The following is an 88,220-nucleotide window of genomic DNA, read 5'->3' as shown; positions in this document are numbered from 1 at the left end:
CGCGAAGCGCCGTATCGAAACCCGGTGTTGGGCGCGGGAACCCCGCTGGTTGAGTAGGCGCGAAGCGCCGTATCGAAACCCGGTGTTGGGCGCGGGAACCCCGCTGGTTGAGTAGGCGCGAAGCGCCGTATCGAAACCCGGTGTTGGGCGTGGGGGTTTCGATACGCGCCGCTTTGCGCCGCTACTCAACCGGCGGGGGTCAGTCGGCGCGGAAGAGCTGCAGCGAGGAGGCAGCCACGGGGTAGTCGGCGCCCGGCGCGAAAGTCAGGGGCGGGGCATCCGGAGCCGGGGGAGCGTCGTCGGAGCTGTCCCAGAGCAGGGTGTACCGGGTGACGCCCGCGTGGTGCGGCAGCACGACGCTCGTGGGCGACTCGATGCCGTGGATGACCACGAGGATGCGATTGGGCTCCTCGTGCTCGGGTGTCGACGCCGCCAGGAACTGCAGGGTGCGGTTCTCGGGGGAGTTCCACTCGTAGACACTCATCGAGTTGCCGCCGCCGTCGTACCAGTCCATCTGGCTGGCGCTCGGAGTGGTCTCGCCGAACACGCCGAAGTGCTCGGGCCTGAGCGCGGGGTTCTCCCGGCGCAGGCGCAGCAGGTGCTGCGTCGTCTGCCAGAGGCCGTTCTGCCACTTGCGGCGGTCCCAGCTCAGCCAGGTGAGCTCGGAGTCGTGGCAGTAGGCGTTGTTGTTGCCCTTCTGGCTGCGTCCGAACTCATCACCCGCGGTGATCATCGGGGTGCCGGCCGACAGCAGCAGCGTGCCCATCAGGTTGCGGATGGTGCGCCGCCGGCTCGCCTCGATCGCCCGGTTGGTCGTGGCGCCCTCGACACCGTGGTTGTACGACAGGTTGTTGTCGGTTCCGTCGCGGTTGGCCTCGCCGTTGCCCACGTTGTGTTTCACGTCGTAGGCGGTGAGGTCGGCCATCGTGAACCCGTCGTGGGCGGTGATGAAGTTCACCGACGCGAGGGGGCCTCGGGCTTGCGAGAACGTGTTCGACGACCCCGCGAGGCGGGTGGCGAGCATCCCGACCCCGTCGCCCGGCGACCCGTTCTCGCGAATCGACCTGATGTCGCGCAGCCAGAACTTGCGCATGCGGTCGCGGTAGCGGTCGTTCCACTCCTGCCACGGTGCGGGAAAGTTGCCGGTCTGCCAGCCGCCCATGCCGACGTCCCACGGCTCGGCGATCATCTTGACGTCTTTCAGAGCCGGATCGTTGACGATTCCCCGAATGAGCGGATGCCCGGGGTCGAAGTAGTGGTCGCCGTTGCGCCCGAGCGTGGCCGCCAGATCGAACCGGAAGCCGTCGATCTGCACGTCGTTCGCCCAGTACTTCAGCGAGTCGAGGATCATCCGCGACACGGCCGGCGTCGCCGTGTTGACGCTGTTGCCGCACCCGGTCACATCGATGTACGTGCCCGACTTGGTCTGGCGGTAGTAGTTCGCGTTGTCGATGCCGCGCAGGCTCGTGGTCGGTCCCGTGCGGCCCTCCTCGGCGGTGTGGTTGTAGACCACGTCGAGAAACACCTCGAGCCCCGCCTCGTGCAGCAGTTTCACCATGCCCTTGAACTCGCGCAACACCCCGCTCGGCCCCTCGGCCTGCGCCTGGCGGGTGCCGTAGAAGGAGTGCGGGCTGAAGAAGTTGAGGGTGTTGTAGCCCCAGTAGTTGCTGAGTCCCTGCTTCATCAGGCGGCGTTCGGAGACGAAGGCGTGAACGGGAAGCAGCTGCACAGCGGTCACGCCGAGCTTCTGCAGGTAGGTGATGGTGGTCTCGTGCGCGAGGCCGGCGTATGTGCCGCGCAGGTGTTCGGGCATCCGGGTGTTCAGCTTGCTGAGGCCCTTCACGTGGCCCTCATAGATGACGGTGTGGTCGAGGGCCGTCTTCGGCTTGTGCACGCCGTTCCAGTTGAAGTGGTCGTCGATGACCACGCCGCGCCAGGTGTCGGGGCCCGTGCGGGCGAGGCCGCGGGCGTAGGGGTCGAGCAGCAGCAGGGCCGGGTCGAAGGCGTCGTTGGGGCCGTCGGGGCCGCTGACCCGAAGAGCGTACTTGCGACCCGGCGCCAGCGACTTCGTCTTGCCGTACCAGACGTTGTTGGCGTCGCGCACGAGGGCGACCGTCTTGAAGACCCAGTTCGCGTCTTTATTGTCGAGCAGGCACAGGTCGATTCGTGTGGCATTCTCAGACCACACCCTGATCTCGCCGCCCGACGCCGTCTGCCTGATTCCGAGGTGGGCGAAGGCATCGGCTTGGGTCATGCGTCTTAGAGTAGTGAAGAGTTGTTTCGGCGACGAAAACGAGAGAATCGGGAGTTCTGGGCTCGGCCATGGCCATCTATCTTGATCACGCGGCGACCACGCCGCTGCTGCCCGGCGCCCTCGAGGCGTACGTGTCGGCGCTCGGGGTGGTGGGCAATCCGTCGTCGATCCATTCGCAGGGGCAGCAGGCGAAACGGATGCTCGAGGAGTCGCGCGAGGCGGTCGCCGAGTCGCTCGGGGCAGACCCGGTCGAAGTGGTGTTCACGTCGGGGGGCACCGAGTCGATCAACCTCGGGGTCAAGGGGCTGTACTGGAAGCGGCAGGGGCCTGGCGGGCTGCGGCGGCCGCGCATCCTGGTGCCCGGGGCCGAGCACCACGCGACGAACGACGCGGTCGAGTGGCTGGCGCAGTACGAGGGTGCCGTCGTCGAGTGGCTGCCGGTCGACTCGGTGGGGCGCCTGACGCCGGAGGTGCTGGAGGCGGCGCTGGCCGGCGGGGCCGACGAAGGCTCAGGAGGTGGCTCGGGGGGCAGCGGTGCGAGTTCCGCGTGCGGGGCCGACGACGTCGCGCTCATGACGTTCCTGTGGGCGAACAACGAGGTCGGAACGATCCAGCCCGTGGCCGAGCTGGCCGCCGTCGCCGCGAAGTACGGCGTGCCCGTGCACGTCGACGCCGTATCGGCCTACGGGTACCTGCCCGTCGACTTTCACGAGATCGGCGTCGCCGCGCTCAGCGTCTCGGCCCACAAGATCGGCGGTCCGGTCGGCGTCGGCGCCCTGCTGATCGCCCGCACCGCCGACGTGGTGCCGCTGATCCACGGGGGCGGGCAGCAGCGCGGGCGATCCGGCACGCAGGATGTCGCGGGCGCCGTGGCCTTCGCCGCCGCCGCCCGCAACGCTGTCGAGACGATGCCGGCATTCGCCGCCACGCTCGGGGGCTTGCGCGACCGGCTGGTCTCGGGCATCCGTTCGTCGGTGCCGGCCGCGGTGCTGCGCGGCGATGTGACGGCAGGTGGCCGGCTGCCCGGCAATGCGCACTTCACCTTCGCCGGGTGCGAGGGTGATTCGTTGCTGTTCCTGCTGGATGTGGCGGGGTTCTCGGTGTCGACCGGGTCGGCCTGCCAGGCGGGCGTGCCCGAGGTGTCGCACGTGCTGACCGCGATGGGCGTGCCGGAACCCGAGGCGCGCGGAGCGCTGCGCTTCACACTCGGGCACGGAACGACGGCCGCCGACGTCGACGCGCTCGTCGCGGCGCTGCCGGCCGCGGTGGCGCGCGCCTCGAAGGCCGGCTTCGCCGACCGCGCCGTGGCCTGACCGAGGGCGCAGCTCGTGTCACCGCGTCACCGTGGGCTGCGGCGTAGGGCTCAGCGGCGGCGGCGGGTGCCGAAGATGCCCGAGACGACGCTGGTGAGAATCGACTGCGTCGCCTTCGAGCCGAGCACGTCGACGAGGATGTTCGGGGCCGCCTTGGAGGTCGTGCGGGTTCCGGATGCCCGGCGGTTGCGCTCGGCCTCGGCCTGCGCCTCGCGCTGTGCCCGCGCCTGGGCCTTCTCGTAGTCGGCCTGCGCCTTGGCCTGCTGTTTCTCGGCGGCGCCCTGCGCCTTGGCGGCGGCAGCGTCGGCCTCGGCTCTGGCCTTCGCATCGGCCACCGCCTGGGCAGCGGCCGCCGCCTCGGCGGAGGCCTGATTGAGCTTCGCGGTGAGGATCTCGCGCGCAGACTCGCGGTCGATGACCGCGCCGTACTTCGGGAGCAGAGGGGATGCTGCCACGCTGGCGTCGATCTGGGCATCCGGAGTCGGCGACATCGACCCCTGCGGAGCACGCAGGCGGGTCCACGCGACCGGGCTCGGGGCGCCCTTCTCGTTCATGACGGTGACGATCGCCTCGCCGGTCGCGAGGTTCTGCAGTACCTCGGCGAGGTCGTAGCCCGACTTCGGGTAGGTCGAGACGGTGGCGCGCAGGGCCTTGGCGTCGTCGGGCGTGAAGGCGCGCAGCTGGTGCTGCACGCGTGAGCCGAGCTGGGCCAGAACCTCGCCCGGAACATCCTTCGGCGTCTGCGTGACGAAGAAGATGCCGACACCCTTCGACCGGATGAGGCGCACGGTCTGGGTGATCGAAGCGAGAAAGTCTTTCGAGGCATCCCGGAACAGCAGGTGCGCCTCGTCGAAGAAGAACACCAGCTTGGGCTTGTCGAGGTCGCCCACCTCGGGCAGGTCGTTGTAGAGGTCGGCGAGCAGCCACATGAGAAAAGTCGAGTAGAGCGCGGGCTTGTCGGCCACGCCGGGTACCTCGAGCAGGCTGACGAGGCCCTTGCCGTCGGCGGTCGTGCGCAGAAACTCGGCGGTGTCGATCTCGGTCTCGCCGAAGAACACGTCGGCGCCCTGGTCGGCGAAGGTGATGAGTTCGCGCAGGATGACGCCGACGGTCTGCGGCGAGATTCCGCCGAGGTCGGTGAGCTCGGCCTTGCCGTCGGGGCTTGCGAGATAGGTCAGCACCGCGCGCAGGTCGCTCAGGTCGAGCAGGGGCAGGCCGGCCTTGTCGGCGTAGTGGAAGACGAGGCCGAGGCTCGACTCCTGCGTGTCGTTGAGGCCGAGCACCTTGCTCATCAGCAGAGGGCCGAAGCCGGCGACGGTGGCGCGAATCGGGATGCCCTTGCCGGCCCCGCCCAGGCTGAAGTACTCGGTCGGGCTGGCGATCGACTGCCAGGCCTGACCGATGCCCTGCGTTCTGCTGAGCAGCTTGTCATTCGATGCGCCGGGAGTGGCGATGCCCGACAGGTCGCCCTTGATGTCGGCGGCGAACACCGGAACGCCGGCCGCACTGAGCTGCTCGGCGAGCACCTGCAGTGTCTTGGTCTTGCCCGTGCCGGTGGCGCCGGCGACCAGGCCGTGACGATTGGTCATGGCGATCGGGATGCGCACCTGTGTCGACGGGTCGGGGTCACCGTTCACGAGGGCGCCCATCTCGAGGGCGGGGCCCGTGAAGGCGTACCCGGCGCGGATGGTGTCGACGGCGGCGGGGTCGAGCGGGGCCGGGGCCGCGGGTGCGGGCGCGGAGGTGGGGGTGGTGGCTGCGGTGGCGGAGGTGGGGGTGGGCGACGCGGCCGCGGCGGCGGGTTCGGGAGCGGATTCGGCCGCGGCGGCCAGTGCGGCATCCTGAGCGCGTTTCAGGGCCGCCTCGGCGGCCTCCTGCGCCTGGCGGGCGGCCTCGACCGCGGCCGCGGCCTCTTCTTGGGCGATTCTCAGAGCGTCGTCGGTCATGCCGTCAGCCTAAGCCGCGACAACCCTCTACCGCACCGCCTTTCAGCCGCCCCGTGCGTCATCCGCGCAGCCTGCGTGGCTTTCGCCAGCAGGTGGCAGCCCGTTCGGCAGCTCGATGTGCGCAAGAGCACGCTATGGGGCGTCATAGTGTGCCTTTGCGCACAATCGGTAGTGCGCGAGGGGATGGGATGGTGGGTCGAACCCCGCGCACCTGAACAGGGGCGGCCCGGCGCCCGACGACCAGGCGATGGGTGGCCCGGCGGCCCGGCGACCAGGCGATGGCCGGCCGGGCGGCCCGGCTGAGGCCGGCCCGACCGCGCGGTTCGCAGGTTCCGATACGACTCCAGCCCTCGCGGCCGGGGGTGGATCAGAGGTTGAGGGAGGCCAGGATGGCGCGGTGGTCGCTGTCGCCGGCCGCCAGAGTGGTGTTCGACGTGACCGTCATGCCGCGCTGCAGCAGGTGGTCGAGACGCGTGAACGGCAGTGTCGACGGCCAGGTGCCGCCGAGCATCCCCTCGCTCTGGTTCGACTCGGTGAGCTGCGACTCGATGCCGCCCATCGCGCGGTCTGTGGATGCCGCATTGAAGTCTCCGACCGCGAGCACCCGCAAGTTCTCGTCGTTCGGCAGCGTGCTCGCGAGGGCCGCGAGCATCGAGTCGCGCGCCGACACGTCACCCGGGCGCGCCGACGCGGCATGGATCACGTAGATGCTGACGAGCCCTTGCGGCGTCTGCAGGTCGGCGCCGAGCGCCCTGTTCCAGCCGAGGCCGAGGTTGAGCGGCTGGGCGTTGACGACGGGGTACTTGCTCCAGAGGCCCACCGTGCCGACCCCGTACGAATAGGGGTACTCGGCCGCGAGCGTGGCCGAGATCGAGTCGAAGTCGTCAGACGTCATCTCTTCGAGCGCGATGACGTCGGCGCCAGTCGCGGCCAGTGTGCGAGCCGACGCGTCGCCCGTGCCCGACGAGGCCTCGATGTTCTGGCTCGCCACCGTGAGGTGGGTGCCGTCGGCGGTCGAGGCCGCCGGAGCATTCCAGTCGAGCGGCACCAGGCTGGGCCCGAACAGCGCGGCCCACGCGATAACCGGCACGAGCACCGCGACCAGTGCGCGCGGCCGACGGCTCACGAGCGCCATGACCAGCACCGGGATGACCAGCAGCACCAGCCACGGAGCCGCGGTGTCGACCAGCAGGCCGAGGCCGCCGATGTCGGGCACGAGGGTGTGCCAGAGCAGCAGCGCGGTGAGCAGCAACGCGAACACGATCGTGAGCACGACGAGTGCCGGCCGCGAGGCTGGGCGCGCGGCCGGTTGCGGTGCGCCGCCGATCGGGGTGGGGCGGGTGGGGAGGAGCAGAGACATCGCAGCCAGTCTTGTGCATCAGTCTGATGCTTTCGTGAATGAGTGCTCCACAGGCGCCCGTGTCGCCGGTGTCTGCACAGATACCCACGGCCCCCAGTGGTCTGTCGGTGGCGCCGCTTATGCTTGTTGCATGAAAGTTCTGGCAGCAATGAGCGGCGGCGTCGACTCTGCCGTGGCGGCGGCACGCGCCGTCGAAGCGGGGCACGACGTCGTGGGCGTTCACCTCGCCCTCAGCCGCATGCCCGGAACCCTGCGTACCGGCAGCCGCGGCTGCTGCACCATCGAAGACTCCTCCGACGCCCAGCGCGCGGCCAACATCATCGGCATCCCGTACTACGTGTGGGATTTCTCCGAGCGCTTCAAGCTCGACGTGGTCGACGACTTCATCGCCGAATACTCGGCGGGCCGCACCCCCAACCCGTGCATGCGCTGCAATGAGCGCATCAAGTTCGCAGCGCTGCTCGAGAAGGCGCTCGACCTCGGTTTCGACGCGGTCGCCACCGGCCACTACGCGACGATCGTCACCGATCCCGACGGCAACCGAGAGCTGCACCGCGCCAGCGCGTGGGCGAAAGACCAGAGCTACGTGCTCGGCGTGCTGACCGCAGACCAGCTCGCGCACTCGATGTTCCCGCTCGGGGCGACCCCGTCGAAGGCGCTCGTTCGCGCCGAGGCCGCCGAGCGCGGGTTCAGTGTGGCGAACAAGCCCGACAGCCACGACATCTGCTTCATCCCCGACGGCGACACCCGCGGTTGGCTCGCCGAGAAGGTCGGAACGGCCACCGGCGAGATCGTCGAGCGCGACGGAACGGTCATCGGCAGCCACGAGGGCGCCCACGCGTTCACCGTCGGCCAGCGCCGTGGGCTGAACCTGGGCGTGATGGCCGACGACGGTCGCCGCCGGTTCGTGCTCGAGGTGAAGCCCGACTCGAACACCGTCGTGGTCGGCCCGAAAGAGGCGCTCGCGATCGCCGAGATCGCCGGCTCCCGGTTCACCTGGGCGGGGCGGGCGCCCGAGCATCCCGAGGCCGCCTTCGACTGCGAGGTGCAGATCCGCGCCCACGCCGACCCGGTGCCCGCGGTGGCGCAGGTCGTGCGAACGGCCACAGAATCGGTCGGTACCGCGGGGTCGGCTGCAGAGACGTTCGAGCTCGTCATCCGCCCGAACGAGCCGCTCATCGGCGTCTCGCCGGGCCAGACCGCCGTCGTCTATATCGGCACTCGCGTGCTCGGCCAGACCACGATCGACCGCACCGTCAGCGCCGTGCCGGTCAGCGCCATGCCCGTCGGCGTTACGCCGGTCGGTGCCGATCCGTTCGGCGTCGCTTCGGTCGGCGCCGCGCCCACCGCCGCGATCTGACAAGGGGTTCAGCGTGACCGACACGAGCGAGAAGACCGATACCGAAGAGCTCACGCTCGACCAGGCGAGCGACGAGGCCGCGGCCCTCACCACGCGCATCCTCGAGTTGCGCGACGCCTACTACGACAAAGACGCCTCGCTCGTCTCCGACGAAGACTACGACCGCATGATCCGCCGGCTGGGCGAGCTCGAGCGGCTGTTCCCCGAGCTGCAGAGCCAAGACAGCCCCACCCAGACCGTCGGCGGCCGCGCCGAGACCACCCTGTTCTCGCCGGTTCAGCATGCCGAGCGCATGCTCAGTCTCGACAACGTGTTCTCCATCGACGAGTTCACCGAGTGGGCCACGAAGGTCGAGCGCGACTCCGGTCGTGCCGTGCACTACCTCTGCGAGCTCAAGATCGACGGCCTCGCCATGAACCTCCGCTATGTCAACGGCGAGCTCGTCTCGGCCGCGACCCGCGGCGACGGAGTCGTCGGCGAAGACGTCACCGAGAACGTCGCGTACATTCCGGGCATCCCGACGCGGCTCGAAGGAACCGGGCATCCGCCCCTGATGGAGGTGCGCGGCGAGATCTTCTTTCCCGTCGCCGCGTTCGACGAACTCAACGCCGCCCAGCTCGCGGCCGGCGACCGCCTGTTCGCCAACGCCCGAAACGCCGCCAGCGGGTCGCTGCGCCAGAAGGCCGAGAACAAGAACGAGGCCCAACTCGCCCTGATGCATGCACGCCTGACCCGCCTGCGCATGCTCGTGCACGGCATCGGCGCCTGGCCCAACCCGCCCGCCGACTCGCAGTCGGGCATCTACGAGCTGCTGAAGTCGTGGGGGCTGCCGACGAGCACCCACTACGAGGTGAAACCGGATGCCCGGGGTGCCGCCGACTTCATCGAGTACTACGGCGAGCACCGGTACAGCGTCGAGCACGAACTCGACGGCATCGTGATCAAGGTCGACGAGCTGGCGCTGCACGAAGAACTCGGCGCCACGAGCCGCGCCCCGCGCTGGGCCATCGCCTACAAGTACCCGCCCGAGCAGGTGCAGACCAAGCTGCTCGACATCGTCGTGAGCGTGGGGCGCACCGGGCGGGCCACCCCGTTCGCCGTGATGCAGAAGGTGCGCGTCGCCGGCTCGGAGGTGCGGCAGGCCACGCTGCACAACCAAGACGTGGTGAAGGCCAAGGGCGTGCTGATCGGCGACACGGTCATTCTGCGCAAGGCGGGCGATGTGATTCCCGAGGTGCTCGGCCCGGTCGTGGAGCTGCGCGACGGCACCGAACGCGCGTTCGTGATGCCCGAGTTCTGTCCCGAGTGCGGCACGCGTCTCGCCCCCGCCAAGGAGAACGACATCGATCTGCGCTGCCCCAACGCGCGCAGCTGCCCCGCCCAGGTGCGTGGGCGGGTCGAGCACGTCGGCTCGCGCGGAGCGCTCGACATCGAGGTGCTCGGCGAGGTCTCGGCGGCGGCGCTCACCCAGCCCGACGAGCCGGCGGTCGCCCCACTCGACACCGAGGCCGGCCTCTTCGACCTCACTGTCGAGCAGATTTTTCCCATCACGACCATCGTGCGCGACTACGAGACCGGGCTCGAGAAACTCGACGACTCCGGAGCGCCGAAGCGCGAGGCGCCCTTCCGCCGCCGTCGGCAGAAGAAAGACGGCCCCTTCGTGCCGCGGGCCGCTGACGGCGCAGGTACGGGCACGGGCGGCGGAACCGTTGCCGGCACCGCCACGGGCGACGCTGGCGGCGCCGAGGCTGCCCCGAGCAGTGCCGCGACCAGCGAACCGGCTGCGTTCGACGGCGACGAGCTGTACGTGCCGTCGGCCAGCGCCATCAAGCTCATCGAGAACATCGAGAAGGCGAAGACGAGCCCGCTGTGGCGCATTCTCGTCGCCCTGAGCATCCGCCACGTCGGCCCGGTCGCCGCACGGGCGCTCGCGGACTACTTCGGGTCGCTCGACGCCATCCGTGCCGCCAGTCGCGAGGAGCTCGCAGCGGTCGACGGCGTCGGCGGCATCATCGCCGACGCCCTCATCGACTGGTTCGCGGTCGACTGGCACGTCGAGATCATCGACCGCTGGACGGCGGCGGGCGTGCAGTTCAGCACCCCCGGGCATCCCGGCCCAGGTGCCAACATCGGCGCAGGCGGCACCCTCGACGGCCTCACGGTGGTCGCCACCGGCAGCCTCGAGGGGTTCACCCGCGAGGGCGCCATCGAGGCCATCATCGCTGCCGGCGGCAAGGCCGCCTCCTCCGTCTCGAAGAAGACCGACTTCGTTGCGGCAGGCCCGGGTGCCGGTTCCAAGCTGCCCAAGGCCGAGGCCCTCGGCCTGCGCATCATCAACGCCGAGCAGTTCGCCCTGCTGCTGAAGGAGGGCCCGGCGGCTCTGGCAGATCCCGAGCCGGCTGAATCGGAACCGGCTGACCCGCCCGGCGCCGAGGCAACCGCGGGCGACTCCCCGGCAGATGTCACAGGAACTGACGCGGCTCGCGCCACCTCCGACCCGGCCGGCGCCTCCGAGAGTGCCACAAAGGCCAAGCCGGCCACGAAACCCAGACGCAAACCGACGGCCATGCCCGAGGTGGAGTCCGCTGTCGAGCCCGAGGCGAAGGCCGACAGCTCGTCGTGACCTGACACCTCACCCGCGACCTGACCTGTTGACCCGAAGCACGCATCAGCCAGAGGCGCCACCCACCGGGCCCACGCCGGTCGGCGGCACCGAATACACTTGATGGGTTCCCGGCGCCAGGCTGCGCCGCCCCCAACACTTCGCCGGCGCCCAATCGCGCGGCAGCCAGCAACCCAGCACGAACAACGCAGCAGTACGGAGTCGCATGTCTATCGAAACACCCTCGAGCGAGAGCGTTCGCCCGGCGACGAGCGCCAACAGCCGCCCGGCACCTGCCGACGGAGCGACGGCACCGGGCGAGATCACGGCCGCCCAAGTCAAGCACCTGGCCGGGCTTGCGCGCATCCACCTCACCGACGCCGAGATCACGAAGCTCACCGGCGAACTGGTGGCGATCGTCGACAACGTCGCGAAGGTGACCGAAGTCGCAACACCCGATGTGCCCGCGACGAGCCACCCGATTCCGTTGCAGAACGTGTTCCGTCAAGACGTCGTCGGCGAGACGCTCACGCAGGAGCAGGCGCTCTCGGGCGCGCCCGAGCACGACGGCAGCCGCTTTCGCGTGTCAGCCATTCTGGGAGAAGAGCAGTGAGCCACGACCTGACCCGCCTCACCGCGTCTGACCTCGCCGAAAAGCTGCGCACCAGAGAGGTCAGCAGCCTTGAAGCAGTGGATGCCCACCTCGACCGCATCGCGGCCGTCGAGCCCGACGTGCACGCGTTCCTGCACGTCGCGGCAGAGCAGGCGCGGGCGACCGCCCGCGCGATCGACGCTCGCCGGGCATCCGGTGACCTGACCGACGACCAGAACGGCAGCAGCCGAGGCGGCGCCGGCAGCGAGCTCGCCGGGGTTCCGATCGCCATCAAAGACGTTCTGTGCACCATCGACATGCCGTCGACCGCGGGCTCGAAGATTCTCGAGGGCTGGGTTCCGCCGTACGACGCGACGGTGGTCGCCAGGCTGCGCCGCGCCGGCCTGATTCCGCTCGGCAAGACCAACATGGACGAGTTCGCCATGGGCTCCTCGACCGAGCACTCGGCATACGGCCCCACGCACAACCCGTGGGATCTCGACCGCATCCCCGGCGGCTCCGGCGGCGGCTCGGCCGCGGCCGTGGCGGCCTTCGAGGCGCCGCTCGCGCTCGGCAGCGACACCGGCGGCTCGATCCGCCAGCCCGCGGCCGTCACCGGCAGCGTCGGCGTCAAGCCGACCTACGGGGGAGTGAGCCGCTACGGCGCCATCGCCCTCGCCTCGAGCCTCGACCAGGTGGGTCCGGTCAGCCGTACGGTGCTGGATGCCGCACTGCTGCACGACGTGATCGGCGGGCACGACCCCCGCGACTCGACGAGCCTCACAGACACCTGGCCGAGTTTCGCCGCCGCCGCCCGCGAGGGGGCCGCGACGCGGAGCCTGAAGGGCCTGAAGGTCGGCGTGGTCAAGGAGTTGCAGGGCGACGGCTTCCAGGCCGGAGTCACGCAGCGCTTCGACGAAGCGGTCGCGCTGCTCACGGCAGCCGGCGCCGAGGTCGTCGAGGTCAGCACACCGAGCTTCGAGTACGCGATCTCGGCCTACTACCTCATCCTGCCCGCCGAGGCCTCGAGCAACCTGGCGAAGTTCGACTCCGTGCGCTTCGGCCTGCGCGTCAACCCGCCCGGCGGCGGAACGGTCGAAGACGTCATGTCGGCGACCCGCGAGGCCGGCTTCGGGCCCGAGGTGAAGCGCCGCATCATCCTCGGCACCTACGCGCTCAGCGCGGGCTACTACGACGCGTACTACGGCTCGGCCCAGAAGGTGCGCACGCTCATCCAGCGCGACTTCGCGAGGGTGTTCGCCGACGTCGATGTGCTGGTCAGCCCCAGTGCGCCCACCACCGCGTTCAAGCTCGGTGAAAAGCTCGACGACCCGCTGGCGATGTACCTCAACGACCTCACCACGATTCCCGCCAACCTCGCGGGCGTGCCCGGCATCAGCCTGCCCGTCGGGCTCGCTCCCGAAGACGGGCTGCCGGTGGGCATCCAGTTCATGGCACCCGCCCGAGAGGATGCGCGGCTCTACAAGCTCGGCGCCACACTCGAGGCGCTGCTCGAAGAGAAGTGGGGGCATCCGTTGCTCGCCGAAGCCCCCGACCTCGCCCCGCAAGAAATGTTCGCGTCTGAAGAAGGTGCTGTCTGATGGCCAAGCCCGAGCTGATGGATTACGACAAGGCCATCGAACTCTACGAACCCGTGCTCGGTTTCGAGGTGCACGTCGAGCTGAACACCAAGACGAAGATGTTCTCTGACGCCCCGAACTTCTTCGGCGGCGAGCCGAACACGAACGTCACGCCCGTCGACCTCGGCCTGCCGGGGTCGCTGCCGGTGGTGAACGAGCAGGCGGTGAAGTACGCGATCAGCCTGGGGCTGGCTCTCGGATGCTCGATCGCCCCCTCCTCGCGCTTCGCGCGCAAGAACTACTTCTACCCTGACCTGGCGAAGAACTACCAGATCTCACAGTTCGACGAGCCCATCGCGTTCACGGGTTCGGTCGAGGTGGAACTGCCCGACGGCCGCCTCTTCACCGTGCCGATCGAACGCGCGCACATGGAGGAAGACGCGGGCAAGCTCACGCACGTGGGCGGGGCCACGGGCCGCATCCAGGGCGCCGAGTACTCGCTCGTGGACTACAACCGTGCCGGTGTGCCGCTGGTCGAGATCGTGACCGACATCATCTACGGCGCCGGGGGCGATGCGCCCGAGCTGGCGAAGGCGTACGTGTCGACGATCCGCGACATCGTGGTGGCGCTCGGCATCTCAGACGCGAAGATGGAGCGCGGCAACCTGCGCTGCGACGCGAACATCTCGCTGCGCCCGCGTACCGCGCCGGGGGGGGCCCCGGCCAAGCTCGGCACGCGAACCGAGACGAAGAACGTGAACTCGCTGCGGTCGGTCGAGAGGGCGATCCGCTACGAGATCCAGCGGCAGGCCGCGATCCTGTCGAACGGCGGAACGATCATCCAGGAGACCCGGCACTGGCACGAAGACACCGGCCAGACCTCTGCCGGGCGCCCGAAGAGCGACGCCGACGACTATCGGTACTTCCCCGAGCCCGACCTGCTGCCCGTGGTGCCGAGCCCTGAGCTGATCGACGAGCTGCGGGCGGCGCTGCCGGAGGCTCCGGTCGCGAGGCGTCGGCGGCTGAAGGCCGACTGGGGGTTCACCGACCTCGAGTTCCAGGACGTGGTGAACTCGGGCCTGCTGACCGAGATCGTCGAGACGACGAAGGCCGGGGCATCCGCTCAGTCTGCGCGCAAGTGGTGGACGGGCGAGATCGCCCGCGTCGCCAACCAGCGCGGGGTCGATGCCTCGACGCTGGTCTCGCCGCTGCACGTCTCCGAGCTCATCGCGCTGGTCGACGACGGCACCCTCACCGACCGCCTCGCGCGGCAGGTGCTCGAGGGCGTCATCGAGGGCGAGGGCACACCCGACGAGGTCGTGGCCGGCCGCGGGCTCGCGGTGGTGTCTGACGACGGTGCGCTCATCGCGGCCATCGACGAGGCGCTGGCGGCACAACCGGATGTTCTCGCCAAGATTCGCGACGGCAAGGTGCAGGCTGCCGGTGCCGTGATCGGGGCCGTCATGAAGGCCATGAAGGGCCAGGCCGACGCCGCACGCGTGCGCGAGCTCGTGTTGGAGCGCGCAAGCGCCTAAGACATGGTGCCGCCCGCAGCCGCGTCAGAGCGCCTCCGCGCCGAGATCGGGCCGCGTCGCAAGGGTCAGCTGGCCAGCCCCGCGACGAGGTTGATGGCTGAGGCCAGAATGACCGCGCCGAAGAGGTACGACAACAGGGCGTGGCGAAGAGCCTGAGCCCGGAATTCGCTGGTCTGAAACGTGGTGTCAGAGACCTGGTACGTCATGCCGATCGTGAAGGCCAGGTAGTAGAAATCGCTGTACCGCGGGTTCTCCTTCTGGTTGAAGTCGACCCCGCCCGGCGTTCCGCGGTAGTAGATCGAGGCGTACCGCAACGTGAACAGGTTGTGCACGAGCACCCACGAGAGCGTCAAGCTCAGCACGCCGAGGGCTCCCGCGCCAAATTTGTCGATTCCGTGGTCGTCGCTCGACCCCAGAATGACCACCACCACCGCGGCGATGCTGCCCAGGCTCGCGAGCAGCAGCAGCAGTTCGGCGGTGGCGCGTGAGGGGTCTTCGCGCGTCGCGTGCTTCTCGGTGTCGGCGGCATCCTTCTTGTGGGTGCGGGCCCAGGTCCAGATGTTGTACACGAGGGCGGCGCAGATCCAGCCGACGACGGCCGCGTCGGTCCACTGGGTGGTGATGCCGGCGATGAGCCCTGCCACCACCCCGACGACCAGCATGATGGCCGCCCGCGTGGCCGACCGGCGCATGAGGGGTAAGGAGGGGGTCGTGGTGCTCACGGTCTGATCTTCGCATGCGCCTCGCCGAATGGATGCCCAACCGAACCCTCTTCGAGTTCTCTCATGTCGAAGCTACGCAGAACGTGTCATTCCTCTGCGCGCACGATGCTCACGAAATGCGGCGCCGAACGCAGCGTGAGCCGTACCCGAAGTCGCCCCTGCTTGGCGAGGATCGCCCCGATCACAGCGGCGGCCACGACCGGCGCGAGCCCCGACACCGCCATCGCCTTGTGGGCGCCGAACGTCTCGACGATGAACCCCATGAATGGCCCGCCGATGGCCTGCCCGCCGAGCAGTACGAGTACATAGACGCTCATCACCCGGCCGCGAACGGCCATGTTCGACGAGATCTGTACGAGGGAGTTCGCCCCGGTGATGAAGAGCAGGTTCGCGAACCCCACCCCGACCAGCACGACCGAGAAGAAGATCTGGTTGGGCATCAACCCCGCCAACGCCTGCAGGCCGCCGAACAGCGCGGCCGTTGCGATCACCGTGCGTAACCGGATGCCCATGCGACGGGTCGAGGCGATTGCCCCGGTGAAGGCGCCGACGGCGAGCAGGGTGTTGAACAGCCCATACCCGCCCGCTCCCACGTTGAACACCGCACTCGCGAACGCAGCCAGCAGAACCGGCATCGAGAAGGTGAAGAGCGACAGCACGGCCATCATGACCATGGTCCAGAGAATCGAAGGCTTCGACACCACGTAACGAAGGCCCTCGCGAAGCTGCCCCGGGGCCCGCACAGCGGGTGTGCTCCTGTGCAGGTCGGTCACGCGCAGCATGAGCAGCGCGCCCACGACAAACAGGCAGCTGACCGCATTGATGGCGAACGACCATCCGGCCCCCACCGCGACGAGCAGCGCCCCGCTGATGGCCGGACCGATGAGCCCACCCAGCTGGAACACCGACGAGTTGATGGCGATGGCGTTGTGCAGGTATTTCGGCCCGACGAGCTCGTTGACGAAGACCTGCCGCGACGGGTTGTCGACCACAGTGACCATGCCGACCAGAAACGCGATGATGTACACCTGCCACACCTCGACCACGCCGGTGAGCGTCAGCAGGGCGAGAGCCGCAGCGAGCACGAAGAGGCAGACCTGAGTTGCGATGAGCAGCAGGCGGCGGTTGTGGCGGTCGACGAAGACGCCCCCGAACAGCCCGAACAGGAGCATCGGCGTGAACTGCATAGCTACCGTGATGCCGACGGCGGTGACACTGCCGGTCAGCTCGAGTACGAGCCAGTCTTGAGCGATGCGCTGCATCCATGTGCCCGTCATCGAGACCATGTTCGACATGGTGAAGAGCCGGTAGTTGCGGATGCGCAGGGCCACGAGGGTGTCGCGCCACGGCGGCCGCTGCTGCACGACGGCGATGGGGGCGGTCGCGGGTGCGGCGGATGTGGTGGGTTCAGCGGCCGAGGCGGATGACGCGGGGGCGGTGCGGGAGACGGCGGGAGCGGCGGGGGCGGTGGGGGGAGCGGGGCGGATGATGCTGATGGGGCGGGTGGGCGGCGGAACAGTCACAGAGCAAGACCTAAGTTACGTAGTAATGGGTGGTATCACTCGACGGTATCGCGGCCGCAGTCATAGTCTTGCTAAATTGAGACTATTACTCCCATTACGTTATCGAATACGAGGCCAGTCGATGTTCGACCCGGTGCTGCTCACCACCTTCCTCGCCGTCGCCGAGACCCACAGCTTCACCGGCGCGGCACAGAGGCTCGGTGTGAGCCAGCCGACGGTCAGCCAGCACATTCGTAAGCTCGAAGAGGCCGCAGGCAGGCAGTTGGTCGCCAGAGACACCCGAGACGTGCGGATGACCGACAACGGCGACGCGATGGCGGGGTTCGCGCGCAGCATCCTGGCGGCGCACTCGGCGGCCGAGGCGTACTTCAGCGGGTCGGCGATGCGCGGCAGGCTGCGGTTCGGAGCCGCCGACGACCTCGCGATCACCCAGCTGCCGCGCATCCTGCGGCACTTCAGGCAGCTCTACCCGCAGATCAACCTCGAGCTGACAGTGAACCAGAGCCCCCCGCTGTACCGGCAGCTGAAGAGCGGACGGCTCGACCTCATCTTCATCAAACGCATGGCCGACTCTGACGAGGGAGCCTTGGTGAAGCGCGACACGCTGGTGTGGGTGGGTCAACCGAAAACCATCATCGAGCCGGGGGCGCCGGTGCCGCTCATCGCGTACCAGGCACCGAGCATCAGCCGGCAGAGCGCCATCGACGCGCTGGAGGCGGCGGGTCGCACGTGGCGCATCACCTGCAACACCCGTGAGGTGAACGGGGTGCTGGCGGCGGTGCGGGCGGGCATCGGGGTGGCCGTGTTTCCGCAGTCGCTGATTCCGGACGACCTGGTCACCGTCGGGCCGCGCTTCGGGTTGCCCGAGCTCGGCCACGTCGACTTCCGCCTGCTCGCGAACCCCGCGGCGGCGGCCTCGCCCATCGAGGCCCTGACCACGGCCATCATGGGCCGCCCCCTGAACCGCCCCGCCCCCTGACCGCGCGGCGCGAGGTCGCGCGGCGCGAGGAAGGTCAGTCGCGCGGAAACTCGACGCCCGTCAGCTCCTCCGAGCGCTGCCACAGCAGCGCGCCCTGCTTCCCGTTCTCTGCCCGCCGCGCGAAGTGCGCGAACGTCGGCTCACCGGTGAGTTCGAACAGACCCGAGGGCCCGAAGTAGTCGCCACCGAGCGCTTCGGGGTTGGTCGCCGCGAACAGCTCGGGCAGAGCACCCTCGGCGGCCGCCTGGGTCATGCCGGGCATCCGGTTCAGTATGGTCGAAAAGCGTGATGGCTTCGACCGCCCGAGGTTCGGTCCCGACGACTGCAGGTTGGTGCGGCTGAAGCCGGGGTGCGCCGCCACGCTCAGAACCTGCCAGCCGATCGAGTCGCTGCGCCGGGCGAGTTCTTTGGCGAACATCAGGTTGGCGAGCTTCGACTGCCCGTAGGCGCCCCACGCGCTGTAACTGCTCTCGCCCTGCAGGTCTTCGAAGTCGATGCGCCCGATCCAGTGCATGATGCTCGACATGGTGATGACCCGCGGCGCGTCGGCCCGCAGCAGCGCCGGCATCAGGCGCCCGGTGAGGGCGAAGTGCCCGAGGTGGTTGGTGCCGAACTGCAGCTCGAACCCGTCGTCGGTGAGCGTGCGGCGGGGAACCGCCATCACTCCCGCATTGTTGAACAGCAGGTCGAGCGGATGCCCGCCCTCGACGACTTCGCCCGCGAGTGCCGCGATCGACCCGAGGTTCGCCAGGTCGAGCGGCAGCACTCGCACGCTGCCCGTGCCCGCGCCGCCGCCGACGGCCGCGCCGCCGCTCGCGCCCGTGCCCGCACCCGCCCCGCCCTCGAGCCGCCGCACGGCCTCCGCGCCCTTCTCGGCCGACCGCGCCGTGATCGTGACGTCGGCGCCCGCTGCCAGCAGCCACTTCGCCGTCTCGAAGCCGAGCCCCGAGTTGCCGCCCGTCACCAGGGCGCGCCGCCCGCGCAGGTCGGGCCGGGGAATCGTGGGGGTGCGCGCCACGCTAGACCCTGTCGTCGCGCCCGGTGAGCGCCAGCAGCCGCGACTGCAGGGGAGCGTCGTCGGCGATCGGCACGGGCGAGGCGAACAGTCCGCTGGCCTCGAGCGTGTCTTTCTGCGGCTCGAACACGGTGTACACCGCCTCGATCAGCCCGCTGTCGAGCTCGTCGGGCGAGTGTGTAGCGCGCGCCAGATCCCAGGTGTGGATGGTCACGTCAGACACCTGCTCGGCGAGGTACTCGCGCGCGGGGATCGTGCCGTACGACACGTGCACCGGCGTCTCGGGGTCGGCCTTCGACCACGCCGAGGCCGCGGCCGACGAGTAGCGGTGCCATTCGGCGATGAGGTCGTCGCCGAGCGCCCGGATGTACGGCTGCGCCTGCCGCACCGTGCGCCCCTCGAGCAGCAGCGGAACCCACTGCTGCTCTTCGATGACGTGCTGCACGAGCTGGTGGGTGTTCCAGTCGGTGTCGGGCGTCGGGGCCGACCAGTCGGTGACCGCCGCCAGCCGTGCGCTGAATTCGTCGTGAGCCGTTTGATGGAGGCTGATCCAGTCGATGCTCATTGGCACTCCCGTTCTTTCTCAAGACTAAAGCCCCGCCGTGGCCCATCCATTCCGCCGTGTAGTTTCGAGAGGTGACTCTTCGAACCCGACTGGTGCGACCGGATGACGCACCCCGGATGCTCGCCCTGAACACCCCGGCCGTGCCGGCCGTCAATCTGCTCGACGCCGACGAGCTGGCGGGCATCCTCGCCGTGGCGCACGCCGGCTTCGCCGTGGTCGACGACGCTGGAGCCACTGGCGACGCACCCGCCGCCGGCCCGACGGGCTCCGCCGTCGCCGCCGCCGCCCCGGCCGCCGCCCCGACGGGCTCCGCCGCGGCCGCCGCCGGCCCGGCCGCCGCCGCCGTACCCCTCCTCGGCTTCGTGCTCACCCTGCTGCCGGGCGCCGCCTACGAGAGCGAGAACTACCGCTGGTTCTCGGCCCGCTCGAACGACTTTCTGTACGTCGACCGCATTGTGGTCGCCGACGGCGCTCGCGACCGGGGCATCGGCGCCATGCTCTACGCGGCGGTCTTCGAGGCGGCCCGCGCGGCCGGTGTGGCCGAGGTGTTCTGCGAGGTGAACCTCGAGCCGCCGAACCCCGGCTCGCTGCGCTTCCACCACCGGCTCGGCTTCGAGGAGGTGGGCCAACAGGCCACCAAGGGCGGCTCTGTCGTGGTCAGCCTGCTCGCGGCCCGGGTCTGACTCAGACCCCGGTTCCTGACCGCCCTGGGCCGGTCGTACGGACCGGCGCACGGGCCGGTCGCCGATCGCACAGGCCGGTCGCCGGTCGCACAGGCCCGCCACCGATCGCACCCGACGATCGCCGTCAGACGATCGCCGTCAGACGATCGCCACCCCGCGCGCCCGCCACCCGCGCACGTCAGAGCCGAGCGCATCGAGCAACCGGTCGCGAGTGCTGCGGATGTGCCCGGTCAGCAGCGACACGGCCCGTTCGGCATCCCGCGCCCGCACCGCGGCCAGCACGGCCCGGTGTTCACTCATCGCGAGAGCCCTGGAGGCTTCGGTCTGCACCTCGAGCCAGCGTGTTCGTGACAGCCGGGTCATCGAACTCTCGGCCGCCGCGGTGAGAAAGGCGTTCTGCGACAGCCGCACCAGCTCGACGTGGAAGTCGGTGCCCATGCGGTGGCTCTGCTCGCCCGAGCCGCTCGCATCGAACGAGAGCAGCCGGGCATCCAGCGCCTCGAGCTCGGCGTCGGCCGCTCGTTCGCAGGCCAGTCGCACGCCGGCCGCCTCGACGACCTCGCGAAACTCGAGCAGCGCGGCGATCTCGGCGAGGTCGATCGGGGCGACGATGAATCCCCGCCCGTCGCGCTGCACCAGGCCCTCGGCCTCGAGCCGCGTCAGGGCCGCACGAACGGGTGTTCGTGAGGCCTGCAGCTCGCTTTCGAGGGCCCGTTCGGTCAGCCGTTCGCCTGGGCTCATCGCCAGGCTCAGGATGCCCTCCCGCAGTTTCTCGTAGATGAGGGCGGTCTGCGACTTCTCGGTCATGCACACACTGTAGCAACTCTGGTATACCGTGGTGGTATACCAAAGGAGATCGAATGCCAGACCGCGGAAGAGCGCCTAACGCCGGCACCGCCGGCACCGCCGCGACAGCGGCCACCGCCCCCACCGCCGAGGCGACGGGCCGTCTCGGCCCTCGCCCGTGGTTCATGCTGGCGCTCGGACTCTTCGCGCAGGTGGCGGGCACGATCGCGGTGAGCACCCCGGCATTCCTCGTTCCGTTGCTGCACGGCGAGCGCGGCCTGTCGCTGGCCGAGGCCGGGCTGGTCGTTGCCGCGCCATCGGTCGGAATGGTGCTGACCCTGATTCTCTGGGGTGCGCTCGCCGACCGGGTGGGGGAGCACTGGGTGATCGCGGCCGGGCTCACCATCACGGCGGCGGCCGCCCTGGGCGCCCTGCTGTCGAGTGACCTGGTGTCGACCGCGCTGTTCCTGCTGGTCGGCGGCATGGGCGCGGCGAGCGCCAACGCAGCCGGAGGGCGCCTGGTGGTCGGCTGGTTTCCGGCGAACCGGCGAGGGCTCGCCATGGGCATCCGCCAGATGGCGCAGCCGCTCGGGGTGGCGGCGGCCGCCATCGTCGTGCCGCCCCTGGCCGCCGCGCACGGGCTGGGTGCCGCGCTGCTCTTCCCGTTCCTCGTCACCGCCGTGGCCGCCGTGACGAGCGCCGCGTTCATCGTCGACCCGAGACGGCACCCGCACGACGTGCTGCCGGCGGGACAGAAGGCGCCGAACCCCTATCGGGAGTCGTCGCTGCTGTGGCGCATCCACGGCGTCTCGGTGCTGCTCGTCTTTCCGCAGTTCGTCATCTCGACCTTCGCCCTCGTCTGGCTGATCACCGACGAGGGCTGGCAGCCGCTCGCGGCCGGCATCGTCGTCGGGGTGGCGCAGTTCGTCGGCGCCCTCGGCCGCATCGTCGTCGGCCTGGTCAGCGACCGGGTGGGCAGCCGCATGGTTCCGCTGCGAGTGGTGGCGGGAGGCGCCAGTGCCATCATGATCGTGCTGGCGCTGACCGACTGGTGGGGGCTGTCGGCGATCGCCGCGCTGGTGGTGATCGTGGCGTCTGCGATCACCGTCGCCGACAACGGTCTCGCCTTCACCGCCGTCGCCGAGATCGCGGGCAGCCGCTGGTCGGGCCGCGCGCTGGGGGCGCAGAACACCGCCCAGTTCGTCGCCGCAGCCGCCACTGCACCCACGATGGGCGCCCTGATCGGGGCTTTCGGGTTCGCCACTGCCTTCGCCCTGACCGCCGTCCTGCCACTCGTCGCCATACCCCTCGTTCCCATCGTCGACAGGCGCTCAGGAAAAAGACTCTGAGCCTCTCGTGAACAATGACGGGCCGAACCGAGGCGCGGTGAAGTAACCCTCGCTGAGCGTGGTACCGTGCAAAAATGCCACGTATCGCGGGAGTTGCCGCTGCCTTTCCCCCACGTTCGTACCCGCAATCCGAAATCACGGAACTGCTGGGCCCCATCATCACGAACAACCCCACCAAGATGGCCCTTGTTCGCCGACTGCATGCCAACAGCAAGGTCGATCGTCGCCACCTGGTGATGCCGTACGACTGGTACAAAGACAGCGACCTGAACTTCACGCTGGCGAACAACACCTTCATCGTCGCAGCCGTCGATCTCGCAGAGGAGGCCGTGCAGGGCGCGCTCGACAAGGCCGGCCTCGTGCCCTCTGACGTCGACTTCATCGTCTTCACCTCGGTCACCGGCATCTCGGCGCCGTCGGTGGATGCCCTGCTGGCCTTGCGCATGGGTTTCCGCTCTGACGTCAAGCGCATGCCGATGTTCGGCCTCGGCTGTGTCGCCGGTGCGGCGGGCATCGCCCGCGTGAACGACTACCTCTGCGGTCACCCCGGCGAGGTGGGGCTGCTGATCTCGGTCGAGCTCTGCTCGCTCACGGTGCAGCGCGGCGACGACTCCATGGGCAACCTCGTCGCGAGCGGGCTGTTCGGCGACGGCTCTGCCGCCGTGGTCATGGTGGGCGCCGAGCGGGCGAGGGGCATGCCTGTGACCGGTCCCGACGTCATCGACACCCGCAGCCGGCTGTACCCCGGCACCCGTGAGGTGCTCGGCTTCAACCCGAGCGAGAGCGGCTTTCGCATCGTGCTCACGGCCGGCGTGGCCGACGTGATCGACGAACACTTCGACAACGACGTGGTGGGGCTGCTCACCGAGCACCGGCTCGGCGTCAGCGACATCGAGGTGTGGATGGCGCATCCGGGCGGCCCCCGCGTACTGAATTCGTTCTCGTCGGCACTGGGGCTGCCCGAGGGCGCTCTCGACGTGAGCTGGAAGTCGATGGCCGAGAAGGGCAACATGTCGTCGGCATCCATTCTGCATGTGCTCGCCGAGACGCTCGAGCTGCAGCGGTTCGGCCAGGGCGACCTGGGCCTGCTCTTCGCGCTCGGCCCGGGGGTCTGCGCCGAGATCGTTCTGCTGAAGTGGCCGGAGGCCGCCGGCCAGTGATCTGGTACGCGGTGCTGATCTTCGCCACCGGGGCCGAGCGGTTCGTCGAACTGGGCGTCTCGGCGAAGAACGCCGCGTGGGCCTTCCGCCACGGGGGCGTCGAGTTCGGTCGCGGGCACTTTCCGTTCATGGTCACGCTGCACACTGCGATGCTGGTGGCCTGCCTGGCCGAGGTCTTTCTGCTGCAACGGCCGTTCACGCCGTGGCTCGGCTACACCATGCTCGTGGTGGCGCTGGCCTGCCAGGCGTTGCGCTGGTGGTGCATCGCCTCGCTCGGCAGGCGCTGGAACACCCGGGTGATCGTGGTTCCCGGCCTGCCGCTGGTGCGCCGCGGGCCGTACCGGCTGCTCGACCACCCCAACTACGTCGCGGTGATCGCCGAGGGCATCGCGCTACCACTGGTCTACAACGCCTGGATCACCGCCGCGGTCTTCACGGTCGTCAACCTCGTGCTGCTGCTGCGGTTCCGCATTCCGGTGGAGGAGAAGGCGTTGGCGTTCGGTGTGGCGCAGGCGCCGGTCGAGCCCTGAGCCCCGCGGGGCCGTAAGCCCGGTCGAGCCGCGAGCCCGGTCGAGCCGCGAGCCCGGTCGAGACCCGACGGCCTGCGGAGGCGCTGGGAGTTCGGCGTCAAGGGGGCGGCACGGGCATCCGGCGGCGACAGACTTGACGGGTGAGTATCTTTCCCGAGAGCATGCGCAACCGCCTGCGGTCGACGTTCACCGGGCAGCTCGACGGGCCGCCCGACTGGGTGCTGGCGCTCGACCAGGGTGACGACGCGGGCTTCTTCGCCCCGGGCTCGGCGACCTGGGCCGTGCATGGCCAGACGGCGACGATCGTGGCCGGCGTTCGGGCGCTGCTCATCCAGGCCCTGCACCCGGGCGCCCTCGCCGGCGTGCACGACTGGTCGCGCTACCGCGAAGACCCGCTCGGCCGGCTGGCCGGCACCATCCGCTGGATCTTCACGGTCACCTACGCCGACACCGCCACCGCCGTCTCGGCGTCGAACTGGGTGCTGCGGCTGCACGAGCGGGTGGTCGGCAGTTACATCGACGCGCAGGGCCTCGAACGCCCCTACGCCGCGAACGACCCCGAACTGCTCAGCTGGGTGCACCTGGCCTTCACCGACTCGTTCCTCGCCACGGCGAAGCTCTGGAGCGATCCGATTCCGGGCGGCCCCGACGCCTACGTTCGCGAGTGGGCGAAGGCCGGCGAACTGATGGGGGTGCCGAACCCGCCGCGGTCAGAGGCCGAGCTGCGCGACCAGTTGCACGCCTTTGTCGAGGCGGGCATCCTGAAGAGCGACGAACGAGTCGCCGAGACCGTGAAGTTCTTGCGCCGGCCACCGCTCGCGCGGTCGATGATGCCGGGTTATCGCGTGCTGTTCGACGGTGCCGTGGCGTCGATTCCCGACGAATACCGCCGGATGCTCGGCCTGAGCCCCACACGGCTGGGCCCCGTCGCGCTGCCGACCGTGGGTTCGACCCGTCTCGTCTTGAAGGTCATCGGCAACATGCTCGGTACCGGGCGCGGACCGAGTGAGCTGGCCGCGCGGCGGCGCCTCGACCGGCTGGCCGAGTCGGCCGCCTGACCCGTCAGCGCAGCCGCATCGTCGGCGGCATCGGCTTCGGCGGCTCTGCCAGCTTGCGCACCCGCCGCCGTTCGAGTCGCGCCGACACGATCATCACCAGCGCGAACACGATCGCGGCCAGCATCACGATCAGCAGCACGGTGCCGTAGACGCCGTGCGTCAGCGCGTCGATCACGGCGACGACCACCACGACGAACGAGCCGCCGAGGCCGAGCAGCGAGAAACGGGTCGCGCGATCCATCCCGGCGCCTAGGCCACTCGGGTCGCGGGCGACGTGGTCTTGGCGGGGTCGCGCTCGACGACGTCGCCGAGCGCCTCGTCGATGCGCGCCAGCACCTCGGCGTCGAGCGTCACCCCGGCCGCGGCGACGTTCGACGCGACCTGCTCGGGCTTCGAGGCGCCGATGATCGCCGAGGCGACGTTCGGGTTCTGCAGCACCCACGCCACCGCCAGCTGAGCCATGGTCAGCCCGACGTCAGACGCGATCGGCTCGAGCTTCTGCACGGCCGTGAGCACCTCGTCGCTCAGCCAGCGCTTGATGGTGTCTTCGCCGCCCTTCGTGTCGGTGGCACGCGAGCCCTCGGGCAGCTGCTGGCCGGGCTTGTACTTGCCGGTCAGCACGCCCTGGGCCACGGGCGACCAGACGATCTGCGAGATTCCGAGCTCTCCAGAGGCCGGCACGACCTCGGTCTCGATCACGCGCCAGAGCGCGGAGTACTGCGGCTGGTTCGAGACCAGCTGAAAGCCGAGCTTCGAAGCCAGCCCGTGCGCCTCGCGCAGCTGGGGGGCCGTCCACTCGCTCACGCCGATGTACAGCGCCTTGCCGGCGCGCACGATGTCGGCGAAGGCCGTCATCGTCTCCTCCAGCGGCGTCTCGTAGTCGTAGCGGTGCGCCTGATAGAGGTCGACGTAGTCGGTTCGCAGCCGCGTCAGCGAGCCGTCGATCGACTCCATGATGTGCTTGCGGCTGAGACCGGTGTCGTTCGGGCCTTTCGGCCCGGTGGGCCAGTAGACCTTGGTGAAGATCTCCAGCGACGACCGCCGCTCGTGCCGCAGCGCCTTGCCGAGCACCTTCTCTGCTGCAGTGTTCGCGTAGGCGTCGGCGGTGTCGAAGGTGGTGATGCCGGCGTCGAGGGCGGCCTGCACGCACTCGCGGGCGACCTCGTTCTCGACTTGCGACCCGTGGGTCAGCCAGTTGCCGTACGTGATCTCCGAAACCTTGAGTCCGCTGTTGCCGAGGTACCTGAATTCCATGCTTCCAGCGTAGCCGCCACCGGATGCCCGGCCTCACGCATCCGCGTCACGGCCCTCGCTCAGCGCTGCAGCCCCATGCGGGCGATGCCGAGCAGCGACTCGTTCGGCAGGAACGCCCGGGTCAGCCCCAGGGCGATCTTCGGCAGGTCGGCCTCGTCGCGGTAGAGCAGGCTCATGCGCTCGTAGCGCGGGTTGAACTTGGTCTTGAAGTTGTGCAGCGACTGGAATCCGTACAGCGGCTCGAGGATCTTGCCCAGCGAGTCGAGCACAGCGTCGATGCCGCTCGGCTCGCCGGCGTCGTCGGCGTGCGCCAGGGGAGCCCCCGAGAGCGACACGAACAGCGCCCCCTCCTGCTGGAAGTGCAGGCACGACGAGGCGATCAAGAACTCCATCACCGGCTTGAAGCCGTCGTCTTTGCGGCGCATCAGGTCGAGGGTCCAGCCCTTGATGACCTGCTCGCCCGGTTCGACGCTGTCACCGTACACCGGCAGCCACGACAGCACTCCCTGCACGGCGTCGTTCTCGTCGAGCGCGAGGGCGGTCTTGACGTGCGGATCGAGTGCCTCATCCACCCCGCCCAGTGTGAAGCCCATCTCGGGCAGGGCCTTGTCGCCCACCCACTCCTCAGAGATCGCGCGCACCTGCGACACGATCGACCACGGCTCGTCGGCCAGTGTCGTCATTCTGAAGGTGATCTTCTCGCGGGTGGCACGGTTGATGGCCGAGCGGATGGGCTGCCAGCGCTTGCCCGCCATTTCGAGAGTGGGCAGGTCGATGATGGTGTCTTCGGCGACCTGCAGGTGGGTCCAGCTGTCGGGCGCCTCCGTGAGGGTGAGGTCAGAGACCGAGAAGAAGCAGGGTGCAAGGCCGATGCGCTCGCACTCGGCCACGAACTCGGCGATGGTCTGCTGCAGCTTCTCTGGCGGCCCCACCGGGTCACCGAGGGCGATCGCGACGCCCGAGTGGCGCTGGTAGGCCACGAAGCTGTCGCCGTCGGCGGTGACGAAGTACGAGTTCGCCTTCCACATGGTCATCCACGAGAGGGTGCCGCCGCCGTCGTCGGTCAGAATCTCGAGCGGGCTCTTCTGGGCATCCGTCTGCCTGACGACACGCCTCGAACGCCGCCACGGCACGCGGTAGGCGCCGCGACCGAGCCACAGGATGACCAGCAGAGCGATCCACAGCGACGAGTTGGTCATGGCTTCGAACAGGGCGGGCGGAAAGTCGACCGCGATGATGGCGTACGCGGCGAGCCCCACGAACTCGATCACGTTGAACAGGCCGAGCAGCACGGCGATGACCCACGACAGCCGGAAGCCCTGCCGGATTCCGTTGGCGATGAGTGCGATGATCACGACGTCGATCAGCACGTCGACCCAGGTGCTGGCGCCCGACGATGTGCTGGTGCCGGGGTCGTCGCTCGGCAGCAGGGTGCCGATGATCTCGACCACCGCCAGGATCACGAGACCTGCGAACGCAAGGATGCGCCACTCGCGCATCGACGGCCGGCCCCGCTTGCGGTGGAAGCCCTGGATGAACGGGGCGACGACCATGACGCCGACGACTCCGAAGAAGTGCTCGATGTCGGCGAGCGACCCGATGTAGATGAGCGCCACCGTCACGGCTGCGAACAGGGCGAACTGGGCGCGCAGGCGCCACGGCGCTCGCAGGGTGATCATGGCGGCGGCCAGGCAGGCGAGCATGCCGCCCGACGGACCGACGTCGTACTGGGTGCCCAGATGGTCGGCCCAGGGGCTGTCGAACGAGCGCGCGGCGAGCAGGAAGAAGAGGCTGCCGACCACGGCCACGATCTGGCCGCCGGCGAAGATGCCGAATGCCCGGCGGGAGCCGAAGGCGCGCTCGGCCCAGCCGACGCCGACGATCAGCCCGACGAGGATGAGGGAGTAGTGCAGGGGGATCTGCGAGAAGAAGGTGCCGGTGACCAGCGTCCACCACTGGCCGGCGAGGAACGACGGAACGCCGTAGGCGATGCTCTGGTACCAGGGCTGCTGATGCACCGGATTCCACAGCGCGCCGGTCGCGATGCCGACGATGAGGAAGACGCCGAACAGGCCGGTGGTGAACGGAAAACGGCGGATGGTGCGGCCGACCGGGCGGAAGACGACGCCGGCCGCCTGTGCGACCCCGGCGAGACCCGACACCCCGGCCAGCCCGGGTACGTTGGCGATGCCGGTCTGGCCGTCGACCATTCCTGCGCGGGCGGCCAGGGGGCTGAGGCTGCCGTCGTCGAGGAAGAGGTCGCCGATCTCGAGTGCGCCGGTGCCGGCCTCGGCGGTGCCGGGCCCGGCGGTGCCCGGCCCGCCGGTGCCGGAGGCACCCTCCACGGCGGCGAGTTCGACCGCCGGCGCCCGTCGGGTGCGGTACACCACCACGATGGCGACCACGACGATCGCCACCAGCACGAGCAGCAGGGCGACCCAGGCGAATTGGTGGATGATCTCGATGGCGGCCTGGCCGAGCATCGACACGATCAACACCACCGCGCCCGACCAGAGGATGGCGCCGACCACGTTCGCTGCGAGGAACCGGCGGTAGGGCATCCGGAGCGTGCCGGCGAGGGGGCCGACGAGAATGCGCAGCACGGCGACGAACCGGCCGCCGATCACGGCCAGGGCGCCCCAGCGGTTCATTGCGGCGATGGCGCGATGGATGCGTTCTGGCCCGAAGCGCTGTGGAAAGCGGCGTGCTCCCACGGTGAGCAGGCGAACCCCGAAGCGATGGCCGATGAGGTAGCCGATCGAGTCGCCCACCACCGCCCCGACCACGGCCGCGCCCCACACCAGCCACGGTGAGATGTGGCCGTCGAGCGACACCAGGGTGGCGGCGATCAACACCGTCTCGCCGGGCAGCGGCACACCGACGCTCTCGATGGCGACGAAGCCGGCCACGACGAGAATGATGAGAACCGGCGGAATCGTTGCCAGCCACTGGTCCACTGTTCGCCCCTTGTTCTGTTCGGCCGGCAGCCCCGCGAGCCGGTCACCTCGACTCTCACCATAGTAGGGCCGGGCACGGCGGTAGTCTGGAGCGCATGAGCGAAGTCGAAATCACCACTGTCTCGTACACCGTCTCGGCCGACTACTACGCCACCGTCGGCGCCGACTTCGACACCGAGGCGGTCGACGACGCCGTTCTCGCGCGGCTGAACGCGCTGGTGCCCGCCGGCGTCGTGGTGCATCGCAACGGCAAGGTCTACGCCGAGCGTGACGCCGAGGCCGCCGCGCGGGCCGTCGACTGGCGCGCCCTGCTCGCCTCGATCGACGTCGACCAGATTCTCGCCGAACATGGTCGCTGACCTCGGGCTGACCCTCGCGGGGGCGAACGGGTGACCGCGACTCTCGTCGCGAAAGGGTTGTCGGGCGGGCACGGGCACCGCGTGCTGTTCGCGGGGCTCGACCTCACCGTCGCTCCCGGCGATGTCGTCGGGCTCGTGGGAGCCAACGGCGCCGGCAAGACGACACTGCTGCGGTTGCTGGCGGGGGTGGATGCTCCGCTCGACGGCACCGTCTCGCTGGCGCCGCCCGACGCCTTCGTCGGCTGGTTGCCCCAGGAGCACGAGCGCATCCCAGGTGAGACCGTGGCCGGGTACATCGGCCGCCGTACCGGGTGCACCGAGGCCACGGCCGAGCTCGAGCGCACCTCCCTCGCCCTCGGCTCAGACGACCCCGCGGCCGCCGACGAGTACTCGGCGGCGCTTGATCGCTGGCTCGCCAGCGGTGCCGTCGATCTCGATGAGCGCCTGCCGGTCACCCTCGCCGACCTGGGCCTGACCGCCGACCCGGCCGCCGCCATGACAGGGCTCTCGGGCGGGCAGGCCGCACGCGTGGCCCTCGCCGCCCTGCTGCTCTCGCGCTTCGACCTCGTTCTGCTCGACGAGCCCACGAACGACCTCGATCTCGACGGCCTCGCCCGGCTGGAATCGTTCGTGCGCGGCCTCCGTGGCGGCGTCGTGCTGGTGTCGCACGACCGCGAGTTCCTGGCCCGCTGTGTGACGACGGTGGTCGAACTCGACCTGGCCCAGAACAGCATCGGCGTCTACAACGGCGGCTACGAGTCGTTTCTCGAAGAGAGGGCGACCGCTCGTCGCCACGCCCGCGACGACTACGACGAGTTCGCCGCGAAGAAGGCCGACCTCGTGGGGCGGGCCCGCACCCAGCGCGAGTGGTCGTCTCAGGGTGTTCGAAACGCCCTCAAGAAGGCGCCCGACAACGACAAGATCCGTCGCCGAGCGGCCGCCGAGTCGAGCGAGAAGCAGGCCCAGAAGGTGCGCCAGATGGAGAGTCGCATCGCCCGGCTCGACGAGGTCGATGAACCGCGCAAAGAGTGGCAGCTGCAGTTCAGCATCGGCCAGGCCCCGCGGTCGAGCGCCGTCGTCTCGACGCTCGGCGCGGCGACCGCCCGCCAGGGCTCGTTCACGCTGGGCCCCGTGACGCTGCAGATCGATGGCGGCGATCGGGTGGGCATCACCGGCCCGAACGGCGCCGGCAAGTCGACGCTGCTGCGGCTGCTGCTCGGCACGCAGGTGCCCGACGACGGCACCGCCAGTCTCGGTCGCAGCGTCGCGATCGGCGAGATCGACCAGGCCCGGTCGTTGCTCGAGGGCGACGAACCCCTCGTCGACGCCGTGGCCGCGCAGATGCCCGACCAGCCCGTCCCCGAGGTGCGCACGCTGCTGGCGAAGTTCGGGCTGAAGGCCGACCACGTCGACCGGCCCGTGTCGACGCTCTCGCCGGGCGAGCGCACCCGCGCCGCCCTCGCACTGCTGCAGGCGCGGGGTGTGAACCTGCTCGTGCTCGACGAGCCCACCAACCACCTCGACCTGTCGGCCATCGAGCAGCTCGAGCAGGCGCTCGACTCGTACGACGGAACCCTGCTGCTGGTCACCCACGACCGCCGGATGCTCGACACGGTCTCGCTCACCCGCCGGCTGAACGTCGCCGACGGAATCGTGACAGAGCTCTGACGTGACAGACCACGTGTACGTCGGCCTGGTGCGCGGAATCAACGTCGGCACCGCACACGCGGTGAGCATGACCGACTTCAGGGCCGTCTTCGAGACCCTCGGCTTCACCTCGGTCGGCACCCTGCTGCGCAGCGGGAACGTGGTGTTCGTGTCGGGCCGCCGCCTCACCGCGGCCGACACCGCTGCGATCGAGGCCGAGTTCGAGCGGGTCGCCGGGTTCGCCGCCGGCTTCGTCATTCTCGCCGCCGAGCAGTTCGAGACCATCACCGCCGAGAATCCACTGCTCGAGGTCGGCACCGACCCGTCGAAGCTCGTCGTGGCCTACGTTCCGCCGACACCGGATGCCCGTGCCGCCCTGGCCTCGAAAGACCTGGTGCTGCCCGACCCCGACGCCCTGCTGCCCGAGATACTCACGGTCGGGCCGAACGCCGTGTACAACTGGTGCCCGAACGGCATCTCGAAGTCGAAGGTGCCGGCCTCGTTCTGGCGCCAGCTGGGCATCACCTACACCGCGCGCAACGTCAACACCGTCGAGAAGCTGAGGGCGATGGTGCACGAACGCTCGAATGTCGGCGGCGGCTCGTAAACTTGGGGGGTGGCAGAGGCGAAGCGTGCAGCGAGCTGGGCGTCCAAGCCGGTGCCCGAAGCGCCCGCCGCGCGCCCCACGGTGTTCGGCGGCGGGGTCGATGACGGCAGTGCGACCATGCTGCACATCGACATGGATGCCTTCTTCGCGTCAGTAGAGCTGCTCGAACATCCAGAGCTCGTCGGCAAGGCCGTCATCATCGGTCACGCCGGCGGCCGCGGGGTGGTCACGTCGGCCACCTACGAGGCACGGCGTTTCGGCGTGCACTCGGCCATGCCGGTCGCCCGAGCGCTTCAGCTCTGCCCGCACGCCATCGTTCTGCCCGGGCACATGGAGAAGTACAAGCGCTATTCGGGCGAGGTCATGTCGATCTTTCGCGACGTGACCCCGCTGGTCGAGCCGCTCAGCATCGATGAGGCGTTTCTCGACGTGGCGGGCGCCCGGAGGCTGCTCGGCTCGCCCTCGACGATCGGTGCCGCGGTGCGCCGCCGGGTCGAGGCCGAGACGGGCCTGACCTGTTCGGTGGGAGCCGCTTCGACCAAGTTCATCGCGAAGCTGGCCTCGGGGCGGGCGAAGCCCGATGGCATGCTGGTGATTCCGGCGGGCTCGACGCTCGCGTTTCTGCATCCCCTCCCCATCTCGGCGCTCTGGGGTGTCGGCGCGACCACGGCCGAGGCGCTGGCGAGGCTCGGCATCCGCACGGTGGGCGAGCTCGCCTCCACCCCGCTCGCAACCCTGAAGAACCGGGTCGGCGAGGCGGGCGGCCAGAAACTGCACGACCTCGCCAACGGCCGCGATGCCCGGTCGGTGGTCACCACCCGCACCGAGAAGAGCGTCGGCCACGAGATGACCTTCGAGCACGACGTGGCGGATGCCCGGCAGGTGCGGCTCGAACTGCTGCGCCAGAGCGACCAGGTCGCCGTTCGGTTGCGCCGGGCGGGGCTGGCGGGCAAGACCGTCTCGTTGAAGCTGCGGTTCAGCGACTTCTCCACGATCACCCGGTCGCGCACGCTCGCCGAGCCGACCGACCTCGCCCAGACGATCTCCGACGCCGCGCGCGACCTGTTCGACGCCCTCGGGCCGATGCTGCAGCGCGTGCGGCTCATCGGCGTGCGGGTGGAGAACCTCGTCGAGGCGTCAGAGGTGGTGCACCAGCCGTCGCTGTGGGCCGACGAGTCGGCGCCGAGCGACGGGTGGCGCGACGCCGAGGTGACCGTCGACCGGGTGGCCGAGAAGTTCGGGTCGGGTGCCGTGAGGCGGGCGTCGCTCGTGCGGCCGGCGCGCGAGCATCCGCAGACCCCGCCCTTCACGCCAGACAGCTGACGCCGATACCGGCCCTGCCGGGCCTGAACCGGTGGATGCCGTGTCAGGCGCGGCGGTAGACGGTGGCCGAGTGCGCGGGCAGGGTCGTCAGCGTCTCGGGGGTCGTCGGTGCTGCATCTGCCAGAACATCCTGCGTCGCCAGAACAATCTCGCCGACCTCGCCGTCGATCACCGACGCGTCGATCGCGTCGTCGGCGAAGTTGACCAGAATGCTCAGGTCGCCCCGGCGCAGCTCGAGCCAGTGCGCCTTCTCGTCGAAGCGCACCGAGCTGCGGGAGAACCGCGGATCGGTGAACTCGGGGTGGGTTCTGCGCAGTCTCGCCAGCTCGCGGTAGAGCCGAAGCACGGCCGCGTGCCGCCCTTGACCGGGCTCGGACCAGTCGAGCTTCGAGTTCTCGAACGTCGACGGGTCTTGCGGGTCGGGAACAGCCGACTCGTCCCAGCCCATCTTCGCGAACTCCTCGATGCGCCCCTTCGCCGTGGCCTCGCCGAGCTCGGGCTCGGGGTGCGAGGTGAAGAACTGCCACGGCGTCGACGCGGCCCACTCCTCGCCCATGAAGAGCATGGGCGTGAACGGCCCGAGCAGCGTCAGCACCGCAGCGATGCCGAGTTGGCCGTCGGTCAGCGACGCGCTCAGCCGGTCGCCCGTGGCGCGGTTGCCGATCTGGTCGTGGTTCTGGTTCGCCACCACGAGCCGCCACGACTCGGTGTGGTCGGTGTCGATCGGCCTGCCGTGCATCTTCTCGCGAAAGCTCGACCAGGTGCCGTTGTGGAAGAAGCCCTCGGTGAGCACCTTGGCCAGCGCAGACAGGGGTTCGAAGTCGGCGTAGTAGCCGGTGGTCTCGCGGGTCAGCGCGACGTGCACCGCGTGATGGAAGTCGTCGCTCCACTGCCCGGTGAGCCCGTAGCCCTGAGTGCTGCGGGGCGTGAACATCACCGGGTCGTTGAGGTCTGACTCGGCGATGAGGCTGAGCGGCCTGCCGAGGAACGACGACAGGGCATCCACCTCGGTCGACAACTGCGCCAGCAGGTGCGGGTGCGAGTCGTCTTGCAGCGCATGCACGGCGTCGAGGCGCAACCCGTCGACGTGGTAGTCGTTCAGCCACATCAGGGCGTTGTCGATGATGTAGCGTCGCACCTCGCCCGACCCCGGGCCGTCGAGGTTGATCGAGTCACCCCAGGTGTTGGCTTTGGCGTCGCTCAGGTACGGGCCGAACTGGGGCAGGTAGTTGCCGCTCGGCCCGAGGTGGTTGTACACCACGTCTTGGATGACGGCCAGGCCCTTCGCGTGAGCGGCGTCGACGAAGCGCTGGTACCCCTCGGGGCCGCCGTACAGCTCGTGCACCGCGAACCAGAGCACGCCGTCGTAGCCCCAGTTGTGCGTGCCGTTGAAGGCGTTGACCGGCAGCACCTCGACGAAGTCGACGCCGATCGAGACGAGGTGGTCGAGCTTGTCGATGGCTGCGTCGAAGGTGCCCTCGGGGGTGAAGGTGCCGATGTGCAGCTCGTAGATCTCGCCACCGGCCAGCTGGCGGCCCTTCCACGAGCCGTCGCTCCATTGGTGGCGCGACGGGTCGAAGGTGCGCGAGAGCCCGTGCACGCCGGTCGGCTGCCGGCGTGACCGCGGGTCGGGCACGGCTGGTGCGTCGTCGGCGGGTGCCTGGTCGGCCGTCGCGTCGTCGGCTTCCGCCCCGTCGGCGGATGCGTCGGCGGATGCGTCAGCCGAGTCGGCGGCAGGCTCGAGCACGTACCCGTAGTCGGCGTCGATGAAACCGGTCAGCCCGGGTGCTGTGAACCAGCCACCCTCACGCGACTGCATCTCGATGCTGCGCAGACCGCCCGGCGCAGCAGCCTTCGCGGGGTCGGTCGATGCCGCGCTCTCGGCCTCGTCGAGGTCGAGGGCGCTCTCAGCCGGCGTGTTCTCATGCAATTGCAGGGTCACCCGCGCGGCTCGCGGCGCCCACACGTCGAACTGTTTCAGCGTCATCGATCAGCCTTTCGTGGCGGGTACGAGCAGCGCGACGGGGTACGTCTGCAGCAGCTCGGCGAGCAGGATGGTGGAGCCGTCGTATTCGCGCCCGGTGATCACATCGCGCACCCGCTCGTAGTCGGTCGACAGGGTGGTGTCTGCCCAGCCGCCGCGTGCCGCGAGGCCCACCGGCAGTCGGGTGGCGACGGTGATCGCCTCGTCGCGGTCGAAGGCCACGACGTGGTCGGCGGCCGCTCCGGTAGCGGCCAGCGGGCGGTAGCCCTGAAACTGGCCGGGCCGGTCGCGCCGAAGCCGAAGCGCCCTCGAGGTGACGAGCAGTTTCGCGGCGCCGGTCTCGTCGATGGGGGGCAGGTCGCCGGCGTCGATGCGGGCGAGCATGCTGCGCCGCACGCCGTAGTCGACGGGCCGGCGGTTGTCGGGGTCGACGAGAGAGGTTTCCCAGAGCTCGCTGCCTTGGTAGACGTCGGGCGAGCCCGGCGAGGTGAGCTGCAGCAGCTTGAGCGACAGCGAGTTCGACCAGCCCGGCTGTTCGACCAGCTTCAGGAAGCCGGCGATGACCCGTCGCACCTCGTGCGAGTCGAAGGCGCTGTCGACCAGGCGATGCATGCGCGTCTCGAACTCCTCATCGACATCGAGCCAGCCGGTGGAGTCTCCGGCCTCGCGGGCGGCCTTCTCGGCGTAGGCGTGCAGTCGCTCGCGCGACGCCGGCCACGACCCGATGATCGCCTGCCAGAGCAGATTCTCAAGCTGCCCGTCGCCGAGCGGCGCCAGTTGGCGCAGCTGTTGCAGGGTGGATGCCCACTGCTCGGGAAGCTCGGCAAGCACCGAGATGCGGGCCCTCGTGTCTTCGCCGCGCTTGGTGTCGTGCGTCGACAGAGTGGTCATGCTGTTCGGATACGCCCGCAGCCGTGTCACCTGGCGCTTGTGCAGCTCGCCCACCGGAATGGCGAACTCGGCGGGGTCTGCGCCCACCTCGTTCAGCGACGTGAGCCGATTGAAGCGGTAGAACGCGGTGTCTTCGACACCCTTGGCCATGACCATGCCCGAGGTCTGCTGAAACCGCAACGCGGCGATGTTCGTCGGGTCGGCCAGCACCGGCAGCAGGTCGTCGATGGTCTGGGCGAGGTCGGGCCGGTACGTCTCGGCCAGGTCGGCCGCGGCCCGCAGCTGCTCAGAGCCGAGGGGCAGATACGACCGGTAGACCGGAAAGCAGGCGAGCAGTTCGGCGACCGCATCGGCGACGCTGGTCGCGTCGAGCGGTGGCAGGCCCGTGGCGAAGTCGCCAGAACCGGCCTGCACCGTGCCGGTGATGTAGATCGCCCCGCTGGCGTCGAGGTCACGCACGATGCGAAGCACCTCAGAGCGCAGGATGCCGTCGGCGATACCCCGCTTGGTGCCGTGGATCAGCTCGGCGAACGACGACGGAGCCGGCTTGTCGTCGGTTGCCAGCTCCTTGTCGAGGGCGTTCAGGCGCTCTTCGCCCGCCGGGTCGACCAGAACGCGGTCGAAGTCGGCGAGGGCGTCGTAGCCGGTCGTTCCCGCCGTGGCCCACTCGGGCGGCAGCGGCTCGCGGCCCTCGAGAATCTTCTCGACCAGCACGTACGCGTGCCCGGTGAGGGCGCCGAGCCGCTCGAGGTACTGGCCCGGGTCACGCAGGCCGTCGGGATGATCGACCCGCAGCCCGTCGGCCAGACCCTCGTCGAACCACCGTGCGATCTCGACGTGCGACTCGTCGAACACCCGCGCGTCTTCGACCCGGATGCCGGCAAGCGTGTTCACCGCGAAGAAGCGCCGGTAGTTCAGGTCGTAGTCGGCCCGGTGCCAGTTCACGAGCTCGTAGTGCTGGCGCGAGTGCACCGTCACCGCATCTGCACCGTCTTCGAACGTGCCGGGTGCCAGCGGGTACCGGTTGTCGTAGTAGTGCAGTTCGGAGCCGACGATCTCGAGCCCGTCGAGCGAGTCGTCGCCGAGCACGGGGATGCGCACCCGACCACCGCCAAACTGCCAGTCGACGTCGAACGAGTCTGCGTAGCGCGAGTCGCGGCCGTGCTTCAGCAGATCCCACCACCAGAGGCTCTGCTCGGGTGTGGCGACGCCCACGTGGTTCGGCACGATGTCGATCAGCACGCCGAGACCGTGTTTGCGCGCCTCAGCGACGGCCGCCTCGAGCCCGGCCGCCCCACCCCGCGCGGGGTCGACCTGCGAGTGGTCGATGACGTCATACCCGTGGTCTGACCCGGGCTCGGCCTTCAGCAGCGGCGAGAAGTACAGCCAGTCTGCCCCGAGGTCGTGCACGTACTCGGCTGCGGCTGCCGCCTCCTGCAGCGTGAAGGCCGAGGTGACCTGCAGTCGGTAGGTCGAGTGGGGAACGCGCATGTCGTGCTTTCTCTCGTTCGGGTCGGGTTCTGGCGTGTGCGGATGAGTCGGTTCGAGAATGCGCCGTGAGGCGCGCCCCTCAGTTCGCGCTGGGGCGGCCGGGCGGGATGACCGGAATCGTTCCCGTCATGTTGCTGAGCGATGCGGCCACCGAGTGGTCGGGGTCGGCCACCTCGTGCCGGTGGGCGCGCAGCACCATCATCGATTTCGGAAAGACGGTCACGACGTCGCCCGGCTTGCTCGGGTCTTCGTCGGTGGCCTGCCCCGCGGTGTCGATCACCACGTCCCACGCCGAGCCGTATTCGGCGCTCGGCAGGGTGAAGGGCACTTCGGCGTCGTCGGCGTTGAAGTACAGCAGGAAGTTCACGTCGGTGACGCGCTCGCCGCGGTAGTCGCGGCCGCGGATGCCCTGGCCGTTCAAGAAGACACCCACCGAGCGGCTGAGCGGAGCATCCCACTCTTCGGGCTCCATCTCGCCCGCTTCGGTGTTCAGCCACACGATGTCAGGCAGCGGTTCGCCGCGGCCGCGGCGAACGGGCCGGCCGTCGAAGAACCGGCTGCGCCGGAAGGTCGGGTGCTCTTTGCGCAGGCGCATCACCGCAGAAGTGAACTCGGTCAGGGGCTCGTCTGCCCGCTTCCAGTGCACCCATGAGATCTCGTTGTCTTGCGCGTAGGTGTTGTTGTTGCCGTTCTGGGTGCGGCCGAGCTCGTCGCCGTGCAGCAGCATCGGAACGCCCTGCGAGAGCAGCAGCGTCGCCAGGAAGTTGCGCTGTTGGCGTGCCCGCAGGCTCCGGATGCCCGGGTCGTCGGTGGGGCCTTCGACACCGCTGTTCCAGCTGCGGTTGCTCGACTCCCCGTCGTTGTTGTTCTCGCCGTTGGCGTCGTTGTGCTTCTCGTTGTACGACACGAGGTCGGCCAGTGTGAAACCGTCGTGCGCGGTGACGAAGTTGATCGACGCGACCGGCCGTCGGCCCGAGTGCTCGTACAGGTCGGACGAGCCCGTGAAGCGCGAGGCGAATTCGCCGAGCGACGAGGGCTCGCCGCGCCAGAAGTCACGCACGGTGTCACGGTACTTCCCGTTCCACTCCGACCACTGCGGGGGAAAGTTGCCCACCTGGTAACCGCCCGGCCCCACGTCCCACGGCTCGGCGATCAGCTTGACCTGCGACACCACAGGGTCTTGCTGCACGAGCTCGAAGAAGCTCGACAGGCGGTCGACGTCGTAGAACTCGCGGGCCAGTGTCGACGCGAGGTCGAAGCGAAAACCGTCGACGTGCATCTCGATGACCCAGTAGCGCAGCGAGTCCATGATCAGCTGCAGCGAGTGCGGGTGCCGCACGTTGAGGGTGTTGCCGGTGCCGGTGTAGTCCATGTAGTACCGCTTGTCGTCATCCATCAAGCGGTAGTACGCCTCATTGTCGATGCCGCGGAACGAGATCGTCGGGCCCAGATGATTGCCCTCGGCGGTGTGGTTGTACACGACGTCAAGAATGACTTCGATATTCGCGGCGTGTAAGGCCTTGACCATGCCCTTGAATTCCTGCACCTGCTGACCGCGCTCGCCGGCCGACGAGTAGGCGCTGTGCGGGGCGAAGAAGCCGATGGTGTTGTAGCCCCAGTAGTTGTGCAGCCCCTTGTCGAGCAGCGTGGAGTCTTGAACGAACTGGTGCACGGGCATGAGCTCGATCGCCGTGATGCCCAGGCGCTGCAGGTGCTCGATGGTCGCCGGGTGGGCGATACCGGCGTAGGTGCCGCGCTGGTCTTTCGGAATCTCGTGGTTGAGCTCGGTGAGCCCCTTCACGTGCGCCTCGTAGATGATGGTCTCGTTGTAGGGCACGCGCAGCGCGCGGTCACCCGACCAGTCGAAGAACGGGTTGATCACGACCCCGTACATCATGTGCTTAGCCGAATCGAGGTCGTTCTGCGAGTCGGGGTCGCCGAAGGTGTAGGAGAAGAGCGACTGGTCCCAGTCGATGGTGCCGCTCGTCGCCTTGGCGTACGGGTCGAGCAGCAGCTTGTTCGGGTTGAACCGCAGCCCGTTCTTCGGGTCGTACGGGCCGTACACGCGGTAGCCGTACCGCTGCCCGGGCTGCACCTGGGGCAGGTAGCAGTGCCACACGAAGGCGTCGACCTCGTACATCAGTACGCGGGTCTCGGCCCCCTTCTCACCGAAGAGACAGAGTTCGACCTTCTCTGCCCCTTCACTGAAGATGGCGAAGTTCGTTCCGCTGCCGTCGAAGGTTGCTCCGAGCGGATAGGCCGATCCGGGCCAGCTGTCCACAAATGACTCCTGTTGAATTGTTGTTCGGCTCAGAGCGCGAGGTCGGCGCCGACGTGCGGCGCGATCTCGCTGGCAATGAACTCGAGGTGGTCGAGGTCTTTCAGGTCGAGAATCTGCAGGTACAGTCTCTCGACGCCCTGCTGTTTCAGCCAGCCGATGCGATCGATGACTTCAGACGCGGTGCCGCCGAGACCGACGGCGCGAAGCTCGGCGGCGTCTCGGCCGATGGCGCCCGCCCGCCGCACCACCGCTGCCTCGTCTGCACCCGTCGCGACCACGAGGGCAGCGGAGTAGACCAGGCTGGCCGGGTCGCGCCCGATGCTCTCGCAGGCTTCGCGCACGCGCGCGAACTGCGGCGCGATGGCGTCGAACTCGGGAAACGCCTGGTTGTACTCGTGTGCGAACCGCGCCGCGAGACGGGGTGTGCGGCTCGGGCCGTTACCGCCGACGATGACCGGCAGCGGCGACTGAACGGGTTTGGGCAGGGCGGGTGAGTCGGTGATCTCGTAGTGGGAGCCGCTGAACGAGTACGTCTCGCCGACAGGGGTGGCCCAGAGGCCCGTGACGATGTCGAGTTGCTCTTCGAGCAGACCGAACCTCTTCTCAGGAAAGGGGATGCCGTAGGCCCTGTGCTCGGCCTCGAACCAGCCCGTGCCGAGACCCAGTTCTGCGCGACCACCCGACATGGCATCGACCTGCGCCACCTGGATCGCGAGGATGCCCGGGTACCGGTAGGTGACACTCGACACGAGCGTGCCGAGCTTGATGCGACTGGTCTCGCGGGCGAGGCCGGCGAGCGTGGTCCAGGCGTCGGTCGGGCCGGGCAGCCCGTCGCCGCCGCCCATCGCGAGGTAGTGGTCTGAGCGGAAGAAGGCGTCGAAGCCCAGCCGCTCGGTGGCCTGCGCGACCGCGAGCAGGTCGTCGTACGAGGCGCCCTGCTGCGGTTCGGTGAAAATACGCAACGTCATGCCTTCAGCCTGACACACTTCGGGAGACCGCCGAGTGGGGTTGCCTCAGGCTGTGCGCAACCTGACGCGATGCCACGCTGTGGGGGAGGGGCCGAATCCCACGCGCATCCGGTCGTGGTTCGCCGGTTTCGCCGCGTCGTACAGCACGGTCACGGCGCCCTGGGCCTGGCCGAGAGTGAAGGTCATGGCGCCCGAGCGAGGAACGAGGCTGCGCGCGACGCCGTCGCTCGAGGTGAACGAGATGATCGTGACCGTCTTCGTGAGGCGGGAGACGAGCCCGGCCGACAGCGGTGGCGCGACGGTGATCGCCTGCCCGCGAGTGCGGGTGCCATTGTGGTTCAACCAGTTCTCTGTCACGCGACGGTGCGCGTAGACGGCGAGGAACAGCACCGCCACGAACACGGCGATCGCGAAGATGAACAGGGGCATGATCGTTCAGAATATGGGATACTTGCCCCAACACGGGAGTCCGGTGAGCCGGGCTGAGAGGAAGGTTCTCAACCTTCGACCGTCGAACCTGATCTGGATCATGCCAGCGCAGGGAGGACAATCACTCTCCGATCCGTCGCCACCCCCACCGGTGTGCCAGTCGCACCGGTGCGACGTCGCGGCGTATCACAACCCGTGCCCTTCACAATTCGCTTCGACGAAAGGGCACGAACAGTGCACACAACAACCGCATCACTGTCAGTCGCATCACGAGCCGCCACCGGCCGATTCCGTTGGCGGGTGGTCGACATCATCGTGGCCAGCGTCATCGGCGTCGCCTCCGGCCTCATCTTCTGGGCCTGGGGCCAGGCCTGGAACCCGCTCAGCGCACCGCTCGAGGCGCTCGCCCCGGGGCTCGGTGCCCTGCTCGGCGGGGGCTGGCTGTTCGCCGGCGTGCTCGGTGGGCTGATCATCCGCAAGCCCGGTGCCGCCCTCTACACCGAGGTGCTCGCCGCCGTCGTGTCGATGCTGGTCGGCACCCAGTGGGGCATTCTCACGCTGCTCTCGGGGGTGGTGCAGGGGCTCGGAGCCGAGATCGTGTTCGCGCTCTTCCTCTACCTCAACTACAAGCTCTACGTCGCGCTGCTCGCGGGGGCGGCGGCAGGGCTCGCGCTCGCCATCAACGACCTGATCGTGTCGTACCCGGGGTCAGACACCCCCTTCATCGTGATCTACACGGTCTCCTCGATCGTGTCGGGCATCGTGCTGGCCGGGCTGCTCTCCTGGCTCGCCATGCGGGGCCTTGCCCGCACAGGCGCGCTCTCACGGTTCGCTGCCGGCCGGGAGACCGCGGTGCGGGTCTAACCGGTGGCAGGCGGGGCGGCGGTCAGCGCGCGCGGATGGGGCTGGCGGCATGCGGGGCGTGCGGCGTGGGCCGTCAGTGAACTCGACCTCGAGATCGGGGCGGCCGAACGCGTGCTGCTCCTGGGGGCATCCGGCGCCGGCAAGTCGACGCTGATCAGTGCCCTCGCCGGCGTGCTCGGCGGCGCAGACGAGGGCGAACAGGCCGGTTCGCTGCTCGTCGGCGGATCGAGGCCCGAGGATGCCCGGGGCCGCGTCGGGCTGCTGCTACAAGACCCCGACTCCCAGGTGATGCTCGCGCGGGTCGGCGACGACGTCGCCTTCGGCTGCGAGAACCTCGGCGTCGCCCGTGACGAGATCTGGCGACGGGTCGGTTCGGCGCTCGACGCGGTGGGGCTGCGACTGCCACTGTCGCACCCCACCTCCGAGCTCTCGGGCGGTCAGAAGCAGCGCCTTGCGCTCGCCGGCGTGCTGGCGATGCAACCCCAGGTGCTGCTGCTCGACGAGCCGACGGCCAATCTCGACCCGCACGGGGTGGTGGAGGTGCGTGACTCGGTCGCACGGGTGCTCGCGCACTCCGAGGCGACGTTCGTGGTGATCGAGCACCGGGTCGAGATCTGGCGGCACCTGGTGTCGCGGGTGATCGTGCTGGCGCCGGGCGGGGGCGTGCTGGCCGACGGCGACCCCGACACGGTTCTGGGAGCGCGCGGTGCCGAACTCGCGGCATCCGGCATCTGGGTGCCGGAGTTTCCGCCGCCGCGCCCGGCGCGCGCTGCCTTCATTTCTCTGGCCGCCTGTGCGCCGGCCGGCGGCGCCGGGCCTGTCGCCACCCCAACGACCGCCGCCACCCCAACGACCGCCGCCACCCCAACGACCGTCGCCACCCCAACGGCCATCGACACCCCGACGGCCGTCGACACCCCGACGACGCTCGCCGCCCGGGGCGTGGCCGACCACACGCCGCTGCTCGAAGCGCGTGAGCTGGCGGTGGCCCGCGCCAGAGGGCGCCCGGTGGCGACCGGGCTCACGCTCGACATCGACCCCGGCCGCGCCACCGTCGTCACCGGCGCGAACGGCGCCGGCAAGTCGACGCTCGCCCTGACCCTCGCCGGCCTGCTCGCCCCGAGCGGCGGAACGCTCGAAGCGAGCCCGACGTTCGCCGCCGGCGCCGGGTCGGCGCCGATCCGCTGGACATCGCGGCAGCTGCTCACCCGCGTCGGAACCGTCTTCCAAGACCCCGAGCACCAGTTTCTGAGCTCCACCGTGCGCGCCGAACTCGCCGTCGGTCCGCGCGCCCTGAAGCTGGCGCCCGCCGAGATCGACGCGCGCGTCGACGAGCTGCTCGAACGGCTGCGCCTCGCACCGCTGGCCCTCGCCAACCCCTTCACGCTCTCGGGCGGTGAAAAGCGCCGGCTCTCGGTGGCGACCGTGCTCGCCACCAGGCCCTCCCTGCTCGTGCTCGACGAGCCCACCTTCGGGCAGGACTCCCGAACCTGGGCCGAACTCGTCGCCCTCCTGGCCGAGCTGCTCGACTCTGGCACCTCTGTCGTCGCCGTCACGCACGACGCCGACTTCGTGGCAGCCCTCGCCGACCACGAGTTCCGGATGCCCGACCCGGCCACCTCGCCCGACCGCGGTTCCTCCCGTGCACCGCACCTGCCCCCGCCCGGCGTCGAGCTGCGGGGAGGGCGGGCATGAGCATCCTGACCCCGCACCGCGGCACGCAGGCGGTGTACGCGATCAACCCCGTAGCGAAGATCGGCGCGGCGTTCGTGCTGAGCCTGACGCTGATTCTGTCGATCGACTGGGTGTCGGCGTCGGTCGCGCTGGTGCTCGAGGGCATCCTGTTCCTCTGGGCCGGCCTCAGCCCCAAGGTCTTCTTCCTGCGCACCCTGCCCGTGTGGATCGCCGCCCCGCTCGCCGGATTCAGCACCGTGCTCTACGGCCGGCCGGCCGGTGCGACGTACCTGCAGTTCGGGCTCGTGCACATCACCGACGGGTCGATCGAACTCGGCGTCGCCACCACGTTGCGGGTGCTCGCGATCGGGCTGCCCGCGGTGGTGCTGTTCGTCACGGTCGACCCGACTGACCTCGCCGACGGGCTGGCCCAGGTGCTGCACCTGCCCAGCCGGTTCGTGCTCGGCGGGCTCGCGGGGCTGCGGCTGGTGGGCCTCTTTCTCGACGACTGGCGGTCGCTGAAACTCGCCCGGCGGGCGCGCGGGGTGGGCGATTCCGGCCGCATCGCCCGGTTCGCGAGCCTCGGCTTTGCACTGCTGGTGTTGTCGATACGGCGCGGCAGCAAACTCGCCACCGCCATGGAGGCGCGAGGTTTCGGGGCCGACGTTCGGCGCACCTACGCCCGGGAGTCGACCTTCGGCCGGCGCGAGGTGCTGCTCATCGTGCTGGCGACTGCAGTCGCCCTCACCGCCGTGGCCGTGTCGGTGTCAACCGGCCACTGGAATTTCATCGGCAGCACGAGCTGATCGCCCGGTCGCGCTACGGTGGACTCATGACAGATTCAGCACCGGCCCCCCAGAACTACACCGTCGAATACGTCGACGGGCCGCTCAAGGGCCAGATCGACACCCGCATTCTCGTCGGTGGCGAGTACGACAAGACCTTCGGTGTCATCGCCCTCGTCGACGGTCTCGAGTCGAACTTCGAGTACACCGCGGTGTCGACGCGTGAGCTGAACGGCGAGCTGCACGTGAGCTACTCCTTCGACGCGAAAGACAGCGACCCCTTCGTCAGCGACGACGACGACACCGACCTCGGCGAGGCGCTGGTCTAGCCAGACCCGACCCTAGCCAGACCCGACCCTAGCCAGACCCGACCCTAGCCGGCGGCCGGCGACGATGCGGGTGTCGGCTCGGGAGTCGCCGGAGCACCAGTCCGACCCGACGGCGCCGGCGCCGAGCTCGCCGCGGGCGACTGCTGCGAATCGAGGAAGGCCCGGATGACCGGCACGGGGTTCGCGAGCCGCCACAGCGGCCCCGGGTCGCTCAGCGAGTTGCTGAGTTTGAGGCCCACGCTCAGCGCTCCGGCTGGCAGGTCGAACGTCACGGTGCCGACCGGCGTCGATCCGGGAGCGGTGGTGACCGGGCTCGCCGCGACGGTGTGTGTGACGGGCGTGGCCGCCCAGAGCATCCGCGAGTCGCCGGCGATGGCCACGCCTTCGGCGCTCTGGCCCCATGCCGTGTCGTAACGCACGAAGGCGTCACCCTCGCTGACCACCGTGGTCGGCACGAGGTTCGCCGTGGCGCTGGCCAGCAGCGTCTGCATGTCGGCGTGCAGCGTGTCGTAGTCGGGCTCGCGCAGCATCGCTCCGTAGAGCGTGACCGTCGTGCTGCCCACCGTCATGTCGGCCTTGTACAGAAAGCACAGGCCGGCCTGGTCGGTGTAGCTCAACGACAGCCCGGTGACACCCTCGGTCGGCAGATAGCTGGCGAGATTGTTGACGTAGCGGCCCCCATTCACCGTTGCTGCCGTCTGCCCCATGATCTCGGCGATCACGGGGGTCTTGAACGCCAGCTGGGCGATGCGGGTGAGGTCGGCCGCCGTGCCCACCGAGTTGCTCGACAGGCCCGTCGCATCGACGACCGTGGTCGAGGTGAAGCCGTTCTTCATGAGCCAGGCCTGGGCCGCCTCGAGGTAGGCGTCCATCGACCCGAAGGCCCAGGTGGCCAGCGCGTCGGCATGATTGTTGCTCGACCCCATGAGCATCGCCTGCAGCATGTCGCGTTCGCTCCACGTCTCGCCGGTGATGAACGAGACGGCCCTGGCGCTCTCAGAGATGTAGGAGATGTACGCGGCGTAGTCGGCCGGCGTCACGACGATCGAGGCACCCTGCTCGCCGGCGGCGACCGGCTTGGCGTCGAGCACGACGAGGGCCGTGATCACCTTGGTCGCACCGCCGAGCGGCACGGCGTCGGTGATGCCGGCGGTGGCGAGCACCTGGCTGCTGTCGTCGGCGGTGATGCCGCTGGCACCGGTCTGCGGCAGCGTCGGGGGAGCGGTGGCGGCGAGCGTGCTGTCGGCGCCGAGCACCGTCGCGGTGGCGGCCGGCAGCGGACCGACCAGTGTGAGGGGGCCGTACACGCCCACGGCGAGGATGATCAGCGCACCCACCCCGATGAAGATGCCGCGCCGGATGCGACGTGCGACGGTCGTGGCCATGCCTCAGGTTAGCCCGGCCGACCGCCTGGGCAGCGCAGCCTCGCTGACGACGCGGAGACTCGTGAAGCCGGGCTGCCGGGTTTGCGCAGAAGCACGTGGAGCCGGGCCGCCGGGTTTGCGCAGAAGCACGGTAACGACGCTCACAACGTGCCCTTGCGCACAGTGGATGGTCATGCGGAGCCCTCCCCGGGGCGTAGCCCGGGGGGAGCTAGGCCCAGCCGAGCTCGTGCAGGCGCTCGTCGTCGATTCCGTAGAAGTGGCCGATCTCGTGCACCAGAGTGGTGTGGATCTCGGCGCGCAGCTCGGCATCGTCTGCGCAGATCGACAGCAGCGGTTCACGGAACAGCACGATGCGGTCGGGCAGCTCGCCGAACCCGTAGTCGCCACGTTCGGTGAGCGCGACGCCCTCGTAGAGCCCGAGCGTGTCGAGGGTGCCGTTCTCGGGCCGGTCTTCGACCACGAACACCACGTTGTCGAGCCCGTCGACCATCTCGTCGGGCAGCAGGTCGAGTTCGGCCACCACGAGTGCTTCGAACGCGTCGGCGTCGAGGTCGAGCATCCGGGCCTCCTGCACAGAGAAATGAGCGACCCGACGAATCGGGCCGCTCATCTGGTGGGGTGAGTAACGGGGCTCGAACCCGCGGCCTCCTAGACCACAACCAGGCGCTCTGCCAACTGAGCTATACCCACCATGCGAGCCTCGCGTCAACGAGGCAACTCGACGATTCTATTACAGCTTCGAGGCGAAATCGTTCACGACGTCTGCGGCGATCTCTTTCAGGTCGGCAGAAGCCGGCCCGGGAGGCGCGACGAAGATGGCTTTTCGGTAGTACTCGAGCTCACGGATCGACTCGAGAATGTCGGCCAGGGCGCGGTGGCCGCCGTCTTTCGCGGGGGCGTGGAAGTAGATCGGCGGAAACCACCGGCGCGCCAGCTCTTTGATCGACGAGACGTCGACACTGCGGTAGTGCAGGTGGGCATCCACTCGGGGCATGTACTTGGCCAAAAACATGCGGTCGGTGCCGATCGTGTTGCCGGCGATCGGCGCCTTGAGCTCGTTCGGCACGAACTTCAGAATGTACTCGAGCACCTCGAACTCGGCCTCGGCGAGGCTCACGCCGTTCGGAATCAGCTTGTCGAGGCCGGAGGTCTCGTGCATGTTGCGCACGAAGTCGTTCATGTGCTCGAGAGCAGAGTCGTCGGGCTTGATGACGATGGTGAAGCCCGGGTCGACCAGGTTCAGGTCGAAGTCGGTGATGACCACCGCGACTTCGACGAGTTCGTCGACGTCGAGGTCGAGCCCGGTCATTTCACAGTCGATCCAGACCAGTCGGTCTGTTGATGCACTCATGCGTCTGAGTCTATCGGCGGCCGCTGACGGGGCGGGCCGGATGCTCGGCGGCGCAGAGGGGTGGCGGGCCGGATGCTCGGCGGTGCCTAGGGGCGGCGGGCCGGATGCTCGGCGGCGCTCGGGCACGGCCCGCCGGATGCTCGGCGGCGCATAGGGTGGCGGCGCATAGGGTGGAGGAGTGCTCGTGACCCTCGCCATCCTGCTCATCGTCAACGCCGTCTGGAACTTCGTGGTCTGGCCCCAATTCTACAAGCGCGTGAGCCGTGACACCCGGGCCCGCGACGCCGCGGGCAAGCCGACCCGCTTTCTGATCGTGCATGCCGTGCTGATCGGCATCTCCCTGCTGCTCGCCGTCGTCTCGGCCATCGTCGCGGTCGTGGCCCTCATCGCCCGCTGACTCAGCAAACGACGGCTCCCCGTCGACGACCTCAGACCGCGGGCCGACACCATGTTCGCCGACGGGCGCGAGCGATGCGACTCGAGCTTGAGGGTGACCTGCGGTCAGGCGGAGACGAGCTGCGAGATGCGCACGGTGTTGCCCGACGGGTCGCGGAAGGCGCAGTCCTTCGGGCCCCACGGCTGGTCCATGGGCTCCTGCAGAACCTCGGCGCCGGATGCCCGCACGCGCTCGAAGGTGGCGTCGACGTCGTCGGTGGCGAACACGAGGATGGGCAGCGAGCCCTTGGTGAGCAGCTCCTGCAGGGCGTCGCCGTCGGCCTGCGAGCGACCGGCGTGCGGCTCGGAGAGCACGAGCTGCAGGGTGGGCTGGGCGTCGCTGCCGAGCGTGACCCAGCGGTAGCCGCCGTTGGCGACGTCGGTGCGCACGTCGAGGCCGAGCGCCTCACCGTAGAAGCCGAGCGATTCGTCGACGTCGTTGACCGTGATGTTGCAGTACTGGAGTTGGATTGTCATGGCACCAACGTTAGGTCTGCCGCAGTGCCGGCCGCTTCTTCGATCCTGCTCGAACTCGCGGCCGGTGGAGCGAGTGGAGCCGCTGACGTCGGAGCAGCCGCCGTAAACAGCGGGCCCGCTGACGTGGGCGCTGCAGGCGGTTCCGGTGGCTCCGGTTGTGTGGCCGGTGGCACCGGTCGCGACTGGTCGGCGGCCCGAGGGGGAAGCGCGCGGCCGCCCTGGCGCGTCGGCCGTGTCTGCAGCATGGCCTCCCGGGTGGGCATCGCGCGCACGGCGTCGTGCTCGCGGGCCCGGTAGGCGCTCGGCGTCTCGCCGGCCAGCTCGGTGAACCGCGAGCTGAACGACCCGAGCGACGTACAACCGACGTTCATGCAGGCATCGGTGACGGTCATCCCGCTTCGCAGCAGAGCCATGGCCCGCTCGATGCGCCGCGTCATGAGGTACCCGTAGGGGGTCTCGCCGTAGGCCGCTCGAAACTGGCGCGAGAAGTGCGCGGGCGACATGAGCGCGCGCCGCGCCATCGTCGGAACATCGAGTGGCTTGGCGTAGTCGCGGTCGATCAGGTCGCGCGCCCGCCGCAGGTGCGCCAGATTCTCGAGTTCCTGCGGGGTCATGGCACCGAGGGTACCACCGGCACCAGGCACCGGCACCAGCACCGGCACCGGCACCGGCACCCGCTCCAGCACGCGCACCGGCAGCAGAGCCGAGGGCGCCCTACCGGCTGGGACGACGAATCGACACCCGTAGCCGAACGGTGACCGTGTTCGCTAAGCTTCGGCTGACCGAGCACAGAGACGAATCGTTCAACGGAGAAGACAATGACAGACCTCAACGGACCCTCTGAACCCGTACAGCCGCCCACCGCACCGCCGGCCGCCTACTCGGCTCCTGCCGCTCCGCCGCCCACAGGGTACACAGCACCGGGCGCGCCCGCCTCGGTTCCGGGCCGCACGCTCGGCATCGTGGCCGTCGTCGTAGCGATCTTCTTCAACATCATCGGCGTGATCCTGGGCATCATCGCCCTCGTGCAGTCGCGCCGCGCGGGCGTCAAGAACCGTCCGGCCGTCGCCGCCATCATCGTCGGCGCCGTGCTGTTCGTGCTGGGCATCATCCTCACGATCGTGCTGGTCGCGGCCGGTGTGTCTGCGGTGAACAGCATCTGCTCGGGCCAGCCCTCCGGCGTCTACCAGCTTCAGTCAGGCGGAACGATCACCTGCCCGTAGCCGGAGCCACAGATGTCACGGTCGCCGAAGCCGACCCCGCATGAGTGACAGCTCGCCCGGCGAGGGCGAGGGCGAGGTCTCGACAAGCCGTTCGAGCGTCGACGAGTGGATGCTCGGCCTCTCCCGCTCTAACGGTTCGCCGGGCGGCGGCGCGGCCTCGGGCGTCATGCTCGCCATCGCCGCGGGCCTGACGTCGATGGTCGCGGGCTACACCGACGCGGCCGCAGACGCCCCGGAGCGCGCATCCGCGGCCGCGCAGACGACGGCACCCTCCTCGGCGGATGATCGGCAACGCACCCTCGACGCGATGATCGTGCGTGCCCACGAACTGCGCGCGGCCGCCCTCGGCCTGGCCGACGCCGATGCCGCCGCCTCGCGCGAGTTCGGTAGTGCCTTCACCCTGCCGCGCGGGCCGGAGCGCGACGAGGCCATTCGCCGCGGATCCGTCGCAGCCGCCCGCTCGTCGGCCGGTCTCGGCGGCCGCGCCGTCGAAGCCATCGACGACCTCGACTGGCTCACCGCGAACGGCAATCCGGCGTTGATCGCCGACGTCGCCGTGGCGCTCGCCGCGTTGCGCGCGGCCATCTCGGGTGCCCGAACGAATGTCAGCTTCGACCTGGCCGAGCTGCGTTCGAGCAGCGGCTCGCTCGAACAGGTGCGGCTCGAGCATCCGGCCCTCTGGTCTCAGGTCGAAGTCTTCGACGAGGCCTTGGCGCGCATCGACGCCCTGACCGCCGGCATCGACTCGCGGGCCGCTCCGACAGATCGCTGAACTTTCTTCTCGGGCGACTGTCGATCTCGTCGTGGGTCTGCGTCATGGTCGTGAGGCGGGAGACACTCGCCGGCAGCCGCGAACAAGGAGACACCGATGGAATACATGATTCTGATTCACGAGGGTGAGACCGCCGAGACCCCGCAGCCGGGCTCGCCCGGGTTCGAGACCTACATGGCCGACTGGATGGCCTACAACCAGAAGCTCATCGACGGCGGCAACTTCATCGGCGCCGGGCGCCTGCAGCCGAGCCTGACGGCCACCACGCTGAAGCGTTCGAGCGGTGCCGACCAGCTCATCGACGGGCCCTTCGCCGAGACGAAAGAGCAGCTGGGCGGCTACTACCTGGTGACGGCGGCCGATCTCGACGAAGCACTCTCTCTCGCGGCGGCCATGCCCATCGACGACGTCACGCTCGAGGTGCGGCCGATCGCGTTCCGGCCCGAAGCGCTGTGAGCCGTCGCCGTGCCTGATCGGGCCTGAGGTGCCGCCGTTGACGACCCCCATCGCCGAGGCGGTCACCCGGCTGGCGCACGAGCAGAGCGGCCGCGTCGTCGCCCTGCTCGCGCACCGCTTCTCCGACCTCGATCTCGCCGACGAGGCGGTTCAGGATGCCCTGCTCTCGGCGAGCCAGTGGACGACGGTGCCCGACAATCCGGCCGCCTGGCTGTACACCGTCGCGCGCAACAACGCGATCGACCGGCTGCGGCGGGCGGCGGCCGAACGTCGCCGCCTCCGCGCGGCGGCGCCCGACCTCCTGGCGGCCGGCCTCGATGCCTCGGGCGATACGAGGTCGCCGGGTGAGGATGCGGAGGCGGAGGAGGAGGTTGCCGTGGATGACGACAGCGGCCCGGGCGATGAGGCCGACGAACAGGTGCGGTTGATGCTGCTCTGCTGTCACCCGGCACTCGATCGCAGCGCGCAGGTCGCTCTGACGCTGCGACTCGTCGGCGGACTCACGACGGCCGAGATCGCGGCCGCTCTCCTGGTGCCCGAGGCGACGCTGGCGCAGCGCATCGTGCGGGCGAAACGCAAGATTCGCGACGCGGGCATTCCCCTCAGCATGCCGGCCGACCTCGACGGCCGCATCGAGGTGCTGCTGACGGTGCTGTATCTCGTGTTCAACGAGGGATACCTGGCGCGCGGCGGTCGGCCGGGCATCCGGGTCGACCTCGTCGACGAGGCGATTCGGCTGACCAGGCGAGCTCGGGATGTTCTGCCCGAATCGGCCGAGGTCGAGGGGCTGCTGGCGCTCGAGCTGTTCACCCACGCGCGCACCGGCGGCCGGCAGACCGCTGCGGGCGAACTCGTGCTGCTCGCCGACCAGGACCGCACGCGGTGGAACCTCGATCTCGTCGCTGAGGCGAACGTCGTGCTGGCGGATGCGCTGCAGAGGCTGAAGCCGGGTCCGTTCCAGCTGCAGGCAGTGGTCTCGGGTTCGCACAGCACCGCGCGCACGGCGGCCGACACCGACTGGGCGATGATCGCGGGCGCGTACCGCCAGCTCGCCGTACTGGCCCCGTCGCCGATCGTGTCGCTGAACCACGCGGTGGCGGTGTCGATGGCCGACGGTGCCCGGGCGGGGCTCGCGATGCTCGATGCCGTCGACGGTCTCGACGAGTACTACCTGCTCTGGGCAGCCAGGGGCGAGATGCTCGAGCGAGCCGGCAGCCGCCCGGAGGCGATCGATGCCCTGCGGCGGGCGCGGGCTCTCGCGCTGAACCCGGCCGAGCAGCGGCACCTCGACCGACGCCTGGCGGCGCTCGGTGCGCCCGGCGACGGCGCAGGCGACGGAGGCCGCGGTGGAGGCCACGATGGAGGCCACGCCGACGTCAGCCGCGCGGTCGACGGCAGGCGCGACGACGCCTGACGTAGCCGCCCGAGAACACCCCGGTCAGAACAGCGGCCACGGCACGGCGGGCATCTCGCCGCGCGGCGAGGGAAACGTGCCGCGCGACACCAGGCGCTCGCAGCGACGGCCGAGGGCCGCAATCTCGACGCCGGTGAGCAGCGCGGCGAGGCCGCGGCCGAGTTCACCTTCGACGCCCTGTCGAACCCGCTCGACGCCCTGCAGCTCGTCGTCGGTCAGCTCTTCGCCGAGCCAGCCCCACAAGACGGTGCGCAGCTTGTGCTCGTGGTGGAAGGTGAGGCCGTGGTCGATTCCGTGGCGGTGGCCGTTCGGCATGGCGAGCACGTGGCCGCCCTTGCGGTCGGCGTTGTTCGCCACCACGTCGAACACGGCCATGCGGCGCAGCGCGGGGGAGTCCTCGTGGATGAGCGACACCAGGGCGTCGTTCTCGTCGCGGCCGTCGAACACCTGGCGCCAGCCCGACTCGGGTACGTCGTTCGCCGAGACGAGGTCGACGGCATCCTGTTCGGGGTCTGCGTCTTGCCACAGCTGCACCATGCCGGGGCCGAGGGGGCCGTCGCGCAGCCAGGTGCGCGGAACCACATTCCAGCCGAAGCCCTGTGAGACGAGGTAGGCGGCGACCTCGCGCCGGGCGAGGTTGCCGTCGGGAAAGTCCCACAGCGGGCGTTCGCCCGACACCGGCTTGTAGACCACCTGCGTGTCACCGATCATGCCCACGAACACGGCGTTCGACGCCGACACGATCTGGCCGGTGAGTTCGAGGTCGTCGGCGAGAGCATCCGGATGCCCGCCCGCAGCCTGAGGCGAGGAGGCCGTCTGTTCGGCGCGAGCCGGATGCTCGGCGTCAGTCGTCACTGAGATCCGTGAGGGCTGCGCAGATGTGCCCGCCGGCGTCGATCGGGGCGCCACAGAGCGGGCAGAGCGGCCGGCCGGCGCCCACGATCTCGCGGGTGCGCTTGGCGAAGGCCCGCGCCGTTCCGACGGGTGCGCGGATGACGAGCATCTCGGGCGGGTCGATCACGAGCGTCTCATCGTCAGACTCGATGGCCTCTTCGACGTCGCTCTCGCTGAACGGGAACGCCTCGATGACGATCTGCAACGTCGACGGATCCCAGCCGAGGCTCATCGCCCCGGTTCTGAACTGCTCGTCGACAGGCTCGAGCGGGTCGTTGTCGACGAGCTCGACGGGCGTCTGCGCGGGAACGCTGAACGGGTTGCCCTCTGCAGACATCAGCTCGTCGAGAATCTCGTCGATCTTCTCGGCGAGCAGGGCAGACTGCTCTTTCTCGAGCGCGACGCTGACGATCTGCGGCCCGGTGCGCACCTGCAGGTAGAAGGTACGCGAACCGGGGTGGCCGATGGTTCCGACGACGACGCGGTCGGGCCAGGTGAACTCGTGCACGATTGTGGGCATACAGCTATTTTACGAGCCGGATTCGGCGGGCATCCCCGGGCCGGCCCCACCGCCGACCGCTGCGTCGGCCTCGGGGGCGGGCGCGCGCAACCACGACAGGTCGCCCGAATCGGTGTTCGTGGCGACCACGTCGGGCCGGTCGGTGCCGTAGCGCACGATCGAGACGGATGCCGGGTTGATACTGATGCGCTGAAACAGGTCGAGGTGCATTCCGAGGGCATCGGCCAGAATCGACTTGATGATGTCGCCGTGGCTCACCGCCGCCCACACCACGCCTGGCCCGAACTCGGCCTCGAAGGCGGCGTCGTGGCGCCGGATCGCTGCCACCGAGCGGGCCTGCATCGCGGCAAGCGACTCTCCGCCCGGAAAGACGGCGGCCGACGGCTGGGTCTGAACCACCGACCAGAGCTTCTCCTTCGACAGCTCGGCCAGCCGGCGCCCCTGCCACTCGCCGTAGTCGCACTCGGTGATGCCGCGCTCGACGAGGGTCGGCGGCCTGTCGGCGTGCGCATCGACGATGAACTTGGTCGTCTGCCGGCAGCGCTCGAGCGGGCTCGTCACCACGGCGACCAGCGGAACCACCGCGAGCCGCTCGGCCGTGCGGGAAGCCTGCCGCCGCCCGGTCTCATCGAGCCTGACGCCCGCCGTGCGCCCCGCGAGCACGCCGCTCGTGTTGGCGGTGGTGCGGCCGTGCCGCACCAGTATCACTGTGCCCATGCCCCGAGCCTAGCCAGCCCGACCGTCAACCCGGCACCGATCGGTCGCTCAGGCGCCGACGTAGGCGGCCAGGTGCTGGCCGGTTAGCGTGGAGCGGTCGGCGACGAGCGCCGCGGGCGTGCCCTCGAAGACGACGAGACCGCCGTCGTGACCGGCGCCGGGGCCGAGGTCGATGATCCAGTCGGCGTGAGCCATGACGGCCTGATGGTGCTCCACCACGATGACCGACTTGCCCGAGTCGACGAGGCGGTCGAGAAGGCCGAGCAGCTGCTCGACGTCGGCGAGGTGCAGCCCGGTGGTCGGCTCGTCGAGCACGTAGATGTCGCCCTTCTCACCCATGTGGGTGGCGAGCTTGAGTCGTTGACGTTCGCCGCCCGAGAGCGTGGTGAGCGGCTGGCCGAGCGCCACGTAGCCGAGCCCGACATCGGCGAGCCGCTTCAGAATGGTGTGGGCGGCCGGAATGCGCGCCGCACCGGAGCCGAAGAACTGCTCGGCCTCGCTCACCGGCATGGCGAGCACCTCGCTGATGTCGCGCCCGCCGAAGTGGTACTCGAGCACCGAGGCGTCGAAGCGCTTGCCCTCGCACTCCTCGCAGGTGGTGGCGACACCGGCCATCATGCCGAGGTCGGTGAAGATCACACCCGCCCCGTTGCAGGTCGGGCAGGCGCCCTCGGAGTTCGCGCTGAACAGCGCCGGCTTGACGCCGTTGGCCTTCGCGAACGCCTTGCGAATGGGCTCGAGCAGCCCGGTGTAGGTCGCCGGGTTGCTGCGCCGCGAGCCGCGGATGGCGCTCTGGTCGATCGAGACGACCCCGGCGCCGGCCGGAATCGATCCGTGCACCAGTGAACTCTTGCCCGATCCGGCGACACCCGTGATCACCGTGAGCACCCCCAGCGGAATGTCGACGTCGACCCCGCGCAGATTGTGGGCCGTCGCCCCGCGGATCTCGAGCGCGGCCGTCGGCGTTCGCACGGCATCCTTCACCGCCGCTCGGTCGTCGAAGTGCCGGCCGGTGATGGTGTCGCTCGCGCGAAGGCCCTCGACGGTGCCCTCGAAACACACCGTTCCCCCTGCCTGGCCCGCACCTGGCCCGAGGTCGACGACGTGGTCGGCGATGACGATCGTCTCGGGCTTGTGCTCGACGACCAGCACCGTGTTGCCCTTGTCGCGCAGCTGCAGCAGCAGCGTGTTCATACGCTGGATGTCATGCGGATGCAGCCCTGACGTCGGCTCGTCGAACACGTAGGTGACGTCGGTCAGCGACGACCCCAGGTGCCGGATCATCTTGACCCGCTGCGCCTCGCCGCCCGAGAGGGTGCCCGACGGCCGCTCGAGCGAGAGGTAGCCGAGCCCGATCTCGGCGAACGAGTCGAGAATGTGCTGCAGGCCGGCCAGCAGCGGTGCCATCGACGGTTCGTCGAGCCCGCGCACCCACTCGGCCAGGTCGGTGATCTGCATGGCGCAGGCGTCGGCGATGCTGACGCCGTCGATTCGGGATGACCGTGCCGCCTCGCTCAGGCGCGTGCCGTCGCATTCGGGGCAGACGGTGAACGTGATCGCGCGGTCGACGAACGCCCGGATGTGCGGCTGCATCGCTTCGCGGTCTTTCGAGAGCATCGACTTCTGCACGCGGGGAATCAGCCCCTCGTAGGTGAGATTCACGTTGTCGATCTTCACCTTGACAGGCTCGTGGTAGAGCAGGTCGCGCATCTGCTTGGCGCTGTAGTCGCGGATGGGCATGTCGGGGTCGAAGAAGCCCGAGCCGCTGATGATGCGCACCATCCAGCCGTCGCCGGTGTAGCCGGGCACCGAGATCGCGCCCTCGTTCAGCGACTTGCTGTCGTCGAAGAGCTGCGTGAGGTCGAAGTCCGACACCGCGCCTCGCCCCTCGCACCGCGGGCACATGCCGCCGGTGCGGGTGAAGGTCTGCCGCACGGCCTTGGTGCTGGCGCCCTTCTCGACCGTGATCGCGCCGCTGCCGCTGACCGAGGCGACGTTGAACGAGTAGGCGTTCGGCGAACCGATGTGCGGCATCCCGAGCCGGGAGAAGAGGATGCGCAGCAGCGCGTTCGCATCGGTCGCCGTTCCGACGGTCGAGCGCGGGTCGGCGCCCATGCGCTGCTGGTCGACGATGATGGCGGTGGTGATGCCGTCGAGGGCATCGACATCGGGCCGGGCGAGCGTGGGCATGAAGCCCTGCACGAATGCGCTGTAGGTCTCGTTGATCATGCGCTGCGACTCGGCCGCGATGGTGCTGAAGACGAGAGAACTCTTGCCCGAGCCCGACACGCCCGTGAACACGGTGAGGCGTCGCTTCGGAATCTCGACGGTCACGTCTTTGAGATTGTTCTCCCGTGCGCCCTGCACTCGGATGAGGTCGTGCACGTCGGCGGCATGGGGTGTGGTCATGGCAGCCACTGTAGCGCCGAGCACCGACGCGACGCTCCTCGGTTCGTGCTCGCTGCTGGAGGGCATCCGGCCGGTCGCGCTCGAGCATCCGGCTGGCGGCGGCCGGGCGTAATAGACTTTCGGGAGTCCTCCCCCCGTAGCTCAGCGGAAGAGCAAATGGTTTCTACCCATCAGGCCGGGGGTTCGAATCCCTCCGGGGGGACAACGGGTGTTCGACGCGCTGGCTGCGCCCGCGTCAGCGCGCCGCGCCGGCCTCGATCTGGCGTTCGATGTCGTCGACGTCGTTCAGCACACGCTGCGTGTCGAGCGCACCCGTCGGAACGGGCGGCGCGCTCGGGGCCGGCGTGCTGCTCAGCGAGGTGGAGTACAGCGCCGGGGCCGCGGCCGCGGGGCGTGCCGCTGTGGCGGTGTTGGGCTGCACGGCTGCCGACGCAGCCGGCACACCGGGTGCCGACGAAGCCGCCGCAGACGCGCCCGCGGTGGTTCCGGCCGCTACGGCACCGGTGGGCGGGGTCGCAGCGGTGGGCGCCGCATACTGCTCGTGGTGCTGCTGGGCGACCCAGGCGTCTTGCTGCTCGCGCAGCACGCCCTCGGCGTCGACCGACTTGGCCTTCCAGCGCTCGATGTCGGCCTGGAACGAGCGACGTGTGCGGCCCGGACGGTGCTGCCACTCGACGAGCTGGTCGCGAAACTGGATGACGGCGGGCTCGATCTGGTAGCCGAAGGTGGCCGAGTTGCGCTTCATCTCGGCGAGCGAGTACGAGGCCCAGTCGGCGGCGAGCGTCGAGCTCTTGATGGGCAGTAGGCGCACCTGGATGTCGGCCTGGCCCGTGGCTCGGTCTGACAGCACCTGCTCCTGCGGGGTCAGCGAGTTCCACACCGAGGCCTGCTCGGCGGCGTCGACGAGGGCGCCGATCGCGGCGACCTTCAGTTCGCGGTCGCGGTTCGACAGGAGGCGCTTGATCGACCCGCTCGCGATCCACGCGGCGAGCAGGCCCGCCACGATGATCGATGCGGCCGGCACGGCGATACTCGTGATGACGTAGGCGCCGCCGTCGGTGTTAGCCCAGTTGAGAAAGTTGCTCCACCATTCCATGCGAGAAGAGTAACCCCGCGTTCAGCGATTGGCCGCGAACGCGCCGGGTGTGGCGCGAGGGCACCGCGACGAAGCGGATCGAGGCGCCGCGTCGAAGCGGATGGGGGCACCGCGCGCGGCAGCGATCGGGCGGCCGCACCGCCGCGACACGGTGCAGCGTCAGGCTCACGGCCTCACAGGAAGCAGAGCATGGCGTCGTCGATCGACGCGAAGTGACCGAGCCCGACGACCTGTCGTGTTGACGCGATGAGCCGCCGGGCCTCGAAGCGAGACGGTTCGGCCCCTTCGATGTACCCGGCCAGGGTGCCGTCGGAGCGCAGCACGCGCCACAGCTCTGGCCGCACCTGGCGAAGGGTGGGGGTGAGATAACGAGTGGTCTGTGGTGCCATGGTGTGCCTCCTGTTCGGAGCGCCGGCCCGGTCGGTTGATGTCAGTCACGCTACGGGCAGCCACTGACACTGGCGGCGACGTACGCTTTATGCATGCAAACCTTCGTTCTGGCCGGTGGCTGTTTCTGGTGTCTCGACGCGGTGTACCGCACCCTGCAGGGCGTCTCCGACGTCGTCTCCGGCTATACCGGGGGCAGCACGACGAACCCGAGCTACGAGGCCGTCTGCACCGGCCGCACGGGTCATGCCGAGGCGGTCGCGGTCACCTTCGACCCCGACGTCATACCGGCCGACGTCATTCTCGACGTCTTCTTCACGCTGCACGACCCTCGGCAGCTCAACCGGCAGGGCAACGACGTCGGCACCCAGTACCGCTCCGCCATGTTCTACGCCTCGGCCGAGCAGCGGGCTCTTTTCGAAGAGAGCGTCACTCGCGCCGCCGAGCTGTGGGACGGCCCGGTCGCCACCGAGATCGCACCGCTCGAGGATTTCTACCCCGCCGAGCAGTACCACCAGGACTTCTTCGCGAAGAACCCCGGCCAGGGCTACTGCATGGCGGTCGCCCTGCCGAAGGTGAACAAGGTGCGCAAGAGTTTCTCGTCATACGTCAAGGCCGCCTGACGACTCTTCCCGCGTTCTCCGCCTTCTCCCCAGACGCGGGCATCCGGATGCTCTGCACAATCTCCTGGCGGGCGTGCTCCGGCGCGAACGCACCGGTGCACACTCGTGGCAGCGGGTCGACCGGGCCCGCACCGCGGCCAGAGCGGCCCCGACGTGACCCAGGAGAGTACCCATGCCAGACACCATTTCGCTGACCGGAGTCGTTGCGACCGATCCGCGGCACATCACCACCAATGAGGGCCTCGAGATCACCAGCTTCCGGCTGGCGTCGAGCCAGCGCCGGTTCGACAAATCGCGAAACTCGTGGATCGACACCGGAACGAACTGGTACACCGTGACCGCCTTCCGCCAGCTCGCCGCGAACATGGCCGGTTCGCTGAACAAGGGCGACCGCGTGGTCGCCTCGGGCCGACTGCGCGTCAGGGAGTGGACCAACGGGGAGAAGAACGGCACGACCATGGAGATCGAGGCCGAGGCGCTCGGGCACGACCTGTCGTGGGGCACCGCGAGTTTCTCGCGCTCTCTCGGCTCGTCGGCCTCCGGTTCGGGTGCGAGTGGCGGGCTCGGCGGCGCCCCCGGCGGGGGAGCGAGTGCTGGTGGCGAGTCGGCTTCCGCCTGGGGTGTGCCTGGCTCGCCGGGCACACCAGATGCCTTCCCGCCGACTCCCTCGACGAGCTCGTCAGACGGATTCGTGCCCGACCAGCCGGCCGAGAGTCGCACAGCCGACTCTGAGCTTTACTCGGCCTAGGCTCACCTAGACTCTTTCATGGCCCGGGGAGCCGAATCTGACGAGCGGAGAATTCATGCCCAGTGCACGACACAGCGGGCGTCTTGTCACTGCCGCTCTGGCAGCGGCGGTTCTCGTGACGGCGCTCGCCGGCTGCACGTCGGGCCCGGGGCCTGAGCCGGGCCCGGAGCAGACCACGGCGGCACCGACGGGTTCACCGACCGCGACCGCGGCACCCGTCTTCACGCCGAACGGCACGGCCGCCGACAACCTCGCCTTCTTCGACTACACGAACAACCAGACGATCCAGGCGGCGGGTGCGGCCAACCAGACCCCCGACGGAGTGGCCTTCACCACGGCGCTGCGCGCGGCCGGGTTCTCGGTCGCCGACATGCAGGTCACGCCCGACATCACCACCGTCGGCGTCAAGGCAGATTCGATCCAGTTCTCGGTCGCGATGCAGGGCCAGTGCCTCATCGGGCAGTACGGTTTCGGCGAATACCACAGCCTGGTCACCCCCGTGCTCGGCTCGGGCACGTGCCTGATCGGTGAGACCCGCCCAATAGACTGGTAGCCATGGCCGAATACATTTATTCCATGGTGCGCGCCCGCAAGGCCGTGGGCGACAAACTGATTCTCGACGACGTGACGATGGCGTTCCTGCCCGGCGCGAAGATCGGGGTCGTCGGCCCGAACGGCGCCGGCAAGTCGACCATCCTGAAGATCATGGCGGGGCTCGACACCCCCAGCAACGGCGAGGCCAAGCTGAGCCCCGGCTACACGGTCGGCATCCTGATGCAGGAGCCCGAGCTCGACGAGAGCAAGACCGTGCTCGAGAACGTGCAGGAGGGTGTCGGCCCGATCAAGGCGAAGGTCGACCGGTTCAACGAGATCTCGGCCGAGCTCGCCGACCCCGACGCCGACTTCGACAAGCTGCTCGAGGAGATGGGCACCCTGCAGGAGCAGATCGACGCCGAAGACGCGTGGGATCTCGACTCGCAGCTCGAGCAGGCGATGGATGCCCTGCGAACCCCGCCGGGCGACGCCAGCGTCAAGAACCTCTCGGGCGGCGAGAAGCGCCGCGTGGCGCTGACCAAGCTGCTGCTGCAGAAGCCCGACCTGCTGCTGCTCGACGAGCCCACCAACCACCTCGACGCCGAGAGCGTGCTCTGGCTCGAACAGCACCTGGCCAAGTACCACGGCGCCGTTCTCGCCGTCACACACGACCGGTACTTCCTCGACCACGTGGCCGAGTGGATCGCCGAGGTCGACCGTGGACACCTGTACCCCTACGAGGGCAACTACTCGACGTACCTCGAGAAGAAGCAGGAACGCCTGATGGTGCAGGGCAAGAAAGACGCCAAGCTCTCCAAGCGCCTCGCCGAAGAACTCGACTGGGTGCGATCGAACGCGAAGGGGCGCCAGGCGAAGTCGAAGGCCCGCCTCGCACGCTACGAAGAGATGGTGACCGAGGCCGAGCGCACCAGGAAGCTCGACTTCGAGGAGATCGTCATTCCCGTCGGTCCGCGCCTCGGCTCGCAGGTCATCGACGCGAACAAGCTGCACAAGGCGTTCGGCGAGCGGGTACTCATCGACGGTCTCAGCTTCACGCTGCCGCGCAACGGCATCGTCGGCGTGATCGGCCCGAACGGCGTCGGAAAGTCGACCCTGTTCAAGACCATCGTGGGCTTCGAGCCACTCGACGGCGGCAAGCTCACCATCGGTGAGACGGTCGACATCTCCTACGTCGACCAGGATCGTGGCGGCATCGACCCGAAGAAGACGCTGTGGGAGGTCGTCTCCGACGGGCAGGACTACATTCAGGTCGGCAAGACCGAGATTCCCTCACGCGCCTACGTCTCGACTTTCGGCTTCAAGGGCCCCGACCAGCAGAAGGCCGCTGGCGTTCTGTCTGGCGGTGAGCGCAACCGGCTGAACCTCGCGCTCACGCTCAAACAGGGCGGCAACCTGCTGCTGCTCGACGAGCCGACGAACGACCTCGACGTCGAGACCCTGGGCAGCCTCGAGAACGCGCTGCTCGAGTTTCCCGGCTGTGCCGTGGTCATCACACACGACCGGTGGTTTCTCGACCGCATCGCGACCCACATCCTCGCCTACGAGGGCACCGACGAGAACCCGGCACAGTGGTACTGGTTCGAGGGCAACTTCGAGGCGTACGAGCAGAACAAGATCGAACGCCTGGGCCCCGACGCGGCGAAGCCGCACCGCTCGGCCTACCGCAAGCTGACGCGCGACTGACCCCGTGAGACTGCACGTACCCACCCGCCTGCGCTGGTCAGACCTCGACGCCTACGGGCACGTCAACAACGTGCAGATTCTGCGGCTGCTCGAGGAGGCGCGCGTGCACGCCTTCTGGGCGGCCGACGATCCCGGTGTCGAGCTGGCGACGTCGCAGACGGGCGACACCACGGTGCGCACGGCGATCGACGGCACGTCGATGGCGGTCATCAACGGCGAGCTCGGCTCTGCCACGCTCACGCTGGTGGCGCACCAGGAGGTCGAGTACCTGGCTCCGATTCCGTACCTGCGACAGCCGCTCGACCTGCACCTGTGGATCTCGAGACTCGGCGGAGCGAGCCTTGAGCTGTGCTATGAGGTGTGGAGTCCGGAGGGGGTCGAGCCGGGCATCCTGTACACCCGTGCGGCGACGACGATCGTGCTCGTCGATGCCGAGACACAGCGCCCGCGTCGCATCACGCCGGCCGAGCGCGAAGCGTGGCAGCCGTACATCGACGCTCCGGTCGTCTTCGCCAAGCGCCGCTAGCCGGCGCGGCTCGGCCCAGCACGGCGCGGGTAGGTCGTCTTCGCAAAGCGCCGCCGAGCGCCGCCAGCCGGTTCGCGTAGGTCGTCTTCGCCAAGCGCCGCCACGCGCCGCCGAGCGCCGCGCGTCAGTCGAGCGAGGTGCCGAGCGGCACCCGCACCATGCCCTCCTGCGCCACCGTCGCCATCAGCACGCCCGAGTGGCTGTACATGCGCCCCGTTCCGAGCCCGCGCCCGCCCTGGGCGCTCGGCGACTCCTGCAGGTAGAGGAACCACTCGTCGACCCGTCCCGGTCGGTGCCACCACATCGCGTGGTCGAGGCTAGCCGAGCTGAGCCCCGGTGTCATCCAGGCGATTCCGTGCCGGCGGAAGATCGGCTCGAGCAGCGCGTAGTCGCTCGCGTAGGCGAGTGCGGCGCGGTGCAGGTTGGGGTCGTCGGGCAGAGGGCCGACGGCCTTCATCCAGATCGCCTGGTACTCGACCCGTTCCGGGTCGGCGGTGAGGTAGATGGGCGTGCCGACGTGCCTGATGTCGAACGGCCGGGCGTACGCCCAGTTCTGCGCAATGGGGTGCTGGATGTGCCCCAGCTGGTCGGCGATCGACGGCAGTGACTCGGGGTCGGGCAGCCCGGCCGGCATGTCGATCTGGTGATCCATTCCGGGGCCAGCCGTCTGGAACGACGCGATCATCGAGAAGATCGGCAACCCCTTCTGGTAGGCCTGTGTTCGCCGGGTCGAGAACGACCGCCCGTCGTGGATGCGGTCGACCGAGAACGTGATGGGCGAGGCGACGTCGCCGGGCCGCAGAAAGTAGCCGTGCAGCGAGTGCGCGGCGCGGTCGGCCTCGACCGTGCGGGTGGCCGCGATCAGCGTCTGCGCCAGCACCTGGCCGCCGAAGACGCGGCCGTGGGCCGTCCACTGCGAGGGGCCCGTGAAGATGTCTTCGCTGGTGCGCGCGCCGGTGTCGGTGAGGTCGAAGGCAGCCAGCAGGTTCGAAATCGGGTCGCCGCCGCCGGGTGTCACAGGCATCCCCGGGTCGTGTTCGGCCAGCTGGGTCATATCGTCTCCTTCACGGTACGGCAACGGTCGGTTTCAATGAACGCGCGCGGCCGTCACCTTCTGTAGTTTAGAAGCTGATGGTTCACTCTTTTTCGCTCGTCGACGCGCTTTCCTTAGGAGATCTCAAGGTCTTCCTGGGCAGAGCGGCGCGGCTCGGCACCGGATCGGTGCGGCTGATCGGCGGGCAGGGCGTTCTCGCGGTGTACGCGTCGGTGCTGGCGCCCAAGGGGTTGCTGGATGACGCACCGACCGTTCTCGGCCTGCGCACGTTCGCACTGACCGACAAGACGGTGAGTTTCGACGAGATCGTGTCGATCAGGGCCTTTCTCGAACGTCTCGCGCTGCTGTCGGTCGTGGTGAACGACGAGCCCGGCCCGGTCGAGATCTCCCTGCCGCCGTCAGAGGGTCTCGTGGCGTGGGCCGGCATCTCCCCGCCGCGTGGCGGCTGGAAGAACCTGGGCACGGTCGACGCGGCCGTGCTCGAGAAGTCGGCCGGTGAGGGCATCTCCGAGGTCGCCGCGGCCCTGCCGCCCGACACCGGTGAGCAGATCGTGCACAAGGTTCGCTCGCAGATCTGGGGCCGGGCGATTCCGGCCATCGAGCGGCCCACGGCGGCCGGTGCCGCGTTCGCCGCTGTCAGCCTCGGGTTCCTGCGCCACGACGACCCGGTGGCGCTCTACGAGTCGGGCCCCTGGACCAGGCTCACAACCCGGCGCGGCCACGTACTGACCCGCTGACGTCTGCGCAGCACACTCGAAGCACGCCCCCGCCAGTGCTCGCTCAGAGCACGGCCACCGGTGCCGGCTCAGCCCGCCGCCACGCCCGATCAGAGCGCCCTCGCTGAGCCCGCTCAGAGCGCCGCCGCCACCGCCCGCCCGGCCTGCCGCCCCGAGAAGATGCAGCCGCCGAGGAACGTTCCCTCGAGCGCACGGTAGCCGTGCATCCCGCCGCCCCCGAAGCCGCTGGCCTCGCCTGCGGCGAACAGTCCGTCGATGGGCCGGCCCGACGCGTCGAGCGCGCGCCCGGCGAGGTCGGTCTCGATGCCGCCCAGCGACTTGCGCGTCACGATGTGCAGCTTCACCGCGATCAGCGGCCCGGCCGACGGGTCGAGTAGTTCGTGCGGCGACGCCACCCTGATCAGTTTGTCGCCGAGATAGTGGCGAGCCCCACGCACGGCCGTGATCTGCAGGTCTTTGGTGAACGGATGCCCAATCTCGCGGTCTCTGGCCCGAATCTCCTTCTCCACCTGCGCGGAGTCGAGGGGGGCGTCGCCGCTCAGCCGTTGCATACCGGCCAGCAGAGTCGGCAGGTCGTCAGCCACCACGAAGTCGACGCCCTTCTCCTTGAACGCCTCGATCGGCCCCGGTGCGCCGGGCCCGACACGCTTCGCCAGCAGCCGCAGGTTCTTGTCGGTCAGGTCGGGATTCTGCTCGCTGCCCGACAGCGCGAACTCCTTCTCGATGATCTTCTGCGTGAGCACGAACCAGGTGTGGTCGTGGCCCGTGGCCACGATGTGCTCGAGGGTGCCGAGTGTGTCGAACCCCGGGAACAGCGGAACCGGCAGGCGCTTTCCGGTTGCGTCGAGCCACAGCGACGACGGCCCCGGCAGAATGCGGATGCCGTGCATTGGCCACACCGGATCGAAGTTCGTGATGCCCTCGGTGTAGTGCCACATGCGATCGGAGTTGATGAGGTGCGCTCCAGCCGCCGCACTGATGCCGAGCATCCGGCCGTCGACGTGCGCAGGCACGCCCGACAGCATGGATGCCGGGGGAGTGCCCATGCGTTTCGGCCAGTTCTCGCGCACGAGCTCGTGGTTGCCCCCGATGCCGCCGCTCGTCACGATGACGGCCGACGCCCGCAGCTCGAACTCGCCGGTCACCGTGCGGGAGCTCGAGACCCCGCGGCCGACGTCAGACGGCTCGAGAACGCCGCCGCGCACCCCCACCACCCGAGCGCCCCCGCCCCGCGCCGCCGTGCCGCCCGCGCTGCCGCTCGCCGCGCCACCGCCGCCATGGCCGCCACCCGCACCCTCCGCCGCCTCGACGACCAGCTCATCCACGCGGTACCGGTGCCGCATCGTCACCAGTCCGTCGCGCACCCCCTGCGCCACCCGCGCGGCGAACGGAGCCACCACCCCCGGCCCCGTGCCCCAGGTGATGTGGAAGCGCGGCACCGAGTTTCCGTGCTCGGTCGCCGTGTAGCCGCCGCGTTCGGCCCACCCCACGATCGGAAACCAGCGCACGCCCTGCTCGTGCAGCCATGCCCGTTTCTCGCCGGCCGCGAACTGCAGGTATGCCTCGGCCCAGAGCCTCGGCCAATGGTCTTCGGGCCGGTCGAAGCCGGCGCTGCCGAACCAGTCCTGCCGGGCGAGTTCGAGCGAGTCATGCACGCCGAGGCGCCGTTGCTCGGGGCTGTCGATGAGAAAGAGTCCACCGAACGACCACCAGGCCTGTCCGCCGAGCGACGCGGCCGGCTCCTGTTCGACGATCGTGACACGTCTGCCAGCCTTCAGCAGCTCGGCCGTGGCGACGAGGCCGGCGAGGCCCGCTCCCACCACGATCACGTCGGTGTTGTCTTCGGTGGCCATCTGAAACGTCCTCGTTCCGGTCGGTGGTGCTGGTCGTGCGGGGGCTACTCGTCGAACGTGTTCACCATGGCATGCGCGGCTCGTTCGAGGTAGTCCCAGAGGGTCGCCTCCTGAAGCGGCGGCAGCTCGAGCGAGAGCACGGCACTGTGCATGTGGCCGAGCCAGCGGTCACGGGCATCCGGATTCACCTTGAACGGGTTGTGCCGCATGCGCAGCCGGGGGTGGCCGCGCTGCTGGCTGTAGGTCGTGGGGCCGCCCCAGTACTGCTCGAGAAAGCCCGTGAGCCGCTGGATGGCACCCTCGAGATCGTCTTCGGGGTACATCGCGACGAGCACCGCGTCGCTGGCGACACCGGCGTAGAACGCACGCACGAGGCGCTCGAACGTCGGCCGGCCGCCGACCTGCTCGTAAAACGTGTCGCCCCCGCCGACCACGGCATCGCCCCCGCTTGTGGCGCCGGGCTTCGTCGCGGTGGGGATGACCGCAATCAGCGGCCGCGCAGACGGCGCTGTGGGCGTGGCATTCTCATCGGTCATAGACGGGCCTCAACTGTTCATCGGTGGATTCTTGGGAACGCGCAGTCCGGTCACCGAGGTCGCACCCTCGAAGCCTGTGAGCACGATGCTGTTCAACGAAGGCAGCTTGACGCCCATCTCGTCGAGCGAGACCTTCAGGCGCATCCGCAGTTCGCGCGCAACGTCGTCTTTCGAGTTGCTGCGGGTCTTGACCACGAGCCTCATCACGAGCGCCTCGGCCGAGATGCTCTCGAGGCCCCAGATCTCGGGCTTCTCGATGATGCGCGAACGCCACTTGGGGTTGGCCGCGAGGTCGTTCGCCGTAGCCAGCATGCGCGCCTGAACGGCGTCGACGTCGGTGTCGTACGGAATAGCCAGGTCGATGATGACCCGCGCCCAGCCCATCGACATGTTGCCGACCCGCAGAATCTCGCCGTTGCGCACGAACCACAGCGTGCCGTTCACGTCGCGCACCGTCGTCACCCTGATGCCGACCGCCTCGACCACCCCGGTCGCCGGGCCGAGGTCGACAACGTCGCCCACGCCGAGCTGGTCTTCGACCACCATGAACAGGCCGTTGAGCATGTCTTTGATGATGTTCTGGGCGCCGAAACCGAGCGCCGCGCCGATCACACCGGCCGAGGCGACGAGGGCCGTGACCTGAAACTGCAGCTCGCCCAGCACCATGATGAACGCGAACACCACGATCGCCCAGGTGATGAAGTTCGACAGAACGCTGCCCATCGTGCGGGTGCGCTGAACCACCCGCACGGCCGCGACTGGCGAGGCCATCAGGGCCTGAGTGTCTTGGGCGTCGTGCTTGTTCTTCACGCCCGTGACGATGCGCTTGACGACCCGGTCGACCGATTTCAGCAGGATGAGCCGCACCACGATCGCACCGACGATGATGATGACGATGTTGATCAGATGCTGGTAGGTGCCGTAGAAGTCGCTCACGTTCTTGAAGAAGTCACTCATATGCCGCCCATGCTAACGAGCGCCGATCAACGAAGGCTGACCGGCGCCCGTGGCTCTCGTCGCCTGCCTACTCCGCGTCTTTCGCCTGAGCCGCGAGGGCCCGGTCGACGCCGGCGAGGTTCTCGACCACGAGACGGCGCAGCGCGGCCGGCTGCGGGTCGGTGTCGAGCCAGGCCTGCGTGGCATCGCGGAGCTCCCGGCTCGCCAGGCCGCTCGGGTACAGCCCCGTGATCAGTGTCGCGGCGATCTGGTAGGTGCGCGTCTCCCAGAGCTGCTGCACCACCTCGAAGTACTTCGCGATGTACGGCTGCAGCAGCGCGTCGTCGTTCGCGCGCTGAAAACCGACGGTGGTCGCCCGCACGATGAGGTTCGAGGCGTCGTCGGTGTCGACGAGCGACGCCCACGCCCGTGCCTTCGCCTCGGCGGTGGGTATGGATGCCCGGGCGCTCGCCGCGCTCTGGGCACCCGATGCCGTGTTGTCGGCCGCGAGGGCCGCGTCGATCTGCGCCTCGCCCGCCTTGCCGCCGGCCACCAGCGAGGTCAGCAGATCCCATGTCAGGTCGGTGTCGATCTCGAGCCCGTCGAGGTGCGTCTCGCCCTCGAGCAGCGACTGCACGATGGCCAGGCTGTCGTCTGACGTGGCGGCCGCGGCGAAGAACTTCACGAACTGGAACTGTTCGTCTGACCCGGGCGTCGCGTTGCGCGCCAGCGCCCACAGCTCGGTCGCGACCTCGGCTCGCGCGTCGTCGCGGTAGGAGGGCGCGACGTAGAGCCCCGCCGTCAGCACCACCTGGTTCAGCGCCGTGCGCAGCGTGGTGCTCTCGTCTTCAGTGGCGATGTTGCCCAGCACCAGGCGCACGAAGTCGCGCGGGCGGCTCTCGGCGTCGCGCGTCGCATCCCACGCCGAACCCCACACGATCGAGCGGGCGAGCCCGTCTTCGATCGCACCGAGGTGCGCGATCGCCGTCGCGAGCGACTGGTCATCGAGGCGGATCTTCGTGTAGGCGAGGTCGTCGTCGTTCAGCAGCACCAGGTCGGGGCGCGTCAGCCCGATGAGCTCGTCGACCCCGGTGAGTTCGCCCGCCACGTCGAGTTCGACGCGGTGGTTGCGGATCAGCGCGCCCTCGTGCATGTTGTAGAACCCGATGGCGAGACGGTGCGGGCGGATGGTCGGCCACTGCTCGGGCGCCGTCTGCTCGATGGCGAAACGGGTGATCACCCCGTCGGCGTCGGTCTCGATGGTCGGGCGCAGCGTGTTCACGCCGGCCGTCTCGAGCCAGAGCTGCGACCACTCGGTGAGGTCACGGCCGCTGGTGTCTTCGAGCTCCGCCAGCAGGTCTTTCAGCTCGGTGTTCGAGTAGGCGTGCTTCTGGAAGTACTGGCCCACGCCGGCGAGGAACTGCTCCTGGCCCACCCAGGCGACGAGCTGCTTCAGCACCGACGCGCCCTTCGCGTAGGTGATGCCGTCGAAGTTCACCTGCACGTCGTCGAGGTCGGTGATGTTGGCGAAGATGGGGTGCGTCGAGGGCAGCTGATCCTGGCGGTACGCCCAGCTCTTCTCGGTGGAGGCGAACGTCGCCCACGCGCCGTGCCACTCGGTGGCCTCGGCCGTGGCGAGGGTGGAGATGTACTCGGCGAACGACTCGTTGAGCCAGAGGTCGTTCCACCACTTCATGGTCACGAGGTCGCCGAACCACATGTGGGCCAGCTCGTGCAGGATGGTCACGACGCGGCGCTCGCGCTGGGCATCCGTCACCTTCGAACGGAACACGTAGGCCTCGGTGAACGTGACGGCCCCCGCGTTCTCCATGGCGCCGGCGTTGAACTCGGGCACGAAGAGCTGGTCGTACTTGGCGAACGGGTACGGGTAGCCGAAGGCCTTCTCGTAGAACTCGAAGCCCTGGCGGGTCTTCTCGAACACGTAGTCGGCGTCCATGAACTGCGAGAGGGATGCCCGCGAGAAGACGCCGAGCGGAATGACGCGGCCGTCGCTCGAGGTCAGCTCGCTGCGCTCGACGACGTACGGGCCGGCGACGATCGCCGTGACGTAGGAGGAGAGGATGGGCGTGGTCTCGAAGCTCCACGTGGCCTTGCTGTCGCCGATCGACTCGGGCTCGGGCGTGGGCGAGTTCGACACGACCTGCCAGTAGTCGGGGGCCGTGACGGTGAAAGTGAACGTCGCCTTCAGGTCGGGCTGCTCGAACACCGCGAACACGCGGCGCGAGTCGGGCACCTCGAACTGGCTGTAGAGGTACACCTCGTCGTCGACGGGGTCGACGAAGCGGTGCAGGCCCTCGCCGGTGTTCGTGTACAGCGCGTCGGCCACGACGGTGAGGATGTTCTCGTCGGCCAGGTCGTCGAGCTGGATACGCACGCCGTCGCTCACGGTCTCGGGGTCGAGGTCGCGGCCGTTCAGCAGCACCGAGTGCACGTTCTTCGTGATGGCGTCGATGAAGGTCGAGGCGCCCTGCTGTGCACTGAACCGAACCGTAGTGGTGCTCAGAAAGGTCTCTGCGCCCTGGGTGAGGTCGAGCGAGACGTCATAGCTCTGAACCCTGACCAGCCCCGCTCGTTCGTGGGCTTCGACGCGGGTGAGATTTTCTCCAGGCAACTGATGTTCTCCGTACGTTGATGATGGTGAGCCCCCGCGCTGCTTCGTGGGCGGCCGGGTTCTTTATCGCCAACCAGCCTAGCCCTCGGCCCCTCCCCTAAACTTGGGGGCATGCGCATTCACCTCGGCACTGACCATGCGGGGCTCGACTTCAGCCGCCATCTGTTCGAGCACCTCACCGCGGCCGGCCACGATGTCGTCGACCATGGCCCCACCTCGTACGATCCCATCGACGACTACCCCTCGTTCTGCATCAACGCCGCGCTCGCCGTCGTGCGCGACCAGCAGGCGGGCGTCGAGGCTCTCGGCATCGTCTTCGGCGGGTCGGGCAACGGCGAGCAGATCGCCGCCAACAAGGTGCGGGGCGCCCGTGCGGCCCTGGTCTGGAGTGAGGCGACAGCCCAGCTGGCCCGCCAGCACAACGACGCCAACCTCATCGCCATCGGAGCCCGCCAGCACACCGTCGACGAGGCCGTCGCCTTCATCGACACCTTCATCAACGAGCCGTTCTCGCTCGAAGAACGGCACGTGCGCCGCATCGCCCAGCTCGCCGAATACGAGGCGACCGGCGCGATCGCGGGCATCCACGTCGGCGCTGACGTCGATGCCTGAGGGTCATTCCGTTCACCGCATCGCGCTGCAGTTCGAGCGCGACTTCGTCGGCCACCGCGTCGCGGCCAGCTCGCCGCAGGGCCGCTTCGCCGAGGGTGCGGCCGAGATCGACGGCACGCGGATGCTCGAGGCCCGCGCCGTGGGAAAGCAGATGTTCCTGCGTTTCGAGGGTGACCGCTGGCTGCGCATCCACCTCGGCATCTACGGCGCCTGGGACTTCTTCGGAATCATCTCGCCCATCACCGACGAGTCGGAGGCGCTCGGCTCCATCGGCGCCCCACGGCTGCGCCGGGCGGTGCGCATGGCCGAGACCGAGCACACCCAGGACGTCGACCTCGAAACCTTTCCACCGGTGCCGGTCGGTGCCGTGCGGGTGCGGCTCGCAACCGACGAGAGCGTGGCCGACCTGCGAGGGCCGACGGCCTGCGAGGTGATCGACCCGGCCCAGCTCGCCGAGGTCATCGACCGGCTCGGGCCCGACCCCGCCACCGATGACAGCCCGGCCGCCGAAGACCGGTTCGTCGAGCGCCTGCGCAAGAAGCCGACGCCGGTGGGGCAGCTTCTCATGGACCAGTCGGTCGTCAGCGGAATCGGCAACGTGTACCGCGCCGAGATGCTGTTCCGGGCGCGGCTCAACCCGCACACGCCCGGCAAGAAGGTCACCGAAGAGCAGGCGAGGGGGCTGTGGCGCGACTGGGTCTACCTGCTCGACCTCGGCATCCGCACCGGCCAGATGCTCACGATGGACGGCCTCGACCCCGAGGCGCAGAAGCTCGCGCTCGCCAACCGCGAAGACCGGCACTGGGTGTACAAGCGGGAGGGGCTGCCGTGCAGGGTCTGCGGAACGCACATCGTCATGGAGATGATGGCAGCCCGCAAACTGTACTGGTGCCCGTTCGACCAGAAGTGAGAGCCCGATGAGAGACACCCCCAGCTTTCGGCTCGACGACGTCGACGAGATTCGCCGCCTGGTGGCAGAGACGGGCTTCGGCACCCTCGTGAGCAACACGTCGCGGGGGCTCGTCGCCTCGCACTACCCGATCGTGCTCGACCCGGCGGCCGGGGCCGGCGAGGTGAGCATCCTCACGCACGTTGGGCGACCGGATGAGCGGCTGCACGAACTCGGCCAGCACGAGGTGCTGCTCATCGTCATGGGTCCGCATGGCTACATCTCGCCCGGCTGGTACGACGCCGACCCCGCGGTGCCGACGTGGAACTTCGTGGTGGCGCACCTGCACGGCACCCCCGAGATCTTGTCAGACGCCGAGAACCTGCGTGTGCTCGGCGACCTCGTCGACCACTTCGAAGACCGCATGCCCGAGCCGCGCCGCATGAACGAGACGCTCGAGAACGCCGCATACGCCGCGCGCATCAGCTCGGGCACGGTGGGCTTCCGGCTCACGGCGACGCGCATCGAGGCGAAGTCGAAGCTCAGCCAGAACCGGCCGTCTGAGACGGTCGAGCGCATCATCCACGAGCTGGCCGACGGGTCGACGGCCTACCGCCAGCCGTCGCTCGCCGCCGAGATGCGGCGGGTGCACCCGGTCGCCGTAGACGACGCGGATGCCTGACGCCTTCCTTCGCCGCGGCCGCATTCCGGGCCGCGACGCAGAGTGCGACGTGCTGCTCGCCGACGGGCGCGTTCGGGCCATCGTGCCGACCGGAGTGGTCAGGCCGCCGCGCGCCGCAGAAGTGCTCGAGCTCGACGGCCGGTTCGTCATCCCCGGGCTGTGGGACAACCACGTGCACTTCACGCAGTGGGCCCTGGTCTCCAGCCGCCTCGATGTGAGCGCGGCTTCGTCTGCTGCCGAGGTCGTGGGGTTGCTGCTGGCGGGCGCGGCCCGCCCGGGCACGGCGCCGCTGATCGGGTTCGGGGTGCGCGACGGGCTGTGGCCTGACGCCAGCGCGCTCGACAGTGCGCTGCTCGACACGGTCAGCGCCACGCGCGCGATCGTGCTGATCAGCGCCGACCTGCACGGCTGCTGGCTCAACTCGGCGGCGCTGGCGCAGTACGGGCTGAGCGGGCATCCCACCGGCCACCTGCGCGAAGACGAGTGCTTCGCCGTGATGCGCCGGCTCGACGATGTCTCTGACGATGTGGGCGACGCTCTCGTCGAGACGGCGGCGGTCGCGGCCGCGCGGCTCGGAGTCGTCGGCATCGTCGACCTCGAGATGCGCGACAATCTCAGCGACTGGCGCCGGCGCATAGAACGCGGAACGCGATCGCTGCGTGTGTCGTTCGGCATCTACGGCGAGCACCTCGAGCAGAGCATCCGCGCCGGTCTGCGCACCGGTGACGTCATCGCGGGCACCGACGGGCTGCTCTCGGTCGGCCCGTTCAAGGTGATCACCGACGGGTCGCTCAACACCCGAACCGCCTACTGCTACGACGAATACGAGGGTCTCGAAGGGCACGAGCACTCGCGCGGAATGCTGACCGTGGCTCCGGATGCCCTGCTGGCCCTGCTCGAACGAGCGACCCGCGCCGGCCTCACTCCCGCCGTGCACGCCATCGGCGACCACGCGAACGCCCTCGCCCTCGACACCTTCGAGCGCCTGGCCGCCGATGCCGTGGCGACCGGAGCGCGCATCGAGCACGCCCAGCTCGTCGCGGCGGCAGACTTCGCGCGGTTCGCCGCCCTCGGCGTGATCGCCAGCGTGCAGCCCGAGCACGCCATGGACGACCGTGACGTCGCCGACCGCTACTGGGCGGGGCGCACCGACCGGGCTTTCGCGCTCGAGCGCCTGCGGGCATCCGGTGCCGACCTCGTGCTCGGCTCAGACGCGCCGGTGGCGCCGCTCGACCCCTGGCAGACGATGGCGGCGGCGGTCTCGCGCGCCCGCGGGGGCCGTGCCCCGTGGCATCCGGAGCAGCGCGTCACCGCGCAGTACGCCCTGACCGCCTCCACCTCTGGGCCGCAGCCGTTCGCCGCTTCTGCGTCGGCTGGAGGCCTCCCGTCGATCGGCGTCGGAATGCCGGCCGACATCGCCGTCATCGAGCGCGACCCCCTGCGCATCGCCCCCGACGACCTGCGCGGCATGCCCGTAGCCGCCACCTTCCTCGCCGGTCGCCCCACCCACCAGACCCTCTGACGATCGTCTCACCGGCGCCTCGAGGGTGTCACGGAGTCGGATGGCTGTGTCGAATCACCCCGTCGGCACCCGGCCCGAACAGAGGGCGAGTCCGAAGCTGCCGGTATCGGATTCGTGAGCAACGACGGTGCCGTCGACCGTGATCGTGCAGCTCACTGTCGCGTCGTCGGGCGCCTCGGAGGTGCTGGCGTTCAGGATGTAGAAGGTGCTCGACGTCGCATCGACGGTCAGCGTCTGAGTGAAGGGGAGTGCCTGTTCGGAGGTGGCGCTGCTCGATCCGGCCGGCACGGGTGAGGAGGAGATCGAGGCACGGGGCGCAGTGCCCGTGACCTCGAACACGACCGTCACCGGCGCGGCGCGTGGGGGAGCGGCCGCGTGCATTCCCCAGCTCGGCAGCCAGCTCGTACCGGTCTGCGCGGCCGGATAGATGAAGAAGTACAGCAACCCCACGACGGCGGCGAGGGCGACGAAACCCACGGCACCCCGCGCCAGCCCGGCTCCGGGAGAGCTGTTCGGAAAGAGGCGCAGCGCGAATGCCAGGCCCCCGAACACGACGATCACGCCGACCAGCCCGACGAGCCCGAGGTCGATTCCCGCGCCGAGGGCCACCGCGACGCCGACCCCAGCCGATGCCAGAACGAGCGTGCCGAGTACCACCGCCGCGATCGCGACCCCGCGCCTGCGCCGGCGCCGAGGCAGTGCATCCGTCGTCGAGGGTGGCTGGGGAATTGGGATAGACATTCTGAGATAATATCAGTTATCGCAGGATGCGAGCGGCGGGAACCTGGGCGCACGAAGAAGGAGACCCCCGCGGGAGTCTCCTTCTCGTCAGGCCGAATGGGCCCGGTCAGTGCGTCGGTGCGTCAGTGCGTCAGTGCGTCAGTGCGTCAGTGCGTCAGTGCGTCAGACGCTGGCGATGTGCGCGAACAGGAACCAGCGGTCTTTCTCGAGGCTGCGCGCGATCTGGATCGCGACGTCCTGGCTCGGCGCGTCGATCGCGCCCAGCTCGGTGATCGCCTTGTTGACGCTGACGAGCAGCGCGTCGATCGACGCGACGAGCGTGGCGATCATGACGTCGGCCGGCTGGAACCCGGCGGGCAGCTCGGGCAGCGTGGTCTTGGCTGCGACGGTGCCGATGCGGGCATCCAGCGGCAGGCCCAGGGCCACCACGCGCTCGGCCGCGTCGTCGGCGTAGCCTTCGGCGCGCTCGACGACCTCATCGAACAGCTCGTGCACGGCGATGAAGTTCGCGCCGCGAACGTGCCAGTGGGCCTGCTTGCCGTTGATGACCAGAGCCTGCGAGTCGATGACGACCTGGCTCAGAAACTGTGCTGCGGCCGCGGCCACATCGGGGTTGGAAGAACTCTTGATACTGGTGACAACGTCAGACATGACGTCTCCCTTCGTGTGTATTGGCTCCAACGCTACTCAGCCTGAAATCTTCCGCAAGCAAGCGAAGGCTGGGCTAACGAAGGTGAGCATTACCTCGCCTGGCCCGTGGCGACGCCGATCGGCGGGCCATACTGGGCTTTAGACAACGACGAGGAGGTCGGCTGTGAAGAACTGGCTGGGTGTGGTTTCGGCCACCCATGTGCAGCGGGGGGTGACCCTCGGCATCGCCCAGGTCAGCCACGGCAAACGGGGCCCGCTCGCCCGCATGAAGGCGGGGGATGCCCTCATCTACTATTCGCCCGTCGAACACCTGGGCGACACGACTCCGCTACGCCGGTTCACCGCCCTGGCGACCCTCCCCGACGACGAGATCTTCGAGGCCGACGAGGGCGGGTTCACCCCGTTCCGCCGCCGCGCCGACTACCACCCCGTGCATCCGGTCGCCCTCGACGACGTCAGGCAGCGCCTGCACCTCACCGCCTCGCCCAGCTGGGGCCGCCAGCTGCGCCTCGGTCTGCTGCCGCTCGACGACCACGACGCCGCCGTGCTGCGCGACGCCCTGCTCAGTGGAACTGGGGGATGATCAGGTAGAGGCTGTAGAGCACGGCGGCGATGCCGATCGCCAGGCAGAGGTAACCGCCTGCGGTGGCCACGAAGGGGCGGCGGCCGCGGTCGCCGCTGGTGAAGGTTCCATCGCTCTCGGTGTCGTCGGGCGACCCGACGGCGAGCAGCCGCAGGCCCAGGGCGTAGAACGCCACGATGACGACCGCCGCTGCGAATGAGACGAGAGCGACGGCCAGGAAGGCGCCCCAGTCGATGCCGAGGAACTCGCCCTGGCCGGCCGCCTGCATCACCGTCGTTACCATGGTCGTTGTCGTCATCGTGCGCCGCCCTTCGCGTTCGCTTCTTCGGTCTCGAGATCGGCCGAGCCGTCGGCCCCGTCAGCCCCGTCGGCCTCCCCGCCCGCGCCGTCGGCGCCGCTCTCGGCCGGCGACTCACCCGACTCGTTCACGTTGTGCTGGTTGACCGGCTTGCGCCTGGCCAGAAAGTAGAACAGCCCCGACGCCGCGAGCGCCAGCACCACGACGGCCACCAGCCCGATCTGGCTGCTGCTCGCCGCCCATGCCGCCAGCCCGCCGACGATGGCGGCGGCCGGCAGCGTGAACACCCAGCCCAGCGCGATCTTTCCCACCACGCCCCAGTGCACCCGGGCCAGCCGCTTGCCGAGCCCCGAACCGATGACCGCCCCCGACGTGACCTGCGTCGTCGACAGGGCGAAACCGAGCTTCGACGAGATCAGGATGGTCGCCGCCGAACTAGTCTCGGCAGCGAAGCCCTGTGCCGGGTGCACGTCGGTGATGCGCTTGCCCACTGTTCTCATGATGCGCCAGCCGCCGATGTACGTGCCGAGGCCGATCGCCAGCCCGCACGCCGCGATCACCCACACCTGCGGACCGGTGTTCGCCGACTGGTACCCCGCCGCGATCAGCGTCAGCGTGATGACGCCCATCGTCTTCTGCGCGTCGTTCGTTCCATGCGCCAGTGACACGAGCGAGGCCGACACCGTCTGCCCGTGCCGGAAGCCGCGGTCGGAGCCGCGCACGCGCGACTGCTTGGTGATCGTGTAGGCCGCGAACGTGGCCACCAGCGCCACACCGCCGGCGACGAGCGGGGAGAACAGAGCGGGCAGCACCACCTTCGACAGCACCACGCCGAAGTCGACCGAGCCGAACCCGGCGCCGATGATCGCGGCCCCGATGAGGCCGCCGAACAGGGCGTGGGTCGAGCTCGACGGCAGTCCGAGGTACCAGGTGCCGAGGTTCCAGATGACGGCGCCCACCAGCCCGGCGAAGATCATCGTGGGGGTGATCTCGATTCCCCCCGGACCCTCTTTGATGATGCCCTGCGAGATGGTCTGCGCCACCTCGGTCGAGATGAAGGCGCCCGCCAGGTTGAGCACGGCCGAGATGAGCACGGCAACCCGCGGCTTCAGGGCGCCCGTGGCGACCGACGTGGCCATCGCATTGGCCGTGTCGTGAAACCCGTTCGTGAAGTCGAAGAAGAGGGCGATGACGATGACGAGAAGTACGGTGACGAGAACGTCCATGGAGGTTCGGCTCCTTGCGTCTGCGCGGCGGCGGCTGCCTCATTCGGCATCCGCCCTGGCCTGTTCGGCCGCAACGTTAAGAGCGCAAGGTGAACACAGCGTTAACCGCTCGACCCACTTGACAGAGCATCCGGTCGGTTTGCAGTACACGGCCCCGGATGCCCGGCGCAACTTCATCGCAGCCTTCCGCCGCACTCGCCGACCGGCGGGGACGGGGGAAGCAACGAACCCGCTTTGCCCGGCAGCCCCGCCACCAACAGATCCCCGAGCAACTGACACCGTTTTGCCCGGCAGGGACGGGCAAAACAAAAACAAGCTGAGAGGGGATGACGAGAATCGAACTCGCGTGATCAGTTTGGAAGACTGAGGCTCTACCATTGAGCTACATCCCCGCGCGCACCGAAGTGGCACCCGAACATCGTAGTACAGGTTCGCTCCAGTGCTTGTGCGCTAGGCTTGCCGAGGTTTATTTCCCGGGGCGTAGCTCAGCTTGGTAGAGCGCTCGGTTTGGGACCGAGAGGTCGCAGGTTCGAATCCTGTCGCCCCGACACGCAGACCAGGCACAAGACCAGCGCAGCTGAGCGGTTGCCCGGCCTGCTGCGCACGACTTTCACATCGGTAACGTATCTCAGGAGATTGTTTTGAAGACCACGGTCGAAAAGCTCAGCCCCACGCGAGTGAAGCTCGCCATCTCGGTCACCCCCGAAGAGCTGAAGCCCAGCATTGATCACGCCTACACCCACATCGCCGACCAGGTGAACATTCCCGGTTTTCGTAAGGGCAAGGTGCCGCCGCCCCTGATCGACCAGCGTGTCGGCAAGGCCGCCGTGCTCGAACACGCCGTGAACGACGGCCTCGACACCTTCTACCGCACCGCGATCGCCGAGCAGGAGCTGCGCCCGCTGGGCCGCCCCGAGGCCGACATCGTCGAGTGGCCGAGCAACAAAGACTTCTCGGGTGACCTCGAGCTCGCCATCGAGGTGGATGTTCGTCCCGACCTCGAGCTGCCCGACTACGTCGGCCTGCCCGTCACCGTCGAGCCCCTCGACGTGACCGACGAAGAGGTCGACGCCGAGCTCGAGCGCCTGCGCACCCGCTTCGGAACCCTCGTCACGGTCGACCGCCCCATCAAGACGGGCGACTTCGCCCAGCTCGACCTGGTCGCGACCATCGACGACAATGAGGTCGACAACGCCACCGGCATCTCGTACGAGGTCGGCTCGGGCGAGCTGCTCGAGGGCCTCGACGGCGTCATCGATTCGCTGACCGCGGGCGAGACCACCACGTTCGAGGCGCCCCTGCTCGGCGGCGACTTCGCCGGCAAAGACGCGCTCATCACGGTGACCGTCAACTCGGTGAAGGAGCGCGAGCTGCCAGAGGCCGACGACGACTTCGCCCAGATCTCGAGCGAGTTCGACACCATCGACGAGCTGAAGGCCGACCTGAAGACCCAGGTCGAGCGCCAGAAGGAGTTCGGCCAGGTCTCTGAGGCCCGCACCAAGACGCTCGACGCCCTGCTGGCCCTGGTCGACGTTCCTGTGCCGCCGAAGCTGATCGAAGACGAGGTGCACCGCCACCTCGAGAACGAGAACCGCCTCGAAGACGAGGTGCACCGCGCCGAGGTCACCGAGTCGAGCACCAACACCTTCAAGACCCAGATCCTCCTCGACATCGTCGCCGAGAAGGAGGGCGTGAAGGTCAGCCAGGACGAACTGAGCCAGTACCTCATCCAGAGCGCCTCGCAGTACGGCATGGAGCCGCAGGAGTTCGTTCAGGTTCTCGACCAGAACGGCCAGATTCCCGCGATGGTCGGCGAGGTCGCCCGCAATAAGGCACTCGCCATCGTTCTCGACAAGGCCGTCGTCACCGACACCAACGGCAAGGCGATCGACGTCTCCGAGTTCACCACGGTGACCCGCGACGCCGACGCCCCCTTCGTCGACGTCACCGGCACCGACGACGAGCACGAGGGCCACGACCACGACGGCCACTCGCACTAGTCGAACCAGATCCACCGAGAAGGGCCCTGCGGATGACCGTGGGGCCCTTCTTCGTACGGTGGTCTCGATACGCGGCTGCGCCGCTACTCGACCGGCGCGCCCGCTGGTTGAGTAGGCCGAAGGCCGTATCGAAACCCCGGCGCGCCCGCTGGTTGAGTAGGCCGCAGGCCTTATCGAAACCCCGGCGCGCCCGCTGGTTGAGTAGGCCGCAGGCCGTATCGAAACCCCGGCGCGCCCGCTGGTTGAGTAGGCCGAAGGCCGTATCGAAACCGCCCGCGCTCTGCCCCCAGCGAACAGGGCCTTAAGGGCAACCGCGCTCCACTACATTCGAATTACCGCAAGTGAATTGGAGCGACACACATGGCCGATATGGCGATGCCGAACAGCGTTTTCGAACGTCTTCTGAAAGACCGGATCATCTGGCTCGGTTCAGAGGTTCGTGACGACATGGCGAACGAAATCTGCGCCAAGATTCTGCTTCTTGCAGCAGAAGACCCGAAGCGCGACATCTACCTCTACATCAACTCACCCGGCGGATCGATCACGGCCGGCATGGCGATTTACGACACCATGAAGTTCGTCTCGAACGACATCGTCACCGTCGGCATCGGCATGGCCGCCTCGATGGGCCAGTTCCTGCTCTCCTCCGGCACCAAGGGCAAGCGCTACATCACGCCGAACGCCCGCGTGCTGCTGCACCAGCCGTCGGGTGGCTTCGGCGGTACCTCCGCCGACATCCAGACCCAGGCGAACCTCATTCTCGACATGAAGAAGCGCATGGCAGAGCTCACGGCCGAGCAGACCGGCAAGACTCCCGAGCAGATCATGATCGACGGTGACCGCGACAACTGGTTCACCGCCCAGCAGGCGCTCGAGTACGGCTTCGTCGACTACGTGCGCGAGTTCTCCTCCGACGTCGCCGGCGGCGGCGGCACCGAGGTCGAAGACACCGTTCCCTCGGAATCCAACTAGCCGGCCCGGCCGGCCACCGCACCCGCGACGACAGACACGAACAGAGAAGACTCAACGATGGAAACCCCCACTTTCGGCGGAATGCCGATCGCCTCGCCTTACGGCAACGGCACCACACCCTCCAACCGCTACATCCTGCCGACGTTCGAAGAGCGCACGGCCTACGGCTACAAGCGCCAAGACCCCTACGCGAAGCTGTTCGAAGACCGCATCATCTTTCTCGGTGTGCAGATCGACGACGCGTCGGCCGATGACGTGATGGCCCAGCTGCTGGTTCTCGAAAGTCAGGATCCCGACCGCGACATCGAGATGTACATCAACTCACCCGGTGGCTCGTTCACCGCGATGACGGCGATCTACGACACGATGCAGTACGTCAAGCCGAACATCCAGACCGTGTGCCTCGGCCAGGCTGCCTCGGCCGCCGCCGTGATTCTCGCGGCCGGAACGCCGGGCAAGCGCCTCGCGCTGCCGAACGCGCGCATCCTCATCCACCAGCCCTCGACCGGTGGCCAGGGTGGCGGCCAGGCGTCAGACATCGAGATCCAGGCGCGCGAGATCCTCCGCATGCGCACCTGGCTCGAAGAGACGCTGTCGGCTCACTCGAACCGCACGCCCGAGCAGGTCAACAAAGACATCGACCGCGACAACATCCTCAGTGCCGCCGACGCCGTCGAGTACGGCATCATCGACCAGGTGCTGACGTCGCGCAAGAACCTGCCGGCGCTGGTCAAGTAAGACGTTGGGGTTTCGATACGCGCTGCGCGCTACTCAACCAGCGGCGGTGCGCGCCGGTTGAGTAGCGATGCAGTCGCGTATCGAAACCGAGACATTCGCGCAACGAGACACACAAGTGGATGCCCGTTCCGACGGGCATCCACGTCGTTGTTTAACGCGAACGACTTCGCCTTCGGTGAACAGCTGGTTTCGAACATGACGAAGCCTTGCTCAATGGAGCGCAGCGTCGGCACCACGGGTTAGGCTGACTCCACAGGTTTTTACGAGGAGGATGAACATGGCACGCATCGGGGAGAGCGCTGACCTGCTCAAGTGTTCGTTCTGCGGTAAGAGCCAGAAGCAGGTTCAGCAGTTGATCGCCGGCCCCGGCGTGTACATCTGCGACGAGTGCGTCGAGCTGTGCAACGAGATCATCGAAGAGCGCCTGTCTGAATCGGGCGAAGAGGCGGCGAGCGAGTTCGAGCTGCCGAAGCCCAAGGAGATCTTCGCCTTCCTCGAGGAGTACGTCATCGGCCAGGAGCAGGCGAAGCGCTCGCTCTCTGTCGCCGTCTACAACCACTACAAGCGTGTTCGCGCAAAGAACACGCTCACCTCGGCCGACGCCGTCGCCAACGAGGTCGAGATCGCGAAGAGCAACATCCTGCTGATCGGCCCGACGGGCTGCGGCAAGACCTACCTCGCGCAGACGCTCGCGAAGCAGCTCAACGTTCCGTTCGCCGTCGCCGACGCGACCGCGCTCACCGAGGCGGGCTACGTCGGCGAAGACGTCGAGAACATTCTGCTGAAGCTGCTGCAGGCCGCCGACTTCGACGTGAAGAAGGCCGAGACCGGCATCATCTACATCGACGAGATCGACAAGATCGCCCGCAAGGCCGAGAACCCGTCGATCACTCGCGACGTCTCGGGAGAGGGTGTGCAGCAGGCGCTGCTGAAGATCCTCGAGGGCACGGTCGCCTCGGTTCCGCCGCAGGGCGGTCGCAAGCATCCGCACCAGGAGTTCATCCAGATCGACACGACGAACGTGCTGTTCATCGTGGCGGGCGCTTTCGCCGGTCTCGAAGAGATCGTGGCCGAGCGCAGCGGCAAGCGCGGCATCGGGTTCAACGCGCCGCTGCACTCCAAGCGCGACGACATCAACCTCTTCAGCGAGGTGCTGCCCGAAGACCTGCACAAGTTCGGGCTCATCCCCGAGTTCATCGGCCGCCTCCCGGTGGTCACCACGGTGACGCCGCTCGACCAGGTCGCCCTCATGCAGATCCTCACCGTGCCGCGCAACGCACTCGTTCGCCAGTACCAGCGCATGTTCGAACTCGACGGTGTCGAACTCGACTTCGACAAAGAGGCTCTCGAAGCCATCGCCGATCTCGCCGTACTGCGCAAGACGGGTGCCCGGGGCCTGCGCGCCATCATGGAAGAGGTGCTCGGCCCGGTCATGTTCGAAGTTCCGTCGACCGACGAAGTGGCGAAGGTCATCATCACGCGCGAGGCCGTGGTGAGCAACGCCGCGCCCACCATCGTTCCGCGCGAGTCGATCACCCGCCGCGTCGAGAAGTCGGCGTAACGATCCGGTCGCACTCCGTGCAGGCACTTTCTGCTGAAAAAGCGCGATCAAGCAGCAGAGAGTGACTGCGACCGATGATCCGCCCGTGACAGGGGCGTCGAGGGGTTCGCTCGCCCAGCCGATCTCGGCCGGCATCGTTGCGGGCATCACCGGGTTCGCGAGCTCGTTCGCCCTCGTCATCGCCGGGCTGCACGCCGTGGGGGCTTCGGATGCCCAGGCCTCGTCGGGCCTGCTGACCCTGTGTTTCGCGGTCGCGATCCTCTGCATCGTGCTGGCCCGCGTCTACCGCATGCCCATCTCGTTCGCGTGGTCGACGCCCGGGGCCGCGCTGCTGATCGCCGCCTCGGCGACCACGAACGACTTCTCGGCCGCCGTCGGTGCGTTCGTGGTGTGCGGGCTGCTGATCGTGCTGTGCGGGCTCTGGCCGGCACTGGGGCGAGCAATCACCCGCATACCCCGATCGATAGCCAGTGCGATGCTGGCGGGCATCCTGTTTCCGATCTGCCTTGCGCCCGTGCTGGCGGTCGTGCAGATCCCCGCGCTGGCGATTCCCGTCGTTGTGGTGTGGCTGGTGCTGTTCCGGCTGGCGCCGCGCTGGGCGGTGCCGGCGGCCATGCTGGTCGCGGCGGTCGGCATCGGGGTGTCGGCCGGGTCGGGCTGGCTGACGGCCGCGTCGACCTCGCTGGTTCCCGAGCTGACGTTCGTGCTGCCCGCCTTCGACCCGCTCGTGATCGTGAGCCTCGGGCTGCCGCTGTTCATCGTGACGATGGCCGGTCAGAACGTGCCCGGCTTCGTGGTGATGTCGACGTTCGGCTACGAGGTGCCGCCCCGGCCGGTGCTGGTCGCCTCGGGTGCTGCGACAGCCGTCGGCGCGCTGTTCGGCGCCCACGCGCTGAATCTGGCCGCCATCACCGCCGCGATCATGGCGGGGCCCGACTCGCACCCCGACAAGGCGAAGCGCTGGGTCGCCACATTCACCTCGGGCTTCGTGTACATCGTGTTCGGGCTCGGAGCGGGCTTCGCGGTGGCCCTCATCTCGGCGTCGCCGCCCATCCTGATCACCGCCGTCGCGGGCCTGGCGCTGCTGGGAGCGCTGGTCGGTGCGCTCTCGAACGCCATCGAGGAGGTTTCGCAGCGCATCCCGGCGGCTGCCACGTTTCTCGTCACCGCCTCGGGCATCGCGATCGTCGGCATCGGCAGCGCCTTCTGGGGCCTGCTCGTCGGCGGCCTGATCATGCTCTGGTCGGCGTCGCCCTGGCCCCGTCGTTCGGCTTGACCTCGTGCGTAGCACGGCCGCCGCTGCACGGCCGCATCTCGGCGGCGGTCAGGCCCGACGAGCCCGGAAGGCGCGGGCCAGCCACCACCACACGGCGGCGCCGATCGCGGCGCTGAGCGCGACGTCGACCACCAGCAGAACGACGAAGAGCGACGGCGGGATGCTGTCGCCCGCCTCTGTCGGCTGCATCGAGCTCGACGTGACGCTGGCCACGACATATGCGATGACGGCCACCATCAGCCCTGGCACCACCGAGATGCCGACCGCCGCCCAGGTGAACGAGAGCGGTCGTGCGACTTCGTGTCGGGCCAGCATCACCCAGCTCGTCGCGAACCCGGCGAGAACGAGCAGACACCCGGTCGCAATGAACACCCATGTCGGCACACCCCACAGGCCACCCGAACCGAGCTGCGAGAGGGTCGACCAGTCGCTCCACCGGCCGGCGTCGAGGCTGCCGAAGACCACGAGCAGGCCGAAGTAGAACGCCACCTGCACCACGACGATGCCGATGAGGTCGACACCCGCCGCGATCAGCGCCAGCGAGACGGCGCCCGCGACCGCAGCCCGTCGCTGCTGTGACGGCGACAGCCGGGGGTGGCCGGCCACGGCCGGATGAGTCAGCACCATGGCCTCATCATGCGCGAATGGCGAGCAATAGTCAAAGACTAGGCGTCGTCGAAGTCGGTGTACTCGTCTGACTGCGAGACGGTTGCCTCATCGGTGTCGGGGTCGTAGTCGATGCGGGTGCCGTCGTCGAACTCGACCACGGGGCGGCCTTCGAGCCACGTCAGAGTCCAGTACCACATCGACGTGTCGACGTTCTGCTCGGCGAGTTCGCCCTCGACGTCGAGCACGGCGTCGATCACCGGCTGGGGCAGGCGGGTCGGGGGCTCGTCGCCGCTCGACCAGCGGGTTCCGACCGAGATCATCTGTTCACTCCAAAAACGCTTGTTGCGTGCACCGTCAGCAGAGCACGAAGCCTATACGACCAGGTCGTACGTGACCCACGACGTGCGGCTCGCAACCTTGTCGTAGAGGCGCTGGGCGGTCTCGTTGTCTTCGGCCGTGATCCAGCGCACGATGCCGAGGTGGCGTTCGGCCGCGAGGTTCTTCACCGCGGTGATCAGGGCCTCGCCCACACCGGCGTTACGGGCATCCGGATCGACGAAGAGGTCGTCGATGTAGAGCCCGCGCTCGCCGGCGAGCGGACGGGCGAACTCGCGGATGTGCGCGACGCCGACGAGCGTGCCGTCGTCTTCGGCGACGAGCGCCTCGGTCTCGTGCGCGGGGTCGACCAGCCAGCTCCACACCAGCACGGCACGGTCGCCCTCGACCTCGGTCTCGTAGAACTTTCCGTACGCCACATAGAGGTCGTACCAGGGAAAGAAATCATGGTCGGTGATCGGTCTGATCTTCAACGCCATCGTTGTTCGCCTTCCGTCTGCGCCGGGGTCGTGGTCGCGTTCCATTGTTCTGTCTTCAGGCCCCGGGGGCCAGAGCTCTACTCGACACTATCGGTTTCGAGAACGATTTCACGCACGGCGAGTTCGTCGCCCGGCACGAAGTACAATTGCGCGATCCGCCCCACCTCACGCAGGTCAGCGGCCGCCAGCTCGAGCTCGGCGAGGGCCTCGGCGGGCCCGGCAATGGTCGCCGAGGCGACCGGCGCCTTCTGCGACACCTTGGCGTCGGTCTTCGCCCGGCGGATACCCACCAGAGCCTGCCCCGCCAGCCCGAGCAGCCCGGGGTGGGCGGGCAGGGCCGGTGCGGCATCCGGAGCAAAGGCTGCACCGTGACCCGTGCCGACACCGGTCGGCCAGGTCGCGGTGTGGATCGACTCGCCGCCATGCGTCCACGACCACACCTCTTCGGTGGCGAACGGGATGAACGGTGCGAGCAGGCGCAGCACCACGTCGACGGCGGCCTGCAACGCGAGCACGGCCGAGGCCTTGGCGGCGGCATCCGACGAGGCGCTGTAGGCGCGCTCCTTGACGAGCTCGAGGTAGTCGTCGCAGAACGTCCAGAAGAAACTCTCGGTGGTCTCGAGCGCCCGAGCGTGGTCGTACGCCTCGAAAGCGGTGGTCGTCGTCACGATCACCTCGTCGAGCGCGGTGAGCATGCTGAGGTCGAGGGGGTGCGTCACAGCGAACGCTCGGCCGTCTGGGGCGGCGGGTAGCTCGAACGAGTACACGAACTTCGCCGCGTTCAGCACCTTGATGGCCAGCCGCCGGCCGATCTTGATCTGCGTGGGGTTCTGCGGGTCGAAGGCCGCGTCGGTGCCGAGCCGGCTGGAGGCAGCCCAGTACCGCACAGCGTCGGAGCCGTGCGATTCGAGCACGTCAGAGGGCGTGACCACGTTGCCCTTCGACTTCGACATCTTCTTACGGTCGGGGTCGACGATGAAGCCCGAGAGGGTGGTGTGCCGCCAGGGCGTGCGGTGGTCTTCGAGCGCCGAGCGCAGCATGGTCGAGAACAGCCAGGTGCGGATGATGTCTTGCCCTTGGGGCCGCAGGTCGTACGGCGCGACCATGTTCCACAGTTCGGGGTCGCGCTCCCAGCCGCCCGCGAGCTGCGGGGTCAGCGACGAGGTCGCCCAGGTGTCCATCACGTCGAGCTCGCCGACGAAACCGCCGGGGGTGTTGCGCTGGTCTTCGCTGTAGCCGGGTGCGGCATCCGTCGACGGGTCGACCGGCAGCGACTGCTCTGAGGCGACGATCGGCTGGTCGAACACGGGGTTGCCGTCGCCATCGAGCGGGTACCAGACCGGAATCGGCACGCCGAAGAACCGCTGGCGCGAGATGAGCCAGTCACCGGTGAGGCCGTTCACCCAGTTCTCGTAGCGAACCTGCATGAAGGCGGGGTGCCAGTCGAGTTCGCGGCCCATCTCGAGCAGCTTCGCGCGCAGCACTTCGTCGCGGGCGCCGTTCCTGATGTACCACTGCCGGGTCGACACGATCTCGAGCGGACGGTCGCCCTTCTCGAAGAATTTCACCGGGTGGATGATCGGCTTTGGTTCGCCGATGAGCTCACCCGAGTCGCGCAGCAGCTCGACGATGGCCTGCTTGGCACTGAACACCGTCTTGCCGGCGATCGCCGAGTAGGCGTTGATGCCGGTCTCGGAGGTGATGACGTCGGGCGCCTCGCTGATAATGCGGCCGTCGAAGCCGATGATGGCGCGGTTCGGCAGGTCGAGGTCGCGCCACCAGATCACGTCGGTCAGGTCGCCGAACGTGCAGATCATGGCGATGCCCGAGCCCTTGTCGGCCTGCGCGAGGTGGTGCGCCACGACCGGCACCTCGACACCGAACAGCGGCGTCGTGACGGTGGTGCCGAACAGCGGCTGGTAGCGCTCGTCGTCGGGATGCGCGACCAGCGCCACGCACGCCGCGAGCAGTTCGGGGCGGGTGGTCTCGATGAAGACGTCGGCGTTGGCGGCCGGGTCGTCGCTCTCGCCGAAGCCGTGGCGGTGGAAGGCGAGGCGGTGGTACGCGCCCGGCTGGTCTTTGTCTTCGAGCTCGGCCTGCGCCACGGCGGTGCGGAACGTGACATCCCACAGCGTCGGCGCCTGCGCCTGGTAGGCCTCGCCGCGGGCCACGTTGCGCACGAACGCGAGCTGGCTGGCCCGCATCGACGAGTCGGCGATGGTGCGGTACGTCTGGCCCCAGTCGACGCTCAGCCCCAGGGTGTGAAACAGCGACTCGAACTGCTTCTCGTCTTCGACGGTCAGGCGCTCGCAGAGCTCGATGAAGTTGCGCCGGCTGATCGGCCTCTGGTCGGCCGCCTTGGTGCTCTTGTTGTCGCCGCCCTCGAACGGCGGCTCGAAGCCCTCGTCGTAGGGCAGCGTCGGGTCGCAGCGCACGCCGTAGTAGTTCTGCACGCGGCGCTCGGTGGGCAGGCCGTTGTCATCCCAGCCCATCGGGTAGAAGACGCTCTTGCCGCGCATGCGCTGAAACCGCGCGATGAGGTCGGTGTGCGTGAACGAGAACACGTGCCCGATGTGCAGAGACCCGGATGCCGTGGGCGGAGGTGTGTCGATCGAGTACACGTCGGCGCGGGTCGCCAGCTCGCCGTTCGCGAGGGCGCGGTCGAAGCGGTAGGTTCCGCGTTCGCTCCACAGAGCATCCCACTTGCCTTCGAGGCCCTCGAGCGCTGGTTTGTCGGGAACGATAGCGGTCATGGTGGAGCCTCCAGGCATATAGGCGGCACCGAGTCGAAGGTGCCTGATTGTGTAGGGCACCCATACTACCCGAGACCCCGACCGCTGGTTGAGTAGGCCCGCAGGGCCGTATCGAAAC

Annotated in this window: 81 protein-coding genes, 4 tRNA genes and 1 pseudogene; 44 read left to right on the top strand and 42 right to left on the bottom strand. The window is 68.8% G+C overall.

The genetic code is table 11. The features are described 5' to 3' along the window. Positions 1–199: 199 nt before the first annotated feature. Positions 200–2,254, bottom strand: a complete 2,055-nt coding sequence (gene glgX / locus V3W46_RS07120) for a glycogen debranching protein GlgX (protein WP_331782394.1) — start codon at positions 2,252–2,254, stop codon at positions 200–202. 68 nt (positions 2,255–2,322) lie between these two features. Here glgX (V3W46_RS07120) and V3W46_RS07115 point away from each other — a divergent pair, with 68 nt between their 5' ends. Further along, positions 2,323–3,567, top strand: a complete 1,245-nt coding sequence (locus tag V3W46_RS07115; protein WP_331782393.1) for a cysteine desulfurase family protein — start codon at positions 2,323–2,325, stop codon at positions 3,565–3,567. Positions 3,568–3,617: 50 nt separating this feature from the next. Here the strand turns inward: V3W46_RS07115 and V3W46_RS07110 are convergent, their stop codons facing one another. Further along, positions 3,618–5,513 carry a helicase HerA-like domain-containing protein gene (locus V3W46_RS07110; protein WP_331782392.1) on the bottom strand — a complete coding sequence of 632 codons (1,896 nt, stop codon included), beginning with the start codon at positions 5,511–5,513 and terminating at the stop codon, positions 3,618–3,620. Positions 5,514–5,880: 367 nt separating this feature from the next. After that, on the bottom strand, positions 5,881–6,873 hold the full coding sequence (locus tag V3W46_RS07105) for an endonuclease/exonuclease/phosphatase family protein (RefSeq protein WP_331782391.1): 993 nt from the start codon (positions 6,871–6,873) through the stop codon (positions 5,881–5,883). 130 nt (positions 6,874–7,003) lie between these two features. Between V3W46_RS07105 and mnmA the strand changes: the two genes are divergently transcribed. The 5 genes from mnmA (at position 7,004) to gatB (ending at position 14,542) form a co-directional block, all read left to right on the top strand. Continuing rightward, a complete protein-coding gene (mnmA, locus tag V3W46_RS07100; protein WP_331782390.1) occupies positions 7,004–8,233 on the top strand; it encodes a tRNA 2-thiouridine(34) synthase MnmA in 1,230 nt (409 codons plus the stop codon). A 13-nt stretch (positions 8,234–8,246) separates the two neighbouring features. Continuing rightward, positions 8,247–10,856 carry an NAD-dependent DNA ligase LigA gene (ligA, locus tag V3W46_RS07095; protein ID WP_331782389.1) on the top strand — a complete coding sequence of 870 codons (2,610 nt, stop codon included), beginning with the start codon at positions 8,247–8,249 and terminating at the stop codon, positions 10,854–10,856. Positions 10,857–11,061: 205 nt separating this feature from the next. Then, entirely contained in the window at positions 11,062–11,448 is a 387-nt protein-coding gene (gene gatC / locus V3W46_RS07090) for an Asp-tRNA(Asn)/Glu-tRNA(Gln) amidotransferase subunit GatC (RefSeq protein ID WP_331782388.1), read from the top strand. Beyond that, a complete protein-coding gene (gene gatA / locus V3W46_RS07085) occupies positions 11,445–13,028 on the top strand; it encodes an Asp-tRNA(Asn)/Glu-tRNA(Gln) amidotransferase subunit GatA (protein WP_331782387.1) in 1,584 nt (527 codons plus the stop codon). Before gatC ends, gatA begins: the two co-directional genes overlap by 4 nt. Then, complete coding sequence (gene gatB, locus V3W46_RS07080) at positions 13,028–14,542, top strand: Asp-tRNA(Asn)/Glu-tRNA(Gln) amidotransferase subunit GatB (protein ID WP_331782386.1); 1,515 nt, start codon at positions 13,028–13,030, stop codon at positions 14,540–14,542. Before gatA ends, gatB begins: the two co-directional genes overlap by 1 nt. Before the next feature lie 65 nt (positions 14,543–14,607). Here gatB and V3W46_RS07075 read toward each other — a convergent pair whose 3' ends face one another. Both V3W46_RS07075 and V3W46_RS07070 read right to left on the bottom strand, forming a co-directional pair. After that, a complete protein-coding gene (locus tag V3W46_RS07075) occupies positions 14,608–15,264 on the bottom strand; it encodes a DUF1345 domain-containing protein (RefSeq protein ID WP_331782385.1) in 657 nt (218 codons plus the stop codon). 86 nt (positions 15,265–15,350) lie between these two features. Further along, positions 15,351–16,637 carry an MFS transporter gene (locus tag V3W46_RS07070; RefSeq protein ID WP_443069952.1) on the bottom strand — a complete coding sequence of 429 codons (1,287 nt, stop codon included), beginning with the start codon at positions 16,635–16,637 and terminating at the stop codon, positions 15,351–15,353. 271 nt (positions 16,638–16,908) lie between these two features. Between V3W46_RS07070 and V3W46_RS07065 the strand changes: the two genes are divergently transcribed. Next, entirely contained in the window at positions 16,909–17,766 is an 858-nt protein-coding gene (locus V3W46_RS07065) for a LysR substrate-binding domain-containing protein (protein WP_331782383.1), read from the top strand. Between the two features lie 34 nt (positions 17,767–17,800). On the opposite strand, the gene V3W46_RS07060 is transcribed toward V3W46_RS07065, so the two are convergent. Together V3W46_RS07060 and V3W46_RS07055 are read right to left on the bottom strand one after the other, a co-directional pair. Then, complete coding sequence (locus V3W46_RS07060; RefSeq protein WP_331782382.1) at positions 17,801–18,784, bottom strand: SDR family oxidoreductase; 984 nt, start codon at positions 18,782–18,784, stop codon at positions 17,801–17,803. 1 nt (position 18,785) lies between these two features. Beyond that, a complete protein-coding gene (locus tag V3W46_RS07055; RefSeq protein WP_331782381.1) occupies positions 18,786–19,346 on the bottom strand; it encodes a TIGR03086 family metal-binding protein in 561 nt (186 codons plus the stop codon). 71 nt (positions 19,347–19,417) lie between these two features. On the opposite strand from V3W46_RS07055, the gene V3W46_RS07050 reads away from it, so the two are divergent. Further along, the gene (locus V3W46_RS07050) at positions 19,418–20,029 is read left to right on the top strand and encodes a GNAT family N-acetyltransferase (RefSeq protein WP_331782380.1); all 612 of its coding nucleotides are present in this window, start codon (positions 19,418–19,420) and stop codon (positions 20,027–20,029) included. 138 nt (positions 20,030–20,167) lie between these two features. Here the strand turns inward: V3W46_RS07050 and V3W46_RS07045 are convergent, their stop codons facing one another. Beyond that, positions 20,168–20,836 (bottom strand): GntR family transcriptional regulator, encoded by a 669-nt coding sequence (locus tag V3W46_RS07045; protein WP_331782379.1) that lies wholly within the window; start codon positions 20,834–20,836, stop codon positions 20,168–20,170. Between the two features lie 53 nt (positions 20,837–20,889). Between V3W46_RS07045 and V3W46_RS07040 the strand changes: the two genes are divergently transcribed. The 4 genes from V3W46_RS07040 to V3W46_RS07025 all read left to right on the top strand — a co-directional run bounded on the left by V3W46_RS07040 (position 20,890) and on the right by V3W46_RS07025 (position 24,912). After that, on the top strand, positions 20,890–22,164 hold the full coding sequence (locus V3W46_RS07040; RefSeq protein ID WP_331782378.1) for an MFS transporter: 1,275 nt from the start codon (positions 20,890–20,892) through the stop codon (positions 22,162–22,164). Positions 22,165–22,238: 74 nt separating this feature from the next. Then, positions 22,239–23,324: a type III polyketide synthase gene (locus tag V3W46_RS07035; RefSeq protein WP_331782377.1), complete on the top strand. Its 1,086-nt coding sequence runs from the start codon at positions 22,239–22,241 to the stop codon at positions 23,322–23,324. After that, the gene (locus V3W46_RS07030) at positions 23,321–23,854 is read left to right on the top strand and encodes an isoprenylcysteine carboxyl methyltransferase family protein (RefSeq protein ID WP_331782376.1); all 534 of its coding nucleotides are present in this window, start codon (positions 23,321–23,323) and stop codon (positions 23,852–23,854) included. Before V3W46_RS07035 ends, V3W46_RS07030 begins: the two co-directional genes overlap by 4 nt. A 140-nt stretch (positions 23,855–23,994) precedes the next feature. Beyond that, positions 23,995–24,912 carry an oxygenase MpaB family protein gene (locus tag V3W46_RS07025; protein WP_443069949.1) on the top strand — a complete coding sequence of 306 codons (918 nt, stop codon included), beginning with the start codon at positions 23,995–23,997 and terminating at the stop codon, positions 24,910–24,912. A gap of 4 nt (positions 24,913–24,916) precedes the next feature. Here V3W46_RS07025 and V3W46_RS07020 read toward each other — a convergent pair whose 3' ends face one another. Genes V3W46_RS07020 through V3W46_RS07010 form a run of 3 tightly spaced genes read right to left on the bottom strand, consistent with a single transcriptional unit; the run spans position 24,917 to position 29,123 of the window. Beyond that, entirely contained in the window at positions 24,917–25,153 is a 237-nt protein-coding gene (locus V3W46_RS07020) for a hypothetical protein (RefSeq protein WP_331782375.1), read from the bottom strand. Positions 25,154–25,161: 8 nt separating this feature from the next. Then, positions 25,162–26,166 carry an aldo/keto reductase family protein gene (locus V3W46_RS07015; RefSeq protein WP_331782374.1) on the bottom strand — a complete coding sequence of 335 codons (1,005 nt, stop codon included), beginning with the start codon at positions 26,164–26,166 and terminating at the stop codon, positions 25,162–25,164. Between the two features lie 59 nt (positions 26,167–26,225). Beyond that, entirely contained in the window at positions 26,226–29,123 is a 2,898-nt protein-coding gene (locus tag V3W46_RS07010) for a phosphatidylglycerol lysyltransferase domain-containing protein (RefSeq protein WP_331782373.1), read from the bottom strand. A gap of 95 nt (positions 29,124–29,218) precedes the next feature. Here V3W46_RS07010 and V3W46_RS07005 point away from each other — a divergent pair, with 95 nt between their 5' ends. The 4 genes from V3W46_RS07005 to V3W46_RS06990 all read left to right on the top strand — a co-directional run bounded on the left by V3W46_RS07005 (position 29,219) and on the right by V3W46_RS06990 (position 33,059). Then, positions 29,219–29,482 (top strand): hypothetical protein, encoded by a 264-nt coding sequence (locus V3W46_RS07005; RefSeq protein ID WP_331782372.1) that lies wholly within the window; start codon positions 29,219–29,221, stop codon positions 29,480–29,482. A gap of 30 nt (positions 29,483–29,512) precedes the next feature. After that, positions 29,513–31,150: an ABC-F family ATP-binding cassette domain-containing protein gene (locus V3W46_RS07000; RefSeq protein WP_331782371.1), complete on the top strand. Its 1,638-nt coding sequence runs from the start codon at positions 29,513–29,515 to the stop codon at positions 31,148–31,150. 1 nt (position 31,151) lies between these two features. Further along, a complete protein-coding gene (locus V3W46_RS06995) occupies positions 31,152–31,736 on the top strand; it encodes a DUF1697 domain-containing protein (protein WP_331782370.1) in 585 nt (194 codons plus the stop codon). Positions 31,737–31,853: 117 nt separating this feature from the next. Then, the gene (locus tag V3W46_RS06990) at positions 31,854–33,059 is read left to right on the top strand and encodes a DNA polymerase IV (RefSeq protein WP_443069951.1); all 1,206 of its coding nucleotides are present in this window, start codon (positions 31,854–31,856) and stop codon (positions 33,057–33,059) included. Positions 33,060–33,102: 43 nt separating this feature from the next. On the opposite strand, the gene treZ is transcribed toward V3W46_RS06990, so the two are convergent. The 5 genes from treZ to V3W46_RS06965 all read right to left on the bottom strand — a co-directional run bounded on the left by treZ (position 33,103) and on the right by V3W46_RS06965 (position 41,103). Next, the gene (treZ, locus tag V3W46_RS06985) at positions 33,103–35,046 is read right to left on the bottom strand and encodes a malto-oligosyltrehalose trehalohydrolase (RefSeq protein ID WP_331782368.1); all 1,944 of its coding nucleotides are present in this window, start codon (positions 35,044–35,046) and stop codon (positions 33,103–33,105) included. Between the two features lie 3 nt (positions 35,047–35,049). Continuing rightward, the gene (gene treY, locus V3W46_RS06980) at positions 35,050–37,425 is read right to left on the bottom strand and encodes a malto-oligosyltrehalose synthase (protein ID WP_331782367.1); all 2,376 of its coding nucleotides are present in this window, start codon (positions 37,423–37,425) and stop codon (positions 35,050–35,052) included. 79 nt (positions 37,426–37,504) lie between these two features. Beyond that, positions 37,505–39,706 carry a glycogen debranching protein GlgX gene (gene glgX, locus V3W46_RS06975; protein WP_331782366.1) on the bottom strand — a complete coding sequence of 734 codons (2,202 nt, stop codon included), beginning with the start codon at positions 39,704–39,706 and terminating at the stop codon, positions 37,505–37,507. Positions 39,707–39,735: 29 nt separating this feature from the next. Next, the gene (locus V3W46_RS06970) at positions 39,736–40,674 is read right to left on the bottom strand and encodes an LLM class F420-dependent oxidoreductase (protein WP_331782365.1); all 939 of its coding nucleotides are present in this window, start codon (positions 40,672–40,674) and stop codon (positions 39,736–39,738) included. 45 nt (positions 40,675–40,719) lie between these two features. Beyond that, positions 40,720–41,103 (bottom strand): hypothetical protein, encoded by a 384-nt coding sequence (locus tag V3W46_RS06965; protein WP_331782364.1) that lies wholly within the window; start codon positions 41,101–41,103, stop codon positions 40,720–40,722. Positions 41,104–41,337: 234 nt separating this feature from the next. Between V3W46_RS06965 and V3W46_RS06960 the strand changes: the two genes are divergently transcribed. Genes V3W46_RS06960 through V3W46_RS06945 form a run of 4 tightly spaced genes read left to right on the top strand, consistent with a single transcriptional unit; the run spans position 41,338 to position 44,755 of the window. After that, positions 41,338–41,967, top strand: coding sequence for an ECF transporter S component (locus V3W46_RS06960; RefSeq protein ID WP_443069947.1), 630 nt, complete (start codon positions 41,338–41,340; stop codon positions 41,965–41,967). Between the two features lie 3 nt (positions 41,968–41,970). Beyond that, the gene (locus tag V3W46_RS06955; RefSeq protein WP_331782362.1) at positions 41,971–43,662 is read left to right on the top strand and encodes an ABC transporter ATP-binding protein; all 1,692 of its coding nucleotides are present in this window, start codon (positions 41,971–41,973) and stop codon (positions 43,660–43,662) included. Continuing rightward, positions 43,659–44,447 carry an energy-coupling factor transporter transmembrane component T family protein gene (locus V3W46_RS06950; protein ID WP_331782361.1) on the top strand — a complete coding sequence of 263 codons (789 nt, stop codon included), beginning with the start codon at positions 43,659–43,661 and terminating at the stop codon, positions 44,445–44,447. The genes V3W46_RS06955 and V3W46_RS06950 overlap by 4 nt, the downstream gene beginning before the upstream one ends. Before the next feature lie 26 nt (positions 44,448–44,473). After that, positions 44,474–44,755, top strand: coding sequence for a hypothetical protein (locus tag V3W46_RS06945; RefSeq protein ID WP_331782360.1), 282 nt, complete (start codon positions 44,474–44,476; stop codon positions 44,753–44,755). A gap of 44 nt (positions 44,756–44,799) precedes the next feature. Here V3W46_RS06945 and V3W46_RS06940 read toward each other — a convergent pair whose 3' ends face one another. From V3W46_RS06940 to orn, 4 genes are all read right to left on the bottom strand, one after another. Continuing rightward, positions 44,800–46,140, bottom strand: a complete 1,341-nt coding sequence (locus V3W46_RS06940; protein ID WP_331782359.1) for a D-alanyl-D-alanine carboxypeptidase family protein — start codon at positions 46,138–46,140, stop codon at positions 44,800–44,802. A 208-nt stretch (positions 46,141–46,348) separates the two neighbouring features. Further along, positions 46,349–46,750 (bottom strand): metallopeptidase family protein, encoded by a 402-nt coding sequence (locus tag V3W46_RS06935; protein ID WP_331782358.1) that lies wholly within the window; start codon positions 46,748–46,750, stop codon positions 46,349–46,351. 4 nt (positions 46,751–46,754) lie between these two features. After that, positions 46,755–46,830, bottom strand: a tRNA-His gene (locus V3W46_RS06930). Positions 46,831–46,870: 40 nt separating this feature from the next. Continuing rightward, complete coding sequence (orn, locus tag V3W46_RS06925) at positions 46,871–47,491, bottom strand: oligoribonuclease (RefSeq protein WP_331782357.1); 621 nt, start codon at positions 47,489–47,491, stop codon at positions 46,871–46,873. On the opposite strand from orn, the gene V3W46_RS06920 reads away from it, so the two are divergent. Beyond that, entirely contained in the window at positions 47,490–47,645 is a 156-nt protein-coding gene (locus V3W46_RS06920; protein ID WP_331782356.1) for a hypothetical protein, read from the top strand. The two genes, orn and V3W46_RS06920, sit on opposite strands and share 2 nt — an antisense overlap. 24 nt (positions 47,646–47,669) lie before the next feature. Beyond that, the gene (locus tag V3W46_RS06915) at positions 47,670–47,888 is read left to right on the top strand and encodes an SCO4848 family membrane protein (RefSeq protein ID WP_331782355.1); all 219 of its coding nucleotides are present in this window, start codon (positions 47,670–47,672) and stop codon (positions 47,886–47,888) included. A gap of 104 nt (positions 47,889–47,992) precedes the next feature. Here V3W46_RS06915 and V3W46_RS06910 read toward each other — a convergent pair whose 3' ends face one another. Both V3W46_RS06910 and V3W46_RS06905 read right to left on the bottom strand, forming a co-directional pair. Beyond that, positions 47,993–48,403 carry a VOC family protein gene (locus V3W46_RS06910; RefSeq protein ID WP_331782354.1) on the bottom strand — a complete coding sequence of 137 codons (411 nt, stop codon included), beginning with the start codon at positions 48,401–48,403 and terminating at the stop codon, positions 47,993–47,995. Positions 48,404–48,618: 215 nt separating this feature from the next. Further along, positions 48,619–49,017, bottom strand: a pseudogene (locus V3W46_RS06905) (helix-turn-helix transcriptional regulator); the annotation flags it as partial. Positions 49,018–49,221: 204 nt separating this feature from the next. On the opposite strand from V3W46_RS06905, the gene V3W46_RS06900 reads away from it, so the two are divergent. The 4 genes from V3W46_RS06900 to V3W46_RS06885 all read left to right on the top strand — a co-directional run bounded on the left by V3W46_RS06900 (position 49,222) and on the right by V3W46_RS06885 (position 52,268). Continuing rightward, positions 49,222–49,626, top strand: a complete 405-nt coding sequence (locus V3W46_RS06900) for a DUF4190 domain-containing protein (protein WP_331782353.1) — start codon at positions 49,222–49,224, stop codon at positions 49,624–49,626. A 40-nt stretch (positions 49,627–49,666) separates the two neighbouring features. Then, entirely contained in the window at positions 49,667–50,398 is a 732-nt protein-coding gene (locus V3W46_RS06895; protein WP_331782352.1) for a cyclodeaminase/cyclohydrolase family protein, read from the top strand. A gap of 96 nt (positions 50,399–50,494) precedes the next feature. Next, positions 50,495–50,854, top strand: a complete 360-nt coding sequence (locus V3W46_RS06890) for a YciI family protein (RefSeq protein ID WP_331782351.1) — start codon at positions 50,495–50,497, stop codon at positions 50,852–50,854. 37 nt (positions 50,855–50,891) lie between these two features. Further along, positions 50,892–52,268, top strand: coding sequence for an RNA polymerase sigma factor (locus V3W46_RS06885; protein ID WP_331782350.1), 1,377 nt, complete (start codon positions 50,892–50,894; stop codon positions 52,266–52,268). Positions 52,269–52,292: 24 nt separating this feature from the next. On the opposite strand, the gene V3W46_RS06880 is transcribed toward V3W46_RS06885, so the two are convergent. The 4 genes from V3W46_RS06880 to V3W46_RS06865 are packed head-to-tail and all read right to left on the bottom strand — an operon-like array spanning position 52,293 to position 56,808. Further along, positions 52,293–53,123 carry an SCO1664 family protein gene (locus V3W46_RS06880; RefSeq protein WP_331782349.1) on the bottom strand — a complete coding sequence of 277 codons (831 nt, stop codon included), beginning with the start codon at positions 53,121–53,123 and terminating at the stop codon, positions 52,293–52,295. Beyond that, positions 53,113–53,682: a DUF3090 domain-containing protein gene (locus tag V3W46_RS06875; RefSeq protein WP_331782348.1), complete on the bottom strand. Its 570-nt coding sequence runs from the start codon at positions 53,680–53,682 to the stop codon at positions 53,113–53,115. The genes V3W46_RS06880 and V3W46_RS06875 overlap by 11 nt, the downstream gene beginning before the upstream one ends. Positions 53,683–53,691: 9 nt before the next feature. Then, a complete protein-coding gene (locus V3W46_RS06870; protein WP_331782347.1) occupies positions 53,692–54,399 on the bottom strand; it encodes a histidine phosphatase family protein in 708 nt (235 codons plus the stop codon). Positions 54,400–54,447: 48 nt separating this feature from the next. Further along, a complete protein-coding gene (locus V3W46_RS06865; RefSeq protein ID WP_331782346.1) occupies positions 54,448–56,808 on the bottom strand; it encodes an excinuclease ABC subunit UvrA in 2,361 nt (786 codons plus the stop codon). Between the two features lie 130 nt (positions 56,809–56,938). Between V3W46_RS06865 and V3W46_RS06860 the strand changes: the two genes are divergently transcribed. Beyond that, a tRNA-Arg gene (locus V3W46_RS06860) sits at positions 56,939–57,010 on the top strand. A gap of 33 nt (positions 57,011–57,043) precedes the next feature. Here the strand turns inward: V3W46_RS06860 and V3W46_RS06855 are convergent. Together V3W46_RS06855 and V3W46_RS06850 are read right to left on the bottom strand one after the other, a co-directional pair. Then, the gene (locus V3W46_RS06855; protein WP_331782345.1) at positions 57,044–57,904 is read right to left on the bottom strand and encodes a hypothetical protein; all 861 of its coding nucleotides are present in this window, start codon (positions 57,902–57,904) and stop codon (positions 57,044–57,046) included. 173 nt (positions 57,905–58,077) lie between these two features. Beyond that, entirely contained in the window at positions 58,078–58,293 is a 216-nt protein-coding gene (locus V3W46_RS06850; RefSeq protein ID WP_331782344.1) for a hypothetical protein, read from the bottom strand. A gap of 93 nt (positions 58,294–58,386) precedes the next feature. Between V3W46_RS06850 and msrA the strand changes: the two genes are divergently transcribed. The 5 genes from msrA to V3W46_RS06825 all read left to right on the top strand — a co-directional run bounded on the left by msrA (position 58,387) and on the right by V3W46_RS06825 (position 62,426). After that, a complete protein-coding gene (gene msrA, locus V3W46_RS06845; RefSeq protein WP_331782343.1) occupies positions 58,387–58,914 on the top strand; it encodes a peptide-methionine (S)-S-oxide reductase MsrA in 528 nt (175 codons plus the stop codon). A gap of 172 nt (positions 58,915–59,086) precedes the next feature. Then, positions 59,087–59,662 (top strand): single-stranded DNA-binding protein, encoded by a 576-nt coding sequence (locus V3W46_RS06840; protein ID WP_331782342.1) that lies wholly within the window; start codon positions 59,087–59,089, stop codon positions 59,660–59,662. A gap of 55 nt (positions 59,663–59,717) precedes the next feature. Beyond that, complete coding sequence (locus V3W46_RS06835) at positions 59,718–60,215, top strand: DUF6993 domain-containing protein (protein WP_331782341.1); 498 nt, start codon at positions 59,718–59,720, stop codon at positions 60,213–60,215. Positions 60,216–60,217: 2 nt separating this feature from the next. Next, the gene (ettA, locus tag V3W46_RS06830; protein WP_331782340.1) at positions 60,218–61,900 is read left to right on the top strand and encodes an energy-dependent translational throttle protein EttA; all 1,683 of its coding nucleotides are present in this window, start codon (positions 60,218–60,220) and stop codon (positions 61,898–61,900) included. A gap of 4 nt (positions 61,901–61,904) precedes the next feature. Further along, entirely contained in the window at positions 61,905–62,426 is a 522-nt protein-coding gene (locus tag V3W46_RS06825; protein ID WP_331782339.1) for an acyl-CoA thioesterase, read from the top strand. Between the two features lie 124 nt (positions 62,427–62,550). Here V3W46_RS06825 and V3W46_RS06820 read toward each other — a convergent pair whose 3' ends face one another. Next, positions 62,551–63,480 (bottom strand): acyl-CoA thioesterase, encoded by a 930-nt coding sequence (locus V3W46_RS06820; RefSeq protein ID WP_331782338.1) that lies wholly within the window; start codon positions 63,478–63,480, stop codon positions 62,551–62,553. A 77-nt stretch (positions 63,481–63,557) separates the two neighbouring features. Between V3W46_RS06820 and V3W46_RS06815 the strand changes: the two genes are divergently transcribed. Beyond that, positions 63,558–64,217, top strand: coding sequence for a hypothetical protein (locus tag V3W46_RS06815; RefSeq protein WP_331782337.1), 660 nt, complete (start codon positions 63,558–63,560; stop codon positions 64,215–64,217). 113 nt (positions 64,218–64,330) lie between these two features. On the opposite strand, the gene V3W46_RS06810 is transcribed toward V3W46_RS06815, so the two are convergent. The 4 genes from V3W46_RS06810 to pepN form a co-directional block, all read right to left on the bottom strand. Continuing rightward, positions 64,331–66,070, bottom strand: coding sequence for an FAD-binding dehydrogenase (locus V3W46_RS06810; RefSeq protein WP_331782336.1), 1,740 nt, complete (start codon positions 66,068–66,070; stop codon positions 64,331–64,333). A gap of 44 nt (positions 66,071–66,114) precedes the next feature. Continuing rightward, a complete protein-coding gene (locus tag V3W46_RS06805; RefSeq protein WP_443069946.1) occupies positions 66,115–66,606 on the bottom strand; it encodes a globin in 492 nt (163 codons plus the stop codon). 9 nt (positions 66,607–66,615) lie between these two features. Further along, the gene (locus V3W46_RS06800) at positions 66,616–67,563 is read right to left on the bottom strand and encodes a mechanosensitive ion channel family protein (protein ID WP_331782335.1); all 948 of its coding nucleotides are present in this window, start codon (positions 67,561–67,563) and stop codon (positions 66,616–66,618) included. Between the two features lie 67 nt (positions 67,564–67,630). Then, the gene (pepN, locus tag V3W46_RS06795) at positions 67,631–70,174 is read right to left on the bottom strand and encodes an aminopeptidase N (protein WP_331782334.1); all 2,544 of its coding nucleotides are present in this window, start codon (positions 70,172–70,174) and stop codon (positions 67,631–67,633) included. A 111-nt stretch (positions 70,175–70,285) separates the two neighbouring features. On the opposite strand from pepN, the gene V3W46_RS06790 reads away from it, so the two are divergent. Genes V3W46_RS06790 through V3W46_RS06775 form a run of 4 tightly spaced genes read left to right on the top strand, consistent with a single transcriptional unit; the run spans position 70,286 to position 73,879 of the window. After that, positions 70,286–70,786, top strand: coding sequence for a ribose-5-phosphate isomerase (locus V3W46_RS06790; RefSeq protein WP_331782333.1), 501 nt, complete (start codon positions 70,286–70,288; stop codon positions 70,784–70,786). After that, complete coding sequence (locus V3W46_RS06785; protein WP_331782332.1) at positions 70,779–71,696, top strand: Fpg/Nei family DNA glycosylase; 918 nt, start codon at positions 70,779–70,781, stop codon at positions 71,694–71,696. The genes V3W46_RS06790 and V3W46_RS06785 overlap by 8 nt, the downstream gene beginning before the upstream one ends. Before the next feature lie 7 nt (positions 71,697–71,703). Further along, entirely contained in the window at positions 71,704–72,357 is a 654-nt protein-coding gene (locus tag V3W46_RS06780) for an FMN-binding negative transcriptional regulator (protein WP_331782331.1), read from the top strand. Next, positions 72,350–73,879, top strand: a complete 1,530-nt coding sequence (locus V3W46_RS06775) for an amidohydrolase (protein ID WP_331782330.1) — start codon at positions 72,350–72,352, stop codon at positions 73,877–73,879. The genes V3W46_RS06780 and V3W46_RS06775 overlap by 8 nt, the downstream gene beginning before the upstream one ends. Positions 73,880–73,933: 54 nt before the next feature. Here the strand turns inward: V3W46_RS06775 and V3W46_RS06770 are convergent, their stop codons facing one another. Both V3W46_RS06770 and V3W46_RS06765 read right to left on the bottom strand, forming a co-directional pair. Then, on the bottom strand, positions 73,934–74,620 hold the full coding sequence (locus tag V3W46_RS06770; RefSeq protein WP_331782329.1) for a hypothetical protein: 687 nt from the start codon (positions 74,618–74,620) through the stop codon (positions 73,934–73,936). Between the two features lie 162 nt (positions 74,621–74,782). Beyond that, a complete protein-coding gene (locus tag V3W46_RS06765; RefSeq protein WP_331782328.1) occupies positions 74,783–75,271 on the bottom strand; it encodes a Dps family protein in 489 nt (162 codons plus the stop codon). Between the two features lie 163 nt (positions 75,272–75,434). Here V3W46_RS06765 and V3W46_RS06760 point away from each other — a divergent pair, with 163 nt between their 5' ends. Then, positions 75,435–75,854: an EVE domain-containing protein gene (locus tag V3W46_RS06760; protein ID WP_331782327.1), complete on the top strand. Its 420-nt coding sequence runs from the start codon at positions 75,435–75,437 to the stop codon at positions 75,852–75,854. Here the strand turns inward: V3W46_RS06760 and V3W46_RS06755 are convergent. The 3 genes from V3W46_RS06755 to V3W46_RS06745 all read right to left on the bottom strand — a co-directional run bounded on the left by V3W46_RS06755 (position 75,835) and on the right by V3W46_RS06745 (position 77,770). Beyond that, positions 75,835–76,152: a hypothetical protein gene (locus V3W46_RS06755; protein ID WP_331782326.1), complete on the bottom strand. Its 318-nt coding sequence runs from the start codon at positions 76,150–76,152 to the stop codon at positions 75,835–75,837. The genes V3W46_RS06760 and V3W46_RS06755 overlap by 20 nt on opposite strands. Beyond that, the gene (locus tag V3W46_RS06750) at positions 76,149–77,378 is read right to left on the bottom strand and encodes an inorganic phosphate transporter (protein ID WP_331782325.1); all 1,230 of its coding nucleotides are present in this window, start codon (positions 77,376–77,378) and stop codon (positions 76,149–76,151) included. The genes V3W46_RS06755 and V3W46_RS06750 overlap by 4 nt, the downstream gene beginning before the upstream one ends. A gap of 321 nt (positions 77,379–77,699) precedes the next feature. Further along, positions 77,700–77,770 (bottom strand) — tRNA-Gly (locus V3W46_RS06745). Between the two features lie 82 nt (positions 77,771–77,852). Between V3W46_RS06745 and V3W46_RS06740 the strand changes: the two genes are divergently transcribed. The 6 genes from V3W46_RS06740 to V3W46_RS06715 all read left to right on the top strand — a co-directional run bounded on the left by V3W46_RS06740 (position 77,853) and on the right by V3W46_RS06715 (position 83,925). After that, positions 77,853–77,926, top strand: a tRNA-Pro gene (locus V3W46_RS06740). 93 nt (positions 77,927–78,019) lie between these two features. Further along, entirely contained in the window at positions 78,020–79,378 is a 1,359-nt protein-coding gene (tig, locus tag V3W46_RS06735) for a trigger factor (RefSeq protein WP_331782324.1), read from the top strand. Positions 79,379–79,747: 369 nt separating this feature from the next. After that, positions 79,748–80,350: an ATP-dependent Clp protease proteolytic subunit gene (locus V3W46_RS06730; RefSeq protein WP_443069950.1), complete on the top strand. Its 603-nt coding sequence runs from the start codon at positions 79,748–79,750 to the stop codon at positions 80,348–80,350. 57 nt (positions 80,351–80,407) lie between these two features. Beyond that, a complete protein-coding gene (locus V3W46_RS06725) occupies positions 80,408–81,088 on the top strand; it encodes an ATP-dependent Clp protease proteolytic subunit (RefSeq protein WP_443069945.1) in 681 nt (226 codons plus the stop codon). Positions 81,089–81,365: 277 nt separating this feature from the next. Further along, positions 81,366–82,649: an ATP-dependent Clp protease ATP-binding subunit ClpX gene (gene clpX / locus V3W46_RS06720; protein ID WP_331782322.1), complete on the top strand. Its 1,284-nt coding sequence runs from the start codon at positions 81,366–81,368 to the stop codon at positions 82,647–82,649. Between the two features lie 61 nt (positions 82,650–82,710). Then, positions 82,711–83,925 carry a benzoate/H(+) symporter BenE family transporter gene (locus V3W46_RS06715; protein ID WP_331782321.1) on the top strand — a complete coding sequence of 405 codons (1,215 nt, stop codon included), beginning with the start codon at positions 82,711–82,713 and terminating at the stop codon, positions 83,923–83,925. Positions 83,926–83,973: 48 nt separating this feature from the next. Here the strand turns inward: V3W46_RS06715 and V3W46_RS06710 are convergent, their stop codons facing one another. The 4 genes from V3W46_RS06710 to valS are packed head-to-tail and all read right to left on the bottom strand — an operon-like array spanning position 83,974 to position 88,102. Further along, the gene (locus V3W46_RS06710; protein WP_331782320.1) at positions 83,974–84,552 is read right to left on the bottom strand and encodes a hypothetical protein; all 579 of its coding nucleotides are present in this window, start codon (positions 84,550–84,552) and stop codon (positions 83,974–83,976) included. A gap of 38 nt (positions 84,553–84,590) precedes the next feature. After that, entirely contained in the window at positions 84,591–84,854 is a 264-nt protein-coding gene (locus V3W46_RS06705; protein WP_331782319.1) for a hypothetical protein, read from the bottom strand. 51 nt (positions 84,855–84,905) lie between these two features. Continuing rightward, entirely contained in the window at positions 84,906–85,394 is a 489-nt protein-coding gene (locus V3W46_RS06700) for a GNAT family N-acetyltransferase (protein ID WP_331782318.1), read from the bottom strand. 32 nt (positions 85,395–85,426) lie between these two features. Further along, positions 85,427–88,102, bottom strand: a complete 2,676-nt coding sequence (valS, locus tag V3W46_RS06695) for a valine--tRNA ligase (protein ID WP_331782317.1) — start codon at positions 88,100–88,102, stop codon at positions 85,427–85,429. Positions 88,103–88,220 lie beyond the last annotated feature (118 nt).

The sequence above is a fragment of the Subtercola sp. YIM 133946 genome, from assembly GCF_036553535.1.
In the GTDB taxonomy this organism is placed as follows: domain Bacteria; phylum Actinomycetota; class Actinomycetes; order Actinomycetales; family Microbacteriaceae; genus Subtercola.
Note: the sequence above shows the minus strand (reverse complement) of the source record. Positions and strands in the feature narration are given on the sequence as shown.

Excerpts from the sequence above, each read along its gene's own strand:
- glgX (WP_331782394.1), bottom strand. The coding sequence starts at position 2,254 with ATGACCCAAGCCGATGCCTTCGCCCACCTCGGAATCAGGCAGACGGCG.
- V3W46_RS07115 (WP_331782393.1), top strand. The coding sequence starts at position 2,323 with ATGGCCATCTATCTTGATCACGCGGCGACCACGCCGCTGCTGCCCGGC.
- V3W46_RS07110 (WP_331782392.1), bottom strand. The coding sequence starts at position 5,513 with ATGACCGACGACGCTCTGAGAATCGCCCAAGAAGAGGCCGCGGCCGCG.
- V3W46_RS07105 (WP_331782391.1), bottom strand. The coding sequence starts at position 6,873 with ATGTCTCTGCTCCTCCCCACCCGCCCCACCCCGATCGGCGGCGCACCG.
- mnmA (WP_331782390.1), top strand. The coding sequence starts at position 7,004 with ATGAAAGTTCTGGCAGCAATGAGCGGCGGCGTCGACTCTGCCGTGGCG.
- gatC (WP_331782388.1), top strand. The coding sequence starts at position 11,062 with ATGTCTATCGAAACACCCTCGAGCGAGAGCGTTCGCCCGGCGACGAGC.
- gatB (WP_331782386.1), top strand. The coding sequence starts at position 13,028 with ATGGCCAAGCCCGAGCTGATGGATTACGACAAGGCCATCGAACTCTAC.
- V3W46_RS07065 (WP_331782383.1), top strand. The coding sequence starts at position 16,909 with ATGTTCGACCCGGTGCTGCTCACCACCTTCCTCGCCGTCGCCGAGACC.
- V3W46_RS07055 (WP_331782381.1), bottom strand. The coding sequence starts at position 19,346 with ATGAGCATCGACTGGATCAGCCTCCATCAAACGGCTCACGACGAATTC.
- V3W46_RS07045 (WP_331782379.1), bottom strand. The coding sequence starts at position 20,836 with ATGACCGAGAAGTCGCAGACCGCCCTCATCTACGAGAAACTGCGGGAG.
- V3W46_RS07040 (WP_331782378.1), top strand. The coding sequence starts at position 20,890 with ATGCCAGACCGCGGAAGAGCGCCTAACGCCGGCACCGCCGGCACCGCC.
- V3W46_RS07035 (WP_331782377.1), top strand. The coding sequence starts at position 22,239 with ATGCCACGTATCGCGGGAGTTGCCGCTGCCTTTCCCCCACGTTCGTAC.
- V3W46_RS07020 (WP_331782375.1), bottom strand. The coding sequence starts at position 25,153 with ATGGATCGCGCGACCCGTTTCTCGCTGCTCGGCCTCGGCGGCTCGTTC.
- V3W46_RS07015 (WP_331782374.1), bottom strand. The coding sequence starts at position 26,166 with ATGGAATTCAGGTACCTCGGCAACAGCGGACTCAAGGTTTCGGAGATC.
- V3W46_RS07005 (WP_331782372.1), top strand. The coding sequence starts at position 29,219 with ATGAGCGAAGTCGAAATCACCACTGTCTCGTACACCGTCTCGGCCGAC.
- V3W46_RS06990 (WP_443069951.1), top strand. The coding sequence starts at position 31,854 with ATGCTGCACATCGACATGGATGCCTTCTTCGCGTCAGTAGAGCTGCTC.
- treZ (WP_331782368.1), bottom strand. The coding sequence starts at position 35,046 with ATGACGCTGAAACAGTTCGACGTGTGGGCGCCGCGAGCCGCGCGGGTG.
- treY (WP_331782367.1), bottom strand. The coding sequence starts at position 37,425 with ATGCGCGTTCCCCACTCGACCTACCGACTGCAGGTCACCTCGGCCTTC.
- V3W46_RS06970 (WP_331782365.1), bottom strand. The coding sequence starts at position 40,674 with ATGACGTTGCGTATTTTCACCGAACCGCAGCAGGGCGCCTCGTACGAC.
- V3W46_RS06965 (WP_331782364.1), bottom strand. The coding sequence starts at position 41,103 with ATGCCCCTGTTCATCTTCGCGATCGCCGTGTTCGTGGCGGTGCTGTTC.
- V3W46_RS06950 (WP_331782361.1), top strand. The coding sequence starts at position 43,659 with ATGAGCATCCTGACCCCGCACCGCGGCACGCAGGCGGTGTACGCGATC.
- V3W46_RS06945 (WP_331782360.1), top strand. The coding sequence starts at position 44,474 with ATGACAGATTCAGCACCGGCCCCCCAGAACTACACCGTCGAATACGTC.
- V3W46_RS06940 (WP_331782359.1), bottom strand. The coding sequence starts at position 46,140 with ATGGCCACGACCGTCGCACGTCGCATCCGGCGCGGCATCTTCATCGGG.
- V3W46_RS06935 (WP_331782358.1), bottom strand. The coding sequence starts at position 46,750 with ATGAGCGGCCCGATTCGTCGGGTCGCTCATTTCTCTGTGCAGGAGGCC.
- V3W46_RS06920 (WP_331782356.1), top strand. The coding sequence starts at position 47,490 with ATGCGTCTGAGTCTATCGGCGGCCGCTGACGGGGCGGGCCGGATGCTC.
- orn (WP_331782357.1), bottom strand. The coding sequence starts at position 47,491 with ATGAGTGCATCAACAGACCGACTGGTCTGGATCGACTGTGAAATGACC.
- V3W46_RS06910 (WP_331782354.1), bottom strand. The coding sequence starts at position 48,403 with ATGACAATCCAACTCCAGTACTGCAACATCACGGTCAACGACGTCGAC.
- V3W46_RS06900 (WP_331782353.1), top strand. The coding sequence starts at position 49,222 with ATGACAGACCTCAACGGACCCTCTGAACCCGTACAGCCGCCCACCGCA.
- V3W46_RS06895 (WP_331782352.1), top strand. The coding sequence starts at position 49,667 with ATGAGTGACAGCTCGCCCGGCGAGGGCGAGGGCGAGGTCTCGACAAGC.
- V3W46_RS06890 (WP_331782351.1), top strand. The coding sequence starts at position 50,495 with ATGGAATACATGATTCTGATTCACGAGGGTGAGACCGCCGAGACCCCG.
- V3W46_RS06875 (WP_331782348.1), bottom strand. The coding sequence starts at position 53,682 with ATGCCCACAATCGTGCACGAGTTCACCTGGCCCGACCGCGTCGTCGTC.
- V3W46_RS06870 (WP_331782347.1), bottom strand. The coding sequence starts at position 54,399 with ATGGGCACAGTGATACTGGTGCGGCACGGCCGCACCACCGCCAACACG.
- V3W46_RS06865 (WP_331782346.1), bottom strand. The coding sequence starts at position 56,808 with ATGACCACACCCCATGCCGCCGACGTGCACGACCTCATCCGAGTGCAG.
- V3W46_RS06855 (WP_331782345.1), bottom strand. The coding sequence starts at position 57,904 with ATGGAATGGTGGAGCAACTTTCTCAACTGGGCTAACACCGACGGCGGC.
- V3W46_RS06850 (WP_331782344.1), bottom strand. The coding sequence starts at position 58,293 with ATGGCACCACAGACCACTCGTTATCTCACCCCCACCCTTCGCCAGGTG.
- msrA (WP_331782343.1), top strand. The coding sequence starts at position 58,387 with ATGCAAACCTTCGTTCTGGCCGGTGGCTGTTTCTGGTGTCTCGACGCG.
- V3W46_RS06840 (WP_331782342.1), top strand. The coding sequence starts at position 59,087 with ATGCCAGACACCATTTCGCTGACCGGAGTCGTTGCGACCGATCCGCGG.
- V3W46_RS06835 (WP_331782341.1), top strand. The coding sequence starts at position 59,718 with ATGCCCAGTGCACGACACAGCGGGCGTCTTGTCACTGCCGCTCTGGCA.
- ettA (WP_331782340.1), top strand. The coding sequence starts at position 60,218 with ATGGCCGAATACATTTATTCCATGGTGCGCGCCCGCAAGGCCGTGGGC.
- V3W46_RS06820 (WP_331782338.1), bottom strand. The coding sequence starts at position 63,480 with ATGACCCAGCTGGCCGAACACGACCCGGGGATGCCTGTGACACCCGGC.
- V3W46_RS06815 (WP_331782337.1), top strand. The coding sequence starts at position 63,558 with ATGGTTCACTCTTTTTCGCTCGTCGACGCGCTTTCCTTAGGAGATCTC.
- V3W46_RS06810 (WP_331782336.1), bottom strand. The coding sequence starts at position 66,070 with ATGGCCACCGAAGACAACACCGACGTGATCGTGGTGGGAGCGGGCCTC.
- V3W46_RS06805 (WP_443069946.1), bottom strand. The coding sequence starts at position 66,606 with ATGACCGATGAGAATGCCACGCCCACAGCGCCGTCTGCGCGGCCGCTG.
- V3W46_RS06800 (WP_331782335.1), bottom strand. The coding sequence starts at position 67,563 with ATGAGTGACTTCTTCAAGAACGTGAGCGACTTCTACGGCACCTACCAG.
- V3W46_RS06790 (WP_331782333.1), top strand. The coding sequence starts at position 70,286 with ATGCGCATTCACCTCGGCACTGACCATGCGGGGCTCGACTTCAGCCGC.
- V3W46_RS06785 (WP_331782332.1), top strand. The coding sequence starts at position 70,779 with ATGCCTGAGGGTCATTCCGTTCACCGCATCGCGCTGCAGTTCGAGCGC.
- V3W46_RS06780 (WP_331782331.1), top strand. The coding sequence starts at position 71,704 with ATGAGAGACACCCCCAGCTTTCGGCTCGACGACGTCGACGAGATTCGC.
- V3W46_RS06775 (WP_331782330.1), top strand. The coding sequence starts at position 72,350 with ATGCCTGACGCCTTCCTTCGCCGCGGCCGCATTCCGGGCCGCGACGCA.
- V3W46_RS06770 (WP_331782329.1), bottom strand. The coding sequence starts at position 74,620 with ATGTCTATCCCAATTCCCCAGCCACCCTCGACGACGGATGCACTGCCT.
- V3W46_RS06765 (WP_331782328.1), bottom strand. The coding sequence starts at position 75,271 with ATGTCTGACGTTGTCACCAGTATCAAGAGTTCTTCCAACCCCGATGTG.
- V3W46_RS06755 (WP_331782326.1), bottom strand. The coding sequence starts at position 76,152 with ATGACGACAACGACCATGGTAACGACGGTGATGCAGGCGGCCGGCCAG.
- V3W46_RS06750 (WP_331782325.1), bottom strand. The coding sequence starts at position 77,378 with ATGGACGTTCTCGTCACCGTACTTCTCGTCATCGTCATCGCCCTCTTC.
- V3W46_RS06730 (WP_443069950.1), top strand. The coding sequence starts at position 79,748 with ATGGCGATGCCGAACAGCGTTTTCGAACGTCTTCTGAAAGACCGGATC.
- V3W46_RS06725 (WP_443069945.1), top strand. The coding sequence starts at position 80,408 with ATGGAAACCCCCACTTTCGGCGGAATGCCGATCGCCTCGCCTTACGGC.
- clpX (WP_331782322.1), top strand. The coding sequence starts at position 81,366 with ATGGCACGCATCGGGGAGAGCGCTGACCTGCTCAAGTGTTCGTTCTGC.
- V3W46_RS06710 (WP_331782320.1), bottom strand. The coding sequence starts at position 84,552 with ATGGTGCTGACTCATCCGGCCGTGGCCGGCCACCCCCGGCTGTCGCCG.
- V3W46_RS06705 (WP_331782319.1), bottom strand. The coding sequence starts at position 84,854 with ATGATCTCGGTCGGAACCCGCTGGTCGAGCGGCGACGAGCCCCCGACC.
- V3W46_RS06700 (WP_331782318.1), bottom strand. The coding sequence starts at position 85,394 with ATGGAACGCGACCACGACCCCGGCGCAGACGGAAGGCGAACAACGATG.
- valS (WP_331782317.1), bottom strand. The coding sequence starts at position 88,102 with ATGACCGCTATCGTTCCCGACAAACCAGCGCTCGAGGGCCTCGAAGGC.